The 115,343-nt window shown below is 65.0% G+C and carries 97 protein-coding genes, 4 rRNA genes and 1 pseudogene (2 of these 102 only partly in view); 53 read left to right on the forward strand and 49 right to left on the reverse strand.

Annotation, left to right across the window (positions count from 1 at the left end):
• From C1933_RS01700 to rrf (C1933_RS01715), 4 genes are all read left to right on the forward strand, one after another.
• Positions 1–315 (forward strand): 23S ribosomal RNA (locus tag C1933_RS01700); it begins 2,563 nt to the left of the window's first position.
• A gap of 126 nt (positions 316–441) precedes the next feature.
• Positions 442–556 (forward strand): 5S ribosomal RNA (gene rrf / locus C1933_RS01705).
• A gap of 12 nt (positions 557–568) precedes the next feature.
• Positions 569–683: ribosomal RNA gene (gene rrf, locus C1933_RS01710) — 5S ribosomal RNA — on the forward strand.
• A gap of 134 nt (positions 684–817) precedes the next feature.
• Positions 818–932: ribosomal RNA gene (rrf, locus tag C1933_RS01715) — 5S ribosomal RNA — on the forward strand.
• Between the two features lie 249 nt (positions 933–1,181).
• Here rrf (C1933_RS01715) and C1933_RS01720 read toward each other — a convergent pair.
• Positions 1,182–2,894: a M28 family metallopeptidase gene (locus C1933_RS01720; protein ID WP_108751928.1), complete on the reverse strand. Its 1,713-nt coding sequence runs from the start codon at positions 2,892–2,894 to the stop codon at positions 1,182–1,184.
• Positions 2,895–2,973: 79 nt separating this feature from the next.
• The gene (locus C1933_RS01725; RefSeq protein WP_108754701.1) at positions 2,974–3,636 is read right to left on the reverse strand and encodes a hypothetical protein; all 663 of its coding nucleotides are present in this window, start codon (positions 3,634–3,636) and stop codon (positions 2,974–2,976) included.
• A 94-nt stretch (positions 3,637–3,730) separates the two neighbouring features.
• Between C1933_RS01725 and C1933_RS01730 the strand changes: the two genes are divergently transcribed.
• Both C1933_RS01730 and C1933_RS01735 read left to right on the forward strand, forming a co-directional pair.
• Positions 3,731–5,032 carry a peptidoglycan DD-metalloendopeptidase family protein gene (locus tag C1933_RS01730; protein WP_108751929.1) on the forward strand — a complete coding sequence of 434 codons (1,302 nt, stop codon included), beginning with the start codon at positions 3,731–3,733 and terminating at the stop codon, positions 5,030–5,032.
• Positions 5,033–5,139: 107 nt separating this feature from the next.
• Complete coding sequence (locus C1933_RS01735) at positions 5,140–6,552, forward strand: S41 family peptidase (RefSeq protein ID WP_108751930.1); 1,413 nt, start codon at positions 5,140–5,142, stop codon at positions 6,550–6,552.
• A gap of 198 nt (positions 6,553–6,750) precedes the next feature.
• On the opposite strand, the gene C1933_RS01740 is transcribed toward C1933_RS01735, so the two are convergent.
• On the reverse strand, positions 6,751–7,443 hold the full coding sequence (locus tag C1933_RS01740) for a rhomboid family intramembrane serine protease (protein ID WP_108748229.1): 693 nt from the start codon (positions 7,441–7,443) through the stop codon (positions 6,751–6,753).
• Between the two features lie 225 nt (positions 7,444–7,668).
• Between C1933_RS01740 and C1933_RS01745 the strand changes: the two genes are divergently transcribed.
• The 3 genes from C1933_RS01745 (at position 7,669) to C1933_RS01755 (ending at position 10,897) form a co-directional block, all read left to right on the forward strand.
• Complete coding sequence (locus C1933_RS01745) at positions 7,669–9,096, forward strand: outer membrane protein transport protein (RefSeq protein WP_108751931.1); 1,428 nt, start codon at positions 7,669–7,671, stop codon at positions 9,094–9,096.
• 135 nt (positions 9,097–9,231) lie between these two features.
• Complete coding sequence (gene pnuC / locus C1933_RS01750; RefSeq protein ID WP_108751932.1) at positions 9,232–9,840, forward strand: nicotinamide riboside transporter PnuC; 609 nt, start codon at positions 9,232–9,234, stop codon at positions 9,838–9,840.
• Positions 9,827–10,897, forward strand: coding sequence for an AAA family ATPase (locus C1933_RS01755; RefSeq protein ID WP_108751933.1), 1,071 nt, complete (start codon positions 9,827–9,829; stop codon positions 10,895–10,897). The genes pnuC and C1933_RS01755 overlap by 14 nt, the downstream gene beginning before the upstream one ends.
• Positions 10,898–10,998: 101 nt before the next feature.
• Here the strand turns inward: C1933_RS01755 and putA are convergent, their stop codons facing one another.
• On the reverse strand, positions 10,999–14,217 hold the full coding sequence (gene putA / locus C1933_RS01760; protein ID WP_108751934.1) for a bifunctional proline dehydrogenase/L-glutamate gamma-semialdehyde dehydrogenase PutA: 3,219 nt from the start codon (positions 14,215–14,217) through the stop codon (positions 10,999–11,001).
• A 273-nt stretch (positions 14,218–14,490) separates the two neighbouring features.
• On the opposite strand from putA, the gene C1933_RS01765 reads away from it, so the two are divergent.
• The 6 genes from C1933_RS01765 to C1933_RS01790 are packed head-to-tail and all read left to right on the forward strand — an operon-like array spanning position 14,491 to position 19,269.
• Positions 14,491–14,967, forward strand: coding sequence for a DUF2244 domain-containing protein (locus C1933_RS01765; protein ID WP_108748234.1), 477 nt, complete (start codon positions 14,491–14,493; stop codon positions 14,965–14,967).
• Positions 14,968–14,978: 11 nt separating this feature from the next.
• Positions 14,979–15,911, forward strand: a complete 933-nt coding sequence (gene coxB / locus C1933_RS01770; protein WP_108751935.1) for a cytochrome c oxidase subunit II — start codon at positions 14,979–14,981, stop codon at positions 15,909–15,911.
• Between the two features lie 59 nt (positions 15,912–15,970).
• A complete protein-coding gene (gene ctaD / locus C1933_RS01775) occupies positions 15,971–17,578 on the forward strand; it encodes a cytochrome c oxidase subunit I (RefSeq protein ID WP_108751936.1) in 1,608 nt (535 codons plus the stop codon).
• An 8-nt stretch (positions 17,579–17,586) separates the two neighbouring features.
• Entirely contained in the window at positions 17,587–17,793 is a 207-nt protein-coding gene (locus C1933_RS01780; protein ID WP_108751937.1) for a hypothetical protein, read from the forward strand.
• The gene (locus C1933_RS01785) at positions 17,790–18,380 is read left to right on the forward strand and encodes a cytochrome c oxidase assembly protein (protein ID WP_108751938.1); all 591 of its coding nucleotides are present in this window, start codon (positions 17,790–17,792) and stop codon (positions 18,378–18,380) included. The genes C1933_RS01780 and C1933_RS01785 overlap by 4 nt, the downstream gene beginning before the upstream one ends.
• 13 nt (positions 18,381–18,393) lie before the next feature.
• Positions 18,394–19,269, forward strand: coding sequence for a cytochrome c oxidase subunit 3 (locus C1933_RS01790; RefSeq protein ID WP_108748239.1), 876 nt, complete (start codon positions 18,394–18,396; stop codon positions 19,267–19,269).
• A gap of 20 nt (positions 19,270–19,289) precedes the next feature.
• Here the strand turns inward: C1933_RS01790 and C1933_RS01795 are convergent, their stop codons facing one another.
• Entirely contained in the window at positions 19,290–19,508 is a 219-nt protein-coding gene (locus C1933_RS01795) for a twin transmembrane helix small protein (protein ID WP_108748240.1), read from the reverse strand.
• 57 nt (positions 19,509–19,565) lie between these two features.
• Here C1933_RS01795 and C1933_RS01800 point away from each other — a divergent pair, with 57 nt between their 5' ends.
• The 4 genes from C1933_RS01800 (at position 19,566) to cyoE (ending at position 23,057) form a co-directional block, all read left to right on the forward strand.
• Positions 19,566–20,273: an SURF1 family protein gene (locus C1933_RS01800; protein ID WP_108751939.1), complete on the forward strand. Its 708-nt coding sequence runs from the start codon at positions 19,566–19,568 to the stop codon at positions 20,271–20,273.
• A 142-nt stretch (positions 20,274–20,415) separates the two neighbouring features.
• Positions 20,416–20,985, forward strand: a complete 570-nt coding sequence (locus C1933_RS01805) for a hypothetical protein (RefSeq protein ID WP_108751940.1) — start codon at positions 20,416–20,418, stop codon at positions 20,983–20,985.
• A gap of 10 nt (positions 20,986–20,995) precedes the next feature.
• A complete protein-coding gene (locus C1933_RS01810) occupies positions 20,996–22,159 on the forward strand; it encodes a COX15/CtaA family protein (protein ID WP_108751941.1) in 1,164 nt (387 codons plus the stop codon).
• Positions 22,160–22,163: 4 nt separating this feature from the next.
• Entirely contained in the window at positions 22,164–23,057 is an 894-nt protein-coding gene (cyoE, locus tag C1933_RS01815; RefSeq protein WP_108751942.1) for a heme o synthase, read from the forward strand.
• 108 nt (positions 23,058–23,165) lie between these two features.
• Here the strand turns inward: cyoE and C1933_RS01820 are convergent, their stop codons facing one another.
• From C1933_RS01820 to rpsU, 6 genes are all read right to left on the reverse strand, one after another.
• The gene (locus C1933_RS01820; protein ID WP_108751943.1) at positions 23,166–24,137 is read right to left on the reverse strand and encodes a bile acid:sodium symporter family protein; all 972 of its coding nucleotides are present in this window, start codon (positions 24,135–24,137) and stop codon (positions 23,166–23,168) included.
• A gap of 28 nt (positions 24,138–24,165) precedes the next feature.
• Entirely contained in the window at positions 24,166–24,666 is a 501-nt protein-coding gene (locus C1933_RS01825; protein WP_108751944.1) for a sulfur transferase domain-containing protein, read from the reverse strand.
• A 22-nt stretch (positions 24,667–24,688) separates the two neighbouring features.
• Positions 24,689–26,431: a DNA primase gene (gene dnaG / locus C1933_RS01830; protein ID WP_108751945.1), complete on the reverse strand. Its 1,743-nt coding sequence runs from the start codon at positions 26,429–26,431 to the stop codon at positions 24,689–24,691.
• 58 nt (positions 26,432–26,489) lie between these two features.
• Positions 26,490–27,416, reverse strand: coding sequence for a YihY/virulence factor BrkB family protein (locus C1933_RS01835; protein WP_108748250.1), 927 nt, complete (start codon positions 27,414–27,416; stop codon positions 26,490–26,492).
• 107 nt (positions 27,417–27,523) lie between these two features.
• On the reverse strand, positions 27,524–27,967 hold the full coding sequence (locus tag C1933_RS01840; RefSeq protein ID WP_108751946.1) for a GatB/YqeY domain-containing protein: 444 nt from the start codon (positions 27,965–27,967) through the stop codon (positions 27,524–27,526).
• Between the two features lie 136 nt (positions 27,968–28,103).
• Positions 28,104–28,319 carry a 30S ribosomal protein S21 gene (gene rpsU / locus C1933_RS01845; protein ID WP_002808376.1) on the reverse strand — a complete coding sequence of 72 codons (216 nt, stop codon included), beginning with the start codon at positions 28,317–28,319 and terminating at the stop codon, positions 28,104–28,106.
• A 166-nt stretch (positions 28,320–28,485) separates the two neighbouring features.
• On the opposite strand from rpsU, the gene tsaD reads away from it, so the two are divergent.
• Entirely contained in the window at positions 28,486–29,511 is a 1,026-nt protein-coding gene (gene tsaD, locus C1933_RS01850) for a tRNA (adenosine(37)-N6)-threonylcarbamoyltransferase complex transferase subunit TsaD (protein ID WP_108751947.1), read from the forward strand.
• Positions 29,512–29,576: 65 nt separating this feature from the next.
• On the opposite strand, the gene C1933_RS01855 is transcribed toward tsaD, so the two are convergent.
• Positions 29,577–30,236: a hypothetical protein gene (locus C1933_RS01855; RefSeq protein WP_108751948.1), complete on the reverse strand. Its 660-nt coding sequence runs from the start codon at positions 30,234–30,236 to the stop codon at positions 29,577–29,579.
• A 510-nt stretch (positions 30,237–30,746) separates the two neighbouring features.
• Here C1933_RS01855 and folB point away from each other — a divergent pair.
• The 4 genes from folB (at position 30,747) to C1933_RS01875 (ending at position 35,420) form a co-directional block, all read left to right on the forward strand.
• Positions 30,747–31,100: a dihydroneopterin aldolase gene (gene folB / locus C1933_RS01860; protein WP_108751949.1), complete on the forward strand. Its 354-nt coding sequence runs from the start codon at positions 30,747–30,749 to the stop codon at positions 31,098–31,100.
• A 64-nt stretch (positions 31,101–31,164) separates the two neighbouring features.
• The gene (locus C1933_RS01865) at positions 31,165–32,436 is read left to right on the forward strand and encodes a mechanosensitive ion channel domain-containing protein (RefSeq protein WP_108751950.1); all 1,272 of its coding nucleotides are present in this window, start codon (positions 31,165–31,167) and stop codon (positions 32,434–32,436) included.
• A gap of 138 nt (positions 32,437–32,574) precedes the next feature.
• Positions 32,575–34,749 carry a glycoside hydrolase family 3 N-terminal domain-containing protein gene (locus tag C1933_RS01870; RefSeq protein WP_108751951.1) on the forward strand — a complete coding sequence of 725 codons (2,175 nt, stop codon included), beginning with the start codon at positions 32,575–32,577 and terminating at the stop codon, positions 34,747–34,749.
• A gap of 143 nt (positions 34,750–34,892) precedes the next feature.
• Positions 34,893–35,420 carry a hypothetical protein gene (locus tag C1933_RS01875; protein WP_108751952.1) on the forward strand — a complete coding sequence of 176 codons (528 nt, stop codon included), beginning with the start codon at positions 34,893–34,895 and terminating at the stop codon, positions 35,418–35,420.
• 57 nt (positions 35,421–35,477) lie between these two features.
• Here the strand turns inward: C1933_RS01875 and C1933_RS01880 are convergent, their stop codons facing one another.
• Positions 35,478–36,644: a PQQ-dependent sugar dehydrogenase gene (locus C1933_RS01880; protein WP_108748258.1), complete on the reverse strand. Its 1,167-nt coding sequence runs from the start codon at positions 36,642–36,644 to the stop codon at positions 35,478–35,480.
• 166 nt (positions 36,645–36,810) lie between these two features.
• Between C1933_RS01880 and yiaA the strand changes: the two genes are divergently transcribed.
• A complete protein-coding gene (gene yiaA / locus C1933_RS01885) occupies positions 36,811–37,263 on the forward strand; it encodes an inner membrane protein YiaA (protein WP_108751953.1) in 453 nt (150 codons plus the stop codon).
• Positions 37,264–37,315: 52 nt separating this feature from the next.
• On the opposite strand, the gene C1933_RS01890 is transcribed toward yiaA, so the two are convergent.
• The 6 genes from C1933_RS01890 to C1933_RS01915 form a co-directional block, all read right to left on the reverse strand.
• Positions 37,316–37,636, reverse strand: coding sequence for a hypothetical protein (locus C1933_RS01890; RefSeq protein ID WP_108751954.1), 321 nt, complete (start codon positions 37,634–37,636; stop codon positions 37,316–37,318).
• A gap of 178 nt (positions 37,637–37,814) precedes the next feature.
• On the reverse strand, positions 37,815–39,110 hold the full coding sequence (locus tag C1933_RS01895) for an amino acid permease (RefSeq protein ID WP_108751955.1): 1,296 nt from the start codon (positions 39,108–39,110) through the stop codon (positions 37,815–37,817).
• Positions 39,107–39,886, reverse strand: a complete 780-nt coding sequence (locus tag C1933_RS01900) for a hypothetical protein (protein WP_108751956.1) — start codon at positions 39,884–39,886, stop codon at positions 39,107–39,109. Before C1933_RS01900 ends, C1933_RS01895 begins: the two co-directional genes overlap by 4 nt.
• Before the next feature lie 13 nt (positions 39,887–39,899).
• Positions 39,900–40,748 (reverse strand): MurR/RpiR family transcriptional regulator, encoded by an 849-nt coding sequence (locus C1933_RS01905; RefSeq protein WP_108751957.1) that lies wholly within the window; start codon positions 40,746–40,748, stop codon positions 39,900–39,902.
• A gap of 535 nt (positions 40,749–41,283) precedes the next feature.
• On the reverse strand, positions 41,284–42,378 hold the full coding sequence (locus C1933_RS01910; protein ID WP_108751958.1) for a dipeptide epimerase: 1,095 nt from the start codon (positions 42,376–42,378) through the stop codon (positions 41,284–41,286).
• The gene (locus C1933_RS01915) at positions 42,375–43,808 is read right to left on the reverse strand and encodes an SH3 domain-containing protein (RefSeq protein WP_108754702.1); all 1,434 of its coding nucleotides are present in this window, start codon (positions 43,806–43,808) and stop codon (positions 42,375–42,377) included. The genes C1933_RS01910 and C1933_RS01915 overlap by 4 nt, the downstream gene beginning before the upstream one ends.
• 132 nt (positions 43,809–43,940) lie before the next feature.
• Here C1933_RS01915 and C1933_RS01920 point away from each other — a divergent pair, with 132 nt between their 5' ends.
• From C1933_RS01920 to C1933_RS01960, 9 genes are all read left to right on the forward strand, one after another.
• Positions 43,941–45,416: a transglutaminase-like domain-containing protein gene (locus C1933_RS01920; protein ID WP_108751959.1), complete on the forward strand. Its 1,476-nt coding sequence runs from the start codon at positions 43,941–43,943 to the stop codon at positions 45,414–45,416.
• A gap of 42 nt (positions 45,417–45,458) precedes the next feature.
• On the forward strand, positions 45,459–48,482 hold the full coding sequence (locus C1933_RS01925; RefSeq protein WP_108751960.1) for a TonB-dependent receptor: 3,024 nt from the start codon (positions 45,459–45,461) through the stop codon (positions 48,480–48,482).
• Between the two features lie 101 nt (positions 48,483–48,583).
• A complete protein-coding gene (locus tag C1933_RS01930; RefSeq protein WP_108751961.1) occupies positions 48,584–50,131 on the forward strand; it encodes a serine hydrolase domain-containing protein in 1,548 nt (515 codons plus the stop codon).
• A complete protein-coding gene (locus tag C1933_RS01935) occupies positions 50,058–50,777 on the forward strand; it encodes a M15 family metallopeptidase (RefSeq protein ID WP_108751962.1) in 720 nt (239 codons plus the stop codon). The genes C1933_RS01930 and C1933_RS01935 overlap by 74 nt, the downstream gene beginning before the upstream one ends.
• Before the next feature lie 135 nt (positions 50,778–50,912).
• Positions 50,913–51,284 (forward strand): hypothetical protein, encoded by a 372-nt coding sequence (locus C1933_RS01940; RefSeq protein ID WP_108751963.1) that lies wholly within the window; start codon positions 50,913–50,915, stop codon positions 51,282–51,284.
• Between the two features lie 227 nt (positions 51,285–51,511).
• Positions 51,512–51,934 (forward strand): EF-hand domain-containing protein, encoded by a 423-nt coding sequence (locus C1933_RS01945; protein WP_108748269.1) that lies wholly within the window; start codon positions 51,512–51,514, stop codon positions 51,932–51,934.
• A 93-nt stretch (positions 51,935–52,027) separates the two neighbouring features.
• Complete coding sequence (locus C1933_RS01950; RefSeq protein ID WP_108751964.1) at positions 52,028–52,777, forward strand: HAD family hydrolase; 750 nt, start codon at positions 52,028–52,030, stop codon at positions 52,775–52,777.
• A 31-nt stretch (positions 52,778–52,808) separates the two neighbouring features.
• Complete coding sequence (locus C1933_RS01955; RefSeq protein ID WP_108751965.1) at positions 52,809–53,297, forward strand: hypothetical protein; 489 nt, start codon at positions 52,809–52,811, stop codon at positions 53,295–53,297.
• Between the two features lie 207 nt (positions 53,298–53,504).
• Positions 53,505–54,866 (forward strand): VOC family protein, encoded by a 1,362-nt coding sequence (locus C1933_RS01960; protein WP_108751966.1) that lies wholly within the window; start codon positions 53,505–53,507, stop codon positions 54,864–54,866.
• Positions 54,867–54,962: 96 nt separating this feature from the next.
• Here C1933_RS01960 and C1933_RS01965 read toward each other — a convergent pair whose 3' ends face one another.
• Entirely contained in the window at positions 54,963–56,480 is a 1,518-nt protein-coding gene (locus C1933_RS01965; RefSeq protein WP_108751967.1) for an acetyl-CoA hydrolase/transferase family protein, read from the reverse strand.
• A gap of 365 nt (positions 56,481–56,845) precedes the next feature.
• Here C1933_RS01965 and glnE point away from each other — a divergent pair, with 365 nt between their 5' ends.
• Positions 56,846–59,641: a bifunctional [glutamate--ammonia ligase]-adenylyl-L-tyrosine phosphorylase/[glutamate--ammonia-ligase] adenylyltransferase gene (glnE, locus tag C1933_RS01970; RefSeq protein WP_108751968.1), complete on the forward strand. Its 2,796-nt coding sequence runs from the start codon at positions 56,846–56,848 to the stop codon at positions 59,639–59,641.
• 1,261 nt (positions 59,642–60,902) lie between these two features.
• Here glnE and C1933_RS01975 read toward each other — a convergent pair.
• The 3 genes from C1933_RS01975 to C1933_RS01985 all read right to left on the reverse strand — a co-directional run bounded on the left by C1933_RS01975 (position 60,903) and on the right by C1933_RS01985 (position 63,131).
• Positions 60,903–61,466 (reverse strand): queuosine precursor transporter, encoded by a 564-nt coding sequence (locus C1933_RS01975; RefSeq protein ID WP_108748275.1) that lies wholly within the window; start codon positions 61,464–61,466, stop codon positions 60,903–60,905.
• Between the two features lie 100 nt (positions 61,467–61,566).
• Positions 61,567–62,067: a hypothetical protein gene (locus C1933_RS01980; RefSeq protein WP_108751969.1), complete on the reverse strand. Its 501-nt coding sequence runs from the start codon at positions 62,065–62,067 to the stop codon at positions 61,567–61,569.
• 104 nt (positions 62,068–62,171) lie between these two features.
• Positions 62,172–63,131 (reverse strand): mitochondrial fission ELM1 family protein, encoded by a 960-nt coding sequence (locus C1933_RS01985; RefSeq protein ID WP_108751970.1) that lies wholly within the window; start codon positions 63,129–63,131, stop codon positions 62,172–62,174.
• A gap of 130 nt (positions 63,132–63,261) precedes the next feature.
• Here C1933_RS01985 and C1933_RS01990 point away from each other — a divergent pair, with 130 nt between their 5' ends.
• Both C1933_RS01990 and C1933_RS01995 read left to right on the forward strand, forming a co-directional pair.
• Entirely contained in the window at positions 63,262–63,852 is a 591-nt protein-coding gene (locus C1933_RS01990) for a malonic semialdehyde reductase (protein WP_108751971.1), read from the forward strand.
• Between the two features lie 83 nt (positions 63,853–63,935).
• Positions 63,936–64,643 (forward strand): YceI family protein, encoded by a 708-nt coding sequence (locus C1933_RS01995; RefSeq protein ID WP_108751972.1) that lies wholly within the window; start codon positions 63,936–63,938, stop codon positions 64,641–64,643.
• 806 nt (positions 64,644–65,449) lie between these two features.
• On the opposite strand, the gene C1933_RS02000 is transcribed toward C1933_RS01995, so the two are convergent.
• The 3 genes from C1933_RS02000 to C1933_RS02010 all read right to left on the reverse strand — a co-directional run bounded on the left by C1933_RS02000 (position 65,450) and on the right by C1933_RS02010 (position 67,441).
• Positions 65,450–65,851 (reverse strand): hypothetical protein, encoded by a 402-nt coding sequence (locus C1933_RS02000; RefSeq protein WP_108751973.1) that lies wholly within the window; start codon positions 65,849–65,851, stop codon positions 65,450–65,452.
• A gap of 165 nt (positions 65,852–66,016) precedes the next feature.
• The gene (locus tag C1933_RS02005; RefSeq protein ID WP_108748281.1) at positions 66,017–66,814 is read right to left on the reverse strand and encodes a siderophore-interacting protein; all 798 of its coding nucleotides are present in this window, start codon (positions 66,812–66,814) and stop codon (positions 66,017–66,019) included.
• Between the two features lie 63 nt (positions 66,815–66,877).
• Complete coding sequence (locus C1933_RS02010; RefSeq protein WP_108751974.1) at positions 66,878–67,441, reverse strand: PadR family transcriptional regulator; 564 nt, start codon at positions 67,439–67,441, stop codon at positions 66,878–66,880.
• 578 nt (positions 67,442–68,019) lie between these two features.
• Between C1933_RS02010 and aceE the strand changes: the two genes are divergently transcribed.
• Positions 68,020–70,707, forward strand: coding sequence for a pyruvate dehydrogenase (acetyl-transferring), homodimeric type (aceE, locus tag C1933_RS02015; RefSeq protein ID WP_108751975.1), 2,688 nt, complete (start codon positions 68,020–68,022; stop codon positions 70,705–70,707).
• 75 nt (positions 70,708–70,782) lie between these two features.
• On the opposite strand, the gene C1933_RS20065 is transcribed toward aceE, so the two are convergent.
• Entirely contained in the window at positions 70,783–73,149 is a 2,367-nt protein-coding gene (locus C1933_RS20065) for a hypothetical protein (RefSeq protein ID WP_159093928.1), read from the reverse strand.
• Positions 73,150–73,596: 447 nt separating this feature from the next.
• On the opposite strand from C1933_RS20065, the gene C1933_RS02025 reads away from it, so the two are divergent.
• Positions 73,597–74,583, forward strand: coding sequence for a DUF3427 domain-containing protein (locus C1933_RS02025; RefSeq protein ID WP_108751977.1), 987 nt, complete (start codon positions 73,597–73,599; stop codon positions 74,581–74,583).
• A gap of 79 nt (positions 74,584–74,662) precedes the next feature.
• Here C1933_RS02025 and C1933_RS02030 read toward each other — a convergent pair whose 3' ends face one another.
• The 18 genes from C1933_RS02030 to C1933_RS02105 all read right to left on the reverse strand — a co-directional run bounded on the left by C1933_RS02030 (position 74,663) and on the right by C1933_RS02105 (position 95,482).
• Positions 74,663–75,043, reverse strand: coding sequence for a hypothetical protein (locus C1933_RS02030; RefSeq protein WP_108751978.1), 381 nt, complete (start codon positions 75,041–75,043; stop codon positions 74,663–74,665).
• Between the two features lie 52 nt (positions 75,044–75,095).
• Positions 75,096–75,464 carry a hypothetical protein gene (locus tag C1933_RS02035; RefSeq protein WP_108751979.1) on the reverse strand — a complete coding sequence of 123 codons (369 nt, stop codon included), beginning with the start codon at positions 75,462–75,464 and terminating at the stop codon, positions 75,096–75,098.
• A gap of 657 nt (positions 75,465–76,121) precedes the next feature.
• Entirely contained in the window at positions 76,122–77,669 is a 1,548-nt protein-coding gene (locus C1933_RS02040; RefSeq protein WP_108751980.1) for a DUF2357 domain-containing protein, read from the reverse strand.
• A gap of 4 nt (positions 77,670–77,673) precedes the next feature.
• Positions 77,674–80,004 (reverse strand): hypothetical protein, encoded by a 2,331-nt coding sequence (locus C1933_RS02045; protein WP_199911403.1) that lies wholly within the window; start codon positions 80,002–80,004, stop codon positions 77,674–77,676.
• A complete protein-coding gene (locus tag C1933_RS02050) occupies positions 80,001–81,518 on the reverse strand; it encodes a hypothetical protein (protein ID WP_108751981.1) in 1,518 nt (505 codons plus the stop codon). Before C1933_RS02050 ends, C1933_RS02045 begins: the two co-directional genes overlap by 4 nt.
• On the reverse strand, positions 81,515–83,194 hold the full coding sequence (locus C1933_RS02055) for a hypothetical protein (RefSeq protein ID WP_108751982.1): 1,680 nt from the start codon (positions 83,192–83,194) through the stop codon (positions 81,515–81,517). Before C1933_RS02055 ends, C1933_RS02050 begins: the two co-directional genes overlap by 4 nt.
• 191 nt (positions 83,195–83,385) lie before the next feature.
• A complete protein-coding gene (locus C1933_RS20295) occupies positions 83,386–84,270 on the reverse strand; it encodes an XVIPCD domain-containing protein (RefSeq protein WP_234414616.1) in 885 nt (294 codons plus the stop codon).
• Positions 84,233–84,628 (reverse strand): hypothetical protein, encoded by a 396-nt coding sequence (locus C1933_RS20300; RefSeq protein WP_234414618.1) that lies wholly within the window; start codon positions 84,626–84,628, stop codon positions 84,233–84,235. The genes C1933_RS20295 and C1933_RS20300 overlap by 38 nt, the downstream gene beginning before the upstream one ends.
• A gap of 148 nt (positions 84,629–84,776) precedes the next feature.
• Entirely contained in the window at positions 84,777–85,643 is an 867-nt protein-coding gene (locus C1933_RS02065) for a hypothetical protein (protein ID WP_234414620.1), read from the reverse strand.
• Positions 85,644–85,659: 16 nt separating this feature from the next.
• A complete protein-coding gene (locus C1933_RS02070) occupies positions 85,660–85,839 on the reverse strand; it encodes a hypothetical protein (RefSeq protein WP_199911404.1) in 180 nt (59 codons plus the stop codon).
• A 42-nt stretch (positions 85,840–85,881) separates the two neighbouring features.
• Entirely contained in the window at positions 85,882–88,863 is a 2,982-nt protein-coding gene (locus C1933_RS02075; protein WP_159093929.1) for an XVIPCD domain-containing protein, read from the reverse strand.
• 11 nt (positions 88,864–88,874) lie between these two features.
• On the reverse strand, positions 88,875–89,375 hold the full coding sequence (locus C1933_RS02080; RefSeq protein WP_108751985.1) for a hypothetical protein: 501 nt from the start codon (positions 89,373–89,375) through the stop codon (positions 88,875–88,877).
• A gap of 637 nt (positions 89,376–90,012) precedes the next feature.
• Positions 90,013–90,513, reverse strand: coding sequence for a hypothetical protein (locus C1933_RS02085; RefSeq protein ID WP_108751986.1), 501 nt, complete (start codon positions 90,511–90,513; stop codon positions 90,013–90,015).
• A gap of 200 nt (positions 90,514–90,713) precedes the next feature.
• Positions 90,714–91,214 (reverse strand): hypothetical protein, encoded by a 501-nt coding sequence (locus C1933_RS02090; protein WP_108751987.1) that lies wholly within the window; start codon positions 91,212–91,214, stop codon positions 90,714–90,716.
• A gap of 150 nt (positions 91,215–91,364) precedes the next feature.
• Complete coding sequence (locus C1933_RS20070) at positions 91,365–91,865, reverse strand: hypothetical protein (RefSeq protein WP_159093930.1); 501 nt, start codon at positions 91,863–91,865, stop codon at positions 91,365–91,367.
• Positions 91,866–92,444: 579 nt separating this feature from the next.
• The gene (locus tag C1933_RS02095; RefSeq protein ID WP_108754705.1) at positions 92,445–93,830 is read right to left on the reverse strand and encodes an NAD-dependent succinate-semialdehyde dehydrogenase; all 1,386 of its coding nucleotides are present in this window, start codon (positions 93,828–93,830) and stop codon (positions 92,445–92,447) included.
• Positions 93,831–93,880: 50 nt separating this feature from the next.
• On the reverse strand, positions 93,881–94,642 hold the full coding sequence (locus C1933_RS02100) for a hypothetical protein (protein ID WP_108751988.1): 762 nt from the start codon (positions 94,640–94,642) through the stop codon (positions 93,881–93,883).
• Between the two features lie 210 nt (positions 94,643–94,852).
• Positions 94,853–95,482 (reverse strand): hypothetical protein, encoded by a 630-nt coding sequence (locus C1933_RS02105; protein ID WP_108751989.1) that lies wholly within the window; start codon positions 95,480–95,482, stop codon positions 94,853–94,855.
• A 714-nt stretch (positions 95,483–96,196) separates the two neighbouring features.
• Here C1933_RS02105 and C1933_RS02115 point away from each other — a divergent pair.
• From C1933_RS02115 to C1933_RS20205, 5 genes are all read left to right on the forward strand, one after another.
• Positions 96,197–96,838, forward strand: a complete 642-nt coding sequence (locus C1933_RS02115) for a DUF1629 domain-containing protein (protein WP_108751991.1) — start codon at positions 96,197–96,199, stop codon at positions 96,836–96,838.
• A 249-nt stretch (positions 96,839–97,087) separates the two neighbouring features.
• Positions 97,088–97,720, forward strand: coding sequence for a DUF1629 domain-containing protein (locus C1933_RS02120; protein ID WP_108751992.1), 633 nt, complete (start codon positions 97,088–97,090; stop codon positions 97,718–97,720).
• 202 nt (positions 97,721–97,922) lie between these two features.
• On the forward strand, positions 97,923–98,552 hold the full coding sequence (locus tag C1933_RS02125) for a DUF1629 domain-containing protein (protein ID WP_108754706.1): 630 nt from the start codon (positions 97,923–97,925) through the stop codon (positions 98,550–98,552).
• 258 nt (positions 98,553–98,810) lie between these two features.
• Positions 98,811–99,440 carry a DUF1629 domain-containing protein gene (locus C1933_RS02130; RefSeq protein WP_108754707.1) on the forward strand — a complete coding sequence of 210 codons (630 nt, stop codon included), beginning with the start codon at positions 98,811–98,813 and terminating at the stop codon, positions 99,438–99,440.
• A gap of 47 nt (positions 99,441–99,487) precedes the next feature.
• Positions 99,488–99,685 carry a hypothetical protein gene (locus C1933_RS20205; RefSeq protein ID WP_164270530.1) on the forward strand — a complete coding sequence of 66 codons (198 nt, stop codon included), beginning with the start codon at positions 99,488–99,490 and terminating at the stop codon, positions 99,683–99,685.
• Here C1933_RS20205 and C1933_RS02135 read toward each other — a convergent pair.
• Positions 99,636–99,851, reverse strand: a pseudogene (locus tag C1933_RS02135) (transposase); the annotation flags it as partial. The gene C1933_RS20205 and the pseudogene C1933_RS02135 sit on opposite strands and share 50 nt — an antisense overlap.
• Positions 99,852–100,318: 467 nt before the next feature.
• On the opposite strand from C1933_RS02135, the gene C1933_RS02140 reads away from it, so the two are divergent.
• Together C1933_RS02140 and C1933_RS02150 are read left to right on the forward strand one after the other, a co-directional pair.
• Positions 100,319–100,951 carry a DUF1629 domain-containing protein gene (locus C1933_RS02140; RefSeq protein ID WP_234412722.1) on the forward strand — a complete coding sequence of 211 codons (633 nt, stop codon included), beginning with the start codon at positions 100,319–100,321 and terminating at the stop codon, positions 100,949–100,951.
• Between the two features lie 51 nt (positions 100,952–101,002).
• Complete coding sequence (locus tag C1933_RS02150; RefSeq protein WP_159093931.1) at positions 101,003–104,461, forward strand: XVIPCD domain-containing protein; 3,459 nt, start codon at positions 101,003–101,005, stop codon at positions 104,459–104,461.
• Between the two features lie 47 nt (positions 104,462–104,508).
• Here C1933_RS02150 and C1933_RS02155 read toward each other — a convergent pair whose 3' ends face one another.
• The 3 genes from C1933_RS02155 to C1933_RS02165 all read right to left on the reverse strand — a co-directional run bounded on the left by C1933_RS02155 (position 104,509) and on the right by C1933_RS02165 (position 107,596).
• Positions 104,509–104,898 (reverse strand): energy transducer TonB, encoded by a 390-nt coding sequence (locus tag C1933_RS02155; protein WP_159093932.1) that lies wholly within the window; start codon positions 104,896–104,898, stop codon positions 104,509–104,511.
• 113 nt (positions 104,899–105,011) lie between these two features.
• The gene (locus tag C1933_RS02160; protein ID WP_108751997.1) at positions 105,012–106,676 is read right to left on the reverse strand and encodes a hypothetical protein; all 1,665 of its coding nucleotides are present in this window, start codon (positions 106,674–106,676) and stop codon (positions 105,012–105,014) included.
• 167 nt (positions 106,677–106,843) lie between these two features.
• Positions 106,844–107,596 carry a hypothetical protein gene (locus C1933_RS02165; RefSeq protein ID WP_234414622.1) on the reverse strand — a complete coding sequence of 251 codons (753 nt, stop codon included), beginning with the start codon at positions 107,594–107,596 and terminating at the stop codon, positions 106,844–106,846.
• Between the two features lie 433 nt (positions 107,597–108,029).
• On the opposite strand from C1933_RS02165, the gene C1933_RS02170 reads away from it, so the two are divergent.
• The 7 genes from C1933_RS02170 to C1933_RS02205 form a co-directional block, all read left to right on the forward strand.
• Positions 108,030–108,956 carry an XVIPCD domain-containing protein gene (locus tag C1933_RS02170; protein ID WP_108751999.1) on the forward strand — a complete coding sequence of 309 codons (927 nt, stop codon included), beginning with the start codon at positions 108,030–108,032 and terminating at the stop codon, positions 108,954–108,956.
• A complete protein-coding gene (locus tag C1933_RS02175; RefSeq protein ID WP_108752000.1) occupies positions 108,956–109,582 on the forward strand; it encodes a hypothetical protein in 627 nt (208 codons plus the stop codon). Before C1933_RS02170 ends, C1933_RS02175 begins: the two co-directional genes overlap by 1 nt.
• On the forward strand, positions 109,579–110,601 hold the full coding sequence (locus C1933_RS02180; RefSeq protein WP_234414624.1) for an XVIPCD domain-containing protein: 1,023 nt from the start codon (positions 109,579–109,581) through the stop codon (positions 110,599–110,601). Before C1933_RS02175 ends, C1933_RS02180 begins: the two co-directional genes overlap by 4 nt.
• 161 nt (positions 110,602–110,762) lie before the next feature.
• Positions 110,763–111,902, forward strand: coding sequence for a YncE family protein (locus tag C1933_RS02185; RefSeq protein WP_108752001.1), 1,140 nt, complete (start codon positions 110,763–110,765; stop codon positions 111,900–111,902).
• 254 nt (positions 111,903–112,156) lie between these two features.
• Positions 112,157–112,795 (forward strand): hypothetical protein, encoded by a 639-nt coding sequence (locus C1933_RS02190; protein ID WP_159093933.1) that lies wholly within the window; start codon positions 112,157–112,159, stop codon positions 112,793–112,795.
• A complete protein-coding gene (locus C1933_RS02195; RefSeq protein WP_108752003.1) occupies positions 112,795–113,808 on the forward strand; it encodes an XVIPCD domain-containing protein in 1,014 nt (337 codons plus the stop codon). Before C1933_RS02190 ends, C1933_RS02195 begins: the two co-directional genes overlap by 1 nt.
• 716 nt (positions 113,809–114,524) lie before the next feature.
• Positions 114,525–115,343: the 5' portion of an XVIPCD domain-containing protein gene (locus C1933_RS02205; RefSeq protein WP_199911405.1), read on the forward strand. 249 nt of this gene lie beyond the right edge of the window; the window shows 819 of its 1,068 coding nt (coding positions 1–819); the start codon lies at positions 114,525–114,527; the stop codon falls past the right edge of the window.

A 115,343-nucleotide genomic window follows, 5' to 3' on the forward strand; every position in this document is an offset into this window, starting at 1 on the left:
GAACGTCGTGAGACAGTTCGGTCCCTATCTGCCATGGGCGTTGGAGATTTGAGAGGGGCTGCTCCTAGTACGAGAGGACCGGAGTGGACGAACCTCTGGTGTTCCGGTTGTCACGCCAGTGGCATTGCCGGGTAGCTATGTTCGGAAGCGATAACCGCTGAAAGCATCTAAGCGGGAAGCGCGCCTCAAGATGAGATCTCCCGGGGCACAAGCCCCCTGAAGGAACCATGTAGACTACGTGGTTGATAGGTCAGGTGTGTAAGCGCAGCAATGCGTTGAGCTAACTGATACTAATGATCCGTGCGGCTTGACCATATAACCTCAAGTTGCCTTGGCTTTACGACAGCGTCGTAAGAGCATCCAAGTGCACGCTACGTCACAAGAACTATGCGAGGCTGGCGCCTTGTCCCATCGGGACGAGTGCGACTCTCCAAAAGCCTCCCTGGTGAAATTAGCGCTGTGGAACCACCCGATCCCATCCCGAACTCGGAAGTGAAACGCAGCTGCGCCGATGGTAGTGTGGCTCAAGCCATGCGAGAGTAGGTCATCGCCAGGGTTTAAAAGCCTCCCTGGTGAAATTAGCGCTGTGGAACCACCCGATCCCATCCCGAACTCGGAAGTGAAACGCAGCTGCGCCGATGGTAGTGTGGCTCAAGCCATGCGAGAGTAGGTCATCGCCAGGGTTTATACCCAAAAACCCCGCTGCTCACGCAGCGGGGTTTTTTCTTATTAAGTGAAGGCACTGCTTTTTCCGGGTACCTTCCGCCCCAAGGGCAAGATCGCGAGCTGGCGCTGCAAGCGCTGCTGCAACCGTCTCCCTGGTGAAATTAGCGCTGTGGAACCACCCGATCCCATCCCGAACTCGGAAGTGAAACGCAGCTGCGCCGATGGTAGTGTGGCTCAAGCCATGCGAGAGTAGGTCATCGCCAGGGTTTACACCCAAAACCCCGCTGCTCACGCAGCGGGGTTTTTCTTTGCGCGAAACCAAGCGCCCGGTAGATCCACGCCACGCGTGGACGGAGTGCCAACCAAGGTTGGCACCTACCGTAGAGTCGAGCTTGCTCGACTGAGTGGATGGAGTACCAACCAAGGTTGGCCCCCCCCTGGCGGTGGCACAAAAAAACGGCGCCCCGTGGGGCGCCGCTTCCTTGTCCAGGTGAATCTGTCGAGCAAGCTCGACGCTACGGGGCCGAGGCCTTGTTCTTCATCATGGTGTCGCGGGCGGCCTTGAAGGGATTGCCTTCGTACCAGTTCGGCCAGCGATCGCCGCCCGCCAGTTCCTTGCCCACGCCGTACATCAGCTGCAGATCTTCCACGGTGCCATCCAGCTTCCAGGTGGCCGCGTCGAACTCATCCTTCGGGCCGTGGTAGCGGTTGTTGCCGTAGTCGGTCGCCGCCTTGCGGCCGGCGTCAACGCCGCCGTCGCGCAGGTCTTCACCGCCATCGGCATACAGGGCCGGCACACCGGCCTTGGCGAAGTTGAAGTGGTCGGAACGGAAGTAGAAGCCGCTCTGCACCGAGGTTTCACCGTGCAGGGTACGGTCCTGTGCGGCCGCCAGCGGCTTCAGGATGTCTTCCAGCTCGGAACTGCCGAAGCCGGTCACGGTCACGTCCTTGGCACGGCCGGCCACCGACATCGCGTCGATGTTGATCACCCCGGCAATCTTGTCCAGCGGGAAGGTCGGGTGGGCCACGTAGTACTTCGAACCCAGCAGGCCCGACTCTTCCAGGGTGACCGCCAGGAACACCACCGAGCGCTCCGGCTTCGGGTCCTGGTGGGCCATGGCTTCGGCCACTTCCAGGATGCCGGCCACGCCGGTGGCGTTGTCCACAGCACCGTTGTAGATGTTGTCGCCTTCCTCGCCCTCATGCTTGCCCAGATGGTCCCAGTGGGCCATGTACAGCACCGCTTCGTCGGCACGCTTGCTGCCCGGCAGCACGCCCACCACGTTGCGCGACTGCTTTTGCGCGACCTGGCTCTTCAGGTCGACCGAGGCGGTGGCCTGCAGCGGTACCGGCTTGAAGCCGCGCTTGCTGGCGTCCTTGTAGGCCTGGGCCAGGTCCAGGCCGGCACCGGCGAACAGCGCCTTGGCGGCCTCGGCACTCAGCCAGCCCTGCACCGGCAGACGGCGCTCCGGATCATCCTTGGCCGGCAGGTCGTACTGCGGGCCGGCCCAGGAGTTCTTCACCACATCCCAGCCATAGGAGGCGCCGGCGGTGTCATGCACGATCAGTGCGCCGGCGGCGCCCTTGCGCGCGGCCTCTTCGAACTTGTAGGTCCAGCGGCCGTAATAGGTCATGCGCTTGCCGTCGAACAGGGTCTGGTCGTCGACGTGGAAGCCCGGGTCATTGACGAACATGACTACCGTCTTGCCCTTCCAGTCCTGGCCCTGGTAGTCGTTCCACTTCTGCTCCGGCGCGTCCACGCCGTAGCCGACGAACACCAGGTTGCTGGCATCCAGCTTCACTTCGGTCTGGCCGGTACGGGTGCCGACCACCATGTCGGTACCGAACTTCAGCTCGGTGCTCTTGCCGCCCTGCTCGATCTTCAGCACGGTCGATTCATCGGCCGTGGTTTCGGTCATCGGCACGTCCTGGAACCAGCTGTCACCGTTGCCCGGCTGCAGGCCGATGCGCTGCATCTGGTCGCGGATGTAGTTGACGGTCAGCTCTTCGCCCTTGCTGCCGGGGGCGCGGCCTTCGAACTCATCCGAGGCCAGGGTCTTCACCATCTCGCTGAAATCGGCGGCGTTGATGTCCGGCGAGAACGCGTGGCTGGCCGGCTTGGCCGCTGCAGCGGTGTCGGTGGCCGGCGCGGCGGCGGGCGTGTCTTCGCCCTTGCAGGCGCTGAGCGCGGCCGCAGCGGCCAGGCACAGAAGGAGTTTACGGGGCATCGTCGGTATCCTGGATACAGATGGGGGCCGCGCCAGGCACGGCCAGGTAGCGGGGATCAGTCCCCGGTGCAGCACGACGTCAATCCGCCGGGGCGGTATCGGTGTCGAACGGGATGGCGTCGGCGCCGGTGACCGGACCGATGCGGGCGCTGCGGTGCACGTACAGCACCACCTCGCGCTCGAATTCCAGCGGGCCACTGACCACGGCATTGGGGCCGATGATGATGCGCGGCTTGCGGCTGGTGGTAAGCGAGACGCTGAAGTTCGGCTTGCGCACGTGTACGCCACCGGACACCTGCGAACCGATGCCGACGGTGATGTCACCGTTCACCGTTTCCACGTCCTTGCGCACCCGGCTGTTGACCAGGCCGATGCCACCGTTGACCGTTTCCACGCCGCCTTCGATCTGGCTGCCGGCGTCGCTGAAGATGCTGCCGTTGACCGTGCTGACATCGCCGTGGGCGATCACCTCGCGGCCCAGGCGAACGCCACCGTTCACCGTCTCGATGCTGCCGGTGCGTGCGCGGTCGGCCACGGTCACCCCGCCGTTGACGGTGTCGATGCTGCCGGTTTCCACGCCTTCGCCCACGCGGATGCTGCCATTGACGGTATCCAGCTTGCCGTAGCGCTGGCCCGGATCGGCGCCGATGCTGCCGTTGACCTTGCTGATGTTTTCCTGCGCCGCCAGCGGCGCGGCGGCCAGCAGCAGGCCCAACATCAGCGGAATGGAATGGGTTTTCATGGGGACCTCGTTGTTGTGCGGCTGGCAGGCCGCGTGCGGAGATGTCACCATTCCCCGGCACCCCCTGCAACTGCCTGAAGTCACTGGAAAGCCCTTGCGCCACAACGTCTTCCCCTCACGCCAGCATCACATCGCCGCCCGCGGCGCGCGTTGCCTGTTGCTGGGGCTGGCCTTGGCGCTGGCACTGCCGGTGCCGGGCGGGGCGCAGACTGCGTCCACCCGCGAAGCCGAGCGCAAGCTGCAGAAGCTGCGCAGCGAGCTGAAGGACGTGGCGCAGGAGCGCCGGCAGATCGAGGGCCAGCGTGGCCAGGCATCGCGGCAGCTGCGCGAGGCCGACGAAAAAGTGGCCCGCACCGGCCGCAGCCTGGCCCAGACTGAAAGCGCGCTGCGCGAACAGGCCCAGGCCCTGGCCCAGGCCGAGCAGCGCCGCAACGAACTGCAGGCCACCCTGGCCAAGCAGCACCGCGAACTGGCCGGCCTGCTGCGCGCGGCCTACCAGTTGGGCAATCACGCGCCGCTGAAGCTGCTGCTGTCGCAGGACACGGTGGCCGATGCCAACCGCGCCCTGGCCTACCACCGTTACCTGCAGCGCGAGCGCGCCGAGCGCATCGCCAACCTCACCGCGGATCTGCAGGAACTGGAAACGCTGCAGGCCCAGATCGCCGAGCGCCAACAGCACCTCCAGGGCGCCCAGCGCGACCAGAAGCAGCAGGCCGCCACCCTGGCCGCCGACCGCCGCGAACGGGCGCAGACGGTGGCATCGCTGGAAGAACGCTTCAAGGACCGGCGCGAGAAGGAACAGGCGCTGGGCCAGGATGCCAAGGCGCTGGAAACCCTGCTGGCCAATCTGCGCGCCGCTGCCGCGCGCGCCGAAGCCGAGCGCCGCGCCGCTGCACGCAAGGCGGCGGCGGAAAAGGCGGCGGCCGAGAAAGCGGCCCGCCAAGCCAAGGCCGAAGGCCGCCCGGCGCCGCCCACCAAGGTACCGCCGGCGGTGGCCTCGGCGCCCGCGCCGAAGGTCGGCGGCCTGGGCTGGCCGCTGTCGGGCAATCTGCTGGCCCGCTACGGCGGCAAGCTGCCCGATGGCCGTACCAGCAGCGGCGTGCTGATCGGTGCGCCGGCCGGCAGCACGGTCACGGCGGTGGCCGATGGCACCGTGGTGTTCTCCGACTGGATGACCGGCTACGGCATGATCCTGATCGTCGACCACGGCAATGGCTACATGAGCCTGTACGCGCACAACGACACCCTGCTGAAGGATGCCGGCGCGCGCGTCAGCCGCGGCGATGCGGTGGCCAAGGTCGGCAACTCCGGCGGCCAGGGCGTCACCGCGCTGTACTTCGAACTGCGCCGCGGTGGCCAACCGGTCAATCCGGACAGCTGGCTGCAGCGCCGCTGAATCCTGGCGGCCGCGTGGCCGCGGGATTCAACGGGAATTTACCCACGCTTCGCGCATAATCGGTGCATGTGCCTTGGGCACGATGCCACCGTCGACAGGAGTGATCCATGCGCGCAGCCCGTACCGCCACCCTCTTGCTGGCCTTGTTGCCAGCGTTGTCCTGGGCGCAGCAGACCGCGCCTGCGGCCGCTGCCGAAACCCCGGCGCAGGCCGCCAGCAACGAAGAGGCGGTGACATCGAAGGTGCCGCTGGAAGACATCCGGCGCTTCGTGGCGGTCTACAACGCCGTGCGTGCGGCCTACGTGGACCCGGTGGACGACAACAAGCTGATGCAGTCGGCGGTGCGCGGCCTGCTGCTGGACCTGGATCCGCACAGCACCTATTTCAACAAGGAAGACGCCGAGGCCTTCGACGAACAGGCCAACGGCGCCTATGAAGGCATTGGCGTGGAGCTGCAGCAGCAGCCCGACAACGCTTCGATGAAGGTGATTTCGCCGATTGACGATACGCCTGCGGCCAAGGCCGGCATCCTGGCGGGCGATCTGATCATCGCCATCGACGGCAAGCCGATCAGCGCCATCGATGCCAGCGAACCGCTGCGCGGCCCGGCCGGCAGCAAGGTGGTGCTGACCATCGTGCGCGAGGGCAAGCCCAAGCCGTTCGATGTGCCGCTCACCCGGCAGACCATCCGCGTGACCAGCGTGCGCAGCCGCCTGCTGGAACCGGGTTACGGCTATATCCGCCTGGCCACGTTCCAGGCCGACACCGGCGCCGATTTCCAGAAGCACGTGCAGCAGCTGCAGAAGCAGTCTGGCGGCAGCCTGAAGGGCCTGGTGCTGGATCTGCGCAGCAACCCCGGTGGTCTGCTGACGGCCGCCGTGCAGGTGGCCGACGATCTGCTGGAAAAGGGCAACATCGTCAGCACGCGCGGCCGCATCCGCATCAGCGACGCACGCTTCGACGCCACCCCGGGCGACCTGCTGAAGGGCGCGCCGGTGGTGGTGCTGGTCGATGCCGGTTCGGCCAGTGCGTCGGAAGTGCTGGCCGGTGCGCTGCGCGACAACCAGCGGGCACGCGTGGTCGGCAGCCGCACCTTCGGCAAGGGCTCGGTGCAGACCGTGCTGCCGCTGGACAACGGCGATTCGGTGAAGCTGACCACCGCGCGCTACTACACGCCCAGTGGCAAATCGATCCAGGCCACCGGCATCGTGCCGGACGTGGAACTGAAGCCGGCGCCCACGCCGGAAGAAGACGCGCTGCCAGCCAGTCTGAGCGACTACAGCGAGGCGACCCTGCCGGGCCACCTGCGTGGCGACGACGAAGGCACCGAGGGCTACAGCGCCGGCGCCGTGCTGCCGGGTGATGGCCCGATTGACGACGCTCTGGCCGAACTGAAGAACCCCGGTTCGGTGGCCGCGCGGCTGAAGGCCGAGGCCGCCAAGGCTGCCGCAGCCAAGCCACCGGCAAAGGCCGAAGCGAAGCCGGAAGCAAAGCCCGCGCCGGCCCCGACCAAGCCCTGATGGTAGCGCCGGGCCATGCCCGGCGATGTGTTCCCCTGCGCTGACGCACGCGATCGGTAGAGTCGAGCTTGCTCGACTGTTTTTGCCTGAAGCAGTCGAGCAAGCTCGACTCTACCGAGGGGCAAGAGCAGTCGAGCAAGCTCGACTCTACGGACAGGCCAGAGCAGTCGAGCAAGCTCGACTCTACGGAGAAGATGGCTAGAAGCCGTGGCGCTTGCGCAGCTTGCGGGCGATCGCGGCGCGCACGTAGACGCCGTAGAGCAGGCCGAACAGGAAGCCGCCGATGTGCGCCCACCAGGCCACCATGCCGAAGGTCGGGCCGATGTAGGCGAACACCACCTGCAACGCAGCCCACACGCCGATCAGCAGGTAGGCCGGGGCGCGCACGAATTCCAGGAACAGGCCCAGTGGAATGACCACCCCCAGCCGCGCGCCGGGGAACAGCGCCAGATAGGCGCCGATCAGCGCCGACACCGCGCCACTGGCGCCGATGATGATCTGGTCCGGGCTGCCCATGGTGTAGATCGCCACCAGGTTCGATACCGCCCCGCCCAGCAGGAACAGCAGCAGCAACCGCCACGGGCCCAGCACGCGCTCGGCGGGCAGGCCGAAGATCAGCAGGAACACCAGGTTGCCCAGCAGGTGCGACCAGTCGGCGTGCAGGAACAGGGCGGTGAACAGGCGCAGCACGCTGCCGTCCTGCAGGGTGGCCCAGTAGTCCAGCGGGTGGGTCAGGCCGGTGGACAGGGCCCCCCAGTCCAGCCAGAGGCTGCGACGGGCGTCGTCCGGGCGCGAGATCGACCACAGGAACGCCAGCCACACTGACGCAAACAGCACGGGCGTGGCCCAGCGCAGGGCCGCCTTCTTGCGTGAGGGGAGCGAGACGAACATGGGCGCTAGCCTAGCGTGCGCGGGCATTGTGCGGGGAGGCGCCTGTTCATGTTTTGCGAAGGGAAAAGCCCCGCTGCTGTTATTGTTTCATTAACGTCTCTGAGTGATACTCGCATACGGCGTCGTATGTCGGGAGGGGAATCCGGCGCGTTCTGGCGGGCCTTCGGGTCCGGTAGGCGCAGGCGCACTCAGAGCACCATCACCGCTTACCGGAGAGAGAACACGATGCAAACTGCTTCCACCATTGCCCGACTGACCCTGCTGGCCGTCGGCGTTGCCGGTGCGCTGGCCGCCGCCGATGCCAACGCCGCTGCCTTCCAGCTGAAGGAAAACAGCGCCAAGGGCCTCGGCCGCGCGTTCGCCGGCTCGACCTCTGCCGAAGGCGATGCCTCGGTGGTCGCCACCAACCCGGCCTCGATGCGCCTGCTCGACGGCACCCAGCTGCAGGGTGACGTGAGCGCCATCAGCTTCGGCGCCAAGTTCCGCGGCGAAGGCCAGTACGGCAACGGCGCCCCGATTTCCGGCGGCAACGGCGGCGACGCCGGCATGATCGCCCCGGTTCCGGCCGCTTACTTCCACGTGCCGTTCGGCGAAAAGGACAACATGCACTTCGGTGTGTCGCTGTCGGTGCCGTTCGGCTTCAAGACCGAATACGACCGTGACTGGGTCGGCCGCTACAACGGCGTGAAGACCGAACTGCAGGCCGTCGACCTGGGCGCCGCGTTCTCCTACGACGTGAACCCGTACCTGTCCTTCGGTGCGTCGGTGTTCGTCGAGCGCCTGGACGTTGACCTGACCAGCGCCGTCGATGCCGGCACTGCCATCAACGCCAGCGCCCAGCAGCGTGCTGCTGCCACCGTGCTGGCCCGTGGCGGCACCCAGGCCCAGGCCGCTGCCGCCGCCCGCCAGGCCGGTATCCAGGCTGCCCAGCTGGGCTTCTCGCCGGGTACCGCCGATGGCTACCTGCGCATCAAGGGCGACGAAATGTCCGTGGGTTACACCCTGGGCATGACCGTCAGCCCGGTGGAAGGCACCAACATCGCCTTCAGCTACCGCTCGGAAGTGGAACACAAGATCACCGACGGCAAGGCCGACTTCACCATGACCCCGGCTGCGGCCGCGTTCCTGGCCAGCGCTGCCCCGGGTACCTTCGTTGACAGCAACGGCCGCGCCACCATCACCCTGCCGGCCAGCGCCACGGTCAGCGTCAGCCACCGCGTGAACGACCAGTGGAAGATCATGGCCGACGTTTCGCGCACCGCGTGGAGCAAGTTCGACCAGGTCACGGTTGACTACGATTCCAACCAGCCCGACAGCGTGCTGCCGTTCCACTACCGCGACACCACCTTCGCTTCGATCGGTACCGAGTACCGTCTGAACGAGCAGCTGACCCTGCGCGGCGGCCTGGCGTACGACCAGACCCCGACCACCGATGCCCACCGCGACGTGCGCGTGCCGGACACCACCCGCAAGTGGCTGTCGCTGGGTCTGACCTGGGCCCCGTCGGAGAAGATGGAATACAGCGTGGGCTACACCCACCTGTTCACCAAGGATCCGAACATCACCTCGACCTCGGCCACCGGCAACACCGTGACCGGCAAGTACAAGGTGACCGGCGACGTGCTGGCCGCTTCGATGCAGTACAAGTTCTGATAAAGGCCACGGCCTGACGCAGTACAGGGAGAGCCCCGCGCAAGCGGGGCTATCTTTTTGTGGGTCATCCACGCATGGCGTGGATCTACTGGTGCGCCGCCCACGCGTGGTGCGTGGATCGACGACAATAGCGGCATGAACCTGTCCGATCCCAATTTCCAGCTGGAGCTGGCTGCCAACATCGCCGTGGCCGGCTCGATCCTGCTGGCCGGGCGCAACAACGTGCACACCTGGTGGCTGGGCATCGTCGGCTGCGCGCTGTTCGCTGCGGTGTTCGAGCGTTCGCACCTGTATGCCGACATGGTGCTGCAGGGCTTCTTCATCGTCATCAGCGTGCTGGGCTGGTGGCAATGGCTGCGGGGTGACCACGGCGCGCCGTTGCCGATCACCTCGCTGCGCCCGCGCGCCTGGGCGTGGCTGCTGCCGCTGGCGGTGGTGGGCACGCTCGGCTATGGCTGGATGCTGACCCGCCTGACCCAGGCCTATGCGCCCTACATCGATTCGGCAGTGCTGGTGCTGAGCGTGATCGCGCAGATCCTGATGATGCAGCGCAAGCTGGAATCGTGGTGGGTGTGGCTGCTGGTGAACACCATTGCGGTGCCGCTCTACTACAGCCGCGGCCTGCATCTGACCTCGATCCTGTACATCGGTTTCTGGATCAATGCGCTGGTGGCGCTGCGCCATTGGCGCACGCTGATGCGCGCCGACCGCGCGGCGGCAGGCGCGGCCGATGCCACTGCCTGAGAAGGTGCCGCGCGGTCTGGTGGTGGGTAAATTCTGCCCGCTGCACCGCGGCCATGAACGGCTGATCGATTTCGCCGCCGCGCGCTGCCAACAGCTGCTGGTGATCGGCTGGTCGCAGTCGGGGTTCGCCGGTTACAGCGCCGGGCGGCGCGAGCGCTGGCTGCGTGCGCGCTTTCCGCAGGCGACCGTCGCGGTGCTGGATGACGACCGCCTGGCCGCCCTGTGCCGCGCGCATGGCGTGGCGGTGCGCGCGCTGCCGCAGGACAGCGAAAGCGAGCAGGTGCAGCGCGCCTTCACCGCGTGGCTGTGCCTGGCGCTGTTTGGTGGGCCGGTGCAGGCGGTATTCACCGGCGAAGACTACGGCGATGGTTTCGCTGCCGCCCTGGCCCAGCATTTCGCTGCAGCGGTGCAGCATCACCGGCTGGAGCGTGCGACCGACATCGGCCAGGCCAGTGGTACGCAGCTGCGTGCTGATCCGCATGCACACCGCAGCAGTCTGTCGCCGGCGGTGTACGCCGACCACGTGCAGCGCGTCGCCTTCATCGGCGGCGAATCCACCGGCAAAAGCACCTTGGCACGGGTGCTGGGCGAACGCCTGGGCACGGCCTGGGTGCCCGAGTTTGGCCGAACGTTGTGGGAACAGCGGGGCGGCGAGCTGCACGCGCAGGATCTGCTGCGCATCGCCGCGACCCAGCCGCAGCACGAAGACCAGGCGGCGCAGCACGCGCACCGTTGGCTGTTCTGCGATACCACCCCGCTGGTCACCCTGGGCTACAGCGGCTGGATGTTCCAGACCGCGCCAGCGGAGCTGCAGCGCGCCGCAGCGCGGCCCTACGACCTGCTGTTCCTGTGCGCGCCGGACATTCCCTTCGAGCAGGATGGCACGCGCGTGGGCGTGGAATTCCGCGCACGGCAGCACGCGTGGTACCTGCAGCAGCTGCAGGCGCGTGGGGTGCCATATGTGCTGCTGGAAGGCGATCTGGACGCGCGGGTGGCGCGGGTACAGGCCGAGCTGGCGATGCGCGCGGACAACCGCTTCAGCGTGGTGGCCGGGTAAGCGAGGCCGGGCATCGCCTGGCGCCACCGGAAGGACACAAAAAACCCCGCTTTCGCGGGGTTTTCCGTGCATCCATCACACCCGTGGAAGGGAGGGGTGTCTTAGTCGCCCAGGGTCAGCAGCGAGGCATTGCCACCGGCGGCGGTGGTGTTCACCGTCACCGTCTTTTCAGTGGCGAAGCGCAGCAGGTAGTGCGGGCCGCCGGCCTTGGGGCCGGTGCCGGACAGGCCCTGGCCACCGAACGGCTGCACGCCCACCACCGCACCGATCTGGTTGCGGTTGACGTAGACGTTGCCGACGTGGACGCCGTTGCTGATGCGGTCCACGGTTTCGTCGATGCGCGAATGCACGCCCAGCGTCAGGCCGTAGCCAGTGGCGTTGATCTGGTCGATCACCGCATCCAGCTGCTCACCCTTCCAGCGGATCACGTGCAGCACCGGGCCGAAGACTTCCTTCTGCAGCTGGCCCAGGTCCTTCAGTTCGTACGCACGCGGTGCGAAGAAGGTGCCATGGGCGGCTTCGGCGGACAGTTCGGCAGCGGCGATCAGGCGCGCTTCGCGGTCCATGCGTTCGGCGTGGTCCTGCAGGATCTTCAGCGCGTCGGCGTCGATCACCGGGCCGACGTCGGTGGACAGCAGGCCAGGGTTGCCGACCTTCAGTTCCTTCATTGCGCCGGCCAGCATGGTCATCACCTTGTCGGCGATGTCGTCCTGCACGAACAGCACGCGCGCGGCCGAGCAGCGCTGGCCAGCGGAGGTGAAGGCCGAACCGATGGCGTCCTTGACCAGCTGTTCCGGCAGCGCCGAAGAGTCGGCGATGAAGGCGTTCTGGCCGCCGGTTTCTGCAATCAGCACGCCGATGGCGGCATCGCGCGCGGCCATGGCGCGGTTGATTGCGCGGGCGGTTTCGGTGGAGCCGGTGAAGGCCACGCCGGCCACGCGCGGATCGGCGGTCAGCGCGGCACCGACGGTGGCACCGTCGCCCGGCAGGAACTGCACCACCTCGGCCGGCACGCCGGCGTCGTGCAGCAGCTTCACCGCGTAGTAGCCGATCAGGTTGGTCTGCTCGGCCGGCTTGGCGATCACGCTGTTGCCGGCGGCCAGGGCGGCGGCCACCTGGCCCAGGAAGATTGCCAGCGGGAAGTTCCACGGGCTGATGCAGACGAACACGCCGCGGCCGTGGAGCTGCAGCTCGTTGGATTCACCGGTCGGGCTGGGCAGCTTTTCGGCGTGGCTGAACTGCTCGCGCGCCTGCTTGGCGTAGTAGCGCAGGAAATCCACCGCTTCGCGCACTTCGGCAATGCCGTCGGGCAGGCTCTTGCCGGCCTCCTTCACGCACAGCGCCATGAACTCGGGCATGCGCGCTTCCAGCTGGTCGGCGGCGTGTTCCAGGATGGCGGCGCGGCTGGCGGCCGGGGTACGGTTCCAGGCCGGCTGCGCGGCCACGGCATTGGCCAGCGCCTTCTGCACGGTGGCGGCGTCGGCGGCCTGCCACTGGCCCACCACATCGCGGCTGTCGGCCGGGTTGGTGACCGGCAGCGAGGCACCGGTGGTGACCGCACCCGGCACCAGCGGCGCGGCCTGCCACGGCTTCACAGCCGCGTTGATCTGCTCGGCCAGGGCGCGCAGTTCGTTGTCGTTGGCGAGGTTGGCGCCCATGGAGTTCTTCCTGTCGTGGTTCTGGCTGCGCAGCAGGTCAACCGGCAGCGGGATCTTGGGGTGCGGAATCGATTCGAACGAGGCGACCATCTCGACCGGGTCGCGGACCAGGTCGGCGATTGGCACGCGCTCGTCGGTGATGCGGTTGACGAAGCTGGAGTTGGCGCCGTTTTCCAGCAGGCGGCGCACCAGGTACGGCAGCAGGTCTTCGTGCGAACCGACCGGCGCGTACACGCGGCAGGGCAGGCCCAGGCGATCGGCCGGCACCACTTCGGCGTACAGGTCATCGCCCATGCCGTGCAGCTTCTGGTGCTCGTACACGCCACCGTTGGCGATGCTGCGCACCGCGGCGATGGTGTGCGCGTTGTGCGTGGCGAACATCGGGTAGATCGCGTCGGCATGGGTGAACAGACGCTTGGCGCAGGCCAGGTAGGACACGTCGGTGTTCTGCTTGCGGGTGAACACCGGGTAGCCCGGATAGCCTTCGATCTGTGCGCGCTTGATCTCGGCATCCCAGTAGGCGCCCTTCACCAGGCGCACCTGCAGGCGGCGACCGGCGCGGCGCGCCATGTCGGCCAGGTGGTCGATGGTGTACGGGGTACGCTTCTGGTACGCCTGCACGACCACGCCGAAGCCATCCCAGCCGGCCAGCGAGGCGTCGGAGAACACCTGTTCGATGATGTCCAGCGACAGTTCCAGGCGGTCCGATTCTTCGGCGTCGACGGTGCAGCCGATGCCGTAGCTCTTGGCCAGCTGCGCCAGTTCCAGCACGCCCGGCACCAGGTCCTTCAGCACGCGTGCGCGCTTGGCATGTTCGTAGCGCGGGTACAGCGCCGACAGCTTGATCGAGATGCCCGGTGCGTTGTTGACGTCGCCGTCGGGGCGGCCGCCGCGTGCCTTGTGATCACCGCCGATGGCGTGGATCGCTCGACGGTAGTCTTCCAGGTAGCGCAGCGCGTCCTTCATGGTCAGCGCGCCTTCGCCCAGCATGTCGAAGGAATAGCGGTAGCTGGCGTTGTCGCCCTTGTGCGAGCGCGCCAGTGCTTCGCTGATGGTGCGGCCCATCACGAACTGGTGGCCCATGATCTTCATCGCCTGGCGCACGGCCAGGCGCACCACCGGTTCACCCACGCGGCCGACCAGGCGCTTGAACGCGCTGGGCGCGTCGGCGCGGGTGGCATCGTTCATCTGCACCAGCTTGCCGGTCAGCATCAGGCCCCAGGTGGAGGCGTTGACCAGCACCGAATCGCTGCCGCCCAGGTGCTTTTCCCAGTCGGCATCGGCCAGCTTGTCGCGGATCAGCTTGTCGGCGGTGTCCTGGTCGGGAATGCGCAGCAGCGCCTCGGCCACGCACATCAGCAGCACGCCTTCCTCGCTGCCCAGGTCGTACTGGCGCATGAAGGCTTCGATCGCGCCCTGGTCCTTGGCGCGCACGCGCACCCGGCCGACCAGGTCGGCGGCCAGCGCCTGCACCCTGGCCTGCTCCTCGGCCGGCAGGCGCGCCTGCGCCAGCAGGTCACGCACGTGGCTGGCCTCGTCCTTCAACCAGGCGTCGGTGATGGCCTGGCGGAACGGGTTGGGGGGCGCCGGCAGTTCCGGCGACAGCAGCGCGCCCGGACGCGGCGCGTCGTTGGCGGTGGGGGAGGAAGAGGGTGCGTTCATGCCGGTCCGGCCAGTGGAAAACTTGGCGATTTTAATCATTTTTTGGCCGCCGGGAAGGGCCTGCCAGCGCCCCTGATGAACGCTGATAGCCCCTGATGGCGGTGGATTCAGCCTGTTCAGCCCAGTCGGGCTTTTTTGTGCTGAATTCGTCATTCGTGCCGCCGGGCTCATGCTGTATTGCAACATTGGAAAAAGTGTGAATGCACCCTTGCTACCGGCGAGAGGGCAGGGCTACCATCGAGACGTTTCCCGCGGCAGGAACGCGGTTGCGACATGATCGAGGTGCTTCCAGCTCCGGATGGGTCAGGTACGCAGCTGCGGCTGCGTCCCCCACGGGCGCTCGATGCCCGGCAGTTCATCCTGTTGTTCACCGTGTTGGGCGGGGCGATGTGGCTGGTTTCGGCCGTCGGTTGGCTGGCTGGCAATGTATTCGCCCCCCTGTTCGCGCTGCTGTACAGCCTGTTGCTGGCAGCCGCCCTGCGCGCCCTGTGGCGCAGCGGCGAACGGCAGGAGGAGATCCGGGTAGTGCCGGCGTGTGTGGAGGTCATCCCCACGCCCGGTGGTTCGCCGGTGTTCCGCGCGCACCCGCATTGGGTACGCCTGGTCACCGGTGATGAGAGGGTCCGGCTGGCATCCAGCGGACGGCAGGTGGAGGTGGGGAGTTTCCTCGCGCCGGCCGAACGCCAGACGCTTGCTGAAATGCTTGAAGGCTTGCTCGCCGCCAGCGATGGCGGCAACCGACGACGCTAAGGGTCTAGGCAATGAAGCAAAGCAGCAGGTGGGGCACGAAGTGCGTTGCAGCGGCCGCCGCGGTGGTGGCCGGGGGACTGGTACCGGCACTCGCCTGGGCACAGGCGGCCGATCCCAAGCCGTGGCAGCTGAACATGGGCAAGGGGGTCACCCAGACCTCGCGCCTGGCCTGGGAGTCGAACAATCTGTCGCTGATCATCTGCACGGTGATCGGGGTCATCGTGTTCGGGGCGATGGGCTATGCGATGTTCAAGTTCCGCAAGTCCAAGGGCGCGGTGGCGGCCACCTTCAGCCACAACACCAAGGCCGAGATCATCTGGACGGTCATTCCGGTGATCATCCTGGTGGTGATGGCCTGGCCGGCCACGGCCAACCTGATCAAGATGTACGACACCCGCGATGCCGAGATGACGGTGAAGATCACCGGCTACCAGTGGATGTGGAAGTACGAATACCTGGGCGAGAATGTGACCTTCACCAGCCGCCTGGACCGCGAATCGGACCGGGTGCGGCAGAGTGGCATCGTGCCCGACCGCGAAAGCCACCCGCATTACCTGCTGGACGTGGACAACCGCCTGGTGCTGCCGGTCGATACCAAGGTGCGCTTCGTCATCACCTCCGACGATGTGATCCATGCCTGGTGGGTGCCGGCGCTGGGCTGGAAGCAGGACGCCATTCCCGGCTTCATCAACGAAGCGTGGACCAGCATCGAGCAGCCCGGCGTGTACCGCGGCCAGTGCGCCGAACTGTGCGGCAAGGACCACGGTTTCATGCCGATCGTGGTCGAGGCGGTGTCCAAGGAGGACTTCAGGCAGTGGCTGGCCCAGCGCAAGCCGGCGCCGCCTGCCGAGCCTGCTGCACCGGCCACACCTGCAGCAGCGGAAGCCGCACCTGATGCCGCCGCGCCCGCTGCGGCGCCGGCAGCGCCGGCCGACGGGGCCTGATCCAACACCCGTGGCCGCCTGCGGCCGCGGTGACAACCGATTCTGAGAGGTGTTTTGCAATGGCGCACTCGGCAGTTGGGCACGACGATCACCATCACCACCAGAGCTTCTTCGAGCGTTGGTTCTTCTCGACCAACCACAAGGACATCGGCACGCTGTACCTGGGCTTCAGCTTCATCATGTTCATCATCGGTGCGGCGATGAGCGTAGTGATCCGGGCCGAGCTGGCGCAGCCGGGCCTGCAGTTCGTCAAGCCCGAATTCTTCAACCAGATGACCACCGTGCATGCACTGGTGATGATCTTCGGTGGCGTGATGCCGGCCTTCGTGGGCCTGGCCAACTGGATGATTCCGCTGCAGATCGGCGCGCCGGACATGGCCCTGCCGCGCATGAACAACTGGTCGTTCTGGCTGCTGCCGGTGGCCTTCAGCCTGCTGCTGCTGACCCTGTTCCTGCCCGGCGGTGCACCGGCCGGTGGCTGGACGCTGTACCCGCCGCTGTCGCTGCAGGGTGGCTACAACGTGGCCTTCAGCGTGTTCGCCATCCACGTGGCCGGCATCAGCTCGATCATGGGCGCGATCAACATCATCGCCACGGTGCTGAACATGCGCGCGCCGGGCATCGACCTGCTGAAGATGCCGATCTTCTGCTGGGCCTGGCTGATCACCGCCTTCCTGCTGATTGCGGTGATGCCGGTGCTGGCCGGCGCGGTGACCATGCTGCTGACCGACAAGTTCTTCGGCACCAGCTTCTTCAATGCCGCCGGTGGCGGTGACCCGGTGATGTACCAGCACATCTTCTGGTTCTTCGGGCACCCCGAGGTCTACATCATGATCCTGCCGGCCTTCGGCGTGGTCAGCGAGATCATCCCGACCTTCAGCCGCAAGCCGCTGTTCGGCTACCAGGCCATGGTCTACGCCACCGCGGCGATCGCCTTCCTGTCGTTCATCGTCTGGGCCCACCACATGTTCACCGTGGGCATGCCGCTGGGCGGCGAGATCTACTTCATGTTCGCCACCATGCTGATCTCGATCCCCACCGGGGTGAAGGTGTTCAACTGGGTCAGCACCATGTGGCGCGGCTCGCTTACCTTCGAAGCGCCGATGCTGTGGTCGGTGGCCTTCGTCATCCTGTTCACCATCGGCGGGTTCTCCGGCCTGATGCTGGCCATCGTCGCCGCCGACTTCCAGTACCACGACACCTACTTCGTGGTGGCCCACTTCCACTACGTGCTGGTGACCGGTGCAGTGTTCGCGCTGATCGCAGCGGTGTACTACTGGTGGCCGAAATGGACCGGGCGCATGTACAGCGAGAAGTGGGCCAAGGTGCACTTCTGGTGGTCGATCGTGTTCGTGAACCTGTTGTTCTTCCCGCAGCACTTCCTCGGCCTGGCCGGCATGCCGCGGCGCATTCCCGATTACAGCGTGGCGTTTGCCGACTGGAACCTGATCAGCTCGATCGGTGCGTTCGGCATGTTCGCCACGCCGTTCATGATGGCGGCGATCCTGCTGTCGTCGCTGCGCAATGGCGAGAAGGCCGCCGACCGTTCCTGGGAAGGCGCACGCGGGCTGGAGTGGACGTTGCCCTCGCCGGCACCGGCGCACACCTTCACCACGCCGCCGACCCTGCGCCCGGGCGACCTGGCCCACGATGACATCACGCATTGAGGTGGGCCATGCATAACGAGAGCCCGCTTCCAACCGGTAGAGTCGAGCCATGCTCGACTGACAAAAAGCAGCCGAGCATGGCTCGGCTCTACAACAGCGAGAGCAACGGCGTCGAGCTGCAGCGCCAGCGCGCCAGGCGCACCGCCCTGTGGGTGGGGGCCATTGCCGTGCTGGTCTACGTGGGCTTCATCCTCAGCGGGGTGATCGGCCGATGAGCGATGCACCGGCCACCGCGACCTCACGCAGCGCCGGCCTGCCGCGCCTGATCGGCGTGGCGGTGGCGGTGTTCCTGCTGACGTTCTCGCTGGTGCCGCTGTACCGCATCGCCTGCGAAAAAGTGTTCGGCGTACGCCTGGAACGCGGCCCCGGCAGTGAAGCCAGCACCGGCGCCGCCACCGGCAAGCGCACCGTGCGCGTGGAATTCGACGGTGGGGTGAATTCGCGCCTGCCATGGTCGTTCCACCCCGAGCAGCTGACCATGGACGTGGTCCCGGGCGAACTCAACGAAGCCCTGTACTTCGCCCGCAACGACAGTGCAGGCGCGGTGGTGGGCAGCGCCGTGCCCTCGGTGGCGCCGGCACGTGCGTCGGGGTTCTTCAGCAAGACCGAATGCTTCTGCTTCACCGCCCAGACCCTGCAGGCCGGTGAAAAGCGCGACATGCCGGTGCGCTTCATCGTCGATCCGGACCTGCCGCCGGAAATCAAGACGATCACCCTGTCCTACACCTTCTACCGTAACGATGCGCTGTCCGATCGGCTGGCTGCAGCCGCTACCTCGGAAGGCGCGCACGCCGCTCCCTGACCCGGAAACCGACATGGCCCAGACCCCGCACGACGCCAATGTGTACTTCGTCCCGGCCCAGAGCCGCTGGCCGTTCGTGGGCTCCATCGCGATGATGGTGACCATGGTGGGCGTGGCCAGCTGGTTGAACGATGCCAGCTGGGGCCGCTGGACCTTCTATGCCGGCCTGGCGATGCTGGTGCTGACCCTGTTCTGGTGGTTCAGCGATGTGGTGCGCGAATCGCAGGCCGGGCACTACAACCGCCAGGTCGATGGCTCTTTCCGCATGGGCATGGTCTGGTTCATCTTTTCCGAAGTGATGTTCTTCGGTGCCTTCTTCGGCGCGCTGTTCTACACCCGCAACCTGGGCCTGCCGTGGCTGAGCGGCGAAGGCGATGGGGTGATGACCAACGAGTTGCTGTGGCAGGGCTATTCGGCCGGCTGGCCGACCAATGGACCGGCGGCGATCGGTGGTGCGTTCCAGACCATTCCCGCCTGGGGCCTGCCGCTGATCAACACGCTGATCCTGCTCACTTCCGGCGTGACCCTGACCATCGCCCACCACGCCCTGAAGGGCGGCCACCGCCGCCAGCTGCTGGTGTGGCTGGGCCTGACCGTGCTGCTGGGCGCGTTCTTCCTGACCCTGCAGGCCGAGGAATACATCCACGCCTACAAGGAACTGAACCTGACCCTGGGTTCGGGCATCTACGGGTCCACGTTCTTCATGCTGACCGGCTTCCACGGTGCGCACGTGCTGCTGGGCACGATCATGCTGATCGTGATGTGGCTGCGCTCGGCCAAGGGCCACTTCACCCGCGACAACCACTTCGGCTTCGAAGCCGCCGCGTGGTACTGGCACTTCGTGGACGTGGTGTGGCTGATGCTGTTCCTGTTCGTCTACGTCCTTTGAGTGCGCAGCGGCAGGTACCCTCAGCCGCCGACGCCGTGCGGCTTGATCCAGCCCATGTAGATGCTGACGATCACCAGCGCGATCAGGGCCACCGACACCGCAATGCGGCGGGTGAGCGCATTGACCGTGCGCTTGGTCTGGCCGCGGTCGACCAGCAGGTAGTACAGGCCGGCGCCCAGATTCCAGACGATGACGATCAGGAACGCGATCACCAGCAGGGTCTTCAGCGAATCACTCATGCACGGCTCGGGGGCAGGGTGGATGCGCCTATCTGACCGCGTTTGCGTGGACTTGTCATGATGCGCCAGCACACACGCTGGATCGGCTGGCTGTTGGCGCTGCTGGCGATGGCCGGCTTCACCGCCTTGGGCCTGTGGCAATTGCAGCGCATGCACGCCAAGCAGGCCCTGCTGGATGCGCAGGGCCCGGCGGTGGCGCAGGCGTTGCCGCTGGCGCAGGCACTGGCGGCGCCCGGCGCACTGCATGGGGTGGCCGACCATGGCCGCTTTCTGCCGGGCGTGGTGCTGCTGGACAACCAGATGCGCCACGGCCGCGCCGGGGTAAAGGTGTACCGGCCGTTCCGCAGTGACAGTGGCAGCGTGCTGCTGGTGGACCTGGGGTGGCGCGCGCTGCCGCCGGACCGCACCTTGCCGGTGCTGGACGCGCTGCCGGCGCCGCTGGCGGTGCGCGGGTTGCTGGCGCCGCCGCCGTCGGCCGGCCTGGCGCTGGGCCCGGCGTTCAGTGAAACCGGCCAGCCCGGGCGCTGGCTGGCCAGCCGCCTGCCCGCCGATGGCCTGGCCCGCGCGCTGGGCCTGGCCGCGCTGCCCGACCGGGTGTTGCGGCTGGACCCGGCGCTGCCGATCGGCGACGAGCGCGATCTGGACCTGCTGCCCAACACCCTGCCGCCGCAGCGCCACCTGGGCTACGCCGTGCAGTGGTTCGGCCTGGCGCTGACCGTGCTGGTGGTGGCGCTGGTGCTGGAATGGCGCCGGCGGCGGCGTTGACCGGCGCCGGTGGGCGCCGACCTTGGTCGGCACCATTTCCCCCGACCAAGGTCGGGGGCTACCAGAGCGTCGACCGCTTCCTTTCCCCCGACTACCAGAGCGCCGGCCGCTTCCTTCCACCCAACCATGAGAAAATGCCCGCATGAACACCGCCACCACCCCGCAGGCACGCGGTTCCGGCCGCCGCACCCTGCTGCTGTTGTTCGCCGTGTTCTTCGGGGCGATGGCGCTGGCCGCCGTGCTGCGCTTCACCGGCTGGCAGCCCACCGGGCACCGCAATGCCGGGCAACTGCTGCAGCCACCGGTGGACCTGCGCCAGCAGCCGCCGACCTTGGCCAACGGCCAGCCCTACCCGTGGAACCCCGAAGCGCGCACCTGGCGGCTGCTGGTGGCGCCGGCCGGGGCCTGTGACGCGCAGTGCGTCACTTTGTCGCAGGGACTGGGCAAGGTGTGGCAGCTGTTCGGCCATAACGCCGATAATGTGGAGATTCTGTGGCTGGGCACGCCACCGGCGCCGATCGCCGCACTGCCCGCGCTGCGGCCACTGGCGCCGTCGCCCGCCCTGCGCGCGGCGTTGCCCGGTGCCGACGATCCGGCCGGATTGCCGGTCTATGTGATCGATCCGAACGGCTTCGTGATCATGCGCCATGCCCCCGGCAGTGACCTGGGGGGCCTGCGCAAGGACATGGCCACGTTGCTGAAACTGAAGTGAGTCCCGTTTGATGAGCCTTTCCGCGCGTCCGGCGCTGCACCGTAATTTCCACCGCCTGGCGTGGTTCGCCATGATCATGACCGCCAGCACGATCATGTTCGGCGCCTTCGTGCGCCTGTCCGATGCTGGCCTGAGCTGCCCGGACTGGCCGACCTGCTATGGGCAGGCCACCTGGCCGCAGCACGTGGAAGAAACCATCGGCCACCCGGCCACCGAGATCCGTCCGCTGGAAACCCACAAGGCCTGGCGCGAGCAGGTGCACCGCTTCCTGGCCGGCGCGCTGGGCATCGAGATCCTGACCCTGGCCCTGCTGGCCACCCGCAAGCGCCGCTTCGGCAGCACGGCGGTGGTGACCGCCTGCGTACTGGTGGCCGCCGGCATACCGCTGTACATGATGGGCTGGCATGGCACGGCCAGCGGCCTGGCCCTGGTGGGTGAGGCGATCCTGCTGATCGCCGCGCTGCGCTGGGGCAACATCGACCTGGCCCGGGCGGCCCTGCTGACCCTGGCGGTGGTGATCTTCCAGGCCCTGCTGGGCATGTGGACGGTCACCCTGCTGCTGAAACCCATCGTAGTGATGGGCCACCTGCTGGGCGGCATGCTGATGTTCGGCCTGCTGGTGTGGATGGCGTGGCGGGCAACGCACCTGCCGATCACCCTGGCCGAAGCGCCGAAGCTGAAGTGGCTGCTGCGCATCGGCGTGGCCGTGCTGGTCACCCAGATCGCGCTGGGCGGCTGGGTCAGCGCCAACTACGCCGCACTGGCCTGCGGTGGCGGCAGCGCGTCGCTGGACAACTTCCCGCGCTGTGCCAACCAGTGGTGGCCGCAGCACAACTTCGTGGAAGGCTTCACCCTGTGGCGCGGCATCGGCGTGGATTACGAAGGGGGCGTGCTGGATGGCGCCTCGCGCATCGCCATCCAGATGGCGCACCGCCTGTTCGCCATCGTGGTGGCGGCCTACCTGCTGTGGCTGGGCCTGCGCCTGTTCCGCCTGCCCAGCATGCGCGGCTGGGCCAGTGCGCTGGTGGCCCTGCTGGTGCTGCAGGTCACCCTGGGCATCCTGAACGTGAAGCTGGCCCTGCCGCTGGCGGTGGCCGTGGCCCACAACGGCGTGGCCGTTGCCCTGTTGTTCGTGCTGGTGAGCCTGCTGGCCCGCCTGCGCGCGCCGGACTGATCGCATGTTTTCCAACTATCGCCAGTACTGGGACCTGACCAAGCCCAAGGTCGTGGCCCTGATCGTCTTCACCGCCCTGGTCGGCATGGTCCTGGCCATTCCGGGCGTACCCAGCTGGGAACAGGTGCGCGCCGGCGCGCTGGGTTTCCTGGGCATCTGGCTGGCCGCTTCGGCGGCCGCTGCCATCAACCAGCTGCTGGATGCGCACATCGACGCGCAGATGGCGCGCACCTCATGGCGCCCGCTGGTGGTGGGCAAGGTCAAGCCGTGGCAGGTGCTGGTGTTTGCCGGCGTGCTGATCGTGCTGTCGATGGCGATCCTGCTGCTGTGGGTGAACTGGATCACCGCCGTGCTGACCTTCGCCTCGCTGATCGGCTATGCGGTGATCTACACCGTGTACCTGAAGCGCGCGACCTCGCAGAACATCGTCATTGGCGGCCTGGCCGGCGCGATGCCGCCGATGCTGGGCTGGGCGGCGATCACCGGCATGCAGGGCTCGTCGGACTGGGCGTATTCGTCGCTGCTGGTGCTGATCATCTTCATCTGGACCCCGCCGCACTTCTGGGCGCTGGCGATCTTCCGCCGCGAGGACTACGCCAAGGCGAAGATCCCGATGCTGCCGGTCACCCACGGCGTGGTGCACACGCGCAAGCAGATCCTGGCCTATTCGGTGGTGCTGGCGCTGGTGTGCGTGGTGCCGTACCTGGTGGGCATGAGCGGGCCGTTCTACCTGGGCGGGGCGATCGTGCTCAACGCCGTGTTCCTCTGGTACGCCTGGCGCATGCAGAGCCCGCCGGATGAATTCTTCTCGATGAAGATGTTCCAGTACTCCATCGTGTACCTGATGGCGCTGTTCGCCTTCCTGCTGGTGGACCACTGGATCCTGCCCTGGATGTAACCGGCTGATGCCGCCGGGCATGGTCCGGCGCTACCGATAGGGGTCAGATCCCCGAAGGGGCTCTGACCCCGTCTGCGTTCCGCCGGGCATGGCCCGGCGCTACCGGACTCAGGGCGCGCGCCGCGCATACCGCTGCGCAATCACACCGCAGACGATCAGCTGGATCTGGTGGTAGATCATCACCGGCAGCACGATGGCGCCCAGGCTGCCGCCGGCGAACAACACCTTGGCGATCGGTACGCCGGTGGCCAGGCTCTTCTTCGAACCGCAGAACACGATGGCGATCTCGTCTTCGCGGTTGAAGTGCAGGCGGTGCGCCAGGAAGGTGATGAGCGGCATGGCGATGCCCAGCAGCACGGCAGCCACCACGGCCACGGCAAACAGGGACAGGAGCGGTGTCTTGCTCCACAGCCCTTCGGTCACCGCTTCGCCGAACGCCGAATACACCACCAGCAGGATGGTGGCCTGGTCGGTGTAGCGCAGCAGCGCGCGCTGCTTTTCCACCCAGCCGGCAATCCACGGCCGCAGCAGGTGGCCGGCTACGAACGGCACCAGCAGCTGCAGCATGATGCCGCCGATGGCATGCAGCGGGTCGTGCACGCCGCCGGAGGTGCCGGCCAGGGCGGTCAGCAGCAGCGGGGTGAGGAACACGCCCAGGATGCTGGACAGCGACGCACTGCAGACCGCCGCCGGCACGTTGCCGCGCGCCATCGAGGTGAACGCGATGGACGACTGCACGGTGGACGGTAACGTGCACAGGAACAGCACGCCCAGATACAGCTCGGGGGTCAGCAGCCAGCCTGACAGCGGCTTGAACATCAGCCCCAGCAGCGGGAACAGGATGAAGGTGCAGGCCAGGATGGTCAGGTGCAGCCGCCAGTGCAGCATGCCGCCGATGATCGATTCGCGTGGCAGGCGCGCGCCGTGCAGGAAGAACAGGGCGGCGATGGCCACGGTGGTGACATCGTCCAGCACCATGGCAGCGGCGCCCTTCATCGGCAGCAGCGAGGCCAGGGCCACGGTGCACAGCAGGGCGAGGGTGAAGTTGTCCGGTCGCAGGCGCGACCACCAGCGGGTCATGGTGGGCAGGCTCCTTGGTACGTGGGGGTCAGGGGGAGGTGACCGGTTCCGCCAGACGCTGGCGGGTGGCGGCTTCCAGGGATTTCAGGCCAGCTCGTTGGCCCAATGGCAGGGCCTGCTCCGGGCTGGCATGTTCGTAGCGCGCATTGACCAGGGCGAGCACGGCGCCGGCGCGGTTGCCCGAGGCGCAGTGCAGCAGCACCGGCCCTTGGCTCTGCTGCAGCGCCTGGTGCACGGCGCGCACGTTGGCTGCATCCAGGCCCTCGGCGCCGGCTACCGGAATGCGCACGTAGCGCAGGCCCAGTGCTTCGGCCTGGGCCATCTCGTCGTAACCGCGGTCTTCTTCGGGCTGGCGCAGGTCGATGACGGTGCGTACGCCCTGCGCGGCCAGCGCCTGCAGCTGCGCGGCACTGGGTTGGCCGCCGGCATGCAGGCCCGGGCGCACTTCGTTGATCGGGTTTTCCCCGGCCAGCGCGGCCAGGGGCGTGCAGAGCGACAACAACAGCAGGCAGGTCAGGCGCAGCAGCATGGTCTCTCCGTGGGTGGCCGCCCTACAGGCGCAGGGTGGCGCGCGCCTTCAGCAGCTCGCGCAGTTCGTACTTGTCAGTATCGTCCAGGCCCTGCTGGCGCTGCTTTGCCAACAGTTCGTCCAGACGTTGCACCAGCAGTTGTTTCTCCAGCTGGGCGACGGCGTCGTGTAGTTCCTGGGTCCACACCGCCTCATCGCCGGGCAGGGTCTGCGCGGCCAGCGTGTGCAGCGAGGCCTGCTCTTCGCGGCCGTCGAAATGCTGCAGCAGGGCGCCGGTGCTGATGTCCGGGCGCTGTTCGACCAGCCCCAGCAGTTCCAGCAGCAGCTCCACGCCGGGCAGGCGCAGGCCCTGGAAGTGGTGCTTGCCGCCCAGCGTGAGCGCCAGCGACGGCTGCTGCAGCAGTACGGCAATGGCGCCGCGCACCAGGCTGCGCTTGGCGATGGGCTGGATCTGCCGGGCCGGCGCGCGCTGCGGCATCGGCGCGCGCGCGGCCGCCGCGTTGCCGCCGCCCAGGCCGGTCAGCTGCGCCAGCTGCTGCTTCATCAGGTCGCCGAAGGCACCATCGGGAATCTGCGCCAGCATCGGCTTTGCGCGTTCGGCCAGGCGGGCCTTGCCGTCCAGCGTGCCCAGGTTGATCTCGCGGGTCAGTTCATCGAAGAAGAACTGCGACAGCGGCGTGGCCTGCTTCAGGCGTTCGTTGAAGACCTCGGCGCCTTCCTTGCGCACGATGGTGTCCGGGTCCTCGCCGTCGGGCAGGAACAGGAAGAAGGCCTGGCGGCCATCCTTCATGCGCGGCAGCACTGATTCCAGCGCCTTCCAGCCGGCACGGCGGCCGGCGGCGTCACCGTCGAAGCAGAAGAACACGTCCGGCGCGTTGCGGAACAGCAGCTCGGCATGGTCGGGCGTGGTGGCCGTGCCCAGCGTGGCCACCGCCTGGGTGACCCCGAACTGGAACAGCGAGACCACGTCCATGTAGCCTTCGACCACGATCAACCGTTCGATCTTCTGGTTGGCCTGGCGCACCTGCCACAGGCCGTACAGTTCGCGGCCCTTGTGGAACAGCGCGGTTTCCGGCGAGTTGAGGTACTTGGGGCCGTCGTCCTTCTCGAACACGCGGCCGCCGAAGGCGATCACCCGGCCACGGCGGTCGAAGATCGGGAACATCACCCGGTCGCGGAACTTGTCGTAGACGTGGCCGCGGTCGTTCTTGGAAAACAGGCCGGCGCGGTCGAGCAGCTTCATCTTGCGCTCGTCCTTGCCCAGCGCATCGCGCAGCCCGCTGTAGCCGTCTGGCGCGTAGCCGATCTGGAAGCGGGTGCGGTTCTCTTCGTCCACGCCGCGACCATCCAGGTAGGCGCGCGCCTTGTCGCTGCCTTCCAGGTTCTTCTGGAAGAACTTCATGGCGGCATCCAGTGCGGCATACAGCTCGCGGCCTTCGTCCTGCTGCTGCGCGCTGCGCGGGTTCTCGCTGCGCGGCACTTCCATGCCGGCGCGCTTGGCCAGTTCGTCCACCGCATCGAGGAATTCGAGGCGGTCGTAGTTCATCAGGAAGCTGATGGCGGTGCCGTGCGCGCCGCAGCCGAAGCAGTGATAGAACTGCTTGGTGGGCGAGACCGTGAACGAGGCCGAGCGCTCGTCATGGAACGGGCAGCGCGCCGCGTATTCCTTGCCCTGGCGCTTCAACGGCACGCGGCTGCCGACCACCTCGACGATGTCGGAGCGGGCCAGCAGGTCGTCGATGAATGCGTCGGGGATACGGGCCATGGGCAACAGGGCAGGGGCGCGGCCGGCAGGGCCACGCAGAGGGGAACAGTCAGTGCCCCTAGTTTACCCCTTGCTGGGCATCTGCCTGCGCCGTGGCCGGATCGATGCCGGCCAGCGCCAGATGGTTGCGCGCGCGCAAGCGTTCGTCGATCACCGCGGTCATCAAGGCGCCGACGAAGAACACCACGGTGGCGTAGTAGATCCAGACCAGCGAAATGACCAGCGCGCCCATCGACCCGTAGGCGCTGCCCGGTGCGACGGTGGCGATGTACACGCCGATGCCATAGCGCCCCAGCGCGAACAGCGCCGAGGTGATGACGCCGCCGATGAAGGCCTGGCGCCAGGCCACGCGGCGGTCCGGCAGGTAGTGGTACATGAAGGCGAAGCCGGCCGCGTACAGCAGCAGGCTGGTCAGGTAGCCGATGGCTGGCAGCACCGACGGCAGCTGCGCGAATGCGACCTGCAGCATGGTGGTGGCGGTCATCGACAGGATCAGCAGGAAGCCCAGCGCCAGCACCACGCCGAAGGAGAACACTCGCTTGCGCAGCCAGGCCTTGATGCCATCCAGGCGTTCGCCGCTGGTGCGGAAGATCAGGTTCAGTGCGTTCTGCAGCTGGGCGAACACCGCCGTGGCGCCGATGAACAGCAGCAGGGTGCTCCACAGCCCGGCCAGCGAGCCCACGTCGGGCTGGTTGTCGGCGTTCTTCAGCACGGTTTCGGCCACCGTGGCGGCACTGCTGCCGGCCACCGAGCTGATCTGTTCGACCAGGGCCTGCTGCGCGGGCGGGTACAGCGAGGCGGTCAGCCACAGCAGCAGCACCAGCAGCGGTGCCATCGACAGCAGGGCGTAGAAGGAGACCGAGGCGGCCTGGGTGAGCACGTCGATGTCGACGAAGCGCTTGCCTACCGCCATCGGGAAACTGTCCTGCAGGCGCTGGACGTACTTTTGCAGATTCACGGGGACGCGGGGTGCCGGTTCGACCATGCGGCTGTTGTAGCAGCCGGGGGTCGAAGGCGTGGTGAAGCGCCGGGGACCGCGATGGGGTCAGAGCCCTTTCGCGTGGCGAAAGGGATCCGACCCCAAGGGCTGGCTTACGACAGCTGCTGCTTGACCAGCTTGGACACCAGGCCCATGTCGGCCTGGCCAGCCAGCTTCGGCTTCAGCGCGCCCATCAGCTTGCCGATGTCGGCCGGGGTGCTGGCGCCGGTTTCGGCCATGGCAGCCTGGATGGCGGCCACGATTTCGGCTTCGCCCATCTTGGCCGGCAGGTAGGCTTCGATCACCACGATCTCGGCGCGCTCGATCTCGGCCAGGTCTTCACGGTTGGCCGCTTCGTACTGGCTGACCGAGTCCTTGCGCTGCTTGACCATCTTGTCCAGCACGGCGATCACGGCGGTGTCATCCAGCTCGATGCGCTCGTCCACTTCCTTCTGCTTGATGGCGGCGTTGATCAGGCGGATCACGCCCAGCTTGTGCTTCTCGCCGCCCTTCATGGCGGCCTTCATGTCTTCGGTGAGCTGCTGCTTCATGCTCATGAGGAACCTCGAGGTGATGGTGGTGGGGCAGGGCGGATGCCCAGGCCCGGAAACGCAAAAAGCCGGCAACGCTCGCGCGTGCCGGCTTCGACTCCACTGCGGAAGGACGAGCCCGCCGCAATGAAGATGCGTCCGATCAGTACAGGCGCTGACGCTTGGTGACGTCGCGCGACGAGCGGCGCAGCTGACGCTTCACAGCAGCGGCGGCCTTGCGCTTGCGCTCCTGGGTCGGCTTTTCGTAGAACTCGCGCTTGCGGGTTTCGGCCAGCACACCGGCCTTTTCGCAAGTGCGCTTGAAGCGGCGAAGAGCAAACTCGAAGGGCTCGTTCTCGCGGACTTTGACGCTGGGCATGGAATCTCCGGGACACAGTAGAACCGGGTCACGCCCGGCGAGCCGCACATTATAGCGGCGAAAAGACAAACTGCAAGCGGCCAACCCTGAATACGGGCCGGTGGTTCGATTGCAGAGGGTTCTGCACAGTCCCCGAGGGACCGGCAGGGGCGTCATAATAGCAGGCATGCGAGTCCTTGGCATCGAATCTTCCTGTGATGAGACCGGCGTGGCGGTGTATGACACCGACCTGGCCGGCAGCGCGGCCCTGCGCGCCCATGCGGTCTACAGCCAGATCGCCCTGCACGCCGAATACGGTGGTGTGGTGCCCGAGCTGGCCAGCCGTGACCACGTGCGCAAGCTGCTGCCGTTGATCCGCCAGACCCTGGGCGAGGCCGGGCTGGGCGTGGACGACATTGACGGGGTGGCCTACACGGCCGGCCCCGGCCTGGTCGGCGCCCTGCTGGTGGGGGCGGGCGTGGCCCGTTCGCTGGCCTGGGCGCTGGAGGTGCCGGCGGTGGGCGTACACCATATGGAAGGCCACCTGCTGGCGCCGCTGATGGAAGACGACCCGCCGCAGGCCCCGTTCGTGGCCCTGCTGGTGTCCGGCGGCCATACCCAGCTGGTGGCGGTGGATGCCATCGGCCAGTACCGCTTGCTGGGCGAAACCCTGGACGACGCGGCCGGCGAGGCCTTCGACAAGACCGCCAAGATGATGGGGCTGCCGTACCCCGGTGGCCCGCAGCTGGCCAGGCTGGCCGAGCAGGGCACGCCCGGCGTGTACCGCTTCGCGCGGCCGATGACCGACCGGCCGGGGCTGGATTTCAGCTTCTCCGGCCTGAAGACCCAGGTCCTGATGGCCTGGCGCGACAGCGACCAGAGCGAGCAGACCCGCGCCGACATTGCCCGTGGCTTCGAAGATGCGGTGGTGGAAACGCTGAGCATCAAGTGCGAGCGCGCACTGGAAGCGGCCGGCACCAACGTGATCGTGGTGGCCGGCGGCGTGGGCGCCAACAAGCGCCTGCGCGCGCGCCTGCAGCAGATGGCCGAACGCCTGGGCGGCCGTGCCTGCTTCCCGCGCCCGGCGCTGTGCACCGACAACGGCGCGATGATCGCCTTCGCCGGCGCGCTGCGGCTGCAGGCCGGGCAGCACAACCCGCCGAAGGTCGAGGTGACCCCGCGCTGGGACATGGCGACCCTGCCGGCGGTGTGAGCGACGATTTCCCGGCGGCGTAAACCACGCGCGCCGGTAGCGCCGGGCCATGCCCGGCGGACGCATTACGGACGGGCACCCAACGGCGATGCGGCCAGCACCGTCGTCGCCCGCTCATGCCGCTGCAGCCAGCCTAGGGTATGCGGGCAGCGCGCATGGATCAGTCGCCCGATCGCGGCCAGGTCGGCACCGATGTCACGCTCCAGAATGGGTTCGTGGTGGGCGATGCGGTTGCGCAGGTGGCGGATGCGGCCAATGTCTGCGTGGAAGGCCTTTCTGATGACACTGGGGTGAGCAGAAGGCGCATGGCGTAGAACCGCACCGAGTGCTGGTATCCATAGTGTGGAATCAAAGCGACAAGTGAACAGCTGCTGCCAGAACACCATCGGCAGGTTGGCAATGATCTCGGATGTATCGGTTACGCGGCTGGCAAGCTGTTCCAGTGCTGAAAGGGAAGACGCGCAGGATGAGGTAGGTAATCTGCGTCGAAAGGCGCTGCTCCACGGCCACCTTGGCCCGTGCTGTCGGGCAAGTGCGGATGCTGCAGCGTTGCGGGTGACCACTTCGCATAGATGGACCGGCATCATCAGTGCACCGCACATCCGCATGTTCCAGATGTACAGGGATTCGACCGTGACTCCAGGGCTGCAGGTCGATGCGATTCTCTCGTAGGTAGACAGACGCTCCGCTGACAACGCGCGCCTTAGTGCATCGTAGGGAGCCATCGTGAAGGGCGGTGGTGAAGGAGAGATCGATGTTGGGCGCAGGCGGCTGCCACCGCCATCAGGAAACGTCGTTCCCTGTGTGGCCGATTCTCTGCTTTTCGAGTTGGATAGCCCGCCGAGCTGTGTTGTCGGAATCAGCCTTGACCGACAATCTGGTCCCCGCCTAATCTGCTGGCCTGCGCCACCGGGATCCGCGGCTGTTCAACAGCTCCCCCCGGGGACAAACGGTAGTACCAAAGGGCCCTGCTAGCGGGGCCCTTTGCTTTTTCCGGCATCAGCAATGCCGCAATCGCCTCTCGCAACGAGCAGGACCGATGCGATACCTTCGTGAGCGTGTGCTCCGGGACTCGCGGCTGGATTCCAGCTTCCCCTGGGGACGTCGAGAGGTACCAAAGGGCCCCGCTAGCAGGGCCCTTTGTTTTTTCCGCGGCATCCACCGCCACCCCCCGTTCCGGGCAGGCTCACCGCCGTGCCGGTACCATGGCCGTCTGTATTCGGCTGGTAACCGCAATGGACAAGGTTTTCATCGAAGGGCTGACCATCGACGCCCTGATCGGTATCTACGACTGGGAACGGCGCATCCGCCAGGACCTGGTGTTCGATCTGGAGATGGGCTTTGACAACCGTCGCCCGGCTGCCAGCGATGACATCGCCCATACCCTGAACTACAAGGCGGTCAGCAAACGCCTGGAACAGTTCGTGCGCGAATCGGAGTTCGGTCTGGTGGAAACGCTGGCCGAGCGCTGCGCGCAGATCGTGCTGGACGAGTTCGAGGTGAAATGGCTGCGGCTGAAGCTGAGCAAGCCCGGTGCGGTGCGCGGCGCGCGCGCGGTGGGTGTGATCATCGAGCGTTCGCGCGACTGACGGACGCGGGTTTTTCTGCCGGCCGCGGGCCGGCCTGCATGACACAACAACAAGGAGACAACGGATGGTGGACGCGGTGGTGGCGGTACAGTGGCTGGACCAGCTGCAGAACACACTGGAACCCTATCCCGGCGCCTACCTGGCGTTGATGATTTCGGCGCTGCTGATCGCCGCCGGCCTGGCCAACTGGGTGACCAAGCGCATCCTGCTGCGCGGCCTGCGGCGGCTGATCAGCCGCCTGCCCGGTGCCGATACCGGCCGTGGCAGCCACCTGATGCGGGTCATCGCGCGCCTGTCCAACGTGGTGCCCAGCCAGGTGATCGCCTCGGGCGTGGCCCTGATTCCCGATCTGCCGCCGCGCCTGGTGAGTGGCGTGGTGGCGCTGTGTACCGCCTGGGCGGTGCTGACTCTGGCGCTGGCGGTGTCGCACGCGCTGGACGCGGCCAACGACTTGTACGAGCGCAAGCCCGATGCCCGCAACAAGCCGATCAAGGGCTATCTGCAGGTGGTCAAGATCGTGGTGTTCGTGGCCGCCGGTCTGTCGATCCTGGCCACCCTGCTGGGGGTGAAGCTGGGGCCGCTGGTGACCGGTCTGGGCGCGGCCACCGCGGTGCTCATGCTGATCTTCCAGGACACCATCCTGTCGCTGGTGGCCAGCGTGCAGATCAGTGGCGATGGCCGCGTGCGCATTGGCGACTGGATCGAAATGCCCAGCCAGAACGCCGATGGCGACGTGATCGACATCGCCCTGCACACCATCACCGTGCAGAACTTCGACAAGACCATCACCACCATTCCGACCAAGAAGCTGGTGACCGAATCGTTCAAGAACTGGCGTGGCATGCAGGAAGCCGGTGGCCGCCGGATCAAGCGCGCGCTGTATCTGGACCAGCACAGCGTCGGCTTCCTGGATGATGGCGACCTGCAGTTCCTGGGCCAGTTCGCCCTGCTGGGCGACTACCTGCAGCAAAAGGAACAGGAGCTGGGGCAGTGGAACGGGCGCCTGCGCGAGCAGGGCGTGGCCGATGTGAACAGCCGCCGGGTGACCAACCTGGGCACCTTCCGGGTGTACGTGGAGCGCTACCTGCGCAACCACCCCGGCATCCACCAGGACATGACTCTGCTGGTGCGCCAGCTGCAGCCGACCACCGAAGGCCTGCCGCTGGAGCTGTACTGCTTCACCCGCAGCACCGCCTGGGCCGAGTACGAGGCGGTGCAGTCGGACATTTTCGACCACCTGCTGGCCATCCTGCCGGCCTTCGGGCTGCGCGTGTTCCAGGCCTCCAGCGACGCCATGTTGATGGCCGGGCAGCGCCAGCAGGCCGGCTCGGAGTAAGCTGCACGCTCGCGTCCGCACCCGTATGGAACGCCCAGACTGTGGGCGGGCGCACGAAACTGAACGTAGAAACCTCTCGCCAAACCGCCCGGGAACGCTAGAATGCCGGGCTTGTAAACGTTTTCATAAGGACAGCTGGTGGCCTCCGATCGCATCGAATCCCTCATTGCCCAGATGACCGTCGAGGAAAAGGTCGGCCAGCTGGGTGTCTTCGCCGACATGGTGCGTCCGTTCGCGCCGGACGTGAACCCGGAAGCGAACGTGCGCAACGCCGACCAGGTGCTGCAGCAGGTGCGCGAGGGCAAGGTCGGCTCGCTGTTCAATGGCGTGGGCGCCGAACTGGGCCGCCGCATCCAGCAGGTGGCCACCGAGGAAAGCCGCCTGGGCATTCCGGTGATCCTGGCCGCCGACGTGATCCACGGCATGCGCACCGTGTTCCCGATCCCGCTGGGCGAAGCAGCCAGCTTCGAGCCGGACCTGGCCGAGCGCACCGCCCGTGCCACCGCCATCGAGGCCACCGCAGCCGGCCTGCACTGGACCTACGCGCCGGCGGTGGATATCGCCCGCGACCAGCGCTGGGGCCGCGGTGCCGAAGGCGCCGGTGAGGACGTGGTGCTGGGCTGTGCGTTCGCCGCCGCCCGCGTGCGCGGCTTCCAGGGCAGCGACCTGCGCGCCGCCGATTCGCTGCTGGCCACGCCCAAGCATTTCGCCGCCTACGGCGCGGTGATGGCCGGCATGGAATACAACATGGTGGACATCTCGCCGCAGACCCTGCGCGACGTGCACCTGCCGCCGTTCAAGGCCGCCTTCGATGCCGGCGCGATCACCGTGATGTCCTCGTTCAACGACATCAACGGCGTGCCGGCCAGTGCCAACGCCGAACTGCTGACCGACATCCTGCGTGGTGAGTGGAAGTTCCCGGGCGTGGTCATTTCCGATTACACCGCCGACATGGAGCTGGTCGCCCACGGCTATGCCGCCGACGACCGCGATGCCACCGCCAAGGCGTTCACCGCCGGGCTGGACCTGAGCATGCAGAGTGGTTTCTACGCCGAACACCTGCCGGGCCTGGTGGAAAGCGGCGAAGTGCCGATGGCCGTGCTGGACGAAGGCGTGCGCCGCATCCTGTGGCTGAAGGAAACCATCGGCCTGTTCGACGACCCGTACCGGTCGCTGGACCCGGCGCGCGAAGCGGACACCGCGCACATCGCCGCCCACGACGCACTGTCGCGCGACGCCGCGCGCCGTTCCATCGTGCTGCTGAACAACCGCGACAACGTGCTGCCGCTGCAGAAGACCGGGCAGAAGATCGCCCTGATCGGCCCGTTCGTGCAGGACCGCGAGAACATCGAAGGCTGCTGGACCCTGTTCGGCGACAAGCAGCGTTACGTGGATCTGGAAACCGGCGTGCGCGCGGCCATCGGCGATGCAGCACTGCTGGAAATCGTGCCCGGCTGCGAGCTGGAAGCGGCCATCCCGGGCGGCACCGAAGCGGCCGTGGCCGCTGCGCTGCGTGCCGATGTGGTGGTGCTGGCACTGGGCGAACCGCAGCGGTACAGCGGTGAAGCGCAGTCGCGCGTGGAAATCACCCTGCCGCCGGCACAGCAGGCGCTGGCCGAGGCCGTGGCGATGACCGGCAAGCCGCTGGTGGTGCTGCTGCGCAATGGTCGCGCGCTGGCCCTGCAGGGCGCGGTGCGCAATGCGCACGCCGTGGCGGTTACCTGGTACCTGGGCACGCAGACCGGCCATGCCGTGGCCGATGTGCTGTTCGGCGATTACAGCCCGTCCGGCCGCCTGCCGGTCAGCTTCCCGCAGGTGTCCGGCCAGCAGCCGTACTTCTACAACCACCCGCGCACCGGCCGCCCGGAACTGCCGACCATGTCGGAATTCAAGGCGCGCTGGCGCGAGATTCCGAACGAGCCGTTGTACCCGTTCGGCCACGGCATCGGCTACGCCACCTTCGCCTACGGCGTGCCGCAGCTCAGCGCCGCGCAGCTGGGCTGGGATGACACCCTCACCGTGACCACCACCCTGACCAACACCGGCCGCGTGGCCGGCGAAGAAGTGGTGCAGCTGTACATCCACGACCGCGTGGCCAGCCGCGTGCGTCCGGTGCGTGAACTGAAGGACTTCCGCAAGGTGGCCCTGCAGCCGGGTGAATCGACCGAGGTGGTGTTCACCCTGACCCGCGAGCAGCTGGCGTTCACCGGCCGCGACGGCGTGCTGCGTGCCGAGCCGGGCCAGTTCGACGTGTGGGTGTGTGCCTCGTCGGCGGCCGGTGAAGCGGTGCAGTTCGAGCTGTTGAAGGGCTGATCGCGCCCTCATCCACGCATGGCGTGGATCTACGGCAAGCGGTAGCGCCGGGCCATGCCCGGCGTTGCCTTGCTCACGATGCACGAACACGCCGGGGCTGGCCCGGCGCTACCATCGGGCTTTCGATCCGATGGAGTTCGCGCATGCGCAAGATCGCTTTCCTGATGCCGGCCCTGTTGCTGGCGGCCTGTTCGCAGCCGCCCGCGCCGGCCGAACCCGCGGCCGACGCACCGCCGCCGATGGACGCTGCGGCCGCGCCCACGCCTGCCGCTGAACCCGCCGCCCCCGCGGTCGCGCCGGCTGAAACCAGCGCCGATGACGCGCGTGCCCGCATCGACAGCGTGCTGGGCGACGCGGCGCAGTACGAAAAGGTGTTCAACGCGTTCAAGACCGCCGTGGTCGGTGGCGACCGTGCGGCAGTGGTGGAGGAAGTGCGCTTCCCGCTGAATATCGCCGGCGGCAGGAAGATCACCGGCCCGGGTGAGTTCCAGCGCAACTACGAAACCATCATCACCCCGGCGGTGGTCAAGGCCGTGTCCGAACAGGATTTCGGCAAGGTCTTCGTGAACCAGCAGGGCGTGATGATCGGCGATGGCCAGGTCTGGTTGAACGGCACGTGCCTGGATGCGGCGTGCACGCGCAGCGAAGTGAAGGTCATCACCATCCAGTAAGTGGAAAGCGAAACGGCCCCGCATGCGGGGCCGTTCCAGCTGCGCATTGCCGGGTGATCAGGCCTTCGGCGTGAGCTTCAGCAGGCGTGCCTTGCTGCCATCTTCCAGCAGCCACAGCGCACCGTCCGGGCCCTGTTCCACTTCGCGGATGCGCTCACCCATGTTGAAGCGCTCGGCCTCGCGGGCGCTGTCGCCGTCGAAGGCCACGCGCACCAGCGAGGTGGACGACAGGCCGCCGATGAAGGCGCTGCCCTTCCACTGCGGGAACAGCGCGCCGTTGTAGAAGATCAGCCCGGCCGGCGAAATCACCGGGTTCCAGGTGACCTTCGGTGCGGCAAATTCCGGGCGCGTGTCGTGGTCGGGAATCGGGCGGCCATCGTAGTGGTCGCCGTTGGACACGATGGGATAGCCGTAGTTGGAGCCGCGCTGGATCAGGTTCAGCTCGTCACCGCCGGCCGGACCCATTTCCTGCGCCCACAGCTTGCCGTTGCCATCGAAGGCGATGCCCAGGATGTTGCGATGGCCCAGCGACCAGACCTGCGCCGCCACGCCGCCCTGCGATGCGAAGGGGTTGTCGGCCGGCAGCGTGCCGTCGTCGTTCAGGCGCACGATCTTGCCCAGGTTGCTGCCCATGTCCTGCGCCGGATCGAACTTCTGCCGTTCGCTGGAACCGATCCACAGCTTGCCATCGGGGCCGAACGCCAGGCGGTGGCCGTAGTGGCCCTGGCCGCTGACCTTCGGCGTCTGTCGCCAGATCACCTGCAGATCCTTCAGCTCGCCGCCGCCCTGTGCATCCAGTGCCAGGGTGGCACGGGCCACGGCCGCGCCGCGCGTGTCCAGCGTGCCTTCTTCGGCATAACTGACGTAAACGACATTGTTGCGGGCGAAGTCCGGATGCAGGATCACATCGCCGAAACCACCCTGGCCGCCGTAGGCCACCTTCGGCACGCCGCGGATCTCATGCTTGGCGCCGCTGGCGATATCGAAGTGCTGCAGCTTGCCGCGCTTTTCGGTCACCAGCAGGCTGCCGTCGGGCAGGAAGGTCATCGCCCAGGGCTGGTCGAAGCGGCTGACTTCGGTGGCGGTGAACGGGCGCTCGCCAGTGCTGGCCGGCGCCGCGGCGGCTGCGGAGGTGGCTGCCGTGTCCGGGCCGGCGGCGCTGCAGGCAGTGGTGGCAAGGATCGGCAACAGGCCGAGGGCGAGCAGCAGGGGCGTGCGGGTCATGGGTATCTCCAACGGGGATGCGGATGGCCAGGCTCTGTGTTGTATACCACCGTGGGGGTGACGGTCGTGGCCCGAAGGTCCTGCTGCCCCCTGTGCGGCGCTTCGCCAATGGTCTAGGGTGGCCGTGCCCGGGCAATGCATGCCCGCCAGTCTGCAAGGATCTGCAATGCACACCCCCGTTACCGCACGACCGTCCCCCGCCTTCATCGCCGCCTCGTGGGTGGCCCTGCTGCTGGGGGCGGTGGCCTACCTGATCGGCCTGTTCAACGCGCAGATGGCGCTGAACGAGAAAGGCTACTACCTGACGCTGCTGCTGTTCGGCCTGTTCGCCGCCGTTTCCCTGCAGAAGAGCGTGCGCGACCGGGTGGAAGGCATCCCGGTGAGCGGGCTGTACTACGCGCTGTGCTGGTTTGCGCTGCTGTCGGCGCTGCTGCTGTTGCTGGTGGGCTTGTGGAACGCCACCCTGGCGCTGAGCGAGAAGGGCTTCTATGGCATGGCTTTCGCGCTGTCGCTGTTTGGTGCGGTGGCGGTGCAGAAGAACACCCGCGACCTGATCGCCGCAGGTGCGGGGGGAGCGCCGCGTGGGACGGCCATTCCGCCGCTGCCGGAACAGGAATGACGGATGAGCGGTGGCGCCGAGCCTACCCGGCGCCACCGATGCGCAGCCGTGTTCAGCGGTTGCGCGGCACGCGCTCGGATTCTTCCCAGCCACGGCGCACGGCGTTGCGCGCCTGCGCCCATTCCAGCCGACTCTTGCCGCGTTCCTGCGCCCAGCGGCCTTCCAGTTCGCGCTCCACTTCCTCGTAGGCGCGGATGATGTCCTGAGCACGCGCGGAATGGCCCAGCTGATACGCCGGTTCATAGTCGTCGAAGTACAGGCTTTCGTCGTAGTACGGCTCGGCCGTGTAACGGTCGCGCCAATAGTCGGAAACGGCCTGGCGCGGGGTGCTGTCTTCCGGCACGCGGCCGGGAATCTGATAGTCGGGGCTCATCGCTCGGGCTCCGTGGTGGACGAAGCCTGATCGTGCCCGGGCTGCGGTTAACAGCCCGGGCCGGTTGCGTGAAGGGCAGGTATCCCTGTTCTGTAGCGTCGAGCCATGCTCGACGGCCGTTAAATCCAGTCGAGCATGGCTCGACTCTACAGAAATGCCAGTCGAGCATGGCTCGACTCTACATGTCGGGTTTGCGCGGCAGCTTGTAGATCACCGCGCCGATGGCGAAGGCGATCAGCGCGGCGGCGATGTTCTGCCAGCTGGCGCTGATGAACAGCGCCACGCACAGCAGCAGCGCCAGCACCGGAATCAGCGGGCCTCCGGGCAGCTTCAACGCGCCGGGCCGGTCGGCGAAGCGCTTGGCCAGCACCAGCACCGCCGCCGCCGTGCCGATGTAGGCGAACAGGCGCGTGGTCATCGACAGCAGGGCCAACTGTACGAACGAACCAGACAGCGCCAGGCCCAGCGCAATCACGCCCTGGCACAGGATGGCGGCCGCCGGCGTGCGGAAGCGCGGATGCACCTGCGCCAGCACCTTCGGCCCGTAGCCATCGCGGGCCAGGGCGAACAGGAAGCGCGGCCCCATCATCATGGTGTTGCTGTTGGTGCCCAGGATGGAAATGGTGGCGCCCACGGTCAGGATCAGGGCCAGCGCCTCGCCGCCGAAGCCGGCGGCGGCATCGGCCAGCGGCGTGGCCGAACTGGCCAGGCCGGCCAGCGTGCCCTGCGCGACCAGCTGCACCGCACCGTAGATCACGGTGACGGTGACGATCATGGTGATCAGCGCGAAGGGAATATCGCGGCGTGGGTTGCGGTATTCACCGGCGGCGGCCGGAATGTTCTCGAACCCGGCATAGGCGTACAGCAGCAGCAGGGCCGCTTCGCCCATGCGTTGCAGATCGTGCGGATCGGGGCGTTGGCCGGAGAAGGCCAACTGCGGATCGATGTAGAACGCGCCGATGGCCACGAACAGCAGCAGCGGCAGCATCTTGCCGATCACCAGCACGATGCCGGTGCGCGCGGCCGAGCGCACGCCGATGATGTTTACCCCGGTCAGGAAGCCCAGCGACAGCACGATGACCGCAAGCCGGCCGACGCCGGCACCGGCCCACGGCCAGAAGCGCGCCACGGCATCGGCCAGCGCATTGCTGAGTGCGGCGGCGGAACTGATGCGGGTCAGCCAGATCATCCAGCCGATCTCGAAGCCGGCGAAACGGCCGAAGGCTTCGCGCGCGTACAGGTAACTGCCACCGGGTTCATCGAAGTAGCTGGCGGCCTGCGCGTAGCACAGCACCAGCAGGGCCACCACGATGCCCGCGGCGACAACGCCCCACAGGCTGAAGGGACCGAGCAGCGCGACGGTGGCGGCTGGCAGCAGGTAGATGCCGCTGCCGATCACATCGTTGATCGACAGCCCGACGATCTGCCAGCGGCTGACCGCGCGCTGCAGCTGCGGTTCGTCCTGTGCGCTCAACGCAGTGCCCTCGTCAGTGCGGGCAGCTGCCAGCGGTCCTGGTAATGCAGGTACTGCGCGCGCGGCAGCAGCACGAAGCGTGGTTGCGCGTCATCTTTCAGCCAGGCCAGCAGGGTGCGCATGTGCGCGGCGGTCATGGCGGTGCAGCCGGCGGTGGCTTCGGCGGGCTGGCGCCACAGATGGGCGAAGATGCAACTGCCGCGGCCGGGTTCATTGCCGGCGTTGTGGGCAATGATGAAGCCCTGTTGATAGCGCACGTCGCCCTTGTTGTGCAGGTCCAGCCGCATCGGCTCGGTGGAATCCTTTACCGCCTCGGCACCCACCTCGCGCGCATCCACCAGCTGGTTGTAGTACGGCGATGCCGGTACATCCATGCAGTAGCTGCTTTGCTGCATGGGCAGATAGGTCAGCCCGGTGCTGGCCTTGGCCGCGTAGCCGAAGGCACTGCCGATGGCGAAGACACCGGCCGGGCTGCGGCCATCGCCTTCCTGCTTCTGCGGGCCGTCCATCGGCGCAGCGGCCAGGCCCAGGCCCCAGGCGCTGCCCTTGCGCCCGATCGCCACGTCGAATGCCGGGCCCTGCGGCTGCCAGCCCTTGGCGCCGCGCGCGTAGGCCTGCAGCTTGCCCTGCGTGGCATCCCAGTCGTCAGTCACCACCACCACCAGCTGGTTGCTGTGCGCCAGGGGCGGCGGCAGCGGGCTGAGGGCGGCGGCGGGCAACTGCGGCAGCAGGATCAACAGACCCACGCTGACAGCACGACGGAACAAGCGGTTCATGCAGGCACTCCGGTCAGGAATCCAACAGGTGGTCGATCCGCTCCAGGTTCACCGCCAGCTGGCGCTGGCGATCCGGATTGGCATGGCACAGCAGCACGAACAGGAAATCCAGCAGCGCGTGCATGGCACTACGGTACAGCAGCTGCGCCACCTGCGGTGCGCGGTCGTGCGCGCACACCACCAGCGACGCGGCGGCGTGCGCGCGCAGCGGGTTGGCGGTGTGGCGGGTGATCGAAACGACCTTGCCGCCCATGTCCTGGAACTGCCGCGACAGGTGCGAAAGCTGGGGCAGGTGGCCGAACTCGGAAAACACCAGCAGCACATCGCCGGGCCGCGCGGCGGACAGGTTGGCCAGCAGCAGCACCGGGTCGGTGTGGGGCACCACCAGCAGGCCCAGCAGCGAAAGGCGCATGGCGAATTCGCGCGCGTACAGGCCGTCGTCGCCCAGCCCATACACGAACAGCTTGGGCGCGCCATCGAGCATCTGCACGATGCGTTCGATTTCCTCGCGTGGATTGGCCGCGCGGGTTTCTTCTTCGGCCTGCGCCTTGCTGCGCTGCAGGGCGTCGTCCAGCCGCTGGTAGTCGTCGCCGCCTTCGGGCTCATGCGGGGCCTGCGGCGCGGCGGTGCCGGCGCGGGCCACGTCCTGGCCGATGGAATACTTCAGGTCCGGGTAGCCCTTGAAGCCCAGCTTCTGGCTGAACTTCACCACGCTGGATTGGCTGATGCCCAGCGCGCTGGCCAGCTGCTGCGAGGAGTAATCGCGCAGCAGGTGGGCATTGTCCAGGATGAAATCGGCGATGCGGCGTTCGATGGCCGACATCTGCCCACGCTCGGCGCGGATTTTCAGCAGGGGCGGCATGGGGGGCGTCCGGGGGTTATCAAAGGCGTTGCGGTGGGTCGCGTAGAGCGGGTCATGGGGTTGGTCGGGCGGGTGGGGCTTGCAGGGGACGCCGTGAATCCGTCCATGGAGGCTTGGCCGCGCCATCCATGGCGCGGACACCCCTGCAAGCCCCACCCGCCCGACCCCGGACAGATCGCGCGCGTGCCAGCCGCGAAGGGGATATGGGGTAGGGCAAAGGCAAAGGTAAGAGCATCCACGCATGGCGTGGATCTACTGGCGGCTGTTGCGTTGGATTTTGAATCCGCCTTGTAGCGAGCCGAGCACCGCAGGTCCGGCGAGGGCGAAGAGGCGCGGGTGTCTGAGCGCAGCGAGTTCCGCGCCGTCCCTCGGCGGACCGAGGAGCGCAGGGCACCGGCGTGCGCAGCACGTCGGCTCGCGGACGGCGGAGCGTTTCTTTTGGTTACTTTTCTTTGCGCGCAAAGAAAAGTAACGCCCGACCAACGATCAGTCGCCCATATCGATGGCAGCATCGAGCCATGCTCGACTGATCGGGTCAACCCAGCATCTCCAGCCCACGCACTTCGGTGATGCCCAGCCCGGGTACATCGGCAATGCTGATCTCCGATTCGTTGAAATGCACGCCGCCGCTGACCGGGTCGAACTGGCCCAGCGAGGGGCCGTCCAGGTCGACCTTGGTGATCACATCGCTCTTGGCCACGGCCAGGTGCACGGCGGCGGCCACGCTGATGCTCGATTCGATCATGCAGCCGATCATGCACGGCACGCCGTAGATGCCGGCAATGTCGGCAATGCGGATCGCGTTGGACAGGCCGCCGGTCTTCATCAGCTTGATGTTGATGATGTCCGCCGCGCGCTGCTGGATCAGGTCCATCACCTGGCTTGGGCTGAACACGCTTTCATCGGCCATCACCGGGGTGTTCACCCGGTCGGTCACGTACTTCAGGCCGTTGATGTCGGCGGCCTTCACCGGCTGCTCCAGCAGTTCCAGCACCACGCCGGCCTCTTCCAGCGTGCGCATGGCATGCACCGCCTGCTTGGCGGTCCAGCCCTGGTTGGCGTCCAGGCGCAGCAGGGCGCGGCCCTGCACGGCGGTGTGGATCGCCTTCACCCGCTCGATGTCCAGGCCGATGTCCTTGCCCACCTTGATCTTCAGCGATTCGAAACCGCGATCGATGGCCGACAGCGAATCGGCCACCATCTTGTCGATGTAGTCCACGCTGATGGTGATGTCGGTGGTGATGACCGGGTCGCCGCCGCCCAGCATCTGGTACAGCGGTGCGCCGTGCAGCTGCGCCCACAGGTCGTACAAGGCGATCTCCACTGCCGCCTTGGCGCTGGTGTTGCGCTCCATGGCGGTCTGCACCAGGCCGCACAGGCGGTTGAGGTTGACCACGTCCTGGCCGATCAGGCGCGGGGCGATGAAGTGGCGGATCGCTTCGATGATCGAGCCGTGGGTATCGCCGGTGATCACCGCGGTGGCCGGTGCTTCACCGTAGCCGGTGTGGCCGGTATCGGTGCGCACCAGCACCACCACGTCCTCCACGGTTTCCACCGTGCGCAGGGCGGTCTTGAACGGCGTTTTCAGCGGCACGCGCAGCATGCCCAGTTCGATGGCGGTGATCTTCATTCAGGGGTCTTGGTGCGCAGGCGTTGGATGTTGGTGATGCGGTCGATGTAGCGGACGGTGTCGCTGGCCATCATCGGCTCCAGCGGGGTGACCGAGACACCATTCAGATGGGCCTGCACGCGCTTGCCGTCGGCGCCGAACCAGCTGCCGCCGGCGGTATCGTGGATGACCCAGGTGCGGCCGTCGACGTGGCCGATGGCCATCATCACGTGGCCGGGAATGTAGACCAGGTCGCCCACCTGCAGGTTGGCCACGGCGCGGTCGCGCACGGCTTTGCTGTCCTTGTCGGTGAACGGCAGGCGGTCCAGCGCTGGGCTGACTGCCTGCGCGCTGGTATTGCGCGGCAGCAGCACGCCGAAGCTGCGGTAGATTTCCGAAACGAAGCCGCTGCAGTCGCGGGTGTCGTAGTCGTGGCCCCAGCCGTAGCGTTCGCCCAGGAACTTGAAGGCCTGCTGCAGCAGCAGGCGCGGGGTGAGCGGCAGGTAGTCGGCGGCGGTGCCCTGCGAGCGCGGCAGCAGGGCCGGCACCAGCTTCAGGCTTCCGTCGGCTTCGCGCACCGGCAGCTGCACCACCCACGCGGCATGCGCCTGCTGGCCGTTCACCGCGGTGGCGGCCGGCCAGTCGGCCAGCACCGGCAGGCGCACGCCCATGTCCAGCTGCAGGCGCGATACGCGCGGTTCTTCCGGGGTGTAGGCGGTATGGGCGACCGCGCCGGTCACGATGCGGTACGGGCCCTGCGTGGCATAGCCGAGCACGCTGGCCTTCTCGCCGGTGGCTACGGCTTCGGCTTCGATCCAGGCGCTGTAGCGTTCGCTGTGCACGAACAGCCAGCGGCCATCGGCACTGCGGTGCACGACGGCCACCTTGTCACCAGGGAACAGCGCCGATTCCTGGAAGCGATCGATATCGGTATCGCCGCGGCTGCTGAAAACGCGTTGGCGGGTGGGGAAGGTACGCAGTGCGGCGCGCTTCACCACCAGACCATAGGCCGGGCTGACCTGCGCCGGCACGCCCTGCAGGCCCAGGTTGGCTTCGATCGCGCTGCGCTGGGCCGGGGCGATGTCCTGGCCGGCGTCGTTGTACAGCGCACGCGTCGGCCACTGCGACAGCGCGGTGATGCTGGCGCGTACCTGCTGCGCCGAAAGCTGCGCGGGCAGCGCGGCGATATCCTGGATGTGGGCATCCTGCGCACGCATGCGCGCGTTCTGCGCCTGGATCTGCGCGCGGTCCAGGATCGGTGCATCGGCGTTGTCCAGCCGCGCGGCCCAGTAGTCCGGGGTCAGGTAGGCCTCGTGCAGCCCGATCACATACGGCAGCGCTGCGCCGGGATCGGGTGCGGCCTGTGCGAAGACCGGCGTGGCCAGCAGGCACAGGGCCAGGGACCAGCGGCGCCAGGTGCCACGGCGCGGTTTGCGGGAAGCCAGGATCATGCGCTGCACACCCTCCTCGAATGCCTGTAGGAATATTTATTCCTTTCGACGGCGAAAGCAAGAATAAATTATTGACCGCCCCTGCCGCCCGTGTTACACAGCCGTTACCACCCGCGCTGGGGAAGTGTCGCTGTGGAATCCGTCGTTCGCAAACCGCGTCTGCCTGTTGCCGCCGGCCTGGGTGCCGCGCTGCTGCTGTGGGCGTGCGCGGCTGCGGCGGCACCGTCGTCTGGCGCGCGCCTGCTGCAGGTGATCGATGCCGTCGACGCCGGCCACTTCGCGCATGCGCAGGCGTTGATCGCACAAGCGCCTGGCACCGCCGAACTGCAGTTCCAGGGCGAGCGCATGCGCCGCATCCGTCTGGATTTCAGCCTGGACCGCGCCGCCGCACAGGCGGCCGTGCGCCGTTGGATTCCCGACCTGACCGACGAAGAATTCGCGCGCTGGGACCAGCGCGGGCTGATTGAGCACCTGGATATCGACGGCACCCGCTGGTACTTCAAGCGCGCGCCGTCGAACCTGTTCCTGCTCAGTGATGAAGCGCGTGCGCGCCGCCGTGCCGATGCCCCGCTGCCAGCGCCCGGCCCCAACGAAGTGCTGAACGCGCATCACCAGCAGGTACTGGCCGCGGCCGCACGCACCGGCAATGCCTCGGTGCTGCCGCAGCGCATTGCATTCACCCAGTCGCTGACGGTGAAGGCCGATGCGGTGCCGGCCGGCGAAACCGTGCGCGCGTGGATTCCGTACCCGCGCGAAATTGCCGGCCAGCAGGAACAGCTGCAATGGCTGGGCAGCACCCCGGGCAACGCGCAGGTAGCGCCGGCCGGCACCCTGCAGCGCACGGCGTACATGGAAGCCAAGGCCGTGGCCGGGCAACCCACCCGCTTCGAAATCCGCTACGCGCTGACGATCTTCGCGCGGCATTCGGCCATCGATGCGGCGCGCGTGCAGGCCACGCCTGCCGACCCCGCGTTGCAGCCGTACCTGGCCGAGCAGGTGCCGCATGTGCAGTTCAGCCCGGCGCTGAAGCTGTTCTCCGACCAGGTGCTGCAGGGTGAAACGCGGCCGTATGAAGTGGTACGCAGGCTGTTCGCCGCGGTCGATCGTATTCCGTGGGCCGGTGCGCGCGAGTACTCCACGCTCAGCAACATCAGCGATTACGCGCTGCGCGCCGGCCATGCTGACTGCGGCCAGCAGACGCTGCTGCTGATCGCCCTGCTGCGCATGAACGGCATTCCCGCGCGCTGGCAGTCGGGCATGGTGTTTTCAGACGATGGCAGCGGCTACAACAACCTGCACGATTGGGGGCAGGTCTACCTGGCGCCGTATGGCTGGCTGCCCATGGACGTGACCACCGGCGCGCTGGCCAGCGATGTGCCTGCGCTGCGCGACTTCTACCTGGGTGGCCTGGACGGCTACCGCATCGCCTTCAACGATGATTTCGGCCAGCCCCTGGTGCCGGCCAAACAGCATTACCGCTCGGAAACGGTCGACTCGCAGCGCGGCGAGGCCGAGTGGGCAGGCGGCAACCTGTACTTCGACCAGTGGAGCTATGACCTCCAGTGGCAGGTACTGCCCGCCAGGCAACCCCAGCGCGACATCCGCTAGATCCATTCCACACCATTCAATTCTTGCAGGAGAGAGCAGGGGATGAAGGCTTACAGCATCAAGCGGGCGGCGTTGAGCGTCGCCCTGGGCGCGTGTCTGGGCGTGATCGCGCCGGGCATCGCATTCGCACAGAACGTGACCGGCGCGGTGGCCGGCCGGGCCAGTGCCGGTGACCAGATCACCGTGGTCAGCAGCAGCACCGGCCTGACCCGCACGGTGACGGTGGGCGCCGATGGCAGCTACCGCCTGGGCCAGCTGCCGGTGGGCGACTACCAGCTGCAGTTGAGCCGCGATGGGCAGACCCTGGGCGAGCAGGTGGCGGTGAGCGTGGCGGTGGGCGGCACCACCACGGTGAACCTGGCCAGCGGTGGCGGCGTGACCAACCTGGATGCATTGCAGGTGCGCGGCACGCGCGTGGTCAACCGCGTGGATGTCTATTCCACCGAAACCTCGTTCAACATCAACCGCCAGGAGATCTCGCGGCTGCCGGTGGCGCAGGACCTGTCGGCGGTGGCGCTGATGGCGCCGGGCGTGGTGGGCGGCAATTCCTCGTTCGGTGGGCTGTCCTTCGCCGGTTCGTCGGTGGCTGAAAACGCGGTGTTCATCAACGGCCTGAACGTGACCGACATGTACACCCGGCGCGGCTTCAGCACCGCGCCGTTCGCGTTCTTCAACGAATTCCAGGTCAAGACCGGTGGCTATTCGGTGGAGTTCGGTCGTTCCACCGGCGGTGTCATCAATGCGGTCACCCGCTCGGGCAGCAACGAATTCAAGGGCGGCGTGGAAGTGACCGCCGAACCCAGCGCCTGGCGCTCCAGCGCGGGCGACCACTTCCACCGCGATGGCAGCGCGCATTCCTATGGCAGCCGTGACAACAATTCGTTCCTGAAGACCAACGTCTGGGGCTCGGGCCCGATCATCAAGGACAAGCTGTTCCTGTTCGCCATGTACGAAGACCGCAGCGACAAGGGCCACAACACCTCGTCCGATGGCAGTACGTGGTTCAAGAATGATTCCGGCAATGGCTTCTGGGGCGCCAAGCTGGACTGGAACATCAACGACAACCACAGCCTGGCCCTGCTGGCGTTTTCCGACGAAGGCGACGTGACCAACGCGTCCTATGGCTACGACTGGGACGAGGACGAGATCGGCGCCTGGGGCGGCGATTCGGTAACCGAAACCGGTGGCAAGAACTGGTCGGCCACCTATACCGGCCACTTCGGCCAGAACTTCACTGCCCGCGCCATGGTGGGGCAGAACAACCAGCGTGCGTTCACCAATTCGTCGCTGGACCAGGCCTGCAGCCCGGTGTTCACCGACAGCACCTACGGCACCCGCCTGTACAAGCTGCAGGGCCTGCGCGCCGGCTGCCATCCCACCGGTACCGCGGTGGCCGAGCGTGATGACACCCGCGATGTGGCGCGCCTGGATTTTGAATGGCAACTGGGCGACCACCTGCTGCGCTTCGGCGTGGACCGCGAACTGATGACCACCGATCAGTCCACCCGCTACCCCGGCCCCACTGCGCTGAGCTATACCGCCTACGTGGCGCGCCCCGGCGATGAAGTGTGGGACGGCGCCAATGCCTACGTGCCGGCTGGCGTGACCGAAATGCTGCGCGCCCGCAACCGCCAGTCCGGTGGCAAGTTCGAAACCGAAGCCAATGCCTTCTACCTGGAAGACATCTGGAACGTCACCCCGAACCTGATGCTGAACCTGGGCGTGCGCTGGGACCGCTTCGAGAACCGCACCGCGCAGGGCAATGCCTTCATCAAGATGGACGACCTGGTGGCGCCGCGCGTGGGCTTCTCGTGGGACATGCGCGGTGATGGCAGCACCAAGCTGTTCGGCAACGCCGGCCGCTACTACCTGCCGGTCACCAACAACATCAACGTCAACTTCGCCGGCGGCCTGACCGACGAATACAGCTACTACGTGCTGGAAGGCTGGCAGCAGCAGACCTCGCCCACCGGCTCGGCGTACATGGCGCCGATCATCGGCCAGCAGATCGGCCCGACCGATACGCGCATGAACACCGGCGGCGCCGACCTGCGGCAGAGCGTGGACAAGGACCTGAAGGCGGTCTACCAGGACGAGTACATCCTGGGCTTCCAGAGCATGATCAACCAGGCCTGGTCGTGGGGCGTGAACGCCACCTACCGGCGCATGACCCGCGCACTGGATGACATCCGCATCAACTACACCCCGTGCGGGCCGACCCCCAGCACCCTGTGGCCGATCGCCAACCCCGGCGAATCGCTGACCATCTGGGGCGATTCCAGCATTGGCTGCGCGCAGGAAGGCTGGATCACCATCGATACCGCCAACAGCGGCTACCGCAAGGGCGGCAGCGGCGAAGTGATCGGCTATTCCAAGCCCAAGCGCACCTACAAGGGGCTGGAGTTCCAGATCGACCGCGCCTGGGACGAGAAGTGGCTGTTCAACGCCTCGTACCTGTGGTCCAAGAGCGAAGGCAACTTCGAAGGCCCGGTGAACTCGGACACCAACTACGGCGACACCGGCATGGTGCAGTTCTGGGACCACCCGGCCACCAACGAACGCTATGGCGTGCTGTTCAACGATTTCCGCCACCAGTTCAAGCTGCGTGCGGCGTATGCGCTGAACAAGCAGTGGTCGTTCGGCACCACGCTGCAGGTGCAGTCCGGTGGCCCGATCACCGCCTATGGCGTGATGTGGCCCAACGACAGCATCGCCGGCGGCAGCACCTCCAGCGAGGGCAGCGGCGGCGGCACCGGCTGGCTGTGCGTGGCCAACTGTTCTGGCCCGTATGACCAGCGCCAGTTCGAGTACAGCCCGCGCGGTGCGTTCGGCCGCCTGCCGTGGACCTGGACCCTGGGGGCCAACGTGACCTGGCGCTTGCCGGTGGAGGGCATCGACCTGAGTGCGCGGCTGTCGGTGTACAACCTGTTCAACAATCAGGAAACCATCAACGTGCACCAGCGCTACGAAGCCCAGCCGGGCGTGTACCGCGAAGCCACCTTCGGCACGGGCACGCGCTGGCAGGCTCCGCGCTACACCCAGCTGGTGGTGACGTGGAACTTCTGAGCCGCCCCGCCGGCGCGCGCCCGGTAGCGTCGAGCTTGCTCGACTGCGCTTCGCAGGGTGCGCGACACCGCGTGCGGGGCCGTTGCCGGCGTTACGCCGGCATGGCCCTGCTGGCACTGGCACCGGCGGTCCACGCACAGGCCACCAGCACCGCATCCATCGATGCCGATGTAGCCGCCGTGGTCCAGCACGAGCACCTGCCGGGCATCGCCCTGGCCGTGGTGGAAGACGGCCGCGTGGCCTACCGCTACGTCCAGGGCGCACGCGGCGATGGTGGACGCATCGACGAAGACACGCTGTTCAAGATCGCGTCCAACAGCAAGGCCATGACCGCCGCCCTGCTGGCCCGCTTGGTGCAGCAGGGAAAACTGCGCTGGGATGACCCGGTGCGCAGGTACCTGCCTGCCTTCCGCATGCATGACCCCTGGGTAGGCGAGCACATGCAGGTGCGCGACCTGCTGATCCACAACAGCGGCCTTGGCCTGGGTGCGGGCGACCTGATGCTGTGGCCCGAGCCCAATGCCTACACCCGCGCCGACATCATTGCCGGGCTGGCCCACCTGAAACCGGTCAGCAGCTTCCGCAGTGGCTATGCCTACGACAACCTGATGTATGTGGTGGCCGGCGAAGTGGCCGCCGCCGCCGGCGGCAAGCCCTATGACCAGCTGCTGCGCGAACAGGTGTTCCAGCCGCTGGGCATGCGGCGCTGCCAGGTGGGTGCGTGGTCGGTGAAGCGCGTGGGCAACGTGGCGCAGCCACATACCGTTCGCGATGGGCAACCGGTGGTGGTCAACGCCGATGGCGCGCGCAGCCCTGATCTGACATCGATGGCCGCCGGTGGCATCCGCTGTTCGCTGGCCGACATGACCCGCTGGATGCAGGTACTGCTGGACCCTGCGCTGGTGCCCGATTGGCTGGGCAGCGAGCAGCGCCGCACGCTGTGGACCCTGCACATGCCCATGCCGCTGGGCGAACGCCAGCGCCGTTGGGACAACGCGCACTTCTACGGTTATGGCTATGGCTGGCGGGTTTCAGACATGGACGGGCAGTGGAAGGTGGCGCACACCGGCACGCTGTCGGCCATGTACTCCTCGCTGGCGCTGCTGCCCGACCGCAAGGTGGGCGTGGTGATGCTGATCAATGGCGAAGGCGAGGATGCACGCACCGCGCTGATGCAGTCGATGTTGAAGGGCTACACCGCGCCCGAGCAGGCCGCTTCTGCCATGAGCTACCTGGCCGAACTGGCCGCCGATCGCGCGGTGCGTGCGGCCAGCGCTGGCGGGCGGCCGTCCACCGCCGGGGCGCGCGCGGCTACGTCTGAAGACCTGACGCGCTGGCAGGGCCGCTATCGTGATCCCTGGCTGGGCAATGCGTCGCTGTGCTCTGGGCCGAAGGGGCTGCGCTTTGCCGTGGAAAAATCACCGAAGCTGCAGGCCAGCGTGCAGCAGGTGCAGGGGCGCTGGCTGCTGCACTGGGATACGCTGGGTGAGCAGGCACAGGCATGGCTGCAGCCGGGCGACGGCGCGCCGCCAACGCTGGACCTGCGTGCCATCGACCCCGAGATCGACTTCAGCTATGACTTCCAGGATCTGCATTTCACTCGCACTGGCGATTGCGCTGACAGCGGCGGCGACGTCCCGCGCCGCTGAGCCACCACGAGTTTCCCCAGCCACTGATGCTGCGGCGGCGGGGCTGGTGGAGATCCGCACCGTGTCGCCGCAGATCCAGCTCGATATCCGTTATGCCGGCGCGAACAACTTCACCGGCGCCCCCGTGCCGGGCTACCAGGCGCCGGCCTGCTATCTGCTGGCACCGGTGGCGCAGGCGCTGGCGAAGGTGGAAGCCGACCTGCGCAGCGCCGGTTATGGCCTGCGCGTGTATGACTGCTACCGGCCCGTGCGGGCGGTACAGGCGTTCATGGCCTGGGTGCACGATCCGCATGAGCAATCGCGCAAGGTCCTGCAGTACCCAGACCTGGACAAGCCGCAGCTGCTGGCCGACGGCTACATCGCCGAGCGTTCGGGCCACAGCCGTGGCGCCACCGTCGACCTGGGCCTGCTGGATTGCCGCACGGGCGCGTGCGTGGTGATGGACATGGGCACCGATTTCGATTTCTTCGGCGTGCGCGCGCATACCGAAACACCGGGGCTGACCCCGGCGCAGTGCGGCAACCGCCAGCAGCTGCTGCAGGCCATGGCCCGGCGTGGGTTCGCCAACTACCCGCAGGAATGGTGGCATTACACCCTGCAGCCCGAACCGGACCCCGGCACCGCCTACGACGTCCCCGTGCAGTAGATCCACGCCACGCGTGGATGGTGTTCGATGGCCGTCCAGTTGCTTCAGTCGAGCATGGCTCGACTCTACAGGGGTGCAGGGCGCAGCCCTGCCGATGGAATTACACTGGCCGCCTCTCCCTGCACGCGCGCCCGCATGAACCTTCCGCTGCACTTCGGCCTGCTTGGCACCCTGGAAGCCGGTGGCATCGCCCTGCTGGTGGGCCTGCTGATGTACCTGCTGATGCTGCGCGTGGTGCGCGGCCTGGGCGGTTCGGTGAACCAGGCCATCGGTGCTGCGTGCGTGCTGGCGGTGATCATCGGCGCCGGCATCGATATCTGGAAGCTGTTCTACATGGGCATCGTGCGGTTGGAGTCGCCGCTGTATGCGCGCATCTTCCTGTCCACCATCCACGATCCCAACGAACTGGGCAGCCGGGTGGTGCTGGAAATCGCCGGCGCGCTTGCCGGCGTGGCGCTGGGATGGATTGTGTTCAGTTCGCGGTCATCCGCGCAGAACGTCGACTGACGCAGGTTTTTCGTTGCGTACAGGTTAAATCCGCGCGCGCTGAATGCGTGCCTTATGAGCCGCTCACTTTGCGCTAACCACTGCGCTAAAGCATGTGCACGGCTGAGTGGTTAATGCCGCGTGGTGGCGCCGGTCGCGGCGCAAAATCGATTCAGAAACGGGGTGGCAGGGTAGGTGCCGTGCGGAAACAACAGGCCGCGCAACACCACCCAAAGGAGACATCCCCTATGACGATTCGCAACCGTAAGCCCCTGATCGCCCTGGTCGTTGCTGCTGGCAGCCTGCTCACCCTTCCGGCCATGGCGCAGTCCGCCCAGCAGCAGGCCGCGCAGGCACAGAATCAGGCCGCGCAGGCCCAGCAGTCGGCGGCACAGGCCGGCCAGGCCGCTGACCAGGCCAGCAACGCGGCGGCCGCAGCGTCGGCGCAGGCCAGCGGTGGCGGTGGCGGCGGCCAGACCTGGGCCAGCATCGATACCGATGGCAACGGCACCATCAGCAAGGCCGAGGCGCAGGTGAACGCGGGCCTGGCCCAAGTGTTCGACCAGGCCGACGCCAACAAGGACGGGGAACTGAGCCCCGATGAATACAAGGCCTACGTGGCGGCCCAGCAGGGCGCCGCGGCCGGTGGCAACGCCGCGCCGGGCCGCTGATCCAACACCGTCGGGACAACCGGTGCATGGGGACCCGGGCGGCTTCGGCCGCCCGGGTTTTTTCTGCGTGCCGGGGGCCTGTATCCTTGTGCGATGAACACCTCCATGCCCGCGCCGTCGCGCGCCATCGGCCTGGTCGGTTTTGACGGTGACGATACGCTGTGGAAGAGCGAGGACTACTACCGCAAGGCCGAGCAGGATTATCTGGACCTGCTGTCGCGCTACATCGACGTGCACGACACCCGCACCGCGCGCCACCTGCTGGAAGTACAGCAGCGCAACCTGGGCGTGTTCGGTTACGGGGTGAAGGGCATGGCCCTGTCGATGATCGAAGCGGCCATCGACATCACCGGCCAGCGCATCGAAGCCAAGGACATCCAGCGCATCCTGGACATTGGCCATGACACCCTGCGCCACCCGGTCGAGCTGATCGACGGCGTGCGCGAATCGGTGGCGGCCATCGCCGAACACTACCCGGTGGTGCTGATCACCAAGGGCGATCTGTTCCACCAGGAAGCGAAGATCGATGTCGCCCGCCTGCATGACCTGTTCCCGCGCATCGAGATCGTGTCCGAGAAGGACCCGCAGACCTACGCCCGCGTGCTGGCCGAATTCGAACTGCCGATCTCGCAGTTCGTGATGGTCGGCAACTCGCTGCGTTCGGATATCGAGCCGGTGGTCACCCTGGGGGGCTGGGGCATCCATACCCCGTACGCGGTTACCTGGGCCCACGAAACCGAACACGGGGTGGCCGAGGACGAGCCGCGCATGGTCACCGCCGATACCGCCTGGGACTGGCCGGCTGCGCTGGCCGCCATCGAGGCCAAGGCCACCGCGGCCTGACAGGGCGCAGCGGCTGCGGCAGAATCGGGGCATGAACCTGATCCTGCGCGCGCTGCTGTCGATCCTGCTACTGGTGCCGGCCACCGTGCTGGCCCAGCAGACCGCCGAACGTTCGGCGGCCTATGAAGTGAACAGCGGCGACAGCTGGCTGGATGCCCAGTTGCAGGACATCAACCATTACGCAGAGCGCTACCCCGACGCCTTCCTGGACGAAGTCTCGCGCTATGCCGACGTGCCGCGCGCCTATGTCAGCGCGCTGTTCACCGCCCATGGCTGGCAGGCCGGCGATATCTACTTCGCCTGCTTCTGGGCCAAGGCCAGCGGCCAGACCTGCCGCGACAGCGTGCGTGCCTTCAGCCAGAACCCGGAAGGGGGCTGGGAAGCGGTGGTCGAGCGCATGCCGGTGAAGCCGACCAATCTGCACGTGCGCGCCGTGCGCCACGCCGTGGTGGCCAGCTTCGAGCACTGGGACCGGCCGATCACCCTCGATGCCACCCTGAAGCGCCAGCTGGGCCGGTAGCGCCGGGCCATGCCCGGCGAGTGCGAACCAAGGTTCGCACCTACCAAAGCAGTCCGCGGCTGCGGCCATGCCCAGCGAGGGCCCGGTAGGTGCGAACCTTGGTTCGCACGCCCCTATCCGTCATGCTGCTGTGCGTCTCGCCGCGGCCACGCGCTGCGGCGACAATAGGCATTCGCGTTGTTCCCCGTTCCCGTGATCGAGTAACCGATGAGCGCCTCTTTCGTTTCGCCTGATCTGATCCGCCGCCTGTTCGCCCAGGCCATGTCCCGCCTGTACCGCACCGAAGTGCCGCTGTACGGCGCACTGGTGGACCTGGTGGAGCGCATCAACACGCAGGTTCTGGAAGAAGACCCCGCACTGGCCGCGCAGCTGGAGCGCAACGATGAACGTGCGCGCCTGGACGAAGAGCGCCATGGCGCCATCCGCGTCGGCACGGTGCAGGAACTGGCCACCCTGCGCCGCCTGTTCGCGGTCATGGGCATGTACCCGGTGGGCTACTACGACCTGTCGGTGGCGGGCGTGCCGGTGCATTCCACCGCGTTCCGCCCGCTGACTGCCGCCGCGCTGGCGCAGAACCCGTTCCGCGTGTTCACCTCGCTGCTGCGGCTGGAACTGATCGAAGACGCTACCCTGCGCGCCGAATCCGCGCGCATCCTCGAGCGCCGCCGCATCTTCACCGACGGCGCGCTGGCGCTGATCGACCAGGCCGAGCGTGACGGTGGCCTGTCGCAGGCCGATGCCGAACGCTTCGTGGCCGAAGCGCTGGAAACCTTCCGCTGGCACGGCGATGCCACCGTGGATCTGCCCACCTACCACGCCCTGCACAACGCGCACCGGTTGGTGGCCGACGTGGTCAGCTTCCGCGGCCCGCATATCAACCACCTGACGCCGCGCACGCTGGACATCGATGCGGCGCAGGGCGCGATGATTGAACAGGGCATGGCCGCCAAGGCGGTGATCGAAGGCCCGCCGCGCCGCGCCTGCCCGATCCTGCTGCGGCAGACCAGCTTCAAGGCGCTGGAAGAGGCCGTGCATTTCCCGGATGCGGAAGGCGGCGACGCCGGCACCCATACCGCGCGCTTCGGAGAGATCGAACAGCGCGGCCTGGCCCTGACGCCGAAGGGCCGCGCGCTGTACGACCAGCTGCTGGCGCAGGCGCGCGATGCTGGCGGTGCCGGCAGCACCGGCGGCGATTACGGCCAGCGCCTGCAGGCGGTGTTCGCCAGCTTCCCCGACGACCATGACACCCTGCGCCAGGAAGGCCTGGGCTACTACCGTTACCAGCTGACCGAGGCCGGGCGTGCTGCGCCGGAGCGCGTGGCCGATCTACCGGCCGAAGTGCTGGTGGCGGCGGGCCTGGCCACGGCCGACCCGATCGTCTACGAAGATTTCCTGCCGGTCAGCGCCGCAGGCATCTTCCAGTCGAACCTGGGCGGCGAAGAACAGCGCGCCTATGCCGCGCACGCCAACCGCGAGGCCTTCGAGCAGGCGCTGGGCGTGGCGGTGAATGACGAGTTCGAGATCTACGAGCGCCTGCAGGCTGAGTCGCTGGCGGCGCTGCGCGGTTGATGCAGGGCAACCGCCGGGCATGGCCCGGCGCTACCGCTCCCTGTAGAGCCGAGCCATGCTCGGCTGTACGGAAAAACAGTCGAGCATGGCTCGACGCTACATACCCTGCATCGTGCCGGTATCCAGCCAACGCTGGTGCCACGACAGCGCCTCGGGCAGCAGGTGCGGGGTGTGCTTGCCGTAGCTTTCGCGGCTGGCACGGTCGAAGTAATCCTGCAGCTGCGGGCGGAAATCCGGGTGCGCGCAGTTGTCGATCAGCACCTGCGCGCGCTTGCGCGGGGTCAGCCCACGCAGGTCGGCCAGGCCCTGTTCGGTCACGATCACCGATACGTCGTGCTCGGTGTGGTCCACGTGGCTGGCCATCGGCACGATTGCCGAAATGCTGCCGTTCTTCGCCGTGGACGGGCTCAGGAACGCCGACAGGAAGCCATTGCGGGCGAAATCACCCGAACCGCCAATGCCGTTCATGATGCGCGTGCCCATCACGTGGGTGGAATTCACGTTGCCGTAGATATCCACCTCGATCATGCCGTTCATGCCGATGCAGCCCAGGCGGCGCACCAGTTCGGGGTGGTTGGAGATTTCCTGCGTGCGCATGATGATGCGCTCGCGGTAGAAATCGATGTGTTCCTTGAACGTTTCGTTGGCCTGCGGGCTGAGAGCAAAACCGGTGCACGAGGCATAGCTCAGCACCCCGTCGCGCAACAGGTCCAGCATGCCGTCCTGGATCACTTCGGTGAACGCGGCCAGGTCGCGGAAACCGCTCTTGGCCAGGCCGGCCAGCACGGCGTTGGGAATATTGCCCACGCCCGACTGCAGCGGCAGCAGGTTCGGCGGCAGCCGGCCCTTCTTCACTTCGTGCTTCAGGAATTCGATCAGGTGCGAGGCGATCTGTTCGCTGGTGCCATCGATCGGGCTGAACGGGCTGTTGCGGTCCGGGCCGTTGGTGCGCACCACGGCCACGATCTTGTCCGGGTCGCAGCGCAGCGCGGTATCGCCAATGCGGTCGTTGGCGTTCACCAGCGGAATCGGCTTGCGGTGCGGCGGCAGGGCGGTGCCGTAGTAGATGTCATGCATGCCATCCACGCCGGCCGGCTGCCACTCGTTCACCTCGACGATCACCTTCTTCGCCAGGTCCAGCCAGGTCTTGTTGTTGCCCACCGAAGTGGACGGCACCAGCGAACCGTCTTCGCGGATGGCCGACACTTCGATCACCGCGGTGTCGATCTCGCCGTAGAAACCGAACCACACGTGCTGGGCCACGTGGCTCAGGTGGATGTCGATGTAATCCAGCTTGCCCTCGTTGATGCGGTTGCGCGCATCCGGGTCGCTCTGGAAGGGCATGCGCATGGCGATGCCATCGGCCTTGGCCAGCGCGCCATCCAGCTCCGGCGCGGTGGAGGCGCCGGTCATCAGCTTGATCTGGAAGGGATTGCCCTGGGCGTGCACCGCTTCGATGCGGCGGGCCAGTTCCACGGGAACGGCCTTGGGGTAACCGGAGCCGGTGAAGCCGCTCATGGCCACGGTTTCACCGGGCTGGATCAGCGCGGCTGCGGCCTCGGCAGAGACCACGCGGTCACGAAGACGCGCGTTGGCGATGCGATCAACAGACATGACGACAGTGTTTCTGGGGGGAAAGCTCGATTATCGGCCATCCCCCCCGGTACGGGGCGTTCTACCTTCGTGGAATGGCTTTTCCGGGGCCGGGGCTACCATACCCAGCAGTTTTGTTTTGCAGTGCAGCGTGCATTGTCCGTCCGCAGCCCGCACGATGGCCCTGCATCCCGACGTGGGGGAGGGAGCAGAGCCCGCTGGCAGTTCGCTGCAAGCGGGCTTTTTTATTGCCCAACGCCCAAGCTGAATACGCAGTGCCCCGCGTAGAGTCGAGCTTGCTCGACTGCTCTGCAACGGCCAGTCGAGCAAGCTCGACTCTACGACCAGCCGTTGGCAAAGACATCCGGCCCCGCGAGAATCGGGGCATGACAGTTGCCCCCACCGAAGTGCCCGCTTCCCTGCAGCCCCTGGTAGATCGCGCCTTGGCGCGCCTGGCCCAGGCCGTGCCCGAGCCCATCGCCGCCGAACGGCTGCCGTTCCTGGCGCAACTGGCCGTGGCCAGCGATTTCGCCCTGGATACCCTGGTGCGCCAACCCAGCCTGCTGGCCCAGCTGGCCGCGCCGGGCTGCCCGCCGGTGCCGGCGCCGGTGCTCGACCCGCTGCAGCCCAGCGACTGGCCGGCGCAGCTGCGGCGCTGGCGCACCGCCATGTCCACCCGGCTGATCTGGCGCGATCTGGCCGGCCTGGACGACGTGCCGCAGACCCTGGCCGGTGCCACCGTGCTGGCCGAAGACTGCCTGCGGCTGGCCCTGCAGGCGCTGCAGCAGGAATTCGCCCAGCGCCACGGCGTGGTGCGCGATGGCGACGGCCAGCCGCTGCAGCTGGTGGTGTTCGGCCTGGGCAAGCTGGGCGGCGGCGAACTCAACTTCAGTTCCGATATCGACCTGGTCTACGCCTACCCGCACGGCGGCGAATCGGACGGCCCGCGCCCGCTGGCCGCCGAGGAATACTTCGCCCGCCTCGGCCAGCGCCTGGCCAAGCTGCTGGACGACACCACCGTCGATGGCTTCAGCCACCGCGTGGACCTGCGCCTGCGCCCGTTCGGCAGCGCCGGCCGGGTCGCACTGTCCTTCGCCGCCATGGACCAGTATTTCCAGCGCGAAGGCCGCGACTGGGAACGCTACGCCTGGCTGAAGGCGCGCACCGTGGCCGGCGATATCGCCGCCGGCGAGGCCTGGCTGCAGAGCCTGCGCCCGTTCGTGTACCGGCGTTACCTGGATTTCACCGCGCTGGACGGCCTGCGCGAGATGAAGGCGGCGATCACCGCCGAAGTCGCCCGGCGCGAGCTGCACGAAGACATCAAGCGCGGCGCCGGTGGCATCCGCGAAATCGAATTCCTGTGCCAGGCGCTGCAGTTGATCCGCGGTGGCCGCGAACCGGTGCTGCGCGAGCGTCGCCTGCTGGTGGCGCTGCAGGCGCTGGTGAACGCCGGGCAGATTGCCCCGGACGATGGCGCGGCACTGCGCGAGGCCTACCTGTTCCTGCGCCGGCTGGAAAACCGCCTGCAGATGCTGCGCGATGCCCAGACCCATGTGCTGCCAAGCGACCCCCTGGACCGCGAGCGCATCGCCACGGGCCTGGGCTACCCGCACTGGGACGCGTTGCGCGCCGCGCTGGCCGAACAGCAGCAGCGGGTCAGCACCGAATTCGCCGCCTTGCTGGCGCCGCGCCAGGGCCAGGCTGCGCCCGATGCGCTGGCCAGCTACTGGCGCAGCCTGCCCGAGGGCAGCAATGCCGAACTGCTGGCCGAGGCCGGTTTCTTCGATGCCAACGGCGCCGACCAGTCGCTGCGCGACTTCGCCCAGAGCACCGGGGTGAAGGCGCTCTCTGACAACGCCCGAGCGCGCCTGGATCGCGTGCTGCCGGCGCTGCTGCATGCCGCCACCCGTTCGCCGCAGCCCGATGCCGCGCTGAAGCGCGTGCTGGGCCTGCTGCAGGCGGTCCTGCGCCGCACCAGCTACCTGGCACTGCTGGACGAACAACCCAGCGCACTGGCGCGGCTGGTGGATGTGCTGGCGCGCAGCGCGCTGCTGGCCGAACGCCTGGCCGCCTACCCGCTGCTGCTGGACGAACTGCTGGATGTGCGCGTGTCCGGGCCGATGCCCGCCTTCACCGGCATGCTGGCCGAATGCCGGCAGGTGCTGCCGGTGGAAGACCCCGAATCGCAGCTGCGCTGGTTGAACGAAACGCGCCTGGCGCTCAGCTTCCGTATGGCCATGGCCACGCTGGACGGCCGCCAGGGCGCGGTGGACAGCACCCGGCAACTGGCCGAGCTGGCGCAGGCGGTGGTGATGACCGTGCTGGCCCTGGCCGAGGCTGACATGCACGCCGCCCACGGGCAGGTGCCCGGCGGGCGCTTTGCCATCATCGGCTACGGCAGCCTGGGCGGGCTGGAACTGGGCTTCGGTTCCGATCTGGACCTGGTGTTCCTGCACGACCACCCGGCCGGCGTGGAAACCAGCGATGGCCCGCGCCCGCTGGAACCGGGGCGCTGGTACGCGCGCCTGGCGCAGAAGGTGATGGCGCTGCTGGGTGCGGTTACCGCCGCCGGCCGCCTGTACGACATCGACGTGCGCCTGCGCCCCGACGGCGGCAAGGGCTCACTGGTGTCCTCGCTGGCCAGCTACACCGAATACCAGCGCGAACGCGCGTGGACCTGGGAACACCAGGCGTTGGTGCGCGCGCGCGGCGTGGCCGGCGATGCCAGCCTGCTGGCCGATTTCGAACAGGTGCGCGCACAGACCCTGGGCCGCGTGCGCGACCCGGACACCCTGTATGCCGACGTGCTGAAGATGCGCGGCCGCATGCGCAGCGAACTGGACCGCAGCGATGCCGGCCGCTTCGACCTGAAGCAGGGGCGCGGCGGCGTGGTGGATCTGGAATTCCTCTTGCAGACCGGCGTACTGGCGCGCAGCGCACAGCAGCCCGCGCTGCTGCAGCCGCGCGACACGCCCTCGCTGATCGACGCACTGGCGGTGGCGGAATTCCTGCCTGCCGCTACCGCGCAGCAACTGCAGGGCGCGCATGCCGCGCTGCTGGATGTTGGCCTGGCTTGCACGCTCGATCGCCGCCCACGCCTGGCCCCGCCCACGCCTGCGATTGAAGACGCCTGCAGCGTGATTACCGCCGCGTGCGTGGCCGCAGGATTGCCGTTCGCGTGATGCGCGCCCGGCCGGGAACCCGCTCTGGGGAACCCGCGCTTGGTAGGTGCCAACCTTGGTTGGCACACGCGGAACCCGCAGGCCAACCAAGGTTGGCCACTACCGGGTCATGTGGCCGGCGGGGAATGCGCTTTTGGTAGGTGCCAACCTTGGTTGGCACGCACGGAACCCGCAGGCCAACCAAGGTTGGCCACTACCGGGTCATGTGGCCGGCCGGGAACCCGCTTTTGGTAGGTGCCAACCTTGGTTGGCACGCAAGGAACCCGCAGGCCAACCAAGGTTGGCCACTACCGGGTCATGTGGCCGGCCGGGAACGCGCTTTTGGTAGGTGCCAACCTTGGTTGGCACGCACGGAACCCGCAGGCCAACCAAGGTTGGCCACTACCGGGTCATGTGGCCGGCCGGGAATGCGCATTTGGTAGGTGCCAACCTTGGTTGGCACGCACGGAACCCGCGGGCCAACCAAGGTTGGCCACTACCGGGTCATGTGGCCGGCCGGGAATGCGCTCTTGGTAGGTGCCAACCTTGGTTGGCACGCACGCAACCCGCAGGCCAACCAAGGTTGGCCACTACGGGGTCATGTGGCCGGCCGGGAACCCGCTTCTGGTAGGTGCCAACCTTGGTTGGCACGCACGGAACCCGCAGGCCAACCAAGGTTGGCCACTACCGGGTCGTGTGGCCGGCCGGGAACCCGCTTTTGGTAGGTGCCAACCTTGGTTGGCACGCAGAGACCGCGCAGGCCAACCAAGGTTGGCCACTACCGGGTCATGTGGCCGGCCGGGAACCCGCTTCTGGTAGGTGCCAACCTTGGTTGGCACGCAAGGAACCCGCAGGCCAACCAAGGTTGGCCACTACCGGGTCATGTGGCCGGCCGGGAATGCGCTTTTGGTAGGTGCCAACCTTGGTTGGCACGCAGAGACCGCGCAGGCCAACCAAGGTTGGCCACTACCGGGTCATGTGGCCGGCCGGGAATGCGCATTTGGTAGGTGCCAACCTTGGTTGGCACGCAGAGACCGCGCAGGCCAACCAAGGTTGGCCACTACCGGGTCATGTGGCCGGCCGGGAACCCGCTTCTGGTAGGTGCCAACCTTGGTTGGCACGCAAGGAACCCGCAGGCCAACCAAGGTTGGCCACTACCGGGTCATGTGGCCGGCCGGGAATGCGCATTTGGTAGGTGCCAACCTTGGTTGGCACGCACGGAACCCGCAGGCCAACCAAGGTTGGCCACTACCGGGTCATGTGGCCGGCCGGGAACCCGCGCTCAGCGCAGTTCGCTGCGCAGCGGCGCCATCTTCCACAGCAGTGCGCGGAACGGGGCCAGCAGGCAGACGCCGATGGCCAGCTTCACGGCCAGGTCGCCGGCGGCCCAGCTCACCCACGGCAGGGTGGAACCGGCAAAAGCGATCGACCAGAAAATGGTGGTGTCCACCGTGGCGCTGCAGGTGGTGGCCACCATCGGTGCGCGCCACCAGCTGCCACGGCGCAGGCGGTCGAACACGGTGATGTCCAGCAGCTGCGCCACGATGAACGCCGAGCACGAGGCAATGGCAATGCGCGGGGTGGCCACCCACACCGACAGCACCACCGCCACCAGGAAACCGATCCACGCCACGCGGCGCGCCGGGCCGGGGCCGAAGCGGCGGTTGATCAGGTTGCTGACCAGGAACGCCACCGGGTAGCTGAAGGCACCCCAGGTCAGCCAGTCATTGATGGGGTACTGCACCAGTACGTTGGACAGCAGCACCACCGCACCCATGGCCAGCACGGCCAGCACCAGGGCGCGCGGGGTCAGGGGAGCAAACACGGGGGCAGGACGCACGGACATGGCGGGCGGGAAGGAAAAAGGAATCGGCCATTATCCCCCCGTACCCACGCAACGCCAAAAACCGCCGTTCAGGCGGCGCGGCAGCCTCGGTACAGCGTGCTCAATACTGCGTGTTCCAGCCCTGCGATGCCGGCGCCGGTTCGGGAATATGGGTCAGCGGGCGGCCCTGCGCGTCACGCGCCATCAGCCCTTTGCGGCCTTCGGACGGGGTGTGGTCGAACTGCACCTGCTGCCCCACGTGGAACAGCACCGACGGGTCACCCACCTGGTTCGGCCAGCGCACCGCAGCGGTATTACCCGGCTGCCCCGGCTGCTGCAGCAGCACCTCGCGTTCGCCATCCACGTTGGTGCCGATGGACACCACCTGCATCGGCGGCGGCGCGCCATTGGACGGAGGCGTGGGCGCCTGGCCCGGCGGCGGGTTGCGTGCGGCTTCGTCGGCGGCGGCCATGCTCGCTACCAGGCCGGGTGAAACATCCAGGCGTACCGGCTCCGGCGTGTTTTCCACGATGTGATAAACGCGCCGCGCATCGGCAGGGGCGGTGGCCAACAGGCCCATGGCCAGTGCCAGGGCGGCGGCAGTGCAGGGCAGGGTACGCATCGTCTGTTCCTCCATGGAGCGAGCGGGCGCGGGGCGGCCCCGCGTGGCCGATCATACCCAATGCCCGTGGCGGCGTTGTGCGGCCGGCACGGGCGCGCCTGGCGTCAGCCCAGCCCCAGCCGGGCCTTCACTTCGGCCGCCACCCGCGCGGTTTCGCGCAGCGGCTCGATGGCCGCGCACTGCCAGTCCAGCCAGCGCGGTTGCAGCCGCCCGCGTTCGCGCAGCTGCTGCTGGAAGCGCGCCAACCGGCCCTGTGCGGTATCGGCCAGCGCCACCGCCACCGGCAGCCGCGTGGCGCAGGCCTCGGACAGCAGGTTCACCGAATCGGGCGACACCACCACCCGCTGTGCCCAGCCCAGCAGCCCGGCGTAGGGGTTCACGCCATCGCCGCCGTCGCCCCAGATCACATGCGGCAGGTCGGCGAAGATGGCGCGCAGGGTCTCGGCCAGCGCCGGCGGTGTGCGCCGGGAAGTGGTGGCCAGCAGGCTGCCGCCTTCGCTGCGCAGCTGTTCGGCCAGGGCCTGGAACACGCGCACCATGCCGGCTTCGTCCCACGGCGCCAGCGGCGTCGGCCCGCCCACCAGCAGCGCGGTGCGCGGGCCGGGCAGGGCATGGAAATCGGCGAAGGCGGCGCGGCCCAGGCTCAGCCAGTCATCGTCCACCGGGTTCAGGCTGCCCAGCAGGGTCAGCACATTGCTGCCGCGCAGGGCATCGTGTTCGGGCACCACCAGCAGGTCCCAATGGCGGGCGGCAATGCGCGGGTCCAGGATCTGCACCACCTTGCTGCCCCGTGCACGCAGCACACGCAGCGCGCCGGCGGCCTGGCGGCCACAGCCGATCGCCAGCGGCGGCGGCTCGGCAGCCAGTGTCGCCAACGCCTCACCGTAGCCGCGCACATCCCCCGGCAGGCGGCGCGGCGACAGCCAGCGCCACGGTGCGCGCGGCTGCAATACCAGCGGGCGGTGGGTGCCCAGGCGCAGCGCCGAAGCCAGCGCCACGGCCTGGCGCACATTGCCTGCACGGCCGTCCGTGATCGTCCACGGCGCGCTCGATCGTTTCACCATTGGCATTAATTCGTTTCAGCCCTGCTGGGTGTTGCAACAGTCGCGACACTCTACACTGCGGCTCATTGTTTCGCGCCGCAGCCCCTGCGCTGCTTCGCCCTTTTCCCTGTTGCTGCCCTGGAGATCCACGATGTCCCACGCGCTTGACGCTGCTGCACTGGACCAGCTGTTCCGCACCGCCCGCACCCAGAACGCATTCACCGACAAGCCGGTGGACGACAGCCAGCTGCACGCGCTGTACGAACTGCTGAAGTGGGGCCCCACCGCCGCCAACGGCAGCCCGGCGCGTTTCGTCTTCGTGAAGTCGGCCGAAGCCAAGGCCAAGCTGGCCCCGGCGCTGTCCGAAGGCAACCATGACAAGACCCTGGCCGCGCCGGTCACCGTCATCGTGGCCTTCGACGAAGATTTCCACGAAAAGCTGCCCTACCTGTTCCCGCACACCGATGCCAAAGCCTGGTTCGACGGCCCGCGTGAAGGCCGCCACGAAGGCGCGTTCCGCAACGGCAGCCTGCAGGGTGCGTACCTGATCCTGGCCGCACGCGCGCTGGGCCTGGATGCCGGCCCGATGTCCGGCTTCGACAATGCCAAGGTGGACGAAGCGTTCTTCGCCGGCACCAGCATCAAGTCGAATTTCCTGGTCAACCTGGGTTACGGTGACCCCTCGGGCCTGTTCCCCCGTCTGCCGCGTCTGTCGTTCGACGAAGCGGCGCGCATCGCGTAAGTCGCTGTCTCGGTTTCGGCCCAGCCACCTTGGCGGGCCCCTGCTGCACCGTGTACCCACCCTACGATCCGGAGAGTTTCCTGATGAGCGCCACCCGTAAACTGCTGCTGCCGCTGGCCCTGACCCTGGCCATTGCCGCCTGCTCGAAGCCGGCCGACACCGCTGCCCCGGCCGCCGATGCTGCCGCCCCGGCCACCACCGAACAGGCCGCCACCCCGGCTGCCGACGCCGCTGCTGCGGCCCCGGCTGCCGAAGCGATCCAGATCGCCTCGGGCACCTACAAGCTGGACCCGAGCCACACCGACGTGCTGGCCCAGTGGAGCCACTTCGGCTTCTCCAACCCCAGCGCCCACTTCGGCAACGTGGAAGGCACCCTGGTGTACGACGCCGCCGACGTGACCAAGAGCACCGTGGAAGTGAAGCTGCCGCTGAGCGGCCTGAACAGCTTCACCGCCAAGTTCGACGAACACCTGAAGAGCGCCGACTTCTTCGACGCCGCCAAGTTCGCCGATGCCACCTTCAAGAGCACCAAGGTTGAAGCGGCCGGCACCAACAAGCTGACCGTCACCGGCGACCTGACCATCAAGGGCATCACCAAGCCGGTTACCCTGGACGTGACCATCAACGGCGGTGGCGAGCACCCGATGGCCAAGGTGCCGGCGGCGGGCTTCGACGCCACCACCACCCTGAAGCGCAGCGACTTCGGCGTGGGCGCGTACGCCCCGAACGTGAGCGATGAAGTGAAGATCCGCATCACCACCGAAGCCACCGGCGAAAAGCCGGCCGCTTGATGTAACCCGCTCACTCGTCGTGAGAAGGCAGAAGGCCCGCTGAAAAGCGGGCCTTCTTTTTTGGGGAAACCGCTTTGGTAGGTGCCAACCTTGGTTGGCATGCCGATAATCCCGTGGGCCAACCAAGGTTGGCCACTACCGGGTCATGACCGCCGGAATTCGCTTCGGCACGCGCGCCATGTCATGGCCGCCGAAACCCGCTTTGGTAGGTGCCAACCTTGGTTGGCACGCTGGTAATCCCGTGGGCCAACCAAGGTTGGCCACTACTGGGTCATGACCGCCGGAATTCGCTTCGGCACGCGTGCCATGTCATGGCCACCGGAATTTGCTTTGGTAGGTGCCAACCTTGGTTGGCACGCCCGTTATCCCGCGGGCCAACCAAGGTTGGCCCCTACCGGGTCATGACCGCTGAAACCCGCCTCGGCACGCGCGCCATGTCATGGCCGCAGGAAACCGCTTTGGTAGGTACCAACCTTGGTTGGCACGCCGGTAATCCCGTGGGCCAACCAAGGTTGGCCCCTACCGGGTCATGGCCGCCGGAATTCGCTTTGGCACGCGTGCCATGTCATGGCCACCGGAATTTGCTTTGGTAGGTGCCAACCTTGGTTGGCACGCCCGTTATCCCGCGGGCCAACCAAGGTTGGCCACTACCGGGTCATGACCGCTGAAACCCGCCTCGGCACGCGCGCCATGTCATGGCCGTCGGAATTCGCTTTGGTAGGTGCCAACCTTGGTTGGCACGCCGGTAATCCCGTGGGCCAACCAAGGTTGGCCCCTACCGGGTCATGGCCGCCGTACCCCTGCGATCACCGCTGCGCGATCAACCATGCGGCGCATGCGTCGCTGGGGCTCTGCTTGGCTTTCACGGCCATTCCGCTTACCCGCACGAAGGTCTGCGCGGCCTGCGCCACCACCTGGCGGGCGATCAGGGCGGCCTGCTTGGTGGCGGCCTGCTGCTTGCGCAACTGCACGATGTGCACCGACGGGCGGCCCACCGGTGCGTACTTCTGGTCGCGGCGCAGTACATCGGCCACCTGGGCCACTTCGAATTCGGCCTGCAGGTAGCGGTGCTCGGCGTCCAGCAGTTCGCGCAGCGGCGCGCGCAGGGCGGCGGCGTCGGCGAAGGCGGCCAGGGCGGTATCGCAGGCGGTGTCATCGGCGAAACGGGTACGCAGCTTGTCGATGCCGGCCAGGGTCAGCTTGCCCATGGTGGGCCTCACAGGTGCGGGAAAGGAGCGCGATTGTGGCAGAGATCGTGGCGATGCGTTTCTGTAGAGTCGAGCCGTGCTCGACTCCGTCGAACAGCAGTCGAGCATGGCTCGACTCTACAGAACAGCGGCAGTCGAGCATGGCTCGACTCTACAGAACGGCGATCAATCGCCGTCGGTTTCGTCCGGGTGGGCCTTCCAGTAGCCGGTGGAACGAATCCAGTCGCGCGGTACGCCCAGGTGGCCTTCCAGGAACTTGCGCATCATGCGCGCGCGGCGCGATTCGGTGGCGATCCAGTAGAAGGTGTCACCGTCGGGGGCTTCGAAATCGGTGAACTGGTCTTCCAGCAGGGTGCTGGTGGCGGCCGGGAAGCCGTTGCGTTCCAGCCAGTGGATGCGCACGTTTTCGTACTGCGGCAGGTCCTGGCGCTCGTCTTCGTCGCTCACTTCAATCCACGCCTGCACTTGCGCGTGCTCGGGCAGCACGTCCAGCCAGCGGGCGATGGCCGGCAGCGCGGTTTCATCGCCAATCAGCACGTAGGCATCGTAGGTGTCGGCCACCACGAACGAGCCGCGCGGGCCGCCGATGGCCAGGGTGTCGCCCGGCTGCGCGCGCTGTGCCCACGGCCCGGCAATGCCCTGGTCGTGCAGCACGAAGTCGATGGCCAGCTCGCCGGTTTCGTGGTCCCACCAGCGCGGGGTGTAATCGCGCGCCGGCGAATGTTCCTTGCCCTCGGGGTAGCGCGGGCCCTCGGCGGTCATGGTGGGCAGCACCATCTCGCCGCTGCTGTTGGGGAAGAACAGCTTGATGTGATCGTCGGCGCCGGGCGAATCGAAGCCGGCCAGGTCGGCACCGCCCAGCACCACGCGGCGCATGTGCGGGGTTACGGTTTCGGTGCGCAGCACGGTCAGCTGGCGGAAGCGCACATCCAGGCGCAGTCGCTTGTTTTCATGGTCGGTCATGTCAGTACCTGTAGCGGTAAGGTCGCGCGGGGCGCGCGGCAAAGGGGGAAGACCTGGCGGGCGTCAGTCTGGCTCGGTCGGGGTGATCGGCAGCGGTCCATCGCCCAGAGATCCGTTCAACAACGCGGCGGCGTGCTGCAGGTGGGCGGCCACCTGTTCGGCCTCGCCTTCGCGCCAGCGGCCGTGGTGGCGCACCAGCGCCTGCTTGAATTCGCGCAGGGCCGCGGCCAGCGGCGCCGGCAGCGAGGCCTTGGTGATCTCGCGGGCACGGTCGAATGCGCGGCGCTGGGCCAGCCGCACCTGCGGCCGCTGCACCTTCAGTTCGAATTCGCCGGCGGCGGTGATGCGGAACACGCGGCGGCCGTCTTCTTCGTGCGATTCCACCCAGCCGGCCTGCTCGAAGCTGGCCAGCAGCGGGTACATGGTGCCGGCGCTGGGCGTGTAGGCCTGCATGAACAAGCCGCTGATGTGCTGGATCAGCTCGTAGCCGTGGCGCGGCTGTTCGCCAATCAGGGCCAGCACCAGCAGGCGCAGGTCGCCGCGGCTCAGCACGCGCGGCTGGCCATTGCGGCGGGGCACTTCGGGGGATGGGGCCGGGCGGGCCCGCAGGGTAGCGGATCGGCTCATTTCGATATATCGGTAACGAGTGCGCAAACGATATATCGATAAGCCGGACCGGACAAGTCCAGATTCGGGCCAAACCCATGCTGCATTCAGGCCACGGCGGGCCCCAACGAGAGAACCCACCGCAAAGCTGCGGTGGGTTCTGGGCGAAGCAGCTGCGGCGCCAGGTGGCGGGCGCCGCAGGGGAAGGGGCTGCCTGCGCGGTGCAGCTTCCCGCCCGGCCCACGGCCAATCCAGAGGCAGGCGCGACATGTTGGCGGCGGTTCATCGCCAGCCGCCAGAACGCCCCTACAACGGCGCAGGCCTTGCCCTACAACGGTCATCGCCAGCGGTAACACTGCGTCCTGCCGATGCACCCAGCGGTGCAGAAGCGACAGCGGAGCAGGGGGCCTGCCGCCCGCAGGTGCCTGAAAAACCAGACTGTCCGGCGCCGGGACAGCCCGGGACAGGCCTTGCGGACACAGGCCAAACGCCTCCATACGGCAGCGTAGCGAAGTGACGAAAGCCCTTGGTGCGCTACACTTTGCGGTCTAGAAATCTATACAACAGTCGCGCGCGTGCGTGCGGTAATGGGAGCGCTAATGAACTGGTTGAACGAAGTGCTGAACAACGACACCAATCCTGTTGAAACCCAGGAGTGGATCGAGTCGTTGAAGGCCGTCATTGATGTCGAGGGCCCCGAGCGCGCGCATCAGCTGCTGGAAGGCATGGTGGAACTGACCCGTCGTTCGGGTGCGTACCTGCCGTTCTCTCCCACTACCGAATACGTGAACACCATCGAGCCGCAGCTGGAGGCCAAGAGCCCCGGCAATGCCGAGCTGGAATGGCGCATCCGTTCCATCATCCGCTGGAATGCGATGGCCACCGTGGTGCGCGCCAACCGCAAGCCGGGTGACCTGGGCGGCCACATTGCCTCGTTCGCTTCCGGTGCCACCCTGTACGACGTGGGCTTCAACCACTTCTGGCGCGCCCCCAGCGACAGCCACCCGGGCGACCTGCTGTTCATCCAGGGCCACAGCGCCCCGGGCATCTACGCGCGTTCCTTCCTGGAAGGCCGCATCAGCGAAGAGCAGCTGGACAAGTTCCGCATGGAAGTGGACGGCGGCGGTCTGTCGTCGTACCCGCACCCGTGGCTGATGCCCGATTACTGGCAGACCCCCACCGTGTCGATGGGCCTGGGCCCGCTGGCCGCCATCTACCAGGCGCAGTTCATGCGCTACCTGGAAAACCGTGGCCTGATCGAAAAGAGCGACCGCAAGGTGTGGTGCTTCATCGGCGACGGCGAGAGCGACGAGCCGGAAACCCTGGGCGCCATCGCGCTGGCCGGCCGTGAAGGCCTGGACAACCTGATCTTCGTGGTGAACTGCAACCTGCAGCGCCTGGACGGTCCGGTGCGCGGCAACGGCAAGATCATCCAGGAACTGGAAGGCGTGTTCCGTGGCGGCGGCTGGAACGTGATCAAGCTGCTGTGGGGCGGTTACTGGGATGCCCTGCTGGCCAAGGACACCGACGGTGTGCTGAAGAAGCTGATGATGGAAACCGTCGACGGCGAATACCAGAACTGCAAGGCCTTCGGTGGCGCGTATACCCGCGAACACTTCTTCGGCAAGTACCCGGAAACCGCCGCCATGGTGGCCGGTCTTTCCGACGACGACATCTGGCGCCTGAACCGTGGTGGCCACGACCCGCACAAGGTGTACGCCGCCTACCACCAGGCCGTGAACACCAAGGGCATGCCGACCGTCATCCTGGCCAAGACCGTGAAGGGTTACGGCATGGGCAGCGCCGGTGAAGCGCTGAACCCGACCCACCAGACCAAGAAGCTGGACGACGAAGCGGTGCGCCACTTCCGCGACCGCTTCAACATTCCGGTGACCGACGCGCAGCTGGCCGACGGCCAGGTGCCGTTCTACCACCCGGGCCCGGATTCGCCGGAAGTGCAGTACCTGCAGGAACGCCGTGCCGCGCTGGGTGGCTACCTGCCGCAGCGCCGCCGCAAGGCCGAAAAGAGCTTCAACGCACCGAAGCTGGAAACCTACGAGCGCCTGCTGAAGAGCAGCGGCGAGCGCAGCTATTCCACCACCATGGCCTTCGTGCAGAGCCTGAACATCACCCTGCGTGACAAGGAACTGGGCCCGCACATCGTGCCGATCGTGGCCGACGAAGCCCGTACCTTTGGTATGGAAGGCCTGTTCCGCCAGATCGGCATCTACGCGCCGTTCGGCCAGAAGTACAAGCCGGTCGACGCCGACCAGCTGATGTTCTACCGCGAAGACCAGAGCGGCCAGGTGCTGCAGCAGGGTATCAGCGAGCCGGGCGCGATCAGCTCGTGGATGGCTGCCGGTACCAGCTACTCGGTCAGCAACGTGCCGATGCTGCCGTTCTACATCTACTACAGCATGTTCGGCTTCCAGCGCGTGGGCGACATTGCCTGGCAGGCCGCCGACATGCGTACCCGCGGCTTCCTGCTGGGCGGCACCGCCGGCCGCACCACGCTGAACGGTGAAGGCCTGCAGCACGAAGATGGCTTCAGCCATCTGGTGGCCGGTGGCATTCCCAACGTGCGCAGCTACGACCCGACCTTCGGCTTCGAAGTGACGGTAATCCTGCAGCACGGCACCAAGCGCATGATGGAAGACCAGGTAGACGAGTACTACTACCTGACCCTGATGAACGAAAACTACACCCACCCGGAAATGCCGGAAGGTGCAGCCGAAGGCATCGTGAAGGGCATGTACCTGCTGACCGACGCCGGCAAGCCGAAGAAGGGCGACCTGCGCGTGCAGCTGCTGGGTTCGGGCACGATCCTGCGTGAAGTGATTGCCGCCGCCGAGCTGCTGGACAAGGACTTCGGCGTGACCGCCGATATCTGGAGCTGCCCGAGCTTCAACGAACTGCGTCGCGATGGTTTCGACGTGGAACGTGCCAACCGCCTGCACCCGGAAGGTGATCAGCGCAAGGCCTACGTGACCGAGCTGCTGGACGGCCGCCAGGGCCCGGCGATTGCCGCCACCGACTACGTGCGTGCGTATGCGGACCAGATTCGTGCGTTCGTGCCGATGTCTTATACGGTGCTGGGCACGGATGGTTTTGGCCGTTCGGATACCCGTGCGAACCTGCGTCGCTTCTTCGAGGTTGACCGGTACTACATCGCGCATGCCGCGATTGCGGCGCTGGCGAAGGAGGGGAAGATGACGGCTAAGGATGTGGCTCGGGCGATCAAGCAGTACAAGATTGATCCGGAGAAGGCTAACCCTGTTGGGGTTTGACTTGGTCAACTGGTAGATGTGAAGAAGGGCGGCCATTGGCCGCCCTTTTTTTACTTGCGCCGCTAAGGTTGTGACCTATGCGAGCGCCCTTACGCGAGCGACGAGCGGATCCGTCGAGGTTTCCGGAGCGCTCAGAATTTTGCTCATTCGTGCTGTTTCATGCCTGTTCTTAACATACAGTGGTTCGCCACCGTTCTTGTCTTTAGAGGTCAAACCTTCCGAAATCATAATCTCTAGAACATCTGATACATAACGCTGTGCATTTGTATCGAGGCCCCGATAGAATGCATTTTCTTTCCGAGCCCGGCCTGATTGCAAGAAAAGCTTTCGAGTGATCACCATCAGTACTCTTACTGGTAGCGGTAGGTCGGCTTCCAAAATGTCGGCGTTGGTCCTGACGCCATCGCTGAACTCATCGACCATGCAGTCACTGTCAAGCAGGAGCGGAATATCACCAGCCGAATGGGCTCCGGCGATGGTTTTAATCAAACAGCCCTGAAGACGAGAGCGCGCGCAAAGCTCACTTGATGGATCTACCTCAAGATGGTCGATGATGCATTCGGTCAGGTATATAAGTCCGCTTGAGTTAACGGACCCAGATAGGTCCATGTCCCTGATGTGGATATCGCGAACGACGACGTTAGAGGCAAGTGCTGCCCCGAGGGCAATTCCACTCTGAAGAAGATCCAGTCGAAGCGCGGAAGTCGGCTCGGAACGATCGATCGCGGGTTGTGCATTTTTAGCGCGCAAATCGTTCTTCAGTATCGCTTTGACGACCGCGATTCCAATCGCAGACAGCGGCCGCACTGTCCGCTCGATATCTCCGACCGAAGACCATGGCTCAACAAAGAACTGGGCAACCTCGGCGGCTCCAAGCGCGCACTCAAAGTCTTGATCGACGAAGGCTCGTGATTCAGTTCCCGATGTCGGTACGCCGAGTCCGGGCAGCCTCTCCAATAGGAGGATTCCCTGCTCATCAGGCTCGTAACCGCAAATCTCCATAAATGCGTTAGTCAAATTCTTTCGTGAGAGGATGGCATCGCCATCCAGCCCCCTAGATATTGTCGACACACGTTCCAGCACGCGCCGAATCGTAGTTGCGTCAAGCTGACCGGAGATTCTTGATTCGCGTTCACAAATTCGCTGAATAAGCTCGTTCCATCCCTCGCCTACCGATGATTGCAGCTCATGAACACCTGCCAAGTGTCCTCTCAAAGCAAGCGTTGCTACGAACAGCGGGCGCTTTGGAAGCCATGCAGGTGTGACAGCAGTCGGTACGCCAGAATTGGTGAGTAGCGCGTCGACTTGCTCTTGAGTGAAATCATTAAGCGTAACTTCCAGGGCACTGAAGACGCCAAGGCATTGACGGAGCTCCTTGTGGCTATCGAAGTAGTACTCTCTGCCAGCAACAGCAACACCAGCTCCGCTAGGCTGCTGTGCAATCATCTCCCTGACGGCTTGCAAGCCTCGAAACCTAAGCTCTTGAAGTTTTGACCAGCGGCCTTGGAATCCGAGTGAGGTGATCTCATCAAATCCGTCAAGTAAAAGTATCACGTAACCTGCACGCCAAGCTCTGACCAGCCTAGTGGTAGAGCTGAATCCGATGATTCGGGCGTGTCGCTCCAGGATTTCGTCTGGGTATTGAGCGCCGCTGTGCTCTCTTAGGTTTATGTGTACCGGAAACTTTGAGGATTTTCCGGAAAGGTAGCGCTCAGAAAGAGTCCGGAAGAGCTCTCTGAAGATCATGCTCTTGCCTGCTCCGTAATCAGCAGTCAATGATACGGTCTTACCAGCCTCAAGCTCACGGGCTATCTCCGAAACTCGCAGGGTATTAAGAGAATTCCGTTCCTTGAGGTCTACGGAAACAAAATCAACATCCGTGGCCGATTCACTCGGGCTGTGTACGCTTCCAAATTTATGCAAGCGTCGAGCGTGGATGTACTCCGTTGCATCGATCAACTTGGCTTGGAATTGATTGAAGCTAACCGCATGAACGGGATAGCCGTGTGTTCTAGAGGTGCTGCGTTGCAGATCAGTTGGCTCGTGCTTGGTTACAAACCAGCACTTCACGACCTTGTCGATGTTGGACTTGCGCATCTCCGACGCAAGCTTTGCGAGCTTCTTGCAATCCTGGCGCGCTTTCGCTTCCGAACGATCAATGGTGGCTTCGATGAGGTGGATAACATCCTCTTCATGAAAGACGCCATCTCGCTCGCGCCCTTCAATGTTCTCGGCACCTGAAGATGGGGTGTGTGGCCATAGCATTCGAGCTACCGCAAGAACCTGAGCTTCGAACTCCTTTCCTGTCACAATAAAATGCCCCCTGTTGGCTAATTGCGACATTGTGACACGTGAAGAGCGTGTTGGGAGTTCGTGTTGGGACGCGATAGTGCACAGAACATTGCCAGCCCCGTCAAAATATTGACTTCCGTTCTTGTGCATGAGATTTCATGTCATAGAGGGGTTGTTGTCAGGATCGCGATCCATGACCAGCGGGGCTATAGCTAGCTCAAGGAAGAGGCGAGGTGGGCGTGGGGCACGACATTAAAGTAAGTTTTGGTCGGGATATTGCTTAGTAACTCAAGCCGTGCGTTGATCTCGCCCTCAGCTCAGCAGTTTGATCTACGCGAAATGAAGATTCGACCATCAGATTACTAAGTCATAAACATTCCATGTGTGCTTAGAGACGTTTTTCCCGTAGCGCCGTTCAAGCTCTGCAAGTGACGGCACATCAGCCCGACAGGGTCGCACCCTTGGAGCGGACGTAGGTGTTCCATGGAGCACTGTGTGGGCACTCTGGATTGAGTACCTGTATGGCGTCACATCATTGAATTGAATGTGTGCCGATTGCGACATTAAAATCCTCCGATCTACGGATGCGGGGGAAGCATGGCGCTACATGAGACGTTCGATACGCGGGCACTTGTCGTCGGCAATGCGTACAGTCGCGTGCAGATGGCAGAGGCGGGGGGCGTAGCGCCGCCGACCGGGCCCCGGGATCCGCGCTGGTCACTGGGGCTTGTTCGCTTCAGTAATGTAACGCTGCTACTGGTTACCTTGGAAAAGCGCGATGGTGGCTACGATGATCGCTTCGAGGGTGAGCAGTTCCATTGGCAAAGCCAATACCGCCAGAATCGAAAGTCTGAGGCTCTCGTTGACGTAGAAGATGGCACTGCAACTGCGCTTCTCTTCGTTCGCATCTGGGCGAAGCGCGGAAAGACCGCAGAGCCCTTCTATTATTTGGGGGAAGTCTCACTGAAGTCCATGGAGGGCGATCGGCCCGTCGATTGTGTGTTCGATGTTAAGGAGAGTTTACGGGGTCGATCGCGGTCCATCGATCAGATCCTACGCTGGCGTCCGATTGAACCCACGGACGAACTGGGAGCGGCGCTGTTCCGCGCAAGGGAAGTGGCCGAGCAGGAGACCGAAGCCCTCAACGGAGAGGATCGGCGGGGCAAAGAGCTGCGCGCCATCTTCGTTCGTCGCGGACAGCGGGCGTTTCGCAGAAAGCTGCTGAAGGCCTATGGCGAGAGGTGTGCCGTGACCGGCTGCAAGATCACCGAGCTTCTGGAAGCAGCGCATATCAGCCCCTACCGGGGTGACCATACCAATAAAGTGAGCAATGGCCTGCTCCTGCGAGCTGATATCCATACGCTTTTTGATCTTGGCCTGCTGTGGGTCGATGAAGGCTTCACGGTGCAAGTAGCGAAGAGTGCACGAAAAGCGCCCTACGACACGTTGCAGGGAGCAAGGTTGGCGGTACCTGGCGCTGCTGCGGACAAGCCTAATCCAGTGGCACTCGCGGATCACGCAAGGGTTTCCGCAGAGCGGCGACAGAAGCTGCGGGAGCGAAAGGCGTCGGGACATCCGGTGTGATGAGGCGTAGACGGTGGGGCATCAGGACGGCCGCGGCGGCGAGCGTGCGCTCCTGAGACCCGGTGGGCCCGGTGCGCGACTAGCGCCACCGCTCCCAATCTGGCCGCGTCCGCACACGCCACTGCTGCTGCAAGTCTTCCAGATCCGCAACCCGGTCCCCCGCATCCCCAGCAACCATCACCACCAGTTGCATCGACGAATTGTCCACCAGCATCACTGGCTGGCCGTCGACGTGCAGTACGAAGTACCGCTCACTCCCATCCCCAGATCCCACTTCCAACCGGACGCCACCCCGCGCCTCCGCAAACGCCTTAGCCTCTTCCCGCATGACCCCGAAGGAATAATCCGACAGGCCGCGGTAGGCCTTCACCTCCAGCGCCGCTTGGGGAAGGAAGTAGTCCGAGATCACCAGGCCCACCACCATCAGCGTGCTGGTCACAACAACGGGCGGCACCCTCATGGGTCGCGCTGCAGCATCTCAACCGCAGCGCACAAGACCCACCGCGCCGGCACTACCCACGCACCTGCAGGCAGGCGCTGGCCTGCGCCGTCAGCGCCACGCACGCCAGCATCAGCCCTTCCATCGTGCGGTCGCCCAGGTGCTGCGCGGGTTCTCCGTTCTGTCGCGCGCGCTCTCCGGCCAACAGCATCTCCTGCACCACGCGCAGGCCTGCCAGGGCGCAGTCGGCGTCGGCCAGGGCCATGCGCTGGCCTGGTGCGGCCGAGCGTTCCGGCCAGGGCTGGCCATCGGCAGCGGCGCCGCTTTGAATGCGCCGCAGCGTGGCGAGGAAGGCAGTAGGGTCTGCACCGCTGTCCAGTTCGGGCTCGGCATTGGCCGGGTCGGTGGCAGCGTGCAGGGGGCGGAATTCCGATGCGTTCATGGCAGTGCTCCGTACAGGACAGACGGCAGCGCCACCCCAAAAGGTGGCGGACGATGCGTGGCTCGAAAACCGGTGAGTACCAGACCGGCGGGCTCGAAAGCCCCCACGCACCGCCCGCCATGGAACGCGAACGGATTGCCAGCCGACGCCACTCGAAGGTGGCGCCGGCTGACAAGCGTAAACATCTGGTACTTACACGGGTTTTCGACGCCCGTACCACCCTTTTCCGGTGGCACGCAAAGATGTACCCGCACAGATGCCCAATGCCAAGAAACCGCAGTCAACTAGGCCGAAAGTTCTGACGCTTCCAGCATTGTGGCACGCCAAAAAATCCGCGAAACCCCTTGCAGCACAGTAGTTGCGGCGAAAGCTAAGCTGCAGCCGCTACGTCGAACGCGGAGCGCACTTCTCGCAGCAACAGATGCTTAATTGCGACACACCCTCATTCAGCGTCCACGATAAAAACAGGCCAATTGCGTCACTTACTTAACACTGACGACCAACCCAGGGCGCGGCCAGCGCACATCGTCGCGCTCCAGACCGTAGTCACTGCCAAACGCCAACGCCGCCTCGCGCGGCGGCAGATTGGCGTAGCAGCAGGAAATCCAGACGCGATCGGTCGGTAACGACTGGAGTGAGATGGCCGTGCCAGACAACCTAAGCTGGGCCCACCCACCTTCGCAGCATCTCCAGCAGTTCATCTGGCCCCTGGTCAGGCGACAGTACATGCACGCCAGTTCGATGGCTGGCGTGGAATGCCACATCCTCCAGCCACGGGGCTCCACCGGCACGTGGCACCAGCAGTAGTGAGCAGTCGGGGCGCTGCCCATTCCAACGCAGCGCATCCTGGTAGACGTGCGCGGAACGCATGGCGTGCAGTACGTTCTTCCGCGAGGTGCGGTACTTGGCATCCAGCACCAGCATCCTCTTGTCTGCTGCAATCTCGGTGGTTACCACGATGTCAGGCTTCAGCTGCAGCGAAACGCTGCTCATACCCGATGTGCTCTGCTCCGCTGTGGAGAAAGTTCGCTGCAACAAGACTTCTACGCGAGTCCCCTCGCATGTGCCCACGTGCCGGACGATATCTACCGTCGCGCTGCGCTTGCACGTCCATGTCAGCCCGGGGAAGAGGGCGCGAACTGCCTGAACGACCTGCACGAAGCACCATCGTTCATAGATCTCCCAGGTAGGACTCATCCATAGCGATTCGTCTCGATCCGGTCCATCCACGCCCGGGCGAAGCGCTGCCCATCCCAGGCGGTACGCTCTGGCATAGGTGGGGTTGGCGGAGATTGCAGTCAGTCCCGATGCGTCGATCTCTGCGCGCGCGACTGCAGCATACGGGTCGCGCGTTGCCAGGCTGCGCAGTCGTGCAGAGAAGGCATTCAGAAACATCAACTTTCTACCGATACGACTGGCCAGCGGCGTGCGAGCGCCTTCGGCGTCCTCGTGCTGTGCTATCCGCCGAAGGGCTTCTTCTACATTGCTGCAGCGCAGACGCAACGCGGCCAACGAACGCGCCAGCGCACGGTTCGCGGGGTTGTCCAGGTGCTCGTAGGAGTGCATCACCTCCATCGGAGGTGGGCACGCATCCAACCCTGGCTGCCGTCGGAGAACGGCGCCAGCATCTGGATGACGCATCATCCTTCGCGCTGATGTGGGATCGATGCGCTTCACCTGATGAAAAGGGATCCGCCGGCGCTCGTGCCGTAGCCGGGTAAGAGGGCGCTCGGCTACTGCTGTGAAGGCGGCAAGTGCGGCATCAGCATGGCGCCTCAATCGCGCGTACTGCAGCAACACCGTTGTCAGATCGCCGGTCACGCCGATCGCAGACTGGGCGGCCTCGGTGCCAAGAACCAGTGCAGGATCGAACGCGTAAAGGTCGTCCAACATGCCTTGGAACACGTCGGACCCCAGCTTTCCTTCGTCAGGTGCCACATCCAGGTGGTACGTGGCCAGCCGGTGGCCGGCCCTATCCACAAGCTCGACAGACACCTGGCCTGCATAGAAGCCGGGGCACCACTGCAGCATCGGTCCGCTGCTGGTACTCACCGTATCCAGCAGCGCCTCGTCAATATAGAGCAAGGCGTTTGCCGGAACTGCCGGGAATTGGTAGACCCCCCGCTCACGAAAGCCGCCGCAGACGGCGCCAGGTACCAGGTGGAATTCGACGCCCGACTGGTCAAGGCAGATCAGTGCTGTCATCGCATTAGCGCCAGAACCGCGCGCTTCCCTGCTCGCGCAGATCCGCACAGAGTTCACGTGCCTTGCCGGCAGACTTGCTCAACCCATGGCTTTCCAGCACGCCTGCGACCGCATCAAAGGCATCGCGTAGCCGCTTGGTGTCTTCACCACGGAGCTTGGGCAGGATCTTGGCATACACAGAGTGATCCAAGGCTTGGGCCGCAGTGAGAGCGCCCCCTTCCACGCCCGCTTCCACATAGCCCAGCACATCGGCAATCGTACGCCAGCCGAAGTGCAGTCGAACGGCACGCAGCGGCGTCATCAGTGCGTTCAGTACAGCCTTTACCTGTGCCAGTGCCTCTGCGCCCAACGCCGAAGATGTCCAGCCGGGGTAGTCGTTCACCGGTATGTCCCAGAACTCGATCACGGCACTGCGGTCCAGCACCTTGTCACTCAGCCCATGGGTGGTCTCGTCCATGTTCACCGTGCCGATGATGACCAGGTTGGACGGATAGTCGATGTGTCCGGGCACATCGCCAACCTCATCCCCAAGCGCATGCAGCTCAACCGCATCGCCGCTCTCCATGGCCGACAGCAGGGGCGCCAGGTACTGCTCGGGATGGGAGAGATTCATCTCATCCAACAGCACAACGTAGGGACGGTCAGGATCTGCAATCGCACGCAGCAGGAATTCCAGGAAGCCGGTGCGCATGTACACATCGGTGTCGATCGGATTGACGTAGCCAAGCAGGCTGCTCGGGTCATGCCACCCCGGTTGTACGGCAACAATGTGGTACCCACGCTGCCCCGGATCGGCTTCAGCCACGCCAGCCCACAGTGCCTTGGCATAGCCCAGCGCAAGTTGTGTCTTGCCGGCGCCGCTCAACCCGGTCAATACGGCGAAGTGGCGGCGCGGGTGTCTGCGGTTCCACAGCCCAGCGTGCAACTGCGCAATCAGACTGGGGTCGAAAGCCAGATCGGCGGGGAACGATGCGGTGATCTCGCTAAGCGAGGGAAGGTTCGACCAGAGGTCCTCAACTTCATCGACGGGCGAATCGGCCCGTACCTCGTCTGCATCCTTCACTACGGGGGACAGCTCGCCCGGTGTCCAATGGATACGGGACGCCCATGCACGGCCCCGCTGGGTCAGGTGCAGGACCTTCCCGGCATCCAGCTCGGCCAGTTCCATCCCCTTGATCCAGTTGATGAGCACGGTCGGGGCGAAGTTACTGGTCCAGCCGGGATTGACCTTCTGCAGACGGCTGATCGCCTGCTTCTGCGGAAGGGGGGCCTGGTTGAGCATGTAAAGGAGATTGTCAAAGCCAAGGATCTGGGTGAGCAGCCAGTCAGAGACCTCCTCTGTTTCGCCCGATTCCAGGAAGGCCTCGCCTCGCGGTGTCAGGAACAGATCGTCGCCAGACGAGCGCAACGCGCCCCATTCAGCGATCAACGCGTTCAAGTTGGTACCCAGCGAGTTGGTCGCCAGCTTAGGATTCACCGAGCGGATATGTTCAAGGAAGTCCGCACGTTTGCGCCCTCCCTTGGCAAACTCCAGCATCGCCAGCACGCTGGCAACCGATCCGTTGATGGCCAGCATGCCCCGCCGGCGGCGTCCAGCGGGCAGTGGGTTGAGCCGAAGGTCACCGGCAGACTCGCTGGGAAGCTCGGTCGCCTCGCTTCCATTCTCCTGAACGTAGTGCACGTACAGGACCCACGGAAGGGTCATGCGTTCCTCGCGGCTGCGGAATACGATGCCAGCGCTATCCAGCCGTTGCAGGATACGTTGATGCAGCTCGGTGCGGTGGTCGGAGCCAATGCTCAGCCCCAACGCTCTGGCCAGGCTTTTCAGCTTCTGATAGTGCGCAACAGTGGTGAAGTCCTGCGGCCACAGCGAGGCGAAAACACGGTACTGCTTCAGCCTGGGCTTGCGGTCAGTCAGGGCAACGACCAGCGCGCTTACTTCTTCCCACGCCGCGCCCAGCCAGGCCACCCGTTCGCTGAAGGAGTCGGGTAGCTTGGCTTGCTTGAGTGACCAGAGCTTCTCGGCGATTTCCTTGTTGGCAATGACGGCAGACACATCAATGTGGCCTTGCCCTGTAGCCGCGATGGTCTGGACTTCCCAGAGTTGGTGTTGGAAGTCGCGCCCGACGAACGTGTCGTGGTCAGCGGCTTCCACATGAACAAGCCATTCGGCTACGCGCGAGATCCAGCTATCCAGGCTGTGCCCATTCCGGTGTAGCTCCAGCGCTCTTGCGCTCGCTTCTCGCAGTCCGGCGTCATTAATCAGATCAAAGGCCATTGCAGCCATCCCCTTGGCAGATCGAACAAAATTCAAAAAAAGCCCGTGCGCGCTCATGCCCGCAGCAGGCGTGCGTACTCGGCATCGAGGTACTCATCAACGGCGTCGTGATCAAGGCTGCCGGCGGCGATGAGTGCCTTCGTTTCAGTCAACGACACGCACCCGAAGCGCACCCATGCCACCATGTTTCCTCTAAGCAGGAAGCCAATGATGTCGCCGCCAGAGCGTAGTGCTGCGTCACCGACATCCACCAGGCAGAGGCTGCCATGGCTGACAAGCAGCATTCTCCGAAGCTCGGGAATGCTGCCAAATGGCATGCACTGCGACAGCGGGCGGTTATGCACCGCCCACTGCTTAACCACCCAGGTAATGCGGGTTAGAACTTCGGTCAGCATCACCGGTATTGCCATCGCCAGGCCGTGGCGGAAATCATAGCCTTGCTCGAAAACCCTGACCGCAATGGTGGCGAAGGTCTGCCTGTCTTTACCGAAGCTTCCTACATTCACAAACTGAAGTAGTGAATAGAACGGCATCGGAATGCCGGACCCGCGCCCCTGCGCCCCAGATGACCCGGCAACATCAGAGAACAAGTGGCCGATCCAATTGACGAAACCGGCGAAGATCTTTGCCGAAAGCGTTCGGCCTTTCAGCTCGAAGGTCTCCGTATCCACCGAGACCAACTTTCCATCGGCAACGAAGTGCGCAGTGCTGCAGAACTGATCAAGGATGGAGAAGAACAGGCCGACCAGGTCAGGCGAATGACCAAGGCTCTTGATGTGGTGGTTGCGGGTGCTCATCTTGAACAGACCGCCAACATCGCCACCATGGCGGTGGTCATAGTTGATACCAAAGGTCCGCTCAAGCCAGCCAATTGCGCTTCTTGTAGGATCGCTGCCTTCGGCGGGGCCCTTCCAGCCCATCAGGCGGGCAAACTGCCGTACCGCCCCGTCAACAAAGGAGTCAGCTGCGTTGCCCAGTGGGCTGGCATCCTTGCCTCCTGTTGCGCTTGCCGCACCCACAAAAAGCACATCGACAAGGCCGCCGATTACGCCGCAAGCACCTGCCAGCATGTAGTCGTACTTATCACAGTCCGCGGCCTTCAACGAGAAGTCCTCGAGCACCATCTTCTCGAATGCCACGCGTTGACTGGGTGTCATCAGGTTTGCGAACGGATCTTCCTTTAGGTCGATCCTGTTTCGTGCCGCATAGGCAATCAACTGCGCCTCGTACTCCTCGTCCGAAGTATCGGCAGAGATCAAAATGCCATCGATCAGCGAGAGCGGCGCTATTGCTCCGGGCTGGGCATCGGGTTCGCAATGCAACTCGGCATGAATGTTGAGTACGAGCTCTGTATCTTGCCCGGGGAAAAGCACAGAGGCATCGGCACTGGCAAGCATTGCTTCTGCCAGCGCAATGGCGTCGTCCAGCAGAACGTCCTGCTCGACCTGGGCCAACGCCATGGTATCCAGCACAGACGAGATGTTGCCGAGCTGTGCTTCGATTGCGGCGACCTGGTGCAGCTGGACACGCACGCGATTGCCGTGCGCATCCAGCTCTTCGTCCGGAGTCATGACCACAGGTTGGAAATGCCCCGGGTGGCCTTGCTAGCAAGATCTGTCACCTTGCCGGCAACCACATCGGACACACTGAAGTAACCAATCGCCTGGAACGACTGGGCGAGATCCTCCAGCTCCCGAACGCCGTAATCTGCTTTCAGTACAAGTCGCTCCACCTCGACGGTGGTTTCGTCCTTGGTCTCCTGCACCATGTGGGGCTCATAGTGGCTGATGATCCATTCCCCCAGCTCCTGTCGGGTGGGGTCGCGTGTGAGGCTGCGAACCCGTTCCTCATCAAGATAGCGGGCGCAACTAAGCTTTGTTGCGCTGCTCTGTGCGGCCTCAGAACGCTCGTTAAGCACTTTGCCTGCGCCTGTAAGCTGGGTCATCAGCCGCATCAGCTTCTCGATCTTGTCGCTTTGCGCGCCGTGCATTTTGATCTGGTCATTCAGCCGAAGCGTGACGCTGTTGATGTCCGATACGAGCAGCGAAAGGGTCAGCTGGGTCTGCTTGATGACTTCCGCAAGCATCAGGCCCCTTCGCTTGAATCGGGTCAGTTCATTGGCCCCGGTCAGCTTGCGGATACCTGCGTACGTCCCGACGCCGATGAGTACAGCCACGCCAATGCCGGTGGCCATGCTGGAAAGGCCAAGGATGCCGCCCAAGCCCAGCGTGGCCAGCCCGGATGTCATGCCAGCTGCAGACATGCCAATGACCGATCCGGACAGATACACAGCAGCCAAGGGCGTGCCGACCGCGGCGGCCTTGGCTGACAGAAGCTTCATGGTTTCTGTCAGCTGATCGTCGGTGACATCTTCCTTCAGCATGTCGTGCTCGCTTTTGATCGCGAGTACCACCAGTTCAACGTCTGCCTCGGTCACGCTGAACAGCTGCTGGTGTAGATCGAGGAAGGCGAACTGATCTCGATAGCGCCCGGTCATGCAGTGATGAAGGTTGATGAGCTCCTTCACCAAAGAAACGTGGACCAGGTGAATCTGGCCATCTGGGCAGGCATGGTCGAGGTCTGCAACCAGCTTCTCGACGAGCTCGCGCTGGTCGCTTGCAGCGATGTACACGCGCACAGCCATACGCGATTCTTCGTTGAGATTCAGGCGCGTCGTCAGCAGCATGAGCTCGGCGAACACCTTGTGGCCGAGCTCCTGCCGGTTTTCGTAGGCCGCGTTCACTGCAATCTTGACGTATGCCACCTTCAGCGACTCTGCCATGTCCTCGATAGGAATGGACTGGGCCTCTTCCTGGTGGTTCTCGAAGTTGCTGATGGCTTGCTGGAGAATATCGGCAAGCGGTGGCAGATTCAGGTAGGCGCCGCGGATATCGATACTGGCGCCATTGACCTGCGAAAGGCGGACCAGCTTATCCACCTTCCCAGCCTTGCCTTCAATGGGGACCTCGAGATACTGCGCGCTCAGCAGGTCGGAGTAGGGGAACCGCTGGGGCTTGCCCAACAGTGGGCGGTAGATGACTTGTTCGCCAGTGAACAAGAGGCCTTCCTTTGCGCTGCCGAGCAGGGTGTCGTCGTAGACCGCGACCACATTTCCCGGTTTTCCTGCGTAGTCAAAGGCGCCGATGGCGTTGTTGAGCTTCTTCTCTTCGATGTTCGGTGCGATGTAAATCCGCTTCGCGGAGATCTCCACAAGGCGTTCGCGAAGGAATACGTTGATGTTGCCCATATAAGCCCCTGTTGCGACAGATGATCTACCTGGCAGGGGCGCTCATCCGAGCAGGGAGAGCAGGACCCGGCCTGGCCCCGTCAAGAGTGTGACGTGTTGCTCATCTTTAGAACATCAGATTTGTCTGATGTGGTGTCGGGATTAGCCTGACATCCATCAGGCTGCGGCCGGGGTTTGCTGACAGTGGGCGATCAGCCCATCCGCATGGAATACGATGGGGCCTCCAGGGCGCGTGCATCTTGGCTCTGCTGCTCCTTCTGCATCGCCAGCGCACGTTCCTGGCCGTCAACACGAAGCCCCTCAAGCTGCTGCATGGACTGCTCGACCGGCGTCTGTACCGCCAGCGCTGTGGGCATGGCCGCGCGAAGATGGGTCGGGTCAGCCGGGTCGCCCTGGATGGCGAAGACCGTGTGGCCAGCGGGGGCCTGGTGAGTGGCATTGCTGAGGGCGACGTGGTCCACCCGATGCATGCCCGCCTCGACGGCCGTCACGGTCAGGCTCGCCGCCAGCCTTTCGCTGGCTTCATCGAAGGGGCGGCCCAGCCCGGCGTCGATTTCGGCAACGTGCTGCTTGATCTGCTGATGTAGTGCGGCGTTCTCGTGTCCTGCCGGCAGGCCTTGGGCGCTTGCCAAGGAGCCCTCGCGCAGGGGGACCTGTTCGGAAGCCAAAGTCACCGGGCTCTTCATGATCGTCCGGTGCGGATCGTCGGGATGGAACGCGTGCGACTTCTGCTGACGCTCGAGGCGGAGTTCCCGTGTTTCATTGAGCCGATCAATGGTCTGTCGATCGGTTTCCTCAATCGTGATCTGCCCCAATGCACGGGCGACGGGGCTGCTTGCCTTTACGGCTTCACCCGCGCCCACCCGCCAGTGGTCCTGTTCCGGCGAGTATTCATGCATCCGGATCTTGTTGCCGATGTGATTCGGGTCGACGCTCGCTTCGCTGATGCTGGCCAACGCGCCTGCCCTCAGCAGACTAGCACTGTAGGCCGCAGCGTCTGCAGGCTCCATGTACTGAGCGACGTTGACCACGGTGTCCTTACCGCGGATGACGCCATACGTAGAGTTGTCCAGCATGCTCTTCCAGATGGCCTGTGTCGCCTCCGTGCCACCCTTTGCATAAGGCGGCCTCAAGCAGAAGCCGGGGTGTCCAGCAGTTTGGGTCGAGCTTGTGATCCTTGAACGCATCGTCATGCGCTTGCTGCACGCGTGCTACTGGCAGATTGAGGGCGAGGTCAGGGCGGTTCTCCTCCATCATCTTCTGACGCTGTTCCAGGTCCCTCAACAACAGCGTTTGACCGAAGTCGTCCCACTGCCTTTCGCTCAGAACGCGGTCAGCGAAGCCGCTGCCCTTGCCATGCTGGTCCGCTGCAAACTCCTGGGCATAGCTGTTGGCGGTGGCGCCGGGCATGTTGTCGTTGCGCACCACACCCAAGGCCAGCTTTCCGTAGCCGTCTGACCCATCATGCTGTGCCAGGTAATTCCAGTAGAGCTCGCGATTTCCAGCTTTGCGTAGGCGGTCAGAACATCAATATCGCGTTGGCTCAGGCCGGGGGCGTCAGTTCTTCCTTGAGCGGCCATTGTCAGGACCTCTTGTACTTGGCAAGGGCGGTGCGCACAGCAGACTCGATGTGCTTCCAGTCTTTCAGGATGACCCGCGGATAGGTTGCAGTGATCGAGATGCTGTCCTCAACATCCACGAAGTAGTGAATGCAGCCGGCTACCCGGCTGTCTTCCGTGTCGGCCAGTCGATCACCGGAGGTGGTGAGACCGTCGGGGAAGTGAGCTTCGCTCTCGCACTTGATGAAGGTGGTAAGTTCGCCATCGCCACTTCGAGCGACGTACCAATCCTTCTCCATGCGCAGATTGCGGGGCTGGGGCATCTTCGTTTCCTGCTCCAGTGCCTTCTGGAACGCAGGCATCAATGCTTCGTTGATTGCGTAGGGCACCAGGCCGAAGCGCTCTGGCTGGGGTATCCGCAGGTCAAGCCGTTCGGTTGGGTCGTTGCGCAGTACCGATGTCGGCGTCGAGGTCTGCTCCGTGCTGGCATAGCGCTCCAACAAGCCTCTGATAGGGGTGCGATCAATATGCTGCAGGCCAATGACCACAGAGCGCTGGAAGTCTTCCATCGAACGATCCGGGCGGGTGCCCGGTGGGGCGGGGTCCAGGTCAGGCCACAGAACGGTCAGCCCAACGCTGCCATCGAAGTACGGGCCGATCTGGTTGTCGTAGTAATTGGCGGGGAACATGAATCGGTGCGGGCCGATCCTGGCCTCCACAGGTTCAGTGGTGTAGGTGTGCCCTTTGATCGTGCGGCGCACGCTGGGATCTTCGCTCATTTCAGCCTCCTTGCTTTGCGTTTCCATGGATGAGGAATTCATACATCCGCCGGCGCCCAGTGCCAGCACTGCCGTGACAGCACAGCGGAAGCTGATAGCAGCAATCTTCATGGAGTCAATCCATTGCTCATCTAGCTGAGAAATATACGTGCCATGCGGTTGGCGCGTCGACCACTTCGCGCGGCGGCAGATCGGCGTAGCAGCCCAGCAGGGAGGCATCCATGCCAGCATCCTGGTGGTCGATGGCGAACAGGTAGAGAAGCTCGGCATCGAAGGCGGCCAGCCAAGCGGGATCGATCGGCAGCATGGTCATGGTCCAAGAGGGTATTCATGGGTACCGGGGGGGGGATCACCCCATACTCGCCGCACGCCCTCTCACCTCCTGCTGCATCCGATCTTCCTGCGACTGCTGCTCAGGCTCACGACTCATCGCACGCTGCTGGGCTTCCTGGCTCACGCATTCATACCGCTGCAGCGATTGCTCAACGGGCGTCTGCACGGCCTGCGCTGTGGGCATCGAAGAACGCAGATGCGAGGGGTCGTTCAGCTCTCCCTGCACAACAAACACCGTCTGTCCCGCAGGGCTCTGCGCGGTCGCGTTGCTCAGCACCACGTGGTCCACGCGTGACAGATCGCTGTCTTTGGCCAGCACCAGCAGGCTCGCGCTCATGCGTTCGCTGATCGCATCGAAGCTGCGGCCATGCTTGGCGTCCAGGGCCGCAACCCCGTCGCGAATCTGCTCGTAGAGGGCGTGGTCGGGGTGGCCCGGCAACAGCGGGCTGCCTGCGGTCTGGGGTTCCTCCACGGGCTTGCCGGCGTGGCCGTGCACTGCATGGCCGGGGCCTTCCGGTTCCTGTCCCACGGCGGGAACGATTGGGCGTTCGTGTTGCTGCCCATCCATCTGCGGCAGGGCAGGGGACGGGGACCCATGGGCCGATTGCATGCGCGCCATGTCCTCCACGGTGGTGGTGGAGATCAGCTCCATGCGGTTGCCCGGGGCAGTGCCGAAGGAGGCGATGGCGCTGTCTGCGCTGGGCGCGTGCGTGCGCGGGTCCGGCATCAGTTCCAGCGTGATGTCGGTCTGCTTTCCAACGGCGGCCAGCTTCTGTTCAACCGCAGCCGTAGTGGCGGCAAGCTGCTCCTCGGTGCGTGGAATGCCGTGCTTTGCGTACAGCGTCTCCACCTGGCCGCGCACGCCCTCAGGCGCGATGTGTACGGCGGCCTTGATCTGCTCGGCCATCCTGCCCATGTCTGCAATGCCGGCATTCTGGCTCTGCCAGGTGATCTCCAGCTCATCGCCGATATTGCGATTGGCTTGGCTGTCGTAGGCCACGCCCTCGTGGACCCACTGGCCATCCGCATGACGGCTGTAACTGCGGCCGTCGCTTGCACGCAGGGTATCGGCGCCGTCCTGCGCCTTGCGGATTGCCTGCGGAACGGACGGGTTCTGCGCGTCGCCGAAATCACTCCAGCGGCCCTGCTCGTGGGCCACCATGTAGCGCGACGCCACCGACGCGGGGGTGTTGGCCGCGTTCTGCGCGATGACGGTGCGCGATTGCTCATCCAGGGCCGGTTCGCGTTCCGGCGGAACGGACTCGCGCCGGGTGATGGGCGTGCGCCCGTCAACGACTTCCCGTATCTCCAGCTCCCATTGCCGCGAGACGGTATCGCGTACGAACTCCCGTCCGGTCTCGAAGGCGCTGGGTGGCGGCTCTTTCAAGCCACTGGCATTGAGTCGATAGGGATTCTGCGGCGGTGGCAGGTTGGCCAGGCCCAGCTCGTAAGAGGCACGGGCGGCCTGCCAGTTCAATTGGCGCTCCAGCGTGCCGGTGGCCACATAGTCGGCTTTGAAGGTGACATCGGCGCCCTGTGCCGTCTGCACGGGCCGAACTTCCACGCCAGTCCCCAGATCGGCGCTCTGCACCTGCTGTTGCTCGGCGCTGCGCAGCCAGCGGCCCTCCGGGTCTGCCGGGCTACGCGTCCAGGTGCGGTGCAACGGGTCCTGCTGGATATAGACCCGCTCGATGTCTTTCTGTGCGGCCCACTGCTCACCCAGGTGGGCGCCAAGCGCGCCGCCAGCGATGCCCGCAACAACAGCGCCGGGGCCCGACCACGAACCGGATACGAGGCCAATGCCCGCACCTGCGGCGAAGCCGCCCAGCGCACCGCCCAGGTTGCGACCGACGAAGTGCGCCGAAGTGGAATCGGCCCCTGCGGTGTTGCCTTGCGAGTTCAGTTCAACCCACTTGTGGCCGGAAGTGGCGAAGTCGTGCGCCATAAGGGCGACGCCGGCCACGCCAAGTGCCTTCATGCCGGGGTTCACCCCGTGGGGCACTGCCTCGGCTACTGCCACGCCCGGAGGCCCGCGCGGTGCGCCTGGCTGCATTGGCGAATGGGGCAGTGGCTCGGGAAGATCGGCGAACAAGCGCGGGCCCGTAGACAGCGCCGAGCGAGCAGCGACCCATTCCGCGCGGGTGGTGGACATCTCGTGCAGGCTTAGGGCGCTGTAATCGTGCAGGGGCTTTTCGAAGAGGGTCTTGCCCATGGCGTCATAGCCATCGATAGGCTTCAGGTGCAGGCGTACCTGGGCGACGTCGACCGCTTGGCCAGTGTTGGTGGTGGCGTGCTGGGCCAGGGTGCGCTCGAGGGTTTGGTACTCGGCGGCTGACTGGCTGGCGAAGGTGAGCGGGTCGGGACCGAAGGCGCTTATCGGGTAGCCGTTGATGCGGAGCTGGGGGTGTTCGAGGGCGGTGGGCAGCTCGAAGTTGCTGAACCCGCGGTTGGCAGGCGCACCATCTACGAAGGCGACAAGCGGTTTGCCGGTGCCGATGGCGTTTTCGAGGAACTGGGAACTGCCGGCGTTCCACATCATGTCCTGGAGGGTGCCTATGGAATCGCTCACCGGCACGAAGCCCTGGGCCTTCATGAAACGATCAAACTTGTCCGTAATTGCTAGGAAGTCTGGGTGGTGGGAGGGGCGATCTCCGGTATCGTCGATGTACTTTCCCCAAGGCGTGTTGCCAATAATTCCAACCTTGTAGTCCGCGTCCTCCACATACTTGCGGGCACTCAGGTAGTTGGAGGCGCCTGCTCGGTCCCTCCCTGAGAAAGCGACGTAATCAATGCCTGGCGGAAGCTTCGGTGGATGAGTGGCGATCTTCTGCTTGAGAAAATCCTCGTAGCTTGTGAACATGTCGGGCCCCGAGCCCGCGGATTTCAGGTAGTCAACAACGAGTGCCTTCTGTTGGTCAGAAAGATGGCTGCCGTCAGCGAAATTCGTTGCGGGATTCAACGTCGTAAGCGCAAAGTCATCAAACGAGAACGTAGGCACGACGCATCACCTCAGAGAGAACCGACAGGAACGTGAAGCTCTGAAAGAATGACCCAGTCATTCGCCAAGTCCGTATAGCTCTCAGGTGGTGGCGCACCCAGCCGCACAAGCTCATCAACCTTGGCCAAGGCTACATAGCGGCGACTCTCCGTGTTGTTGACCCGGCCGGAGAACACAGTCACCAGTCCCTCCGCAACACTGCAGATGAACGAGTACTTTTCCTCTGCATTTCCCAATGCCCTCTGCAGTCTCAGGATGGACTCGAGAACCTGGTGTGGACTCAATTCCAGCGTGTAACGAACTTCGCGACGTCCATGCTGTTCGACGACCTGTTTGGTGCCAAAGAATCCTGTCCCGCCAACCTGCTCCCCATTGCGACGAAACACGTACTGGTATTCAATCTCTTCGCTCCCATCCCGGTTGATCGCGGACAGAATTCTTGGGTTGGAAATGGTCACGCCACTTTCTGGGTCAAACGCGGTGTTCTCGACTGGAATGAATCGGATAGGCATGGAGCTTTCCTGAGGGGCCTTCGGGGTCGAACTTGGGTTGTGCGGTTTCGTCAGCGCAGCGCTTAATCGCTGACTGTCTGTAAAGTCACCAGATCCGTAGGATGACTGCGGCACGCGTCGACGTGAAAATGGTCACGGATAGGGCGCGAAACCATCGGTCGGAAGTCCGGAGCATGCGTCCGAGTGTTCTTCATCAGCAATTCCTTTGCAGTGGCTGAACCACTATACGGCGGTACCTCGAGCCACTCCACTGGCGAGTCCTTGGCAGCGCTGGTAGTGCGCGCTGGTTCACACATCCAGCAAGCCAACTGCGTCACCCGCCCCGCTTCCAGTCGCCCGTGATTCCACCTACATTCCACATGATGTCCTGCAGTGCTCCTACGGCCCCCACTTGGAGGGGGGATCTCGTAAAAACCTCAGAGCCATCATCAATGGCGCCTGGCGGCCAACATCCTAGTGGTGACGTAGCCACCGAAGCTCCTAACGCCATCAGACCCCGATCGGGGCGATCTCAGATAGGAGATCACCTCTCGCTTCCTCTGCATTGAAATTGGGTTGCCGTCAGAAGTGTTCTGCGCTCCTTCCAATGTGGCGAGAGAGAGATCGTCGAAAATGAACCTAGAGATGCTGGTCAGCCTCAATCCGCACGAACGGGATTGGCTGCTTCAGCCAGGATGATGACGCCTTCATGGTGAGAGGGCGCCATGCCGACTGTAGAAATGTCGTTGCGAGCAAGTGCTTCGGCCGTGGTGATCGCAATGTATCGCACGCCATAGCTTGCATTGCTGTGGTCCATGTTCGCCAGCACCAGCCCCTGCGCAACTGAGCACAGGAAGACGAAGTTGCTGTCCTGATTTTTCAACGTCTGCTTGAAGCCGAGGATGGACCTTAGAACCCAGTCGCAACCCAGATCCAGAGAAAACACGCGTTCGCAACCGCTCTCTGTCTCAACCATCTCGTCGCTTCCAAACAGCCCCAATCCGTCAACTCTCTGGCCATTGAGATGGAAGAGATACTGATACTCGGTGTGGCTCGGATCTTCGGGGGGACTCGCTGGCAGGATGCGCGGTGCGGTGATGATGACGCCGGTGTGGCGATCGACTGCGGAGCCTGGCTGACGCTGAAATTCCAGCGGCATGATTGATCCTTCAATGGAGTCGGGTTGCAGGTTATGGGATTCAAGGATTCCATCGCGTCCTGTTGCGGACTATACGCCCCTCATTCTGGCTGCTCTATGGGCCAGAGCCTAAGGTCCTCCACCATCCGCCACGCAAGCTGCTGGTTGCAATGTGGCAAGTACAGCTTCCTTGAATGCGAACTGACCCATGTTGTCTGACGTCAGAACACGTGAGCTGGGATGAAGAACTCGGCCAGTATGATTGGGTCATCGGCTGCCAACGCGACACCTTCAGAGACGTCGATGCCGATTTGTCTCAGGGCGCCTGCTCGCGTGACGGCCACGTAACGGACTTCGCGTGCGTTGTCAGTCTCATTGGCGAAAACAGACAGCAGACCCTTCGCAACAGCCCGCAGGAAATTCACGGGCTCATAGGTACTTCCAAGTTCTGCCTTGAGCCTGGCAATGAGCTCGATGGTGTGGGTGGAGCTCAGGTCCAGAGTGCGCTTCCAGCCCCAACAATCACTCTCTCCAGTTCGTTCCTCTGTTCCAAGTACAGACATGGCTGCAAGGATCCGCTCTCCTTGTCGGAAGGTGTACTGATATTCCGTGGCCTGGCTCCCGTCTGGGAGGTCTGAGGCGACGATTCTTGGGAGCGATATGGTTATGCCGTTGAACCGGTCGAAAGCAGTTCTTGCTTGGGGGTTGAACTCAACAGGCACGATCTTTTCCTGCCTTCCGATGATGAATTTGTTGGGGCACGTTGATGATGACGTAATGTCTTGTGCGTAAGAGAGCCGGCCTTGTGCTGCCTGCCATTCGTTTGGTCTGGTGGCACTTGGCCAAACCGTCATCTCTCATGAAGTCATCCCTCAGGGCGAACTGGCTGGTACATACGCCTCGGCAAGAACGACATGGCTGTGGGAGCCGACCAGATTCTGATCCGGGATCAGCACGCCTGCAGTTGCCAGTGCACTTGCGGTGGTGATTGCGACATATTGGAGGTGCTCTACGCTGTTGGGTCGGTCGGAACACGCCATTGCAAGCCCCTGAGCAAGGTCTCGCAGGAACGAGAAGTCGCTGTCGACGTTTCCTATCATCTTCTTGAGCTCTAGAAGTGACGTGATCAACCAATTGTGGCCAAGGTCAAAAGTAGTGGCTCGCGTTGGACGACCGTTGTTCTCTATGAGCTCGTCCGTTCCATGGAAACCAAGGCCGCCAATCCGCTTTCCATCAAGATAAAACGAGTACTGGTACTCCGTTGCGGCCGTCCCATCCGCCAGTTCTCCTGGCAGAATTCGTGGTGCGGGAATGGTGATTCCGCTGATCGAATCGTAGGAGGAACCGGATCGCGCTGCGAAGCGGAGAGGCATGATTGATCCCTGGATGTTCGATAGAGCAACTGGCGAAGTTTGAGGTCCGGGCATGGCGGGGTAGGGGGCGACCCTCGCCCAGCGCGTGGTCAGGCTTCCATTGGTTCACTGCCGCGTAGCGGGCCGATACGGCCGAGGAAGGTCTGGCTCGGTTCCCCCACCCGTCATTGCTTGGCGCTGTGAAGATGATGTAGTTCGCCCCCGCCGCATGCAAGGGATGAAGTGGGAAACGGCGCGCGAGTACGCTGAGGCGCCAATCCAGCTCACCAGTCATCGACAGTTCCATTGGCCAGTCGGCCCCGACTGCACGTTCACCGCTCTCGCCGCTCCAGAAGAATGCGTCCTGAAGGCACGTTGATACTTCGTGGCACCCGCCGTTGGCAAGCCAATAGCGTCACCCGCGCCAACGGCACCTGCCCGCGGACCTCGTGATTCGATCACCCGGCTAGGACTGCGGTTGCGGACAGGGCACAGCACGAGTGCAGTAGACAACGCGACCTACCGTGCCAAAGCGCACCGTGGCGCCCCAGAACGCAATGACTACCAAAGGTCAGCGCTGGCTCGCCCGGCAGCGGATCATCACGCCCCCGCCGGCAGCGTAATCGACTTGATGTTGACGAACTCCTTCAGCCCCTCGGGCCCATGCTCACGCCCGTAGCCCGATGCCTTCACCCCGCCGAAGGGCAGGGTGGGGCCGGCCACGTTGAAGCCATTGATGCAGACCATGCCGGTATCGAAGTACGTACTGGCCAGCTCGCGCGCGCGCTTCACATCGCGGCTGAAGATGCCGCCGCCCAGCCCGTAGCGGCTGTCGTTGGCAATGCGCATGGCGTCATCATCGTCCTTGGCCTTGATGATGGCCGCAGCGGGGCCAAACAGCTCGTCCTCGTACGCCACCTGGCCCGGCACGACATCGGCCAGCACCGTGGCCGGGTAGAACCAACCGGTTTTGGCCGGCACTTCGCCACCCACCACCAGCCGCGCGCCCTGGGCAACGCTCTTGCTGACCTGCTCGTGCAGGGTGTCACGCTGGGCCTTGGATACCATCGGGCCGAGCTGGGTCTTGCCGTCGTTCGGGTCGCCCATGCGGATCTGCTCGAACTGCTTTGCGTACGCCTCAACAAACGCGTCGTAGTTCTTTTCGGTCACGACGAAGCGCTTGGCATTGACGCAGGTCTGGCCGTTGTTGAACAGGCGCCCCTTCACGCAGGTCTTCACCGCCAGTTCCAGGTCGGCATCGTCCAGCACCAGATAGGCATCGTTGGAGCCCAGTTCGAGCATGGTCTTCTTCAGTGCCTTGCCGGCCTTTTCGGCGACCGTGCGCCCGGCCTTTTCACTACCGGTAAGGGTTACCGCGCGCACCAGGTCGTGGTCGATGATGGCATCGGACTGGTCATGGCTGATCAGCAGCACGCCAAACAGCCCCTTGGGCAGGCCGGCTTCCTCGTACAGATCGCGCAGGAACAGGCCGCTGCCGGTGCAGCTTTCGGCATGCTTCAGCAGCACGCCGTTGCCAGCCATCAGGCTGGCGATGGAGTAACGCACCGCCTGATAGGCGGGGAAGTTCCACGGCTGGATGCCGTACACCACGCCGATGGGCGCGTGGGTCACGATGCCTATGCCATTGGCCGAGGGGCGCTCCTCATCGGCCAGCACCGTCGGGCCCCGCTCGGCGGTGTACTTGCAGATGGCCACGCACAGATCCACCTCGCTGCGGCTGTCACCGATCAGCTTGCCCACTTCGTTGGTCATCAACTGGGCGAAGGCTTCTTTCTTCTCTTCCAGCTTGCGGGCAATGGCGGCCACCACCGCGGCGCGCTCTTCCAGACTGCGCAGGCGCCACTGCAGGAAAGCCTCGTGGCAGGTTTTGACGGTGTCCGCTGCCTGCACATCGGACATGTAGGCGTAGGTATCCAGCACCTGTTCGGTAAGCGGGTTGATGGTCGTGAGCTGTTGCTTGGTCATGGTCAGGTCCACCTTGTCTTGGGAAAGGGGGGGCGAGGGTAGTAGCGGCGTCAGCCGTAGCGACGGCGATGTCGGTGCAGCGCGCCCTGCAGGCTGTGCAGGGCCTTCAGCATCTCGTCGCGCCACCCATGGGCGGGCAGCTCGCGCACCGCCGAATGGGCGGCGCAGACGAACGGGGTGCCGGCCCAGCGCTCGGCCAATGCGCGGGCCCAGCGATCAAACGCATCAGCGGCACCGGCGCGGGCCTGCAGGGCACGCGGCAGCGTGGGGTGGAACTTCAGGCGCGACTGCGGCAGCCACCTGCCCAGCATGCCGGGCGCTGCCAGCACGTTCAGCGTGTCATCGACATGCACGATGCCGCTGCGGCGATGGCGGACCAGCACCGAACCGGCGTGCACGCTGTCACTGGCCGGCATCAGATCCAGGCCGGCGGGAGTGGAGAAATCCAGGTCGTCGGCAAAGTCGGCCTGGGTGGCCACGTCCTCGATCACGTGTGGATCCCACGGCAGGTGCGGCGCCCGCTGCAGATGGCGGCGGGTGCCGATCAGGCGGGCAGCGGGCAGCAGCCGGTGCAGCGGCTCGCAGTGCAGGGTATGGAACGGATGCACGTTGATGATCGCGTCCACCAAGGCACCGCCGGCGGTAAGGCCGAGCAGGGCCTGGCGCTGGGCGTCACTGGGGGTGTAGCTGTCCAGCACCACGAAGCGGCCATTGCTGCGGCGGAGTACGGAAAGCTGCGTACCTACGTCGAGCAGCCCGGCGACCTTGAAGGTGCCGCGCAGGTTCCAGAAATCGGGGGCGAGTTGCTGCATCAGGATCAGGTAGCGAGGCTTTGGGGGCCATCGCTGGGGTCTGCTTGGGGGTGTGACTGATCGTGCGCAGGCCGCGATTCCAGCGGTGTGAAAGCGGGTGATGGGGATGTCAGGGGCGGCGGGGGGCTTTGCGGCCGCCGCTCCGTCAGCAGCGTGTTTTAAGGGCTGACGCCGGGTAACGGTGACCGGAGTGGCCGGGCGGCTCGGCTCTCAGCTTCCAGGCGCAGTGGTGAGATTGCGTGACCTGCCGTGGTTGGGCTCAATGTCGACCTGGAGCCCCATGGCGCGTGCCAGCTGCCTCACCTGCGGATCCAGGCTTCTGGCCATCTCCGCATCACCCTCGATCATGATCAGCACGCGGTTTTCGCCGGGAAAGCCCGAGATGCCTGTCAACCCTGGAATCAAGCTGAAGATCAGCGGGTTGTTCCGTTCCAGTATCCGACTGAACTCCGCTTCCGTGTGCACGTTCCCGGTCTCGAACACCACGCGCGTGCTTCCGCTTTCGGTCTTCACTACCCGGTTGGGCACCGGCTCGGTTCCGGTCAGTTCCACGAAGATGTGCTGATCGGGTGCATGCCGGAATGAAAGGGAGGACAGGCGGTCCGCGAACTCGTCCCTGAGCGCTTCGAACGTGGGATTGAGTTCGCCCTGGATGGCGAGCCGTGTGATGGCGTCATCGATCGAAACGCTGGGGTTTTCAGTGATGTAGTTGCGGGTAACGATTTCCATTTCCGCGTCCAAATCTGCAGCGGCAGCGGCAGCGGCGGCGGAGGTCTGGGCATGGGTTGTTCCGCAGAACAGCGCGAGGGCAGCGGCCCATATCAGTTGTTTTCCTTGCATGTTGAACTCCTTGAAATTCCTGGCCTTTGCCGGGGGCTATGGCCCCATCCGCAAGGCCAGAGTACCTTCCGGCGCTGGACAGGGTTGTGTTCGAGTTCTCAGGCCGGTGCCTTAGATATTCGGCCCGGTGATGGATTTCCCGCCGTGAGGGCGGGCGCAGGGTGTGACGCAAGTCCGTTGTGTATCGAGTTTCATTGCATTCTGATTGCCCGAACGCCCAGCCGCGAGTAAAAAGAGGCCGTTGCTGGCCATCTTGCCCGGTGCCCATTGGAAGGGAGAAGCATGTCCAATAGTGATGAACAGGAAGGGCTGTTCGATCTGCACCTGACCTTTGGGCCGATGATCGTTGCGGGCAGCCTATTGCTTCGGCGTCTGAACGTGGCCGGAGCCTTCGATATGAACACCTCGCAGAACCGGCCCTACCTGCCTGTCGAGCAGGCACTGGTCACCGAGTGGGGTGCGCGCGCTACGCAGCCGAGCCGCTCGAATCCTACACCGAGGGAATGTTGCAGCAGTTGGCCCGCATCGAGGCGTCGGTGGATGCGCAGGGGGCAATGCAAGGTGCAATCCAGGGGAAGCGGCCGCGGTTGCACGGACGGTGGGCGCTGTGCGGGACTTGCAGGACATTGTGAAGGTAGCGCTGATCAATGGGGATCTGGTGCTAGCCGTATAGAAGCGAGTTGCAGCGCTACAGGGATGCCAAGGAGGCACGCGATGGAGCCCACAGACGATGGCCTGGCCGAGACGGGAGAGTACTTCCTCTTCGCGCCTGATCTGGAGACGAATCGTCCTTTTCGCGGTGCCGTCTTCGACAATGTGCAGACGCTGCTTACGCCGCCCCGACTCATCCTGCGTCCGGAGGATGGTGGCTTTCCCGGTTTGCGCGAAACGCCGCGCATCATCTTTGATGCGTCTCTAGGGCCCACGCCGCGCGATCTGGAGGGTGGCTTCGATGGTTATTGGCTTGTCTCCGAGCGTCTACGCAATGCCATGTGTGCGGTCGACCCGGAAGCGTTTGCATTTGTGGAGTGTGAGATCCGCATGCAGAACGGCGTGCGGGGGGCGCGTTACTTCCTATGCGATGTCGTGCGTGAGCTGGACGCACTCGATGAGGACAGATCCCGGCTGGACATAGAGGTGGACGACGACTTCGTGAATGGAAAGTTCTACTCGATCACCGGTGGGGCGAGCCTGGCTTTCAACAGGAGTTCCCTGAACGGCGCACACGTCTTCCTTACGCCCTTCAGTACGTTTGTCATCGCCGACCGCTGCTTCGTCGACGCAATCTGGGCGGCGGGGATTCCCACGGCCACAAGGCTGAGTGGGATCTCCTTCATCGATGCAGCACGCATCTGATCATCGTGGAAAGGGAATGAATGATGATCTGCATGGAATGGAGCCTTCGCGCATGAGTCAGACTGAGCGGTGTGAGTTCGTCCTCCTGATGCCGGATGCTGCCCGACCGGGAAGGCGAAAGGGTGTGGTGTTTGAGAACCTCCCAGGCCTGCGCACGCTTCTGCTTAGGCGCTCGCCTGGAAATCTGGCAGCCTTGTCCTCTGCAGTCGATGACTGCGAGCTCTCGATCATTCGCTAGGACAGCCCCTCATGACATCGAATATTCCGAAGAAGGGCGAGTACTTCGAGTTGCGGCCAGATGCAAGGCGTCGCGGCAAGGGGCACGGCGTGATCTTCGTGAATGAATCGGAGCTCAAGACGCCTCCACACTTTCTGCTGCGTCCGGATAGCGGTGGCTTCCCAGCTCTCCGCGAAGTTCCCCGTCTCGTGTACTACGAGAAGGAGGGGTGGCCACCCGAGGATCTTGAGCCAGGCATGAGTGGGTATTGGCTTGTATCAGCACGGCTTCGACATGTCATGGAGACGGTGGATCCCGCGGCATTTGCGTTCAACGAAACCGACTACCGCTTCGCCGACGGAGCAAGCGGAAATTCGTACTTTCTATGTGACGTCGTAAGAACGTTGGACGCGCTGGACGAAGAGTCATCTCAGTTGAAGATCATTGTCAGCGATGACTACGAAGAGGGTAGGTACTATGGACTTACCGGCGATGTGCGCTTGGCGTTCAAACGGGAGGTCATTGGCGATGCACACGTATTCCGACTCCCGTACTACGAAGGTGTGTTCTGTGATCGCGTCTTCAAGGGGGCGGTAGAAGACGCTGGAATAGTTACCAAGATCTCCTCAAACGGGGTCTGGTTCCACGACGTGGTGGCCGCCTGAGATTGGAGGGTTCGTTGAGCAGCGAACGAACGGCAGTTGCCCCAGGGAGTACCGGAGCGAAAGCCAGCTAGCTGAAATGTAGTAGTTGCCCTGGGGTTGCCAATGTCTTCTACAGAACGGCCCTGCCAGCATGCGACGCCTGCAGGCAAGATTTGGCTCGCGTTTGTCCCAGCAAAGTAGCTCGAGGATGAAAGAGGTAGACATGAGTAAGGTTGACCCGCCTAAAGGCATGTTCTATGTGCTCAGCCCCGAAATCGGCGCGCCTGGTCGGGGGCACGGGGTTGAGTGGGACAATGAGGATGAGATCCCCTGGCCTGCATTCATGGGCGATCCGGCTGGAATCGGTGGACTGACTTCGCTGAAGACGGTTCCCAGGCTTCGCTACGATAGCCAGATCGGCGGCATGCCTTCGGATCTGCATGGCGGTTTCAAAGGCTACTGGCTGGTATCGCAGGCGCTCAAGGATGTTTTGGAGCAAGCGGACGCAGATGGTTTTTCTTTCGCGAGGTGCACTTTCAAGCTTGAGGATGGCTCGGAAGATGAGCCACATTACCTATGTGAAATCAGACGGATTCTGGACGCTGTTGATGAAGAGGCATCCAGCGTGAAGGTCCTTGAAGGCTACCCGAATGGTAAGTACTACAGCCTCTCCGGTGGAGCAAAGTTGTCATTCAAAGTGGCTGAGGTAGGTGCGGCACATGTGTTCATGGACATCCACTCAGGTAGCCGGGTGTACTGCGATAGGGTGTTGCGCGACTGCTTGGTTGAGCACGGATTTGGGACGGCAGCGAATCCGCGCGGTATCTGGATTGAAGACGCTGCGGACTACTAGCGCCAGACGGACTTCCCAGTTTGAAAGAAGTTCCATGATCGAATCTGTATTTGGCGTCAGTCCATTCAAGCGTGGCGCTTGGCTGATGGACGCCATCGGTCTCTCATTGGTCGGTTCGCAAGCGCACGGAAGTCGTTGTGACAAGACTTGAGGGAGCGAGGTCCAATGGGCGAGCTAGGGGCTCGCCGAGCTCTGGCGGCAGCCTATTTCAGAGAGGATACGCAGTGTAACTGCGGTGACAGACGTGAGAGACAGAGAATGGCCAATCAGCATGCGTCCAAGAAGGGCGAGTTCTATCTGATCGACCCAGACACCCGAGGAGGCGCGCGCGGTCACGGGATCACGCTGAGCAATGCCGATGATGTTCCACTCGCTGAGGCTCTGAGCTTGCCTGCGGGTAGTGGTGGGCTCAAAGCGCTGGCGGTCATGCCGCAATTGCGCTTCGACGTCAGCAAGGGCGAACTGCCTCTTGACCTGCAAGGCGGGTTCAAAGGCTATTGGCTGGTATCTGATTCGTTGAAGCGGGTGCTTGAATCTGTAGATCCGGACGCGGTTTCCTTCGCTCGCTGCGAGTACGTCCAGGATAGTGATCAGGAGGGAGAGGCGCGCTTTCTCTGCGAGGTGGTGAGGACGCTCGACGCCATTGATGAAGCTGCGTCAGTGGTCAACGTGCGCACCGGGTACCCTGGCGGCAAGTACTACAGCCTTGCAGGCGGGGCGCGTCTTGCGTTCCATAAGGATGTTACCCGTGGATCGCATCTCTTCATGGATCTTCATTCTCGACGAATCGTCTGCGACAGAGTCATGAGGGATGCCCTTGTGGAGAGCGGGTTTGGTGGGTGCGAGCATCCGCGCGGGGTCTGGTTGGAGGATGCAGCTGACTACTGATCTCTGTCGATAGATTGGTTTCTGCTGCCAAGGAAGGAGCGATCTCAATGACAATTCTGCAAAGCCACCATGTTTTTGAGCAGGCTGAGTTTGACAGTCATCCTCTCCTGCAACTATTGGCGCAGGAGGGATTCATTGAGAAGCACGAATCCGCTAACAGAATCTATCAGCCAAGGGATGGGGACCAAGCGAGTGTTATGGACTTTGAAGAAGGCTGGCGGCATTTCCCAGCAGCAGGATACTGAAGACGACCAAGTGGAGCCCAGCCAATGTCTCAGGTAGGCGCTCGTAGTCCCGGGCCAGACGCCTGAAGCGGTTGACCCAACCGAAGCTGCTTTCGACCACGGAGCGACGCGGTAGAAGCACAAAACCCTTCTTCGCTTCCTGCAGCTTCACCACGTGCAGCTCAATGTTCCGCTGAACAGCGCGAGCGTAGCTGCCAAGATCAGCTGTCTTCCTTGCATGTTGAACTCCTTGAGGGTCCTGGCCTTTGCCGGGGGCTATGGTCCCCACCCGCAAGGCCAGAGTACCTCCCTGCGCTGGGCACGGCTGTATTCGAGTTCTCAGCCCGGTGCCTTGGAGACCTGGCCCGGCGATGGGTTCCTCGCCGTGAGGGCGGGCGCAGGGTGTGACGCAGGTCCGTTCCATATGGGGTTTCATTGCATTCCGATTGCCCGAAGGCCCAGCCCCGAGTAAAAAGGGGCCGTTGCCGGCCATCGTGGATGAAGCCGTCCAAACATAGCTGCCGTTGATTGCCGGCGCACGCGATTTGCCTTGGCACGGAATTGTATGCGAGAAGGCGGAGAAATCGGCGGCGGATGAGGCCGGGGCACCAAGGCGTGTGTACGGCAGAGAATGCTTCGAATCGGGAGATCAGAGTGAAAGAAGTCAACGCGCCGAGGAGTGGCGAGTTCTACCTCGTAACGCCGGATACCAGGGGTGGTGGCCGCGGACGAGGATTAGTGTTGGAGAACAAACAGGACATCCCGCTGGCACGCCACCTCAGTCTGCCGCCCGGAAGCGGGGGGCTCTCGGGCCTGAGGGATGTCCCGTGCCTTCGCTATGACAGTTCGATTGGGGAAATGCCCCGTGATCTCGAGGGAGGATTCAAAGGCTATTGGCTAGTCTCCGAGGCTTTCAAGAATGTACTTGAAAGAGTTGATCCGGAGGGGTTCGAGTTCAAGAAGTGCGCGTTTGTATCTGCGGATTTCTCTGCGGACAATTCATACTTTCTGTGTGAAGTCGTTCGCACCTTGGATGCAATTGATCAGGCAGCATCCAACGTGGAAGTGCTCGTGGATGGATATCCAAATGGCAAGTTCTATGACATAGCCGGTGGCGCCAATCTCGCCTTTCGCAAGGACGTCGTAGCTGGATCCCATGTGTTCAGGACTCCGTTCACTGCAGATGTGTACTGCGATCGCGTCATGCGTGACGCGATGATTGAGTCTGGATTTGGAAACACTCCCCTCACGCGTGGAGTGTGGCTGATGGATGCCGCCAGCCTTTGATCGCCCAGCGAGCAATTCCGCACGAGAGTCATTGCGAAGGAGATCGCGAGAATGCAGTCCAATGGAGTGATCCTGCAAAGCCACCATGTTCTTGAGAAGAGCCTGTTCGTAAACAACGAACTGCTCGATAAGCTGGTTGAGCGGGGTTTGATTGATCCAGACTCGTCGGCCAACCGCCTGTACCTTGCGGTAAACGGTGGGCTCGCTGAAGATCTTGAAGCATCGCCGCACCGGGGCCGTACGCGCAGCTCGTATACGTCAGGTGTGACCAATGCCATCAACGCGATCGGTAGATCTGGAGACGGTATCGCCGCCCTGAACGACGATCTAGCTGCACTGAAGCGCGTCGCCTCTCGGGTCGAAGAGCTGCGTGACACGTTGAAGGTGGCGTTGATCAATGGTGACCTATTCGCTACCACGCCGAACTTCATGACATCGCGTGAAACCGACGAGGTCAACCTTCGCACGATTGGTGCCAGAGCGCAGTATAGGATTGATCACGCTGTTCAGTTGAATGAGCTCAATCGCATGCGTCCCGTTGAGTCAGAGTGGGCGGCAATGGTCCGGTCGGACTCGCGGGTTGGGCGCTTGCTCGATGAGGTTCTTGCCAAACCTCAGAATCTTGTGGCAGGTCCTGGCGAGCGTGATGCGTTGGCGCGTGAAGTCGCTGGGCGAATGGAAATGCGGCTTGCGGTATCGGATGCGGAGCAGTCTGGCCGTTTGGCGCTTTCCGAAGCGACGCGTGCTCGCGTTCAGCAGACCTTGGTGGACGACCTTCCCGGCATCGGTAGAGCTCGGGCAGACCTCTATGATCTTACCCATACAGCGACCCATGCATACAAACCCGTCTCGCAACGCGGCTTCGTAACCCTCGACGTCCTCATAGGCGAAGCCTCCGCCAGTCAGCTCGTCCGCTCCGGCGGTCTCCTCGCCTCCGGCGTGGACGCCATCCTGACCACCCAACGCATTTCCGAGCACCTGCAGCAGGGCAATGGCACAGCCGCCCAGTCCGAGTTCAACCACACACTCGCACGCAGTGGCGGGGGCTGGTTGGGCGGCATGGCCACGGCATCGCTCATCGGCACATCCAGCTTCGTGCCGGCGGCGGTGGTGGCGGCCGACGCGCTGTTCATGAGCAAGGCCTTCGACAAGGGTGCCGATCTGCTCGACAACCGTGCGGTGTATCAGCAGGAAGACGCGGCGGGTGTGCTTTGGAAGTTCGACAGGCTGAACTGGCAGCGCCAGGCGAAGCTGGAGGATGCCGCCGAACGTTCGCCCAACGCTGTCGAGTTCAGCGTGGGTGCCAGCTATGAAAAGGCGCGTGAGCTGGGGGCCAAGGCCAGCGCGAGCGCTGTCGAGTTGGCACTGGGCAAGGCGCCCGAGCCGCAGAACCCGTTCAACCTTCCCGCTGGCCCGCAGGATGTGAACGGTCTGGACAACCAGAACTGGCAGCGCGATCCGCAGACCGAGCAATGGATCCGACAGGTCAAGACAGACGTGGTGGGGGCCAACGATCGCGGCGTGTACGAAACCCAGATAGCCACCCCGGAACGTGCGGCCGAGTTGAACCGGCAGGCCGTGCAGCGCATTGAAGACAACATCGCGCATGGCAAGGCGGCAATCGCAGCCAGCTACCTAGAAGCGCGCGCGGCAAGCCGCGCCAGTGATTTCGTGCCCTTGGTGCCGGACGCCGTGGACGCGGCGCGCGCCAAGCCCGATGCCATTCTTGGGTCCGACAACACCCTGTATCACCGCGATGCGGCTGGGCAATGGTCGCACCAGGGTGTAGTGGCCCAGGGCAACATGGCGTTGGAGCTGGAGCTGACCCGAACCATCCAGCAGCCATCGCTGGATGCGCTCGAGCGCAGCCTTGCCGAACTGGAGGCCAGGCCGGCACCCACGAATGCGGAGATGAACCGCAACGAGGTGCGGCATAGATACGCTTCGGCCGGCATCACGCCTTCGCCGCAGTGGATGGACGCCATCGAGCTGGCAATGGAGCGTACACGCAGCCAGCACGGCATCAACGGGCCCACGCTGCAGCAATTGGCGCCCCCGGTGGACGGCGTTGCGGGTGAATCGCGCGCCATTACCCATTACCAGGTGGGCGAAGACGGCGTGGCCCGGCCGGCTGCCACGACAAGCACCGAAGAGCTGCAGGCGGCGTGGCGTGAAGTGCGCGAGCGCGCTGGTGAGCAGGCGCCGATACCCGAGTCGCCCGAGCTGCGTATTGCCGCACTGTCGCCGCGCGAACAAGAGGCGTACCAGCAGGCGCTGCAGGAGGCGAATCGGCAGGGTGCGGCCACGGTGGATGCAGGGCAGGTGGCGTCGGCTGCTGCACAGCATGCGCGGCCGGACGATCCCGCACCTGCCGACGCGCGCGACGCCGTCGCCGAAGCACAGCGCGCAGCGGAACGGCAGCGCCCGCCCACGCCTGTTGAGCCGACGGCTGCAGCTGCGCCACCGGTGCTGCCGGCTGGCCCAACACGGGAGCGCGATCCCAATGCTCTGCTGCCGACGGATGATCCACGTACCTCCCAGCCATCCCGGCAGGTTGAGGAGACTGCAGAGCCCGAGCGGCGCACCGAAGCGGCGCAGCACCCGGCGCCGCAGGTAGAGGCCGAACGTCCCGCTACCGCGCATTCCACGCCGGTGGCTGCCGAGCCGTCGCTGCAGCCGAGCCACGACACTACGCCTGAGTCACTGCCAACGCAGGCCGAGGCAGCGCCTGTCACTGCGCAGCGTGTGCGGGACGAGCCCACTGAACGCGAGCCCATGGCCCACGCGAGCACTGTGGTCGCAGACCCGCCGCCCCCGCCCCCTGCGCCGGACGTGGAGATGGAACCTGCAGCGCCGCTGCAGAACGAACCGGAGGCGACACAGGTTGTGCCAGAGGGAACTGCGGAACAGCCCGCCGTCGATCGCGCCGTGGCGCCTGAGGGCGAGCAGACCGCAGTCAAGCCTGCGCCAGCGCCCGAGGTGGTGCTTGAGGAGACAGTGCCCGAAGCTGCGGCACCCGCATCTGCGCCCCAGCCCGGCACTGTTGAGCCGCTGCAGGGCGCGCCTGAGGACACAACGAACCCCACGCGCCCGGGCCATGCCGACTACCCGCTTTACCAGCAGATCTGTGAGCGCGTGCAGGATCTGGACGCCCGTTACGGCCGCAGTTTCGATGCAACCAGCGAGCGGGTGGCCGCCAGCCTGCTGGTGCTGGCCAAGGACAACGACCTGGAGCGGGTGGACCACGTGCTGGTCAGCAACGCCACCGCGGAGCATCCCGCTGGCCACCGGCTGTTCGTGGTGCAGGGTGATCCGGCCGACCCCGCCCACCGGCGGGCCGACATGCCCACCGAGCAGGCGGTGCAGACACCGGTGGAGGAATCGCTGCAGGCGTTCGATGCGGTCAGCCACGAGGCGGCGCAGCGTGCAGCGGCCAATCTTGCACAGCAGCAGCTGGAGGACGAGCGCGTGCAGCAGGACATACAGGTGCGTGCGGCCAGCGCGGGCTAGACCGCTTGCGAGGCGCGTGCGCTCAGCGCCCGCCTGGCAGTTGCCTGTCAGTCCTCCGCCAGAAACTGCACCTTCACCCGCAACCGCACTGGCACTGCAACCCCATCAATCACCACCGGCTCGAACCGCCAGTTGTTGACCGCGCTGAACGCCGCACGATCCACGTCACGCAGACGGCTGGAGAGCTCCACCATCACATTGGTCACCACGCCGGTGGCATCCACATCGGCCGCCACGACTATCGGCAACGGCGGTGCCTGGACACCGTCGGGCAGGCGCGGCAGCGGCGCATGCAGCGTGGCAGGGGCGTGTTCCAGCACGAAGCCGGCGTTGTCACCGGGTTCTACAAACACCTCGGTGGTAACAGCGGGCGTTTCCGCGCCGGCCGCAGCAAAAGGCGCGCCACAGGCGAGCGCCGCCAGTGCCAGCGCCAGCATCACAGTGAATCGAGACATCGGGAATCTCCGTTTCCAGTGCCAGCCAGCGTAACGCCTGGCGACACGTTTTCACTCAAAGAAAAGCCCCCGAAGCGAACCTCGTGGGCCGTGCATTACACCTGTTCCACCGTCTGCTGGCGTTGCGGCAGCTCCGGCGGGCGTGCGCCCTGGCTCATCACCTCACGCACCTGGTGTTCCTGCTGGTAGAACTGGCCGGCCCGATCCTGTGCGTCGCGGCTGTAGTCCTCAAAGACGCCGAACAGGGCGCGCGATTCGTCCGGCAGCAGGTCCAGCGCGGTGATGTGGCGCTTGCCGCCACGTGCGAAGGCCACCGAGGTCACTTCGGCCACGCACACCGCCACCCGCAGCGGTCCGAAGCGCACGGCGCCCTCGGCCAGCGTGCCGTTGCCGGCGTAGGCATTGCCGGCCACGCGCTTGGCGCGGTGGTAGGTGCCGCGGTAGCTGACCCGGTACACGGTGGACTGGAAGTCCACGCGGTTCCACAGCTTGTGCGCCGATGCCAGGGCGAACTGCGCCGAGGAAATGAAGCCCAGTGCGATCAGGCCCATCATGGCCGCGCCGCTGCTGCGCGCGTACAGGAAGGCGAACACTACGCCAACCAGGCCCAGCACCAGGCCGAACAGGCCCAGCGCCAGCAGCGGTCGCTGCGTGTCTGAATTCCAGGCGGCAGTGAACGCTTCGGCCAAGCGCGGTGCGCTCTGGTCGGCGCGCACGCGCGGTTCGGTTTCCAGCAGCAGGTGACCGTCGAAGGCATCGTTGCTGACCTCGTGGTCCTGCGCGTAGTACTGGCTGGGGTAGGGCATGCGGGTCTTCAGGCGCTCCAGCAGGCCGCTGGTCAGATCGGGCATCTGCAGATCCTCACGCACCAGATGGCGCGCGGCCGAGGCGCTGTAGCCGCCGGTCTGGGCGATCAGCGAAACGGTGAACAGCGCGCTGGCGATCAGCGCACTGCCCAGCACCGCGATGGTGGGCAGCACGACGGTGGCCACGGCGAAGGGCGGCGTCGGTACCTGCACCGGCGACAGGGTGATGGCCAGCGGGCCGGCAATGGATACCAGCAGCAGCGCTACCATCGCGCCCCAGCGCGGTGCGGGCACGGTGTCGGGGGCCGCTTCCATGGCGCCGCGGCGGATGGCCGCCAGGGTGGCGAAGGGCTTCAGCAGCAGCACGGCCAGCGCGAAGTACAGGCCGGCCATCCAGGCAAAGGCTGCAGGCTGGGCGAACACCCACGCCAGCGCGAAGCTGACCAGCACACCGGCCAGATACACGGCGCGGCGCAGCTGGGTTTCGGCATGACAGCGGATGGCCGATGGCGCGTTGATCAGGTGCGGCACCAGGCCATACAGCATGGACAGCAGCGGATCGTCCGGGCGCTGGCGCACGGTGATGCCGTCGTTGATGAGGCCCACCAGGTGGTTGCTGACCGAGCCGGTGCCCGATGGCACCGCAATCTGCCCGGCTTCGCCCGGCAGCACGGTGAAGCGGAAGTACCGCATGGCCACGCCCATATGCACGCCGCCCAACAGCAGCAGGGTCAGGCCGGTCATGGCGCGGCCGACCGAGCCCAGGCCCATGGCGCGCACCTGTTCGGCGTTACTGACGCCCAGCAGCAGCACCAGGCCCATCACCATGGCGAATGCGCCCAGGGTGAGGTGCAGGGTGTTGGGCAGACGCATCGGGTTGACGGTGGCGGCCTGGGACGGCGGCGTGCTGTATTCGGTGCTCATCGGGTTCTCGAACGGGCGCTTGAACGGCATTAGCGGCGGGTTCGGGAGATTCTTGAGATGCCGGCGAGGATAGCCAGACGTTGCTTGAACAGTGGCGGATCGAACTGCTGCCGGACTGATCGGGTCGGCCGTGCAGGGCGCATGCGCTGCCCTCGCCGCCCCACGGATGGCTGCCGTTCCTCCTGAACCGTGGTCGGTTACCGCAGCTTGTAGCGGGCCAGCAGGGCGCGCGTGGCGTCTTCGACGGCCTTCCAGTCCTTGAGCAGCACGCGCGGATAGATCGCGCGCACCGACAACCCATCCTGCGGGTCGATGAAGGTATGCAGGCAGGTGGCCACCGGCACATCGGGGTCATCCACCAGCGTGGTGCCCTGCACGGTCAGGCCCTCGTTCCCATCCTGCGGCGGGTTGCAGGTGATGAAGGTTGCCAGCGCGCCCTGTGCGTCGCGGGCGATGTACCACTCCTGGTCGGTTTCGGGCGAGCGCACTGGCGGCGCGCCGCGCTGCGCGGCATAGGCCTGGGAAAACTGCGCCATGCGGGTTTCGTCGATGGCGTACGGGGTGAGCCCGAAATGCGGCGTGCCGGCGGTGCGCAGGTCAAGCCGACGGCGCGGGTCGTCACGGTTGATCGAGCCGTCCTCGGTGGTCGCTTCGGTGCTGGTTTTGCGTGGCAGCAGCTCGGTGATGGGCACTGCGTCGATGTAGTCCAGCGACAGGCTGACGGCGCGGTGGTGGTCGGACATGCTGCGCGAGGCGCGCGTGCCCGGCGGTGCCGCCTGCAGGTCGGGCCACAGCAGGGTGAGGCCGACGCCGCCGCCCACCGCCGGACCTATCTGGTCGTCGTACAGGTTGGCGGGGAAGGCGTAGCGGTGCGGGCCCAGCGCGGCTTCCACGGGGGCGGTGGTGTAGGTGTAGCCGTCCACGGTGTGGGACTGTGCGGTACTGGTCATGGGGGTCTCCCGGTGCTCCGGTTCCTTGGAGGGAGCCTTGCTGCAGGCTGTGCTGCTTGCCAAGGCGATGGCCAGGGCCAACCAGCGGCCCGGCGGTGGCAGGTTCATGCGGCCGTTCCTTGCGGTGTACGCAGCACTATATGGCAGCGTCTGCAGCGTGCGCCACGACGCCTGTCACGCTCCAAGCGGTTTTGGAAGGATGAGGGACGCAGCTGCTCGGTGGCGGCATCCTTTTCCACTGCCCAGGGCAAGGCCGCTGGTAGTTGCTGGCGCTTGGCGCACGATGGTCTGGACGTGTTTCTCGTGCCTCAGTGTTCGCTGGTTCACACATTCAGCAAGCCAATCGCGTCACCACCCCCACCTCCACCTGCCGCTCCACCCACCTGTGCGATCATCCGGCCAGGACCGCAGTACCCAACAAGGCAAAGCAGGCATGGAGCAGGCAACACGCTATACCGTCACCGTATTCCTGGCCGCGCCGGGCACCCCGCTGAAGAGCGGCGGCAGCTCGCCGCGCGGGCAGATGTTCCTGCAGGTGGCGGCGGGTGACGAGGCCCACAGCTACGGCTTCGCGCCACCGCGCCTGCCGCCGGGCGAAACCGCCAGCGGCGTGCAGTACGCACAGGTGCGCCACGACGATGCCGACGAGCACGTGGACCCTTACTACAGCCGTACGCTGGAAATCACCGAGGAGCATTACGGGTGCCTGCGCGATTTTGCCGAGGAACCGGCCGAGTTCGAATTCGACGTGGACCGCCCGGCCACCATCAACCGTTGCAGCGATTTCGTCTGGGCCGCGCTGAACTACGCGCGCCTGCACCCGCTGCCGGCGCCACTGGATGGTGGCAGCGACCTGGGCGAATTCGCCGTGCTGTTCAACCTGCCGGAAATCCAGTGCATTGCCGCACCGTTCCCGGACAGCGATCTGAACGCCGAGCATCACCACCCGATGCCCGAGCGCGAGGCCGAGCTGCACCGCCAGGGTGTACGCCCCGACGATCAGCCGCCGCCCACGCCCATTGAAGTGGCCGGCACGCTGCTTGACCCCTCGCACCCCGACCATCGGCTGTTCGCACAGCTGATCCAGAAGGTGGCCGAACTGGATGCCGCGCACGGGCGCACCTTCGATGACACCAGCCAGCGCATCAGCGCCAGCCTGCTGGTGCTGGCCAAGCAGAACAACCTGTCGCGCGTGGACCACGTGCTGCTAAGTCGCCCCACCCAGGACAGCCCCGCCGCCGGCAGCATCTTCATCGTGCAGGGCGACCGCAACGACCCTGGGCACCGCCGCGCCAGCATTGCCACCGAAGTGGCGGCGCAGACCGACGTGGCTGATTCGCTGCGGTTGAAGGAGCAGTGATGCGGGCGGTGCGTGCAGTTGTTGCGTCTGCGGTGCTTGCCTTGCTGGTGGGCTGCGGCGGTGGTTCGTCACCGGAAGCGCCGAAGCTGCTCACCCGCGCCGAGGCCGACGCCCGCACCGTGGTGCCGTTCACCCGCGGCGTGCGGTTGGATAAAGCAGGGCGGATCGTGGATGTGACGTTCGATGCAGCGGAGCCCGATCGGTCCGCCACCCCAACGTTGATCATCGGACTCAGAAGCGAGGGTAAGGAGCCGGCAGAGGCGCACGCAGTGACCGCCGCCATCCAGCGCGACGGAGTCAAGGCGCGTGTAGTACTGGAACGGCTGGATACCCCTTCGCCCAAGCCCATTCCGTTGTGGAGAGTTTCCGATGACGGTCGCAGCGAGGTGCAGCTGGCAACGGACATTGTGGGTGAGCGGCTATGGGGCGCGGATGTTGCAATGAGCACCTTGGCCGAAGCGGGGCTGTACTCCCAGCAGCTGAGCTATGGCGAACTGCAGTGGGCCAGCGCGGGGCTAGGAGAGCGAGGCCGATATCACCTGCGGATTGATCTGCTTGACGATCGTCCTGATCTGGAAGGGCTCCAGGTTGATGTGATGGTTGGCTACCAACAACGTGGGAAGTGAACGTGCAAAACGACTCTGCTGAACGAATCACCCTGACCATTCACCTGGCCGCGCCCGGTACGCCCTTGGTGGCGTTGGAGAACAATGAGCGGAAGCAGGTTGGCGCCTCCGATGTCGGGCACATGTTCCTGTCGATTGATCGCGTTGGCTCCGACGAGCCGCAGCAGAGCTTCGGGTATACCCGAACGCCGATTCCCGGTAACAGTGATCTCGGGAAGGTTGTCGATTACGACCTTCGTGCGTATGAGAACCCTCGCTATCAACGCACGATCGAGATTACGCAGGAGCAGTACGAGAAGATCGTCGAGTTCGCGAAGGATCCCGCCAAGCATGGCTTCGACGTAAAGAACTACAACCTCGCGTCCAACTCCTGCGTGGACTTCGCCTGGGGCGCCTTGAACCACGCCGGTATCCACGGCAACACCATCTTCGGGGAATTCAAGACGTACGAAGGCACCTTGAAGGTGCTGGACAACATCGGGCCGGTGCAGAGCATCCGGCCGCAGGTGAAAGGCAGTGAGCTGGACCGGGAAGAATGGAAGCCGATGCCCGAGCAGACCAACGCGATACAGCGGTGGTCCACCGATGCCAATGATCCGGCCCGTGCAGATGCCTTGGCGTGGACCGGTACGCCCGCAGATCCCAGCCACGCCGACAACCCTCGCCTGAATCAGATTCACGAGCGCGTCGTTGCGATGAACGCCTTCGGCGCAGACAGCGCCAACGTCAGTGCCAGCCTGCTCGCGCTGTCCAAGGAACAGCAGTTCGCCCGCGTGGACGACGTGCTGCTCGGCGAGCGCCGCGGCGATGCAGCGCCCAACCTGTTCATCGTGCAGGGCGATCGCGCCGATCCAGCGCACCTGCGCGCCAGCCTGCCGGCGGATGTGGCGGCGCAGACCCCGCTGGCGGCTTCGTTCGAGCGCGTCGAACAGCTTGCCCAGGCCCAGCCGCAGCGCGACGCGCAGCGCCTGCAGGAGGACCAGCAGCTGCAGCAGTCGCAAGGCCCGCGCATGGCCTGAGGCCGCCGCCCCGCCGCGCGCGGCCCACGCACCAGCCCCACCTGCTACCATTGGCCTGCTAACCCAGCCAGCCCACCCTGCGCAGACAGATGCGGGGCGGGCCGTCGCAGTACGGCCCAGCGAGCCAGGACACCCTCCCGTGCCCTTTCAAGGATGCTCGCATGAACCGTTTGTCGCTTTTCCGCTCGGCCGCACTGGCCGTGGCCATCTCGCTCAGCGTGGGCGCGCCGTCGGCCTTCGCCGATAACGCCGCCGCCGCCCGCACCACCACCGCCGTGCAGCGCCAGGCCGTTGCCCAGGGCCTGTACGAGCTGGCCTACAGCCCCAGGCAGAAGGCCGTGTTCGTCGCCTCGTCCGGTGGCTTCGGCGACAACGCCGGCCCGTCGCAGGTGCTGCGCCTGGACCCGACCACGCTGGCCGTGCAGACCCGCATTCCGCTGGAGCGCAAGGCCTTCGGTGTGGTGCTGGACGATGCCCACAACCGCCTGTACGTGGGCAACACCGTGGATACCTCGGTGACCGTGGTCGACACCGCGCAGAACAAGGCCATCGGCACCGTGCAGCTGATGGAAAAGAAGGTGGGCAAGGACGGCAAGGCCGTCTATACCCACGACCTGCGTGAGCTGGTGGTCGACAGCGCGGCCAACCGCCTGTACGTCACCGGTCATTCCGGCGAAGGCAGCGTGCTGTTCGTGGTGGACACCACCACGCTGAAGCTGATCGACACCATTCCGGGCCTGGGCAAGGCCAAGGCCCCGGGCCTGGCACTGGATGCAGCCAACAAGCGCGTGTACACCAGCAACCTGCTGGCCGATCTGGTGGTGGTGGGCACCGATTCGAAGAAGGTGGTGGCCGAGCACAAGATCGCCGCCGAGCAGCCGATGAACATCGCGGTGGACCCGGACGGTAAGCGCCTGTTCGTGACCGACCAGGGTTCGGAGATGATCCGCAACTACATGACCAAGAGCAGCGAGGGCTTCACCAGCAAGCACCCGGGCCAGCGCGTGCTGGTGCTTGACCGCAGCACCGGCAAGGAACTGGCCAGCATCCCCACCGATGCCGGCCCGCTGGGCATCCTGCTGGATGCACCGCGCAAGCGCCTGTACGTGACCAACCGCGATGGCGGCACGGTCACCGCCTTCGACAGCAACAGCTACCAGAAGGTCGCCACGTACGACGTGCCCACGCACCCGAACAGCCTGGCCCTGGATGCGAAGAACAACGTGCTGTACGTCAGCATCAAGAATGGCGAAAAGGATGCCAAGGGCAGCGAAGAAAGCGTCGCCCGCATCCAGCTGTAACACAGTAGCGCCAGGCCATGCCTGGCGAGCGGAGATGGGGTAGCGCCAGGCCATGCCTGGCGGCTTTCCGCAGGAAAGGCAAGGTGCAGACCCTGTCTTTTTCCTTTCCGGCCCACCGGTAAACCGTGGCCCAGGTCACCTTTCAGATTTGCCCTACAGGCGTGTTCACAAGCCTATGCGAAGATTCGGCCATCGGCCTGGCCACACGCTGGCACGACCCCGATGGAATGCCGACCTGACCCATGGACGCCGTGATGCACATCGCCCCTGTGCCGCCCCTGCGCACCGTCGCACTGGCCATAGCCCTGCTCATGCTGCTTGGCTGCGCTGCCCAGCCACCACCGCCCCCGCCGAAGGTTCTGACCGCAGAGGAGGCCGCTGCGCGTAAGGTGGTTCCGCTGACCCGCGCGATTGCGTTGGACAAGGCGGGGCAGATTGTGGATCTGGAGTTTGAGCTGCCGCCGGCTGGAGCAGATCTGACTGCCGAAGTCTGGATCGGCGTGCGTGTTATTGGAGACGCGGAAGCCGTTTCAAGCGCGGAGAGTTTGCTCAACGGTAAAAAACTGTTGGCGAAAGTGCGCCTGTTCGGTAAGCATGAAGACGTAGAGGAATTGCTGCCGCTGACGCGCTATGACAGCGTCATTCGTCGAGATGTGCCGTTGGACTCGGAGGGCTTTGTGCCACAGGCAGTCGCGATGAGCCCCGCAACGTGGCCGCTGGAATCAGCCGGGCTTATCTCCCCGACGTCGCGCTACAGGCCACTTAGCCTGGCCTTCCTGTCAAATGCAAAGCCTGGCAGATACAGACTATCTATCGAGTTGCTTGAAGACCGATCCGACCTGAAGAACTTGAACGTTGAACTGCTCATTGGCTACATGGCGAGGTCAAAGTAATGGACAAGGACGTACGGCATACGCTGACCCTCTATGTTGCTGCACCAGGAACGCCGCTGACCGGCAGCACGCAGCGGTCGCTTTCAGGTCACGTGTACATGGAGACCGCAGCGGGGGATGATCGGATAAGCCATGGCTTCCAGCCGGGAGGGGCGCCTGTCGGGTATCAGCGCCAGTGGCACGACGTCGCGGTCCCAGGGACCATCGTTGAGACTGACACGAGACAGTACCAAGATCCCTATTATTCCCGCACCATCGAAATCAGCAAAGATCAGTTTGATCGGATCCGTGAGTTCGCCAAAGATCCGGAGAAGTACGGATTCTCCAAGAACTACGAGACGTTCACAAACAGCTGCACCGACTTCGTCTGGGCCTCTCTGAAGCACGCGGGAATCCATGATTCCAAGGTTCTTGGCGTTATTGATTTCGAAGGTGACATCAAGCCGATTTACAACGTCAAACCCATCCAGATGATCAAGCCGCCGTTCCCGGACAGCGATCTGAACAAGGAGCATTTCAACGAAATGCCCACGCAGAACTGGCGCGAGAAGATCTTTTCTGAGAACGACGCGCCAACGCTGTCACCCGAGCGCGCGCTGGCAGCTGCAGGCGCGGATGTCAGCCATCGCAACGATCCTATGCTGGCGCAGATCAATCAAGGCGTAGCCGCGCTGGACGCACAGAACGGCCGCACGTTCGACGCCACGAGCGAGAACATCAGCGCCAGCTTGTACGCCCTGGCCAAGGCCAATGGCCTGACCCACGTCGATCATGTGCTGTTGAGCAGCCGCACGGCGCAAGCCGATGCCGCGCAGAACATCTTCATCGTCCAAGGCGAACCGAGTGACCCCGCGCATCTGCGCGCGAGCATGGCAACCGCGGTAGCCGCGCAGACGCCCGCGGAAACGTCGTTCGAGCGAGCCCAGGAGCTGTCGCAAGCCGCGCAGACGCGCTCGCAGGACGAGCTGCAGCAGCGCCAGGTGCAGGAACAGGCCGGGCCGCGCATGGTGTGATCCAAGCATGATCGATTCCGTTCTGCGACTATTCTGATTGCAGTGCCGGGTATTGGCGGCTACGGTTGGTTCCTGTGGCAGGGAGGCGAGAGGCCTGAATCATGCGATGGATGCACCATTGGCTTCGTGCGGCTCTAATCACCACGATGGCTTCTGCCCTTGGCGCCTGCAGTAGTCGCCTGCCGGACGCCCCCGAGCCACTGGACCTGATCCAGCCGATCGACATCACCCGGCCTGACCAGGCGGTGCGGTTCGAGTTCGAGACGAATGCCCGCAACTTCCATCCCGGTCGACCCTATGTGCTGGAACTTGAAGTGCAGCGGCATGGGCGGGAGCATGGTAGGGCGCCCGACATGCGTAGCGCTCACGTTCCCTTTCAAGTGTCCCTGCAGCGCTGGGTAGCCGGCGCCTGGCAGGACGTGGCTACCTCTGACATCTATCAGGCTAGGGCACACAACCTGGGAGAGCCTCTCCCTGAATGGCATGCATCGCCGGATTGGCGCTATGCAATGCACATATCAATGGACGCCCAGCGGTACAGATTGAGCATTGTCACTCTGCCGATGGAGACGGACGCCCGGTACCGTGTGGATGTGCGCACAGTTCAGCCGAATGTGATGCTGCGGGGTTACCCGGCGCAGCTTCGGATACATGCTGACCCTCTCTCTGGGAAGTAGCCGACCACCCGATTCCTGGAAGAATCAAAGGACTTTCTTATGGATAAGCCGCGCTACAGCGTAGAAGTCGTCATTGCTGCACCTGGTACGCCGTTGGTGGACGAGAGGGGCGTGCAGAAAGTCGTAAACGGAGTTCCGCAGACATCTGCCCCCGGCCACATGTTCTATGTGCTTCATGGGCCGGACGAATTCAAGAGGAGCTTCGGGTTCGCGCCCATAGAGCACGGAAGCATGAACGGGCCGGGCGCCGTCATGACGACCGATGCGGGTGAGTACAAGGACCCCCGATACAGTCGCACGCTCGAGATCAGCGAAGAACAGTACAAGCGGCTTGAGGCCTTTGGCGCACGCCCGGATGAGTTCGGCTTTGATCTGCAATACAAGGATGTGCGCCACAATTGCGTGGACTTCACTTGGGCGGCCTTGAATCATGCGGGCATCGAGCGGAAGAGAAGTCTCGACCTGAACGCCCTGGGTGGCGGCATTGGTCAATTGCTTCCAGATGCCCGCATTCCCTTGGGCAGCACGAGCGACGGCAAGGATGGGTTCCGACCGCTGCGCAACATCCATGGCGTGGACAGCATTGATCCGCCGTTTCCTGACAGCGAGCTCAATCAGAAGAAAGTAAACCCAATGCCAGACAAGCGTAGTTTCCAGCAGCACATTCTCAGCGATGCCGAGGACATGGGGGAGCGTGGAGGTGATCACCTGGCTCGCCGCAGCAGCGACCCGCTGCTCTCGCAGATCAGTCAGGGCGTGGCAAAACTGGATGCAGAGCGGGGTCGTGCTTTCGATACTACCAGCGAGAACATCAGCGCCAGCTTGTACGCCCTGGCCAAGGCCAATGGCCTGACCCAC

The sequence above is a fragment of the Stenotrophomonas sp. ZAC14D2_NAIMI4_6 genome, assembly GCF_003086875.1.
Classification (GTDB): domain Bacteria; phylum Pseudomonadota; class Gammaproteobacteria; order Xanthomonadales; family Xanthomonadaceae; genus Stenotrophomonas.

Excerpts from the sequence above, each read along its gene's own strand:
- C1933_RS01800 (WP_108751939.1), top strand. The coding sequence starts at position 19,566 with ATGATGCGCCAGCACACACGCTGGATCGGCTGGCTGTTGGCGCTGCTG.
- C1933_RS01745 (WP_108751931.1), top strand. The coding sequence starts at position 7,669 with ATGCAAACTGCTTCCACCATTGCCCGACTGACCCTGCTGGCCGTCGGC.
- C1933_RS02105 (WP_108751989.1), bottom strand. The coding sequence starts at position 95,482 with ATGCAAGGAAAACAACTGATATGGGCCGCTGCCCTCGCGCTGTTCTGC.
- C1933_RS01840 (WP_108751946.1), bottom strand. The coding sequence starts at position 27,967 with ATGAGCATGAAGCAGCAGCTCACCGAAGACATGAAGGCCGCCATGAAG.
- C1933_RS01835 (WP_108748250.1), bottom strand. The coding sequence starts at position 27,416 with ATGGTCGAACCGGCACCCCGCGTCCCCGTGAATCTGCAAAAGTACGTC.
- C1933_RS02165 (WP_234414622.1), bottom strand. The coding sequence starts at position 107,596 with ATGACCAGTACCGCACAGTCCCACACCGTGGACGGCTACACCTACACC.
- C1933_RS02095 (WP_108754705.1), bottom strand. The coding sequence starts at position 93,830 with ATGACCAAGCAACAGCTCACGACCATCAACCCGCTTACCGAACAGGTG.
- C1933_RS01820 (WP_108751943.1), bottom strand. The coding sequence starts at position 24,137 with ATGACCCGCTGGTGGTCGCGCCTGCGACCGGACAACTTCACCCTCGCC.
- coxB (WP_108751935.1), top strand. The coding sequence starts at position 14,979 with ATGAAGCAAAGCAGCAGGTGGGGCACGAAGTGCGTTGCAGCGGCCGCC.
- C1933_RS01915 (WP_108754702.1), bottom strand. The coding sequence starts at position 43,808 with ATGATCCTGGCTTCCCGCAAACCGCGCCGTGGCACCTGGCGCCGCTGG.
- C1933_RS01810 (WP_108751941.1), top strand. The coding sequence starts at position 20,996 with ATGAGCCTTTCCGCGCGTCCGGCGCTGCACCGTAATTTCCACCGCCTG.
- C1933_RS02035 (WP_108751979.1), bottom strand. The coding sequence starts at position 75,464 with ATGAACGCATCGGAATTCCGCCCCCTGCACGCTGCCACCGACCCGGCC.
- C1933_RS02100 (WP_108751988.1), bottom strand. The coding sequence starts at position 94,642 with ATGCAGCAACTCGCCCCCGATTTCTGGAACCTGCGCGGCACCTTCAAG.
- C1933_RS02185 (WP_108752001.1), top strand. The coding sequence starts at position 110,763 with ATGAACCGTTTGTCGCTTTTCCGCTCGGCCGCACTGGCCGTGGCCATC.
- C1933_RS01985 (WP_108751970.1), bottom strand. The coding sequence starts at position 63,131 with ATGGTGAAACGATCGAGCGCGCCGTGGACGATCACGGACGGCCGTGCA.
- C1933_RS01900 (WP_108751956.1), bottom strand. The coding sequence starts at position 39,886 with ATGAACCGCTTGTTCCGTCGTGCTGTCAGCGTGGGTCTGTTGATCCTG.
- C1933_RS01950 (WP_108751964.1), top strand. The coding sequence starts at position 52,028 with ATGAACACCTCCATGCCCGCGCCGTCGCGCGCCATCGGCCTGGTCGGT.
- tsaD (WP_108751947.1), top strand. The coding sequence starts at position 28,486 with ATGCGAGTCCTTGGCATCGAATCTTCCTGTGATGAGACCGGCGTGGCG.
- C1933_RS02175 (WP_108752000.1), top strand. The coding sequence starts at position 108,956 with ATGCGGGCGGTGCGTGCAGTTGTTGCGTCTGCGGTGCTTGCCTTGCTG.
- folB (WP_108751949.1), top strand. The coding sequence starts at position 30,747 with ATGGACAAGGTTTTCATCGAAGGGCTGACCATCGACGCCCTGATCGGT.
- C1933_RS01880 (WP_108748258.1), bottom strand. The coding sequence starts at position 36,644 with ATGACCCGCACGCCCCTGCTGCTCGCCCTCGGCCTGTTGCCGATCCTT.
- C1933_RS01940 (WP_108751963.1), top strand. The coding sequence starts at position 50,913 with ATGAACCTTCCGCTGCACTTCGGCCTGCTTGGCACCCTGGAAGCCGGT.
- C1933_RS01735 (WP_108751930.1), top strand. The coding sequence starts at position 5,140 with ATGCGCGCAGCCCGTACCGCCACCCTCTTGCTGGCCTTGTTGCCAGCG.
- C1933_RS01865 (WP_108751950.1), top strand. The coding sequence starts at position 31,165 with ATGGTGGACGCGGTGGTGGCGGTACAGTGGCTGGACCAGCTGCAGAAC.
- C1933_RS02115 (WP_108751991.1), top strand. The coding sequence starts at position 96,197 with ATGGAGCCCACAGACGATGGCCTGGCCGAGACGGGAGAGTACTTCCTC.
- C1933_RS01785 (WP_108751938.1), top strand. The coding sequence starts at position 17,790 with ATGAGCGATGCACCGGCCACCGCGACCTCACGCAGCGCCGGCCTGCCG.
- C1933_RS01725 (WP_108754701.1), bottom strand. The coding sequence starts at position 3,636 with ATGAAAACCCATTCCATTCCGCTGATGTTGGGCCTGCTGCTGGCCGCC.
- C1933_RS02000 (WP_108751973.1), bottom strand. The coding sequence starts at position 65,851 with ATGGGCAAGCTGACCCTGGCCGGCATCGACAAGCTGCGTACCCGTTTC.
- C1933_RS02065 (WP_234414620.1), bottom strand. The coding sequence starts at position 85,643 with ATGAAGATTGCTGCTATCAGCTTCCGCTGTGCTGTCACGGCAGTGCTG.
- C1933_RS02150 (WP_159093931.1), top strand. The coding sequence starts at position 101,003 with ATGCAGTCCAATGGAGTGATCCTGCAAAGCCACCATGTTCTTGAGAAG.
- C1933_RS20070 (WP_159093930.1), bottom strand. The coding sequence starts at position 91,865 with ATGCCTCTCCGCTTCGCAGCGCGATCCGGTTCCTCCTACGATTCGATC.
- C1933_RS02030 (WP_108751978.1), bottom strand. The coding sequence starts at position 75,043 with ATGAGGGTGCCGCCCGTTGTTGTGACCAGCACGCTGATGGTGGTGGGC.
- C1933_RS02050 (WP_108751981.1), bottom strand. The coding sequence starts at position 81,518 with ATGACTCCGGACGAAGAGCTGGATGCGCACGGCAATCGCGTGCGTGTC.
- C1933_RS01960 (WP_108751966.1), top strand. The coding sequence starts at position 53,505 with ATGAGCGCCTCTTTCGTTTCGCCTGATCTGATCCGCCGCCTGTTCGCC.
- C1933_RS01825 (WP_108751944.1), bottom strand. The coding sequence starts at position 24,666 with ATGCTGCTGCGCCTGACCTGCCTGCTGTTGTTGTCGCTCTGCACGCCC.
- C1933_RS02130 (WP_108754707.1), top strand. The coding sequence starts at position 98,811 with ATGGCCAATCAGCATGCGTCCAAGAAGGGCGAGTTCTATCTGATCGAC.
- rpsU (WP_002808376.1), bottom strand. The coding sequence starts at position 28,319 with ATGCCCAGCGTCAAAGTCCGCGAGAACGAGCCCTTCGAGTTTGCTCTT.
- dnaG (WP_108751945.1), bottom strand. The coding sequence starts at position 26,431 with ATGGCCCGTATCCCCGACGCATTCATCGACGACCTGCTGGCCCGCTCC.
- C1933_RS01780 (WP_108751937.1), top strand. The coding sequence starts at position 17,587 with ATGCATAACGAGAGCCCGCTTCCAACCGGTAGAGTCGAGCCATGCTCG.
- C1933_RS01795 (WP_108748240.1), bottom strand. The coding sequence starts at position 19,508 with ATGAGTGATTCGCTGAAGACCCTGCTGGTGATCGCGTTCCTGATCGTC.
- C1933_RS02195 (WP_108752003.1), top strand. The coding sequence starts at position 112,795 with ATGGACAAGGACGTACGGCATACGCTGACCCTCTATGTTGCTGCACCA.
- C1933_RS02070 (WP_199911404.1), bottom strand. The coding sequence starts at position 85,839 with ATGCTGCCGATCGATCCCGCTTGGCTGGCCGCCTTCGATGCCGAGCTT.
- ctaD (WP_108751936.1), top strand. The coding sequence starts at position 15,971 with ATGGCGCACTCGGCAGTTGGGCACGACGATCACCATCACCACCAGAGC.
- C1933_RS01790 (WP_108748239.1), top strand. The coding sequence starts at position 18,394 with ATGGCCCAGACCCCGCACGACGCCAATGTGTACTTCGTCCCGGCCCAG.
- C1933_RS01990 (WP_108751971.1), top strand. The coding sequence starts at position 63,262 with ATGTCCCACGCGCTTGACGCTGCTGCACTGGACCAGCTGTTCCGCACC.
- C1933_RS01995 (WP_108751972.1), top strand. The coding sequence starts at position 63,936 with ATGAGCGCCACCCGTAAACTGCTGCTGCCGCTGGCCCTGACCCTGGCC.
- C1933_RS02120 (WP_108751992.1), top strand. The coding sequence starts at position 97,088 with ATGACATCGAATATTCCGAAGAAGGGCGAGTACTTCGAGTTGCGGCCA.
- C1933_RS01925 (WP_108751960.1), top strand. The coding sequence starts at position 45,459 with ATGAAGGCTTACAGCATCAAGCGGGCGGCGTTGAGCGTCGCCCTGGGC.
- C1933_RS01855 (WP_108751948.1), bottom strand. The coding sequence starts at position 30,236 with ATGGCTCCCTACGATGCACTAAGGCGCGCGTTGTCAGCGGAGCGTCTG.
- cyoE (WP_108751942.1), top strand. The coding sequence starts at position 22,164 with ATGTTTTCCAACTATCGCCAGTACTGGGACCTGACCAAGCCCAAGGTC.
- C1933_RS02190 (WP_159093933.1), top strand. The coding sequence starts at position 112,157 with ATGCACATCGCCCCTGTGCCGCCCCTGCGCACCGTCGCACTGGCCATA.
- C1933_RS02055 (WP_108751982.1), bottom strand. The coding sequence starts at position 83,194 with ATGGGCAACATCAACGTATTCCTTCGCGAACGCCTTGTGGAGATCTCC.
- C1933_RS01975 (WP_108748275.1), bottom strand. The coding sequence starts at position 61,466 with ATGTCCGTGCGTCCTGCCCCCGTGTTTGCTCCCCTGACCCCGCGCGCC.
- C1933_RS01805 (WP_108751940.1), top strand. The coding sequence starts at position 20,416 with ATGAACACCGCCACCACCCCGCAGGCACGCGGTTCCGGCCGCCGCACC.
- C1933_RS01980 (WP_108751969.1), bottom strand. The coding sequence starts at position 62,067 with ATGCGTACCCTGCCCTGCACTGCCGCCGCCCTGGCACTGGCCATGGGC.
- C1933_RS02005 (WP_108748281.1), bottom strand. The coding sequence starts at position 66,814 with ATGACCGACCATGAAAACAAGCGACTGCGCCTGGATGTGCGCTTCCGC.
- C1933_RS01965 (WP_108751967.1), bottom strand. The coding sequence starts at position 56,480 with ATGTCTGTTGATCGCATCGCCAACGCGCGTCTTCGTGACCGCGTGGTC.
- C1933_RS01930 (WP_108751961.1), top strand. The coding sequence starts at position 48,584 with ATGGCCCTGCTGGCACTGGCACCGGCGGTCCACGCACAGGCCACCAGC.
- C1933_RS02010 (WP_108751974.1), bottom strand. The coding sequence starts at position 67,441 with ATGAGCCGATCCGCTACCCTGCGGGCCCGCCCGGCCCCATCCCCCGAA.
- C1933_RS01910 (WP_108751958.1), bottom strand. The coding sequence starts at position 42,378 with ATGAAGATCACCGCCATCGAACTGGGCATGCTGCGCGTGCCGCTGAAA.
- C1933_RS02045 (WP_199911403.1), bottom strand. The coding sequence starts at position 80,004 with ATGAGCGCGCACGGGCTTTTTTTGAATTTTGTTCGATCTGCCAAGGGG.
- C1933_RS01765 (WP_108748234.1), top strand. The coding sequence starts at position 14,491 with ATGATCGAGGTGCTTCCAGCTCCGGATGGGTCAGGTACGCAGCTGCGG.
- C1933_RS02125 (WP_108754706.1), top strand. The coding sequence starts at position 97,923 with ATGAGTAAGGTTGACCCGCCTAAAGGCATGTTCTATGTGCTCAGCCCC.
- C1933_RS01935 (WP_108751962.1), top strand. The coding sequence starts at position 50,058 with ATGACTTCCAGGATCTGCATTTCACTCGCACTGGCGATTGCGCTGACA.
- C1933_RS02155 (WP_159093932.1), bottom strand. The coding sequence starts at position 104,898 with ATGCTGGCGCTGGCACTGGCGGCGCTCGCCTGTGGCGCGCCTTTTGCT.
- C1933_RS20065 (WP_159093928.1), bottom strand. The coding sequence starts at position 73,149 with ATGCACAAGAACGGAAGTCAATATTTTGACGGGGCTGGCAATGTTCTG.
- aceE (WP_108751975.1), top strand. The coding sequence starts at position 68,020 with ATGAACTGGTTGAACGAAGTGCTGAACAACGACACCAATCCTGTTGAA.
- putA (WP_108751934.1), bottom strand. The coding sequence starts at position 14,217 with ATGAACGCACCCTCTTCCTCCCCCACCGCCAACGACGCGCCGCGTCCG.
- pnuC (WP_108751932.1), top strand. The coding sequence starts at position 9,232 with ATGAACCTGTCCGATCCCAATTTCCAGCTGGAGCTGGCTGCCAACATC.
- yiaA (WP_108751953.1), top strand. The coding sequence starts at position 36,811 with ATGCACACCCCCGTTACCGCACGACCGTCCCCCGCCTTCATCGCCGCC.
- C1933_RS01945 (WP_108748269.1), top strand. The coding sequence starts at position 51,512 with ATGACGATTCGCAACCGTAAGCCCCTGATCGCCCTGGTCGTTGCTGCT.
- C1933_RS01955 (WP_108751965.1), top strand. The coding sequence starts at position 52,809 with ATGAACCTGATCCTGCGCGCGCTGCTGTCGATCCTGCTACTGGTGCCG.
- C1933_RS01875 (WP_108751952.1), top strand. The coding sequence starts at position 34,893 with ATGCGCAAGATCGCTTTCCTGATGCCGGCCCTGTTGCTGGCGGCCTGT.
- glnE (WP_108751968.1), top strand. The coding sequence starts at position 56,846 with ATGACAGTTGCCCCCACCGAAGTGCCCGCTTCCCTGCAGCCCCTGGTA.
- C1933_RS02170 (WP_108751999.1), top strand. The coding sequence starts at position 108,030 with ATGGAGCAGGCAACACGCTATACCGTCACCGTATTCCTGGCCGCGCCG.
- C1933_RS02025 (WP_108751977.1), top strand. The coding sequence starts at position 73,597 with ATGGCGCTACATGAGACGTTCGATACGCGGGCACTTGTCGTCGGCAAT.
- C1933_RS20205 (WP_164270530.1), top strand. The coding sequence starts at position 99,488 with ATGACAATTCTGCAAAGCCACCATGTTTTTGAGCAGGCTGAGTTTGAC.
- C1933_RS02160 (WP_108751997.1), bottom strand. The coding sequence starts at position 106,676 with ATGCCGTTCAAGCGCCCGTTCGAGAACCCGATGAGCACCGAATACAGC.
- C1933_RS01890 (WP_108751954.1), bottom strand. The coding sequence starts at position 37,636 with ATGAGCCCCGACTATCAGATTCCCGGCCGCGTGCCGGAAGACAGCACC.
- C1933_RS01755 (WP_108751933.1), top strand. The coding sequence starts at position 9,827 with ATGCCACTGCCTGAGAAGGTGCCGCGCGGTCTGGTGGTGGGTAAATTC.
- C1933_RS01740 (WP_108748229.1), bottom strand. The coding sequence starts at position 7,443 with ATGTTCGTCTCGCTCCCCTCACGCAAGAAGGCGGCCCTGCGCTGGGCC.
- C1933_RS02080 (WP_108751985.1), bottom strand. The coding sequence starts at position 89,375 with ATGCCTATCCGATTCATTCCAGTCGAGAACACCGCGTTTGACCCAGAA.
- C1933_RS02040 (WP_108751980.1), bottom strand. The coding sequence starts at position 77,669 with ATGACAGCACTGATCTGCCTTGACCAGTCGGGCGTCGAATTCCACCTG.
- C1933_RS20295 (WP_234414616.1), bottom strand. The coding sequence starts at position 84,270 with ATGCTGGACAACTCTACGTATGGCGTCATCCGCGGTAAGGACACCGTG.
- C1933_RS02085 (WP_108751986.1), bottom strand. The coding sequence starts at position 90,513 with ATGCCGCTGGAATTTCAGCGTCAGCCAGGCTCCGCAGTCGATCGCCAC.
- C1933_RS01905 (WP_108751957.1), bottom strand. The coding sequence starts at position 40,748 with ATGCCGCCCCTGCTGAAAATCCGCGCCGAGCGTGGGCAGATGTCGGCC.
- C1933_RS01720 (WP_108751928.1), bottom strand. The coding sequence starts at position 2,894 with ATGCCCCGTAAACTCCTTCTGTGCCTGGCCGCTGCGGCCGCGCTCAGC.